The organism is Arthrobacter sp. MYb229 (genome assembly GCF_002975405.1).
In the GTDB taxonomy this organism is placed as follows: Bacteria; Actinomycetota; Actinomycetes; order Actinomycetales; family Micrococcaceae; genus Glutamicibacter.
The window spans coordinates 169,822-283,989 of sequence record NZ_PCPS01000003.1 but is presented as its reverse complement, the minus strand read 5'-3'; the positions used below and the strand labels follow the sequence as shown (position 1 = coordinate 283,989).

General features: G+C 61.3%; 107 protein-coding genes, 1 tRNA gene, 1 other RNA gene and 5 riboswitches (2 of these 114 cut by a window edge). Of the genes, 52 read left to right on the top strand and 57 right to left on the bottom strand.

Translation table 11 applies throughout. The features are described 5' to 3' along the window. A protein-coding gene (locus tag CQ019_RS11945) for a response regulator transcription factor (protein ID WP_096286021.1) crosses the window boundary here: on the top strand, position 1 shows a 1-nt sliver of it. It extends 605 nt beyond the left edge of the window; just 1 of its 606 coding nucleotides falls inside the window; its start codon lies beyond the left edge, outside the window; its stop codon straddles the left edge of the window (only 1 of its three bases is visible, at position 1). 14 nt (positions 2-15) lie between these two features. Next, positions 16-351: a hypothetical protein gene (locus tag CQ019_RS11940; protein WP_105569792.1), complete on the top strand. Its 336-nt coding sequence runs from the start codon at positions 16-18 to the stop codon at positions 349-351. 28 nt (positions 352-379) lie between these two features. Here CQ019_RS11940 and CQ019_RS11935 read toward each other — a convergent pair whose 3' ends face one another. Continuing rightward, a complete protein-coding gene (locus CQ019_RS11935; protein WP_105553550.1) occupies positions 380-1,183 on the bottom strand; it encodes a MerR family transcriptional regulator in 804 nt (267 codons plus the stop codon). A 177-nt stretch (positions 1,184-1,360) separates the two neighbouring features. Between CQ019_RS11935 and CQ019_RS11930 the strand changes: the two genes are divergently transcribed. From CQ019_RS11930 to CQ019_RS18295, 3 genes are all read left to right on the top strand, one after another. After that, positions 1,361-2,014, top strand: coding sequence for a Pr6Pr family membrane protein (locus CQ019_RS11930; protein ID WP_146113366.1), 654 nt, complete (start codon positions 1,361-1,363; stop codon positions 2,012-2,014). A 155-nt stretch (positions 2,015-2,169) separates the two neighbouring features. Beyond that, a complete protein-coding gene (locus CQ019_RS11925; RefSeq protein WP_105569790.1) occupies positions 2,170-3,459 on the top strand; it encodes an adenylosuccinate synthase in 1,290 nt (429 codons plus the stop codon). Positions 3,460-3,497: 38 nt separating this feature from the next. After that, a complete protein-coding gene (locus CQ019_RS18295) occupies positions 3,498-3,857 on the top strand; it encodes an NUDIX domain-containing protein (RefSeq protein WP_146113365.1) in 360 nt (119 codons plus the stop codon). Here CQ019_RS18295 and CQ019_RS11915 read toward each other — a convergent pair. The 3 genes from CQ019_RS11915 to CQ019_RS11905 form a co-directional block, all read right to left on the bottom strand. After that, entirely contained in the window at positions 3,838-5,124 is a 1,287-nt protein-coding gene (locus CQ019_RS11915) for a HipA domain-containing protein (RefSeq protein ID WP_105569789.1), read from the bottom strand. The genes CQ019_RS18295 and CQ019_RS11915 overlap by 20 nt on opposite strands. Position 5,125: 1 nt before the next feature. After that, positions 5,126-5,407 carry a helix-turn-helix domain-containing protein gene (locus CQ019_RS11910; RefSeq protein ID WP_096285740.1) on the bottom strand — a complete coding sequence of 94 codons (282 nt, stop codon included), beginning with the start codon at positions 5,405-5,407 and terminating at the stop codon, positions 5,126-5,128. Between the two features lie 594 nt (positions 5,408-6,001). After that, a complete protein-coding gene (locus CQ019_RS11905) occupies positions 6,002-7,531 on the bottom strand; it encodes a sodium:solute symporter (RefSeq protein WP_105569788.1) in 1,530 nt (509 codons plus the stop codon). 441 nt (positions 7,532-7,972) lie between these two features. Here CQ019_RS11905 and CQ019_RS11900 point away from each other — a divergent pair, with 441 nt between their 5' ends. From CQ019_RS11900 to CQ019_RS18550, 3 genes are all read left to right on the top strand, one after another. Next, positions 7,973-9,628 carry a thiamine pyrophosphate-dependent enzyme gene (locus CQ019_RS11900; protein ID WP_105569787.1) on the top strand — a complete coding sequence of 552 codons (1,656 nt, stop codon included), beginning with the start codon at positions 7,973-7,975 and terminating at the stop codon, positions 9,626-9,628. Positions 9,629-9,892: 264 nt separating this feature from the next. Continuing rightward, positions 9,893-10,261, top strand: a complete 369-nt coding sequence (locus CQ019_RS11895) for a hypothetical protein (RefSeq protein ID WP_105553544.1) — start codon at positions 9,893-9,895, stop codon at positions 10,259-10,261. A gap of 142 nt (positions 10,262-10,403) precedes the next feature. After that, positions 10,404-10,835, top strand: coding sequence for an SRPBCC domain-containing protein (locus CQ019_RS18550; protein ID WP_176484155.1), 432 nt, complete (start codon positions 10,404-10,406; stop codon positions 10,833-10,835). 6 nt (positions 10,836-10,841) lie between these two features. Here the strand turns inward: CQ019_RS18550 and CQ019_RS11885 are convergent, their stop codons facing one another. The 9 genes from CQ019_RS11885 to CQ019_RS11845 form a co-directional block, all read right to left on the bottom strand. Further along, positions 10,842-11,585 carry a polysaccharide deacetylase family protein gene (locus CQ019_RS11885; protein ID WP_105569784.1) on the bottom strand — a complete coding sequence of 248 codons (744 nt, stop codon included), beginning with the start codon at positions 11,583-11,585 and terminating at the stop codon, positions 10,842-10,844. A gap of 67 nt (positions 11,586-11,652) precedes the next feature. Continuing rightward, a complete protein-coding gene (locus tag CQ019_RS11880) occupies positions 11,653-12,951 on the bottom strand; it encodes an MFS transporter (protein ID WP_105553541.1) in 1,299 nt (432 codons plus the stop codon). Positions 12,952-13,092: 141 nt separating this feature from the next. Next, complete coding sequence (locus CQ019_RS11875) at positions 13,093-13,371, bottom strand: HPr family phosphocarrier protein (RefSeq protein WP_096285728.1); 279 nt, start codon at positions 13,369-13,371, stop codon at positions 13,093-13,095. A gap of 54 nt (positions 13,372-13,425) precedes the next feature. Further along, positions 13,426-15,120, bottom strand: a complete 1,695-nt coding sequence (ptsP, locus tag CQ019_RS11870; protein WP_105569783.1) for a phosphoenolpyruvate--protein phosphotransferase — start codon at positions 15,118-15,120, stop codon at positions 13,426-13,428. Continuing rightward, positions 15,117-17,132 (bottom strand): fructose-specific PTS transporter subunit EIIC, encoded by a 2,016-nt coding sequence (locus CQ019_RS11865; protein WP_105569782.1) that lies wholly within the window; start codon positions 17,130-17,132, stop codon positions 15,117-15,119. The genes ptsP and CQ019_RS11865 overlap by 4 nt, the downstream gene beginning before the upstream one ends. A 2-nt stretch (positions 17,133-17,134) precedes the next feature. After that, positions 17,135-18,112: a 1-phosphofructokinase family hexose kinase gene (locus tag CQ019_RS11860; protein ID WP_105569781.1), complete on the bottom strand. Its 978-nt coding sequence runs from the start codon at positions 18,110-18,112 to the stop codon at positions 17,135-17,137. Then, on the bottom strand, positions 18,109-18,885 hold the full coding sequence (locus tag CQ019_RS11855) for a DeoR/GlpR family DNA-binding transcription regulator (RefSeq protein ID WP_105569847.1): 777 nt from the start codon (positions 18,883-18,885) through the stop codon (positions 18,109-18,111). The genes CQ019_RS11860 and CQ019_RS11855 overlap by 4 nt, the downstream gene beginning before the upstream one ends. Positions 18,886-19,101: 216 nt before the next feature. Next, the gene (locus CQ019_RS11850) at positions 19,102-19,596 is read right to left on the bottom strand and encodes a CoA-binding protein (protein WP_105569780.1); all 495 of its coding nucleotides are present in this window, start codon (positions 19,594-19,596) and stop codon (positions 19,102-19,104) included. Continuing rightward, a complete protein-coding gene (locus CQ019_RS11845) occupies positions 19,596-20,963 on the bottom strand; it encodes an O-acetylhomoserine aminocarboxypropyltransferase/cysteine synthase family protein (RefSeq protein WP_105569779.1) in 1,368 nt (455 codons plus the stop codon). The genes CQ019_RS11850 and CQ019_RS11845 overlap by 1 nt, the downstream gene beginning before the upstream one ends. 85 nt (positions 20,964-21,048) lie before the next feature. Then, positions 21,049-21,143: riboswitch (SAM riboswitch) on the bottom strand. 37 nt (positions 21,144-21,180) lie between these two features. On the opposite strand from CQ019_RS11845, the gene CQ019_RS11840 reads away from it, so the two are divergent. The 5 genes from CQ019_RS11840 to glpX all read left to right on the top strand — a co-directional run bounded on the left by CQ019_RS11840 (position 21,181) and on the right by glpX (position 26,163). Further along, the gene (locus CQ019_RS11840; RefSeq protein WP_181148450.1) at positions 21,181-21,819 is read left to right on the top strand and encodes a histidine phosphatase family protein; all 639 of its coding nucleotides are present in this window, start codon (positions 21,181-21,183) and stop codon (positions 21,817-21,819) included. Between the two features lie 285 nt (positions 21,820-22,104). Next, positions 22,105-22,605: an RNA polymerase sigma factor gene (locus tag CQ019_RS11835; protein WP_105569777.1), complete on the top strand. Its 501-nt coding sequence runs from the start codon at positions 22,105-22,107 to the stop codon at positions 22,603-22,605. After that, positions 22,602-23,231 carry a methylated-DNA--[protein]-cysteine S-methyltransferase gene (locus CQ019_RS11830; RefSeq protein WP_105569776.1) on the top strand — a complete coding sequence of 210 codons (630 nt, stop codon included), beginning with the start codon at positions 22,602-22,604 and terminating at the stop codon, positions 23,229-23,231. Before CQ019_RS11835 ends, CQ019_RS11830 begins: the two co-directional genes overlap by 4 nt. A gap of 594 nt (positions 23,232-23,825) precedes the next feature. After that, positions 23,826-25,103 (top strand): Na+/H+ antiporter NhaA, encoded by a 1,278-nt coding sequence (nhaA, locus tag CQ019_RS11825; RefSeq protein WP_258133997.1) that lies wholly within the window; start codon positions 23,826-23,828, stop codon positions 25,101-25,103. 85 nt (positions 25,104-25,188) lie between these two features. Next, a complete protein-coding gene (gene glpX / locus CQ019_RS11820; RefSeq protein ID WP_105569775.1) occupies positions 25,189-26,163 on the top strand; it encodes a class II fructose-bisphosphatase in 975 nt (324 codons plus the stop codon). Positions 26,164-26,166: 3 nt separating this feature from the next. Here glpX and CQ019_RS18760 read toward each other — a convergent pair whose 3' ends face one another. From CQ019_RS18760 to CQ019_RS11790, 7 genes are all read right to left on the bottom strand, one after another. Further along, positions 26,167-26,301, bottom strand: a complete 135-nt coding sequence (locus CQ019_RS18760; RefSeq protein WP_258133994.1) for a hypothetical protein — start codon at positions 26,299-26,301, stop codon at positions 26,167-26,169. Positions 26,302-26,318: 17 nt separating this feature from the next. Beyond that, positions 26,319-28,499 carry a catalase/peroxidase HPI gene (gene katG, locus CQ019_RS11815; protein ID WP_105569774.1) on the bottom strand — a complete coding sequence of 727 codons (2,181 nt, stop codon included), beginning with the start codon at positions 28,497-28,499 and terminating at the stop codon, positions 26,319-26,321. Positions 28,500-28,594: 95 nt separating this feature from the next. Continuing rightward, positions 28,595-29,047: a Fur family transcriptional regulator gene (locus CQ019_RS11810; RefSeq protein ID WP_105569773.1), complete on the bottom strand. Its 453-nt coding sequence runs from the start codon at positions 29,045-29,047 to the stop codon at positions 28,595-28,597. 147 nt (positions 29,048-29,194) lie between these two features. Beyond that, a complete protein-coding gene (acs, locus tag CQ019_RS11805) occupies positions 29,195-31,159 on the bottom strand; it encodes an acetate--CoA ligase (protein ID WP_105569772.1) in 1,965 nt (654 codons plus the stop codon). 32 nt (positions 31,160-31,191) lie between these two features. Further along, positions 31,192-32,013, bottom strand: a complete 822-nt coding sequence (locus tag CQ019_RS11800) for an ABC transporter permease (RefSeq protein WP_096285701.1) — start codon at positions 32,011-32,013, stop codon at positions 31,192-31,194. A gap of 5 nt (positions 32,014-32,018) precedes the next feature. Continuing rightward, a complete protein-coding gene (locus CQ019_RS11795) occupies positions 32,019-33,035 on the bottom strand; it encodes an aliphatic sulfonate ABC transporter substrate-binding protein (protein ID WP_096285699.1) in 1,017 nt (338 codons plus the stop codon). Between the two features lie 62 nt (positions 33,036-33,097). Continuing rightward, positions 33,098-33,910, bottom strand: coding sequence for an ABC transporter ATP-binding protein (locus CQ019_RS11790; protein WP_105553676.1), 813 nt, complete (start codon positions 33,908-33,910; stop codon positions 33,098-33,100). 5 nt (positions 33,911-33,915) lie between these two features. Then, a riboswitch (SAM riboswitch) is annotated at positions 33,916-34,023 on the bottom strand. Between the two features lie 265 nt (positions 34,024-34,288). Continuing rightward, a riboswitch (SAM riboswitch) is annotated at positions 34,289-34,389 on the top strand. Between the two features lie 16 nt (positions 34,390-34,405). Here CQ019_RS11790 and CQ019_RS11785 point away from each other — a divergent pair. Then, positions 34,406-35,740: an acyl-CoA dehydrogenase gene (locus CQ019_RS11785; protein WP_105569771.1), complete on the top strand. Its 1,335-nt coding sequence runs from the start codon at positions 34,406-34,408 to the stop codon at positions 35,738-35,740. 64 nt (positions 35,741-35,804) lie between these two features. Next, a complete protein-coding gene (locus tag CQ019_RS11780; RefSeq protein WP_096285694.1) occupies positions 35,805-37,208 on the top strand; it encodes an LLM class flavin-dependent oxidoreductase in 1,404 nt (467 codons plus the stop codon). An 81-nt stretch (positions 37,209-37,289) separates the two neighbouring features. Here the strand turns inward: CQ019_RS11780 and ggt are convergent, their stop codons facing one another. Continuing rightward, the gene (gene ggt, locus CQ019_RS11775) at positions 37,290-39,113 is read right to left on the bottom strand and encodes a gamma-glutamyltransferase (RefSeq protein WP_105569770.1); all 1,824 of its coding nucleotides are present in this window, start codon (positions 39,111-39,113) and stop codon (positions 37,290-37,292) included. Between the two features lie 249 nt (positions 39,114-39,362). On the opposite strand from ggt, the gene CQ019_RS11770 reads away from it, so the two are divergent. From CQ019_RS11770 to CQ019_RS11705, 14 genes are all read left to right on the top strand, one after another. Next, complete coding sequence (locus CQ019_RS11770; protein ID WP_096285690.1) at positions 39,363-39,878, top strand: ASCH domain-containing protein; 516 nt, start codon at positions 39,363-39,365, stop codon at positions 39,876-39,878. A 276-nt stretch (positions 39,879-40,154) separates the two neighbouring features. Next, positions 40,155-40,244, top strand: a riboswitch (SAM riboswitch). Between the two features lie 146 nt (positions 40,245-40,390). Further along, positions 40,391-41,425, top strand: a complete 1,035-nt coding sequence (locus tag CQ019_RS11765) for a methionine ABC transporter ATP-binding protein (protein WP_096285688.1) — start codon at positions 40,391-40,393, stop codon at positions 41,423-41,425. Continuing rightward, positions 41,422-42,117 (top strand): methionine ABC transporter permease, encoded by a 696-nt coding sequence (locus CQ019_RS11760; RefSeq protein WP_096285686.1) that lies wholly within the window; start codon positions 41,422-41,424, stop codon positions 42,115-42,117. Before CQ019_RS11765 ends, CQ019_RS11760 begins: the two co-directional genes overlap by 4 nt. A gap of 25 nt (positions 42,118-42,142) precedes the next feature. Continuing rightward, a complete protein-coding gene (locus CQ019_RS11755; RefSeq protein ID WP_096285684.1) occupies positions 42,143-43,054 on the top strand; it encodes a MetQ/NlpA family ABC transporter substrate-binding protein in 912 nt (303 codons plus the stop codon). 316 nt (positions 43,055-43,370) lie between these two features. Continuing rightward, positions 43,371-43,461, top strand: a riboswitch (SAM riboswitch). Positions 43,462-43,583: 122 nt separating this feature from the next. Next, positions 43,584-45,224 (top strand): ABC transporter substrate-binding protein, encoded by a 1,641-nt coding sequence (locus tag CQ019_RS11750; protein WP_105569769.1) that lies wholly within the window; start codon positions 43,584-43,586, stop codon positions 45,222-45,224. 11 nt (positions 45,225-45,235) lie between these two features. Then, complete coding sequence (locus tag CQ019_RS11745; RefSeq protein ID WP_105569768.1) at positions 45,236-46,192, top strand: ABC transporter permease; 957 nt, start codon at positions 45,236-45,238, stop codon at positions 46,190-46,192. Between the two features lie 15 nt (positions 46,193-46,207). After that, complete coding sequence (locus CQ019_RS11740) at positions 46,208-47,098, top strand: ABC transporter permease (RefSeq protein WP_105569767.1); 891 nt, start codon at positions 46,208-46,210, stop codon at positions 47,096-47,098. A gap of 38 nt (positions 47,099-47,136) precedes the next feature. Further along, positions 47,137-48,759 (top strand): ABC transporter ATP-binding protein, encoded by a 1,623-nt coding sequence (locus CQ019_RS11735; protein WP_105569766.1) that lies wholly within the window; start codon positions 47,137-47,139, stop codon positions 48,757-48,759. Positions 48,760-48,809: 50 nt separating this feature from the next. Further along, entirely contained in the window at positions 48,810-50,033 is a 1,224-nt protein-coding gene (locus CQ019_RS11730; RefSeq protein ID WP_105553527.1) for an acyl-CoA dehydrogenase family protein, read from the top strand. Between the two features lies 1 nt (position 50,034). Continuing rightward, complete coding sequence (locus CQ019_RS11725; protein ID WP_105553526.1) at positions 50,035-51,447, top strand: NtaA/DmoA family FMN-dependent monooxygenase; 1,413 nt, start codon at positions 50,035-50,037, stop codon at positions 51,445-51,447. Between the two features lie 78 nt (positions 51,448-51,525). Further along, on the top strand, positions 51,526-51,942 hold the full coding sequence (locus CQ019_RS11720; protein WP_105569765.1) for a CoA-binding protein: 417 nt from the start codon (positions 51,526-51,528) through the stop codon (positions 51,940-51,942). A gap of 85 nt (positions 51,943-52,027) precedes the next feature. Further along, positions 52,028-52,444, top strand: coding sequence for an MmcQ/YjbR family DNA-binding protein (locus CQ019_RS11715; RefSeq protein ID WP_105569764.1), 417 nt, complete (start codon positions 52,028-52,030; stop codon positions 52,442-52,444). Positions 52,445-52,449: 5 nt separating this feature from the next. Continuing rightward, on the top strand, positions 52,450-52,773 hold the full coding sequence (locus tag CQ019_RS11710) for a putative quinol monooxygenase (RefSeq protein ID WP_181148446.1): 324 nt from the start codon (positions 52,450-52,452) through the stop codon (positions 52,771-52,773). Between the two features lie 162 nt (positions 52,774-52,935). Next, the gene (locus tag CQ019_RS11705) at positions 52,936-54,297 is read left to right on the top strand and encodes an FAD-dependent oxidoreductase (RefSeq protein WP_105569762.1); all 1,362 of its coding nucleotides are present in this window, start codon (positions 52,936-52,938) and stop codon (positions 54,295-54,297) included. 70 nt (positions 54,298-54,367) lie between these two features. Here the strand turns inward: CQ019_RS11705 and CQ019_RS11700 are convergent, their stop codons facing one another. Next, entirely contained in the window at positions 54,368-56,608 is a 2,241-nt protein-coding gene (locus tag CQ019_RS11700; protein WP_105569761.1) for a 5'-nucleotidase C-terminal domain-containing protein, read from the bottom strand. Between the two features lie 192 nt (positions 56,609-56,800). Between CQ019_RS11700 and CQ019_RS11695 the strand changes: the two genes are divergently transcribed. After that, positions 56,801-57,157: a zinc ribbon domain-containing protein YjdM gene (locus CQ019_RS11695; protein WP_096285659.1), complete on the top strand. Its 357-nt coding sequence runs from the start codon at positions 56,801-56,803 to the stop codon at positions 57,155-57,157. Between the two features lie 4 nt (positions 57,158-57,161). On the opposite strand, the gene CQ019_RS11690 is transcribed toward CQ019_RS11695, so the two are convergent. The 4 genes from CQ019_RS11690 to CQ019_RS11670 form a co-directional block, all read right to left on the bottom strand. After that, on the bottom strand, positions 57,162-57,368 hold the full coding sequence (locus CQ019_RS11690; RefSeq protein ID WP_096285657.1) for a hypothetical protein: 207 nt from the start codon (positions 57,366-57,368) through the stop codon (positions 57,162-57,164). A gap of 169 nt (positions 57,369-57,537) precedes the next feature. Beyond that, positions 57,538-58,245, bottom strand: a complete 708-nt coding sequence (locus CQ019_RS11685; protein WP_105569760.1) for an HNH endonuclease family protein — start codon at positions 58,243-58,245, stop codon at positions 57,538-57,540. 1,124 nt (positions 58,246-59,369) lie between these two features. After that, positions 59,370-59,570 carry a hypothetical protein gene (locus CQ019_RS11675; RefSeq protein ID WP_096285651.1) on the bottom strand — a complete coding sequence of 67 codons (201 nt, stop codon included), beginning with the start codon at positions 59,568-59,570 and terminating at the stop codon, positions 59,370-59,372. A gap of 72 nt (positions 59,571-59,642) precedes the next feature. Then, positions 59,643-60,743 carry a siderophore-interacting protein gene (locus CQ019_RS11670; protein ID WP_146113363.1) on the bottom strand — a complete coding sequence of 367 codons (1,101 nt, stop codon included), beginning with the start codon at positions 60,741-60,743 and terminating at the stop codon, positions 59,643-59,645. A gap of 292 nt (positions 60,744-61,035) precedes the next feature. Between CQ019_RS11670 and CQ019_RS11665 the strand changes: the two genes are divergently transcribed. Next, complete coding sequence (locus CQ019_RS11665; protein ID WP_096285647.1) at positions 61,036-61,818, top strand: type 1 glutamine amidotransferase domain-containing protein; 783 nt, start codon at positions 61,036-61,038, stop codon at positions 61,816-61,818. A gap of 117 nt (positions 61,819-61,935) precedes the next feature. On the opposite strand, the gene purL is transcribed toward CQ019_RS11665, so the two are convergent. The 3 genes from purL to purS are packed head-to-tail and all read right to left on the bottom strand — an operon-like array spanning position 61,936 to position 65,251. Beyond that, complete coding sequence (purL, locus tag CQ019_RS11660) at positions 61,936-64,251, bottom strand: phosphoribosylformylglycinamidine synthase subunit PurL (protein WP_105569758.1); 2,316 nt, start codon at positions 64,249-64,251, stop codon at positions 61,936-61,938. Continuing rightward, positions 64,248-65,000, bottom strand: coding sequence for a phosphoribosylformylglycinamidine synthase subunit PurQ (gene purQ / locus CQ019_RS11655; RefSeq protein WP_105569757.1), 753 nt, complete (start codon positions 64,998-65,000; stop codon positions 64,248-64,250). Before purQ ends, purL begins: the two co-directional genes overlap by 4 nt. Continuing rightward, positions 65,000-65,251 carry a phosphoribosylformylglycinamidine synthase subunit PurS gene (purS, locus tag CQ019_RS11650; protein ID WP_096285640.1) on the bottom strand — a complete coding sequence of 84 codons (252 nt, stop codon included), beginning with the start codon at positions 65,249-65,251 and terminating at the stop codon, positions 65,000-65,002. The genes purQ and purS overlap by 1 nt, the downstream gene beginning before the upstream one ends. A 219-nt stretch (positions 65,252-65,470) precedes the next feature. Here purS and CQ019_RS11645 point away from each other — a divergent pair, with 219 nt between their 5' ends. Then, entirely contained in the window at positions 65,471-65,881 is a 411-nt protein-coding gene (locus CQ019_RS11645) for a YchJ family protein (protein WP_105569756.1), read from the top strand. A gap of 14 nt (positions 65,882-65,895) precedes the next feature. Here CQ019_RS11645 and CQ019_RS18545 read toward each other — a convergent pair whose 3' ends face one another. After that, entirely contained in the window at positions 65,896-66,513 is a 618-nt protein-coding gene (locus CQ019_RS18545; protein WP_258133993.1) for an ankyrin repeat domain-containing protein, read from the bottom strand. On the opposite strand from CQ019_RS18545, the gene CQ019_RS18540 reads away from it, so the two are divergent. Together CQ019_RS18540 and rlmC are read left to right on the top strand one after the other, a co-directional pair. Next, positions 66,476-66,829 (top strand): hypothetical protein, encoded by a 354-nt coding sequence (locus CQ019_RS18540; RefSeq protein WP_181148442.1) that lies wholly within the window; start codon positions 66,476-66,478, stop codon positions 66,827-66,829. The two genes, CQ019_RS18545 and CQ019_RS18540, sit on opposite strands and share 38 nt — an antisense overlap. 200 nt (positions 66,830-67,029) lie before the next feature. Beyond that, complete coding sequence (gene rlmC / locus CQ019_RS11635) at positions 67,030-68,160, top strand: 23S rRNA (uracil(747)-C(5))-methyltransferase RlmC (protein ID WP_105569754.1); 1,131 nt, start codon at positions 67,030-67,032, stop codon at positions 68,158-68,160. A 64-nt stretch (positions 68,161-68,224) separates the two neighbouring features. Here rlmC and CQ019_RS11630 read toward each other — a convergent pair whose 3' ends face one another. From CQ019_RS11630 to CQ019_RS11620, 3 genes are all read right to left on the bottom strand, one after another. Further along, positions 68,225-69,808 (bottom strand): sodium:proton antiporter, encoded by a 1,584-nt coding sequence (locus tag CQ019_RS11630; protein WP_105569753.1) that lies wholly within the window; start codon positions 69,806-69,808, stop codon positions 68,225-68,227. Between the two features lie 61 nt (positions 69,809-69,869). Then, a complete protein-coding gene (locus tag CQ019_RS11625) occupies positions 69,870-70,325 on the bottom strand; it encodes a hypothetical protein (RefSeq protein WP_096285630.1) in 456 nt (151 codons plus the stop codon). A gap of 33 nt (positions 70,326-70,358) precedes the next feature. Then, on the bottom strand, positions 70,359-71,258 hold the full coding sequence (locus CQ019_RS11620; RefSeq protein WP_096285628.1) for a 3-methyladenine DNA glycosylase: 900 nt from the start codon (positions 71,256-71,258) through the stop codon (positions 70,359-70,361). Positions 71,259-71,335: 77 nt separating this feature from the next. On the opposite strand from CQ019_RS11620, the gene CQ019_RS11615 reads away from it, so the two are divergent. The 7 genes from CQ019_RS11615 to CQ019_RS11590 all read left to right on the top strand — a co-directional run bounded on the left by CQ019_RS11615 (position 71,336) and on the right by CQ019_RS11590 (position 79,033). Next, positions 71,336-71,884: a DUF664 domain-containing protein gene (locus CQ019_RS11615; RefSeq protein ID WP_105553510.1), complete on the top strand. Its 549-nt coding sequence runs from the start codon at positions 71,336-71,338 to the stop codon at positions 71,882-71,884. 319 nt (positions 71,885-72,203) lie between these two features. After that, positions 72,204-72,428 carry a hypothetical protein gene (locus CQ019_RS18755; RefSeq protein ID WP_258137307.1) on the top strand — a complete coding sequence of 75 codons (225 nt, stop codon included), beginning with the start codon at positions 72,204-72,206 and terminating at the stop codon, positions 72,426-72,428. A gap of 48 nt (positions 72,429-72,476) precedes the next feature. Beyond that, on the top strand, positions 72,477-73,886 hold the full coding sequence (locus tag CQ019_RS11610; RefSeq protein ID WP_258133570.1) for a type IV secretory system conjugative DNA transfer family protein: 1,410 nt from the start codon (positions 72,477-72,479) through the stop codon (positions 73,884-73,886). A gap of 215 nt (positions 73,887-74,101) precedes the next feature. After that, a complete protein-coding gene (locus CQ019_RS11605) occupies positions 74,102-74,422 on the top strand; it encodes a hypothetical protein (RefSeq protein WP_105553509.1) in 321 nt (106 codons plus the stop codon). Between the two features lie 64 nt (positions 74,423-74,486). Continuing rightward, a complete protein-coding gene (locus CQ019_RS11600; protein WP_146112466.1) occupies positions 74,487-76,526 on the top strand; it encodes a hypothetical protein in 2,040 nt (679 codons plus the stop codon). Beyond that, positions 76,523-77,158, top strand: coding sequence for an ABC transporter ATP-binding protein (locus CQ019_RS11595; RefSeq protein WP_105553507.1), 636 nt, complete (start codon positions 76,523-76,525; stop codon positions 77,156-77,158). Before CQ019_RS11600 ends, CQ019_RS11595 begins: the two co-directional genes overlap by 4 nt. 586 nt (positions 77,159-77,744) lie before the next feature. After that, positions 77,745-79,033, top strand: a protein-coding gene (locus CQ019_RS11590; RefSeq protein ID WP_105569751.1) for an IS3 family transposase whose coding sequence is annotated in 2 segments (ribosomal slippage) — positions 77,745-78,018 and positions 78,018-79,033 — 1,290 coding nt in all. Because the reading frame shifts where the segments join, the coding sequence is not laid out codon by codon here. 191 nt (positions 79,034-79,224) lie between these two features. Here the strand turns inward: CQ019_RS11590 and CQ019_RS11585 are convergent. The 5 genes from CQ019_RS11585 to CQ019_RS11560 all read right to left on the bottom strand — a co-directional run bounded on the left by CQ019_RS11585 (position 79,225) and on the right by CQ019_RS11560 (position 83,397). Further along, complete coding sequence (locus tag CQ019_RS11585) at positions 79,225-79,491, bottom strand: Txe/YoeB family addiction module toxin (RefSeq protein ID WP_096285622.1); 267 nt, start codon at positions 79,489-79,491, stop codon at positions 79,225-79,227. Beyond that, positions 79,488-79,736, bottom strand: coding sequence for a type II toxin-antitoxin system Phd/YefM family antitoxin (locus CQ019_RS11580; RefSeq protein ID WP_096285619.1), 249 nt, complete (start codon positions 79,734-79,736; stop codon positions 79,488-79,490). Before CQ019_RS11580 ends, CQ019_RS11585 begins: the two co-directional genes overlap by 4 nt. Positions 79,737-80,219: 483 nt before the next feature. Next, positions 80,220-80,432, bottom strand: coding sequence for a hypothetical protein (locus tag CQ019_RS11575; RefSeq protein ID WP_096285617.1), 213 nt, complete (start codon positions 80,430-80,432; stop codon positions 80,220-80,222). A gap of 547 nt (positions 80,433-80,979) precedes the next feature. Further along, on the bottom strand, positions 80,980-81,663 hold the full coding sequence (locus CQ019_RS11565; RefSeq protein ID WP_146113362.1) for a multidrug efflux MFS transporter: 684 nt from the start codon (positions 81,661-81,663) through the stop codon (positions 80,980-80,982). A 318-nt stretch (positions 81,664-81,981) separates the two neighbouring features. Then, positions 81,982-83,397, bottom strand: coding sequence for a CitMHS family transporter (locus CQ019_RS11560; RefSeq protein WP_374954791.1), 1,416 nt, complete (start codon positions 83,395-83,397; stop codon positions 81,982-81,984). Positions 83,398-83,566: 169 nt separating this feature from the next. On the opposite strand from CQ019_RS11560, the gene CQ019_RS11555 reads away from it, so the two are divergent. Both CQ019_RS11555 and CQ019_RS11550 read left to right on the top strand, forming a co-directional pair. Then, positions 83,567-85,231 carry a sensor histidine kinase gene (locus tag CQ019_RS11555; RefSeq protein ID WP_105553504.1) on the top strand — a complete coding sequence of 555 codons (1,665 nt, stop codon included), beginning with the start codon at positions 83,567-83,569 and terminating at the stop codon, positions 85,229-85,231. A 14-nt stretch (positions 85,232-85,245) separates the two neighbouring features. Beyond that, on the top strand, positions 85,246-85,917 hold the full coding sequence (locus CQ019_RS11550) for a response regulator (protein ID WP_105553674.1): 672 nt from the start codon (positions 85,246-85,248) through the stop codon (positions 85,915-85,917). Positions 85,918-85,932: 15 nt separating this feature from the next. Here the strand turns inward: CQ019_RS11550 and CQ019_RS11545 are convergent, their stop codons facing one another. Beyond that, positions 85,933-86,286 (bottom strand): hypothetical protein, encoded by a 354-nt coding sequence (locus tag CQ019_RS11545; RefSeq protein ID WP_146112464.1) that lies wholly within the window; start codon positions 86,284-86,286, stop codon positions 85,933-85,935. A 212-nt stretch (positions 86,287-86,498) separates the two neighbouring features. On the opposite strand from CQ019_RS11545, the gene CQ019_RS18290 reads away from it, so the two are divergent. Continuing rightward, a complete protein-coding gene (locus CQ019_RS18290) occupies positions 86,499-86,711 on the top strand; it encodes a hypothetical protein (RefSeq protein ID WP_146112463.1) in 213 nt (70 codons plus the stop codon). Positions 86,712-86,814: 103 nt separating this feature from the next. Here CQ019_RS18290 and CQ019_RS11540 read toward each other — a convergent pair whose 3' ends face one another. Continuing rightward, the gene (locus CQ019_RS11540; RefSeq protein WP_146113361.1) at positions 86,815-87,570 is read right to left on the bottom strand and encodes a ferritin-like domain-containing protein; all 756 of its coding nucleotides are present in this window, start codon (positions 87,568-87,570) and stop codon (positions 86,815-86,817) included. A 126-nt stretch (positions 87,571-87,696) separates the two neighbouring features. Here CQ019_RS11540 and CQ019_RS11535 point away from each other — a divergent pair, with 126 nt between their 5' ends. After that, a complete protein-coding gene (locus tag CQ019_RS11535) occupies positions 87,697-89,304 on the top strand; it encodes an alkaline phosphatase (RefSeq protein ID WP_105553673.1) in 1,608 nt (535 codons plus the stop codon). 75 nt (positions 89,305-89,379) lie between these two features. Here the strand turns inward: CQ019_RS11535 and CQ019_RS11530 are convergent, their stop codons facing one another. From CQ019_RS11530 to CQ019_RS11490, 9 genes are all read right to left on the bottom strand, one after another. Then, complete coding sequence (locus CQ019_RS11530; RefSeq protein ID WP_096285600.1) at positions 89,380-90,666, bottom strand: aspartate kinase; 1,287 nt, start codon at positions 90,664-90,666, stop codon at positions 89,380-89,382. A gap of 172 nt (positions 90,667-90,838) precedes the next feature. After that, positions 90,839-91,390: a hypothetical protein gene (locus tag CQ019_RS11525; protein ID WP_105569749.1), complete on the bottom strand. Its 552-nt coding sequence runs from the start codon at positions 91,388-91,390 to the stop codon at positions 90,839-90,841. A gap of 148 nt (positions 91,391-91,538) precedes the next feature. Then, positions 91,539-92,009: a MarR family winged helix-turn-helix transcriptional regulator gene (locus CQ019_RS11520; protein ID WP_105719016.1), complete on the bottom strand. Its 471-nt coding sequence runs from the start codon at positions 92,007-92,009 to the stop codon at positions 91,539-91,541. 5 nt (positions 92,010-92,014) lie between these two features. Further along, positions 92,015-93,622 (bottom strand): DHA2 family efflux MFS transporter permease subunit, encoded by a 1,608-nt coding sequence (locus CQ019_RS11515; protein ID WP_258133992.1) that lies wholly within the window; start codon positions 93,620-93,622, stop codon positions 92,015-92,017. 157 nt (positions 93,623-93,779) lie between these two features. Then, complete coding sequence (recR, locus tag CQ019_RS11510; protein ID WP_096285593.1) at positions 93,780-94,397, bottom strand: recombination mediator RecR; 618 nt, start codon at positions 94,395-94,397, stop codon at positions 93,780-93,782. A 115-nt stretch (positions 94,398-94,512) separates the two neighbouring features. After that, positions 94,513-98,088, bottom strand: a complete 3,576-nt coding sequence (locus CQ019_RS11505; RefSeq protein WP_105569747.1) for a DNA polymerase III subunit gamma and tau — start codon at positions 98,086-98,088, stop codon at positions 94,513-94,515. A 9-nt stretch (positions 98,089-98,097) separates the two neighbouring features. Continuing rightward, positions 98,098-99,018 carry a tRNA glutamyl-Q(34) synthetase GluQRS gene (gluQRS, locus tag CQ019_RS11500; protein WP_105569746.1) on the bottom strand — a complete coding sequence of 307 codons (921 nt, stop codon included), beginning with the start codon at positions 99,016-99,018 and terminating at the stop codon, positions 98,098-98,100. A gap of 27 nt (positions 99,019-99,045) precedes the next feature. Then, positions 99,046-99,142, bottom strand: an RNA gene (ffs, locus tag CQ019_RS11495) — signal recognition particle sRNA small type. 88 nt (positions 99,143-99,230) lie between these two features. Next, entirely contained in the window at positions 99,231-100,754 is a 1,524-nt protein-coding gene (locus tag CQ019_RS11490) for an HNH endonuclease signature motif containing protein (protein ID WP_105569745.1), read from the bottom strand. Between the two features lie 187 nt (positions 100,755-100,941). On the opposite strand from CQ019_RS11490, the gene CQ019_RS11485 reads away from it, so the two are divergent. From CQ019_RS11485 to CQ019_RS11475, 3 genes are all read left to right on the top strand, one after another. Next, positions 100,942-101,029, top strand: a tRNA-Ser gene (locus CQ019_RS11485). A 124-nt stretch (positions 101,030-101,153) separates the two neighbouring features. After that, positions 101,154-101,525, top strand: coding sequence for a VOC family protein (locus tag CQ019_RS11480; RefSeq protein WP_105569744.1), 372 nt, complete (start codon positions 101,154-101,156; stop codon positions 101,523-101,525). Between the two features lie 76 nt (positions 101,526-101,601). Further along, entirely contained in the window at positions 101,602-102,369 is a 768-nt protein-coding gene (locus CQ019_RS11475) for a response regulator transcription factor (protein ID WP_181148440.1), read from the top strand. A gap of 245 nt (positions 102,370-102,614) precedes the next feature. Here CQ019_RS11475 and CQ019_RS11470 read toward each other — a convergent pair whose 3' ends face one another. After that, on the bottom strand, positions 102,615-103,655 hold the full coding sequence (locus CQ019_RS11470; RefSeq protein ID WP_105569742.1) for an isopenicillin N synthase family oxygenase: 1,041 nt from the start codon (positions 103,653-103,655) through the stop codon (positions 102,615-102,617). Between the two features lie 259 nt (positions 103,656-103,914). On the opposite strand from CQ019_RS11470, the gene CQ019_RS11465 reads away from it, so the two are divergent. Next, positions 103,915-104,214 carry a type II toxin-antitoxin system VapB family antitoxin gene (locus tag CQ019_RS11465; protein ID WP_181148438.1) on the top strand — a complete coding sequence of 100 codons (300 nt, stop codon included), beginning with the start codon at positions 103,915-103,917 and terminating at the stop codon, positions 104,212-104,214. Positions 104,215-104,295: 81 nt separating this feature from the next. Next, positions 104,296-104,928 (top strand): LytR C-terminal domain-containing protein, encoded by a 633-nt coding sequence (locus tag CQ019_RS11460; RefSeq protein ID WP_105569740.1) that lies wholly within the window; start codon positions 104,296-104,298, stop codon positions 104,926-104,928. A 51-nt stretch (positions 104,929-104,979) separates the two neighbouring features. Here CQ019_RS11460 and CQ019_RS11455 read toward each other — a convergent pair whose 3' ends face one another. Next, positions 104,980-105,636 carry a DsbA family protein gene (locus tag CQ019_RS11455; protein WP_105569739.1) on the bottom strand — a complete coding sequence of 219 codons (657 nt, stop codon included), beginning with the start codon at positions 105,634-105,636 and terminating at the stop codon, positions 104,980-104,982. A 90-nt stretch (positions 105,637-105,726) separates the two neighbouring features. Between CQ019_RS11455 and CQ019_RS11450 the strand changes: the two genes are divergently transcribed. Beyond that, a complete protein-coding gene (locus tag CQ019_RS11450; RefSeq protein WP_105569738.1) occupies positions 105,727-106,383 on the top strand; it encodes a YoaK family protein in 657 nt (218 codons plus the stop codon). 61 nt (positions 106,384-106,444) lie between these two features. Here CQ019_RS11450 and CQ019_RS11445 read toward each other — a convergent pair whose 3' ends face one another. Further along, a complete protein-coding gene (locus tag CQ019_RS11445) occupies positions 106,445-107,773 on the bottom strand; it encodes an amino acid permease (RefSeq protein ID WP_258134013.1) in 1,329 nt (442 codons plus the stop codon). Between the two features lie 248 nt (positions 107,774-108,021). On the opposite strand from CQ019_RS11445, the gene CQ019_RS11440 reads away from it, so the two are divergent. Beyond that, on the top strand, positions 108,022-108,594 hold the full coding sequence (locus CQ019_RS11440) for a histidine phosphatase family protein (protein ID WP_105569736.1): 573 nt from the start codon (positions 108,022-108,024) through the stop codon (positions 108,592-108,594). Here the strand turns inward: CQ019_RS11440 and CQ019_RS11435 are convergent, their stop codons facing one another. The 5 genes from CQ019_RS11435 to CQ019_RS11415 form a co-directional block, all read right to left on the bottom strand. Then, positions 108,595-109,632 carry an alpha/beta hydrolase gene (locus CQ019_RS11435; RefSeq protein WP_105569735.1) on the bottom strand — a complete coding sequence of 346 codons (1,038 nt, stop codon included), beginning with the start codon at positions 109,630-109,632 and terminating at the stop codon, positions 108,595-108,597. A gap of 146 nt (positions 109,633-109,778) precedes the next feature. Further along, positions 109,779-110,180, bottom strand: coding sequence for a hypothetical protein (locus tag CQ019_RS11430; RefSeq protein ID WP_105569734.1), 402 nt, complete (start codon positions 110,178-110,180; stop codon positions 109,779-109,781). 339 nt (positions 110,181-110,519) lie between these two features. Then, positions 110,520-112,157: a malate synthase A gene (aceB, locus tag CQ019_RS11425; RefSeq protein ID WP_105569733.1), complete on the bottom strand. Its 1,638-nt coding sequence runs from the start codon at positions 112,155-112,157 to the stop codon at positions 110,520-110,522. Positions 112,158-112,235: 78 nt separating this feature from the next. Further along, positions 112,236-113,537 (bottom strand): isocitrate lyase, encoded by a 1,302-nt coding sequence (aceA, locus tag CQ019_RS11420; RefSeq protein WP_105569732.1) that lies wholly within the window; start codon positions 113,535-113,537, stop codon positions 112,236-112,238. A 311-nt stretch (positions 113,538-113,848) separates the two neighbouring features. Continuing rightward, on the bottom strand, positions 113,849-114,168 hold the 3' portion of the coding sequence (locus CQ019_RS11415; protein WP_105569731.1) for a HutD family protein. It continues 283 nt past the right edge of the window; the window shows 320 of its 603 coding nt (coding positions 284-603); its start codon lies beyond the right edge, outside the window; it ends in the stop codon at positions 113,849-113,851.

Below are 114,168 nucleotides of genomic sequence, written 5' to 3'. Positions count from 1 at the left end.
AGACATATACTCGAAGTGACGCTGTTCGCGCTGTCCGGGGCGGTTGCCTTATTTGGACAGTCGCTGTTCGCAGATGTTTCGGCACTGTTCTTGCAGCTAGTCATAACGTTGGCCTATCGGCTGAGTGTGGGAGTCTTTATCCAGACGCAGGCCCGGGACGTAGCGCGAATATACCGCAGAAATACCATGATTCTTGTGGTTGCCAGCGTGCTGAGCGTTTTTGAACCACTGAAATTTGCGGTGGCTTTGCTTCTGATGCTCGGTGCGCTGTTGATCGCGCAGCGTGCCTGGCGTTACGGCCATCCGGAAAAGGAAGATAATGATGTCCCGCTGCCCCTGCAATGGATCTGAGCTCGCAGCAGAAGCCCCCGGTGAAACATTAGCGGTTTGCATCGGTGACCGGCTGTTGAAGCTCGGTCACCCAATCGGTCTGGTCTTCGGACTCTGCGCGCACATAAAGTTCGCGGCACGGGCCGGCTGGAACGAGCCCACGGGCAAGCACTTCGCCATGCACCGCTTGCCAGCTCTCATGGATTCGATCCATGGGGCCGAGGTGAATCCCGCAAATCGCCTCGGGTACTTCCTCAAGCTCAATGATCTCAAATTCATCGCTTGGCGGGGCATCGCTGAGGTACCCGGCTATCACGTCCACGCCGTTTTCGGTCCCGGTGTACTGCGCAATCGGGGTGGTCAGCGAAGCCCCTCGAAGTGCGCCTGCGACCTGGTCAAATAACGGGCCGAGGGATCCGGCAATTTCGGGTTGTTCGCTAACGGAAAACCGGCCGGCCGCTAGACGCACCGCAGGCAGGGGTTTGTGGATTATCTCGATGTGAGACATGAGTTTCTCCTTGGTGATGAGGTCAAGACGCCGGGCGACATCTCGCAGCCGCGAGGTCGCCAACCGGTGTTCCGCTTCGACTTCGGCTTGCCGCACGCGCAGCAGGGCCGCAATGCGGTCGACATCTACTCCCTGATCCAAAATCAGCGAGATATCTTCCAAGCCAAAACCAAGCTGCCGCAGCGCAACGATCCGGTGCAGGCGTTCTAGCTGCGCCGGATCATACGAGCGATAGCCACTGAACTCGTCCACGTCGGCGGGCACAAGCAGCCCGGCGGTGTCCCAATGCCGAAGCATCCGGTGAGTCACCTGACCGATCTGCGCAAACGCTCCAATGGATAACATGCTTTAAGTTCTCCGCCCTGACACCGTGTGAGAGTCAAGCCCTCGGTTGGTTCTGGGGCTATTGTTGCACCGTAACGGGTGCCATTGGCGATTCCTGGGTCCGGTAATTTTCCGGAATGTACAGGTCGCTTAGCTAGAGCCATTGGATACTGCAGCGCTAGGCGATAATCTTCGAAGGTGAAGACGCCTCAAAAAACCGTGCGCTATCTCAACCTCGCTCGAATCCTCTGGGCGCTGGTCACCCTGGGCGCTATTTTGGCCACTTATGCGGACACCGCGTCGCGAGGCCCGGTGCAAGCGATGAATTTCTTTGGCTACTTCACGATCCAGTCGAACCTGATTGTGGTAGGCGTCGGGCTCGTCGCCGGGGCGATGGGCCTAGCCAAGGGCGCCGCGGTACCACGCTGGGTTGTGGGCCTTCGGGCCTTGGCCAGTATGTGCATGGTGGCCGTCGGGCTGATCTATATCACCTTGCTGGCGCCCTTGGGAGCTGCCGGCGGGGTGCCGCTGCCGTGGGCGAATTGGGTGATGCATATTCTCGGCCCAATCCTGGTTCTGGCCGATTGGCTCTTGGCTAAGGAGCGGAAGGCCTTGCCCTACACGGCGGTACCGGTGCTCCTGCTTTACCCGCTGCTCTGGACCGGGGTGGTGCTGGTTCGCGGGGCCGTCGATGGGTGGGTCCCCTATCCCTTCCTCGACCCGGATCAGGGATACGGAGTCATCGGCTTGTACGTTGTTTCCATTGCCGTGGCCTTCGCGGGAATAGCCTTTCTCGTCGTCGCATATGGCCGGCGGGGACGACACCGTGACGCTGAGCTCGAGATTCCCTAATCGTTTCGGTAAACTTTGGTCGTAAGAGCCCCTAACTCTTACATTGAGCCCATTGGGCCAAGTGAGAAGTACAGGGGCATATTTTTTGCCCGGCACCGTGCCGGGACGGCGTGAAGAGCGCCGTAACCGCTGCTTTATGCAAGGGGGAGGATCCCATGCCAGCAATCGTGATCGTCGGAGCCCAGTGGGGCGATGAAGGCAAAGGCAAGGCTACCGATTTGCTCGGTGGACACGTCGACTATGTAGTCAAGCCAAACGGCGGCAACAACGCCGGGCACACCGTGGTCGTCGGCGGTGAGAAGTACGAGCTCAAGCTCCTTCCAGCCGGCATCCTGTCGCCAAATGCCACTCCGATCATCGGCAACGGTTGCGTGGTGAACCTCGAAGCGCTCTTCGAAGAAATCGATGGACTCGAAGCCCGCGGCGCCGATACCTCGAAGCTGCGCGTTTCGGCCAACGCCCATCTGGTGGCTCCATACCACCAGACCATGGACAAGGTCACCGAGCGCTTCCTGGGCAAGCGTGCCATTGGCACCACCGGCCGCGGCATCGGCCCCGCCTACATGGACAAGGTCGGACGCCTCGGCATCCGCGTGCAGGACGTCTTCGACGAGTCGATCCTGCGCCAGAAGGTCGAAGGCGCACTGCGCCAGAAGAACGAACTGCTGGTGAAGATCTACAACCGGCGCACCGTGATCGTCGAGGACATCGTGTCGTACTTCCTGTCCTATGCCGATCGCCTGCGCCCGTTGATGATCGATTCCACCTTCGAGCTGAACAACGCGCTGGACGAGGGCAAGGTGGTGCTCATGGAGGGCGGCCAGGCCACCTTCCTGGACGTTGACCACGGCACCTACCCGTTTGTCACCTCCTCGAACCCCACCGCAGGCGGCGCCTCGGTCGGTTCGGGCATCGGCCCGACCCGCATCAGCCGTTCGATCGGCATCATCAAGGCCTACACCACCCGCGTGGGCGCAGGCCCTTTCCCCACCGAGCTGTTCGACGAGATGGGGATCTACCTGCAGACCACCGGCGGCGAATTCGGCGTGAACACCGGTCGCCCGCGCCGTTGCGGCTGGTACGACGCCGTGCTTGCCCGTCACGCCTCGCGCGTAAACGGTTTCACCGATTACTTCGTGACCAAGTTGGATGTGCTCACTAACATTGAGCAGATTCCGGTCTGCGTGGCCTATGACGTTGACGGAGTGCGCCACGACGAGATGCCGATGACGCAGACCGAGTTCCACCACGCGAAGCCGATCTTCGAATACTTCCCGGGCTGGACCGAGGACATCTCCGAGGCGCGGAGCATGGAAGATTTGCCAGAGAATGCGCGCAACTACATCCTGGCCCTGGAGAAGATCAGCGGCACGCGGATCTCCGCCATCGGCGTGGGTCCGGACCGCGATCAGACCATCGTGCGCCACGATCTGCTTAAGGATTAATTCCTAGACATTTGGGAGCCGTCGCAGTTCATTGATTGATGAACTGCGACGGCTCTTTTTTCGTGCGCTCGAACCTAAGACGTGTTGGTAGTGGGATTCAGGCGCCCCAAGATGAAGTTCTAGGATTGGATGGCGGGCATGGTGGTTTCTCCGAACATGCACACCCGGTCCGTGGGTGGATCAAGAAGAAACTCGAATTCCAGAACAGATTACTGTCAGCGGGCATTACCGGGCACGAGGCCGGGCAGGTTCTGGCAGTCCGCAAACGAGGTACGGCAACTTTCATGGTCCCGGGTGGCAAGCCTGAACCAGGCGAGTCTCCTCTCGATGCGGGCGTGCGCGAAGTGAGTGGGGAACTGGGGGCCAGCTCCCTTCTCGCTAGGCACTTGGCGGAGTGAGCCGGCCGATGCGTTTTCTTGTGTCATCGGCAACGTCGAGGATCATGGGGGTGAACCAGCCTTCTGCGCGCGATTGCTCGATGAGCGCCGGGAGCGCATCAAGCATCTCTCCCAGGGCGGTACGGATCTGCCTGGCGGCAATTTTCGAAGGGACACCCCAGGAGGCCGCTTCATCCATCAGATGCCTTCCATTGACCTCGTCGATGTGCGCACCGGCGCCTACGTGCAGGGACAGCTCGCGGTCGGCGTGCGCCCATGCGGCGGTGGGGACCACATCGTAGGCCGGCGCCAGTCGCACGGTTCCGCGGTCGATGGTCAACCCGATGTTCCGGGCGTGCATGTCGCAGTTCCCCAAGGCCAGATTCACGGTCAGGTATTTGAGCAGCAGTTCTCGCTCTTGCGGAGGATTTGAAGCGTTGTCGGTGAGCACCTGGGCGATTAGCTTCAGCGTCGGGGAGTTCTCTGCGGGTTTCTGGTACTTCTGCTTCATGCCGAGCGCTTGGCAGAAGTCCTCCTGGTGGATGCGCCGCACCGGTTTGGATTGGGCGTCGCGGTCGTAGCGTTCAACCAGGATTGCTTTGCGGCCTTGGACGGTGATGACTTCGGCGGCGGCGGCGATTTGGCGTTTGGAGCGGCTCAGGCGCACGGAGGCTTCGACCAGTCTCAGGCCGAACAGTTCCAGCTCGGCGATGGACGGCCATTGTTCGGTGCCGTCTTCATTCAGCCGCGCGGGTTTGAGGATGTGGGTGGTGGGACTGCCGTCCAGGGGCATGCCGATGCGGGGTCCGTCGCGGACTACGAGCAGCTTGCCTTGGATCCCACCCAGGCTCACCCGGATGGAGCTGTCGATGCCGATGCCCAGGGGTGCTGTGGGCAGGCTGGCGATGGCTTTGGCCACTTCCTCGTCGGTGGTCCAGCGGATTTCGTGCGGTTCGTTGTTGGGTTCTTCGCCCAGGGGGAGCACCTGGACGGCGCCGGCGCAGTCCTTGCCGTAGGCGCCGAGCATCATGAAGGTATCATCATGCGGGATTCTCGCCTTGTCGGCGAGCATTTTGCGGACGTCGTCTTCTGGCAGCAGGCCGTCCAGGAAGTGGACGCATTCGACCCAGGGGTAGGGTTCTTCCCGGATGGGCAGCTTGGTGGACAGCAGTGCGCTGCTGTTTTGGGCTTCGGGGGTGTACTGCAGGGATATGGTGCCGAAGCCGTGATCGGTGATGGTGGCCGTGTGCACTCCGTCGAGCCATAGTGCCAGTTGCGGGTCTGCCACGTCAGCTCCTCTTGACTCGGTGGTGGATGCTGCGGGCGTTGCGGGCCATGCTGTTGCGGATGGCGTTGGTTTCGCCGGAGTGGCGCGGGGCGATGAGCAGATCCAGGCCGAGGAGGGACATGATTTCGAGCAGGATGTTGGCGTTGCCGAGCTTGCCGTTTTCGATCGCGCTGATGGTGTTGCGGGAGATGCCGAGCTGGTCGGCGACGTCCTCTTGGCTCAGTCCGAGGTCGATGCGCTGTTTGCGCAAGGTGCTTCCTATGGCTTTGGGGTCGTTTCGCATGCGCCCGCCTTTCTCTTAAAGCCCATTTTATCGTGAATTAACCCCAATGACATCATAATGTACTGATTTTTGCGTTTTAGTAGGTCGGTGACTTTAATGAGCAGAATCTTGTGCATTAGTGCATGGTGAGCATTAACGCACAGAAGTTTGGTCTTTAATCGCTGTGCGCCGCTAAAGACCAAAAAACTGCGCATTACCGCTAAGGTGCCACGACGCCAGCACCACCAGCAAGCTGATCATCATGCTCACCGTGGCAATCATCATGCTCGGCCTAGGGCAGCTGCCGCACCTACTATTTCAGGTGATGAAAATATGAGCATTAACGACAGATCGGAAATAAAGGGTTTCAATTTGGCGGGATCGATAAAGATGCCGAGATTCCAACGCTGCAAAACTGCCGTTTCCAAGTTCCCGTACGGCAAAGACGCGTCCTGCTGAATTGTGAACTCATAATTTCATGGCCCTCCTGGATTCCTGCGCAGCCTATTCCGTGGCGCTGGATGTCGAATAACAAAACAAGCCCCGTGCTCAGCGACGTTCACGGCTGAGCGCGGGACTCGAATACGAGGGTTCGCCCCGATGCTGCCTACTGGTCTAGAGTGCTGACTCCTGTGCCGTAGTGCTGGCCGGAGCGTCCTGGATCTTGCCTGCTACTCGTTGATTCCAATGCTCGATGACCTGCGCCGAGGTGGGTCGGGTGAGCAGGGAGACGATCACGAAGGTCAGCGCTGAGGCAATTAGTCCGTAGTAGATCGGCTCATTTGCGTATACGCCGGCGAATTTTTCCTCGGCCTGGATCTCCAAGACGATCATAGTGCCCAGGGTGACGACTGTACCGGCCGCCATGGAGACCGCGGCGCCGATGCCGTTTCCGCGCTTCCAAATCAGCCCGCCAATGATGGCGACCAGCAGACCGCCGACCAGAATGTCATAGGCGATGGTGAGTGCAGCGACCACATCATCAACCAGAATCGCCAGCGAGACCGTGACTATGCCGAGGAGCAGGACCCAGATGCGGTTTGCGCGCACGTCATGCTCCGGATTTTCGTCGGAGTTGGCCTGGACGGTCTTGCCGAACCAGCTGGCAACAAAGGGTGTGACGTCGGCGCGTGCCACGGTGGCCGCGGCGATCAATGCGCCGGAAGCGGTTGACATCATCGCAGCCACCGCGGCGGCCATGACCAAGCCGCCGACAGCAACCGGAAGCAACTGGGTTGCAACCTCGGCATAGACCACATCCTGGTTGGAATCTGCCCCAGCGATGTCCGGTAGGGCTACCCGGGCAGCCATGCCGATAATCGCTCCGGCAGCGCCATAAATGATGCAGTAGATCCCGGCGGTGGTGCCGCCCCAACGGGCTACCTTGGGAGTTTTCGCGGTGAATACGCGTTGCCAGATGTCTTGGCCGATGAGCAGCCCAAGGGTGTAGACGACAAAGTAGGTGATGATTGACTGCAACCCGATGCCGGTGAAGCTGAAGAACTCGGCATCTACTCGTTCGCGGATGCCAGCCATTCCGCCGGCTGCGTTCAAGGCGAAGGGCAGCATCAGCAAGAAGATGCCGATCGTTTTGATGATGAACTGCACCTGGTCTGCCAGGGTGATTGACCACATGCCGCCGATAGTCGAGTAGACCACTACGATCGCGCCGCCGATGGCGATGGCGTGCCACTTCTCCCAATCGAAGAGCACCACGAAGATCGTCGCGTACGCGCTGGTGGATGTCGCGCAGAGCATCAGGGTGTAGGCGAGCATGACCATGCCCGAGGTATTGGTGGCCGACTTGCTGCCGTAGCGCAGGGTCAGCATTTGCGACACCGTGAAGACCTTGAGCCTTTGCAATGTCGGCGCGAAGCAGAGCGAGAGCAGGATGACTCCGGCCCCGATGGCGACCACCAGCCACATTCCCGAGATGCCCCATTTGTAGCCCAATCCGACGCCGCCCACGGTGGAGGCACCGCCGAGCACGACGGCCGCCATGGTGCCGGTGTAGAGGAAGGGGCCTAGCCGACGTCCGGCTACGAGGTAGTCGCTGCTGTTCTTGGTGCGCGATTTTCCCCACCATCCGAAGAGCAGCATTGCCGCCAAATAAGCTGCAACGATTATTCCGTTGATGTATTCCATGAAGGTGGCCTGTGTTCTGTGAGGGCGGGCAATCGAGATTACCGTAAGTAAACTTTTGTTGTTCTACAGGCTATTGGTGATAGCGGTGTGTCGTCAAACACATGAAGCTTGCCCGGTGGTTGTTTCGACAGTTGCAGGGTATTCGAGACGCGGCCCAGCCAGCTGCAGGCAAGCCGAGGTGCGACTCGTCTGATTTACCCTTGGTTGTTGTGATGGAACACACTGACTTGCCTGTCGTAATTTTATGGACAATTTGACGAGCGATATGCATGATCGTTGGGCAACGTGTCATATTTGCGTAGCAATCCATGGATCTTGTGCGATGCTGCGTGGACTCGAGTACTGTTTCACGACGACGCAACGTTGCATCCGGTGCCTCTGTGGCACCTTTTTTCGTATGAGCGTCCCCCCCCGATTTTTCGATAGAAAGACGCCTAAAAGATGAGTGAAAATGGTCAGCCGTCGACAATGAAGTCGGCCGGACACGTCATTGTCGACACCCTTGCAGCCCATGGCGTGGAACGCGCCTACGTCGTACCGGGCGAAAGCTACCTCGACGTCCTTGACGGCCTGCACCACTCGGCCATCGACACCATCGTCTGCCGCCATGAAGGCGGAGCCACTTATATGGCCGAAGCCGACGGCAAAATGCACCAGCGCCCGGGAATCGCGATGGTCACCCGTGGCCCGGGTGCCGCGAACGCCCATGTCGGTTTGCACACCGCGTGGCAGGACTCCACTCCGCTGGTGCTCTTCGTGGGACTGATTCCCTTCGAGCACCGGGGCAAGGAGGCCTTCCAGGAATTCGATCCGAAGGCCTGGTTCGGTACCGGCGCCAAGCGCGTGATGATCCTGGACCATCCCGATCGAGCCTCGGAAATCGTCGCCGAAGCCATGTTCGCCGCCATGTCCGGCCGCCCCGGCCCGGTGGTGGTCGGACTGCCAGAAGACATCATCACCCGGCAGGTGCCTGCGGAGGTGCACCCTGCGATCCCTGTCGCTACCGGCGGCATGACCGTCACCGACTGGAAAGCGTTGAACGAGGCGCTGCAGGAAGCCGATAAGCCGCTGTTCATCTTCGGCGGCAACGACTGGTCCCATGAGGGGGCGGCAAACTTCACCAGCTGGCTCGAAGAGCACGACCTGCCGGCCGCCGCCGAATGGCGTTGCGAAGGAACCGTGCCGTTCAACTCCCCGTCTTATGTGGGGCCCATCGGGTACGGCCGTCCCAAGCCCACCTATGACCTGCTCGAAGAAACGGACCTGCTCATCTTCGTAGGCACCGTGCCCGGAGATGTGATTACCGACGGCTTCAACATCCGCCAAAACTGGGATAAGAAGAACTTCCTGGTGACTATCGACCCATCGCTGCGTGGCCGTTCGGGGCCCGTCTCGCACCAGATCGTGGCCAAGCCCGACGTGTTCGTCCGCGACCTGATGCTCATGGACCTGAAGGTCAAGGACTCCTGGCGCGCATGGACTGGCCGCATGCGCGGCGAGCAGGAGAAGTTCGCGCTACTGCCTTCGGCGGTTCCGGGGGAGGGCCAGGCCCGGATGGCAACTCTCATGGCCAACCTGGTCGAATCCCTCCCGGAAGATGCCATGGTGACCTTCGGGGCTGGCGAGCACACCAACTGGGCGCATCGCTACTTCCCCACCAACGGCTACGCCTCGATGCTCTCGGCGCGTAACGGCTCGATGGGTTATTCCATCCCCTCGGCGGTGGCCGCTTCGCTGTCCTACCCGGGACGCCGCGTGGTCACCATAGCCGGGGACGGCGAATTCATGATGAACGGCCAGGAACTGGCCACCGCCACCCAGTATGGCGCCACCCCGCTGGTTATCGTCATGGACAACCAGCAATACGGCACCATCCGCACCCACCAGGAACGCCACTACCCGGGCCGGGTCTCCGGCACGCAGTTGCAGAATCCGGACTTTGCGCTGATGGCCCAGGCCTTCGGCGGGTACGGCGTGCGCGTCGAAAAGGACGCGGACGTTCCCGCGGCAGTCGAAGCGGCGTTCGCCGCCATCGACGGAGAGAAAACTTTCGCGTTGATCCATTTGATCGTGGAGCAGGGCGTCAAGGCCTACTAGGCGGCTCCAAGTCGCAGTGCTCAGCGAGTGCCCGGCGGCGCTCGCTGAGTGCTTTAACCCCTGCCCTGTACCCGGAAATCGGCCTCCCGATCGATTCGAGAGCTGCCGCGGAGGACCAAGTGGCCTGCCGTTGGCGCGGCCTGCAACCCGGGCAATGATAAATCCCACTCCTATCGCCTTGGCATGCCCGGTGGGACGGTTTAAGCTGAATTCCTACGGAATACGAGAGCAATCCAATCCCAACCCACCAAGGCGGAGAATCAGATGGCACAAATGAGCGAAGAGCTCATTGAGCAGTGGGCCGATGCCACTGCCGAAATCTACAACGAATCCCTATCCGGCATCTCGCTGACCCGAATGCCGGGCGCCGTAGGGCAATACATTGAGCTATTTGCACAGAGTGAAAACCTGACCTTCAATCGGGCGGCCACTCCACTTGACTACTTTGAGCGCCACCCATTCCTTGCGGTGACAGCGATCCTGAACAACGACGAAGCGCTGGAAGCGCTCGACGATGATCAGCAGGAAGCCTTGGACGAGATGGTGGGCTTCACCGAAGCCTGGTACAACTTCGACCAGGAGCAGGAACCCGAATTGGGAACCTCCGAAGCCGATGACGAGGACGACTGGTAAACCCAGATCCCCACGCACGAAGCCGATCTGCCCATGGTTCGCCGTGGGCGGGTCGGTTTTTTGCTCGCCGAAACCGGCAGGCCGGAGCGGAAAAATGGATCCTGCTATTTCCATATCGGATGATTGGTGGGACGATGCCGTTATGAGCCAGTTCAGCGTCTTTGAAAGCACCGTGGTGATTCACCTGCCGGTGCACCGCGTCTGGGAACTGCTGACCGACTGGGCGGCCACCCCGTTATGGATGCCGGGCATTGCCACCATGCATTCCGACGACGTGCAGCTACGCGTAGGCACGCAGCTGATATATCGGGTAGGCAAGCACGAGCGCCACTACCGGATCCACGACCTGATCGAGAACCGCCTGCTGGTGGCGCACACTTCCGAAAATCCAGATGGCCTCTCCTACCGTTTTGATTTGAAAGATGATGCCGGGTACACCGAAGTGGTGCTCCAGGTGGCGGTGATCAATCCGGATCTCACCGTTGAGCAATGCGAAGAGCTTGCCGCCTCGGTGCGCGAGGCGGAGGGAGATATGCTCGATCAGCTCAGGCTCTACGCCGAGCAGGCGCCGTAGCAGAACCTATTGGCTGTGCGGCATGCTGCGCTTGGCATAGGCCTTGGAATCCTTGAACTCGGTTCCGGCGAAAAGCTGCTCGACGGTCACCAGGGTGTAGCCCGCCTGCCGAAGTTCTTCCACCAGCTGCGGCACGGCCTGGACCGAACTTTCATGGATGTCGTGCATCAAGATGATGGAGCCGGGGTTGACTTCCTCCATGGCTATTTCCACGGTCTTTTCCGGGTCATGATGCTGCCAGTCCATCGTGTCCACATCCCACAGCACCAGCGGGTAGGGCACCAGCCGGTCATAAACCGCGCCGTGGGAGCCATAGGGCGGCCGGAGGATATCGGGGCGCACCCCGGCGGCCTCCTCGATCACTTCCGCGGTCCACTGCACCTCCTGCTCGATGCCTTCGGCGGTCAGCGTGGTGAGATCCTTGTGGTCAAAGGTGTGGCTGCCGATCTGGTGTCCTTCTTGGACCATGCGCTCCAGGGTTTTCGGGTGCTTCTTGACGTTTTTGCCCAGCACAAAAAAGGTGGCCGGGGTGTGCTGCGTGCCCAATTCGTCCAAAAGCCTGTCGGTGAACTCCCCGGGCCCATCGTCAAAGGTCAGCGCGGCGCACTTGGTGGCCGCGCAGTCCACGGCTGCGGGGCTTGGCTCGGCGGGCGTCGGCTGCGCCGCAGGCTGCGCGGCGCAGCCGGCAAGCAAGGCAATGGCGATAGCCAGCACGGAAAAGCGGTAGCCGCGGCGGGAGAACGAACTCATTCTTCAACCATCTACCTCCAATGGCGCTGGCGCCAAGCTGCCACGCCCCACGGCGCGAATTTCACGGCTAACTCTGCGCCGCCGGCTGCGCGGCAGAGTCCAGTGGATGCTGCAGCTCGTCGCGCGCAAACTTCCCGGCCCGCCAGGCGAGCAGCCCGAAGAGCGGCGAGGCCACCCCGGCAATGATGAAGATTGCTTGCAGGCTCATCAGCTGGCTCAGCGGCCCGGCGACCGCCATGGATAGCGGCATCAGCGCCAAGGAGACGAAGAAGTCCAGGCTGGAGATGCGTCCCAGCAGGTGCTTCGGCACGCGTCGCTGCAGCAGGGTACCCCAGATGACCATGCCCACGGCATCGGTGATTCCGAAGAGCAATAGAATCGCGAAAAGCATCCAAGCGGCATCCACGTATCCCACCAGAGCCAAGGGCAGGGTGCCTAGGCACCAGCAGGCGGTCATCACGCTCAGATAGCGCCGCGGGAATTTCGACGAAGCGATGAGCAGCGAACCGATCGCCGAACCAGCGCCGAAGAAGGCCAGGGTGTACCCGAAGAGTTTCGCGTCCCCGCCAAGGTTGTCGCTGACGATAAATGGCAGCAGCACCTCAAATGGTCCGATGAAGGTGAATACCGAGATGACCGAAAAGATCAGGGTCCAGCGCAACCAGCCGGTGCGCAGGGTGTAGCCCACGCCCTCGCGCAGTTGACGCAGCACGCCGGGTGCAGCGGCCTGCGGATCGGCATGGCCCGGAGCATCGTATTCCTTGCGGTGGGCTATGGTGCGCAGGACAAAGATCGCGATCAGATGGCAGATGGCGATCCCCGCGATGGCGTGCGCCGGGGAGACCGCGGCCACGAGGAAGCCGGCAACCATGGGGCCAATGGCGGTATGGACCACCGGGCGCACGGTGCCTTCCAATCCGTTGGCGGCCAGCAGGTCTTCGGGTGGAAGCATTCGTGGCAGTAGCGCCGAATAGGCCGGGTAGAAGAACGCGGAACCCGCCCCGGCGAGAAAGCCGGTCACGATCAGATGCCACAACTCGATGACGCCGGTGAGTGCCAGCACCGCGGTGGCGCTCATGATAAGCAGCGAAAGCAGCTGAACGAAAATTACGATTCTCCGGCAGGAGTACCTGTCCGCCAGGATGCCGCCGAGCAAAACCAGGGCGAGCAGCCCCACGCTGCTGGCCGTGGCCACCATGGACAGCTCCATTGGTCCGCCGCCCAGGCGGCGCACCTGGTAGACCATCGCCACCGCCCACATGCCCGCGGCAAAGGTGGAAATGATTAGGGAACTGGCTAGCAGCGCATAATCCCGGTGGGCGAATGGCTTGACTAGACGCAGCACCGAGTCTTGCAATCTGCTCATGGGTGCTCCTGCATAAACGTGCGTAAGACCAATCATCCAGCCACTGATTGAATTTTGTCAATCAGTAAATTCGGGTGCACGCAAAAGCCCCGTGCCGCACCCTTGATGGGTGCTGCACGGGGCTAAGCAGAGAAGCTTTGACTACTCGGAGTCGTGGTCAATTTCCAGCAGCGTTACCAGCTGCTCCAGGGAGGCCTCGGCCCCTTCGCCTTCGGCGCGCAACACGACCTTGGTGCCGTATTCGGCTCCCAGCCCCATCAGCGAGAGGATGCTCGAGGCATCCAGCGCGTCCTCGGCAGGTTCTCCTTCCAAGGCGATGGTGACCTCGACCGGAAGCTCACCGGCGGCTTCGGCGAAGATTGCAGCCGGACGGGCATGCAGGCCAACCCGGCTTCCAATGATTGCTGTACGTTCTGCCATGATGGCTCCTTTTGATCGGTGGTATTCGTAAGCTTAAAGTACTTAGGTCTTCGGTTACAGTCCGAAACGGTCGAGTTCGGGCAGCTGCGCGCGCACCAGAGCGCGAGCCTCTTCCGCCGAGGCCGCCCGCAGGGCGAGGCGTGCCAAATCCTGCGCGGCCGCCAGGTCCACGGTGCGAAGCACCGCAGCAACCGGAGCGAGCGCACGTTTATTCATCGACAGCGTGCTGACTCCCAGGCCTACCAGCACCACCGCGAGCGCGGGATCTGCCGCGGCTTCACCGCACACGCCTACCGGTTTGGCCCCGGCGCCTTGCGCCCCGGCGCAGGTGGCCGCGACCATGTGCAGCACCGCAGGCTGCCAGGGGTCGTTGAGTTCCGCCAGCGAACCCAGCTGCCGGTCGGCGGCCATGGTGTACTGCGTCAGGTCGTTGGTTCCGATGGAGACGAAATCGCAGCGTTCCAGGATCCGCTCGGCCAACAGCGCGGCCGAGGGCACCTCGATCATCACCCCGGCGGTGGGCAGCTCCGCCTCGGCGACCAGCGCCGCGAAATCCTGGGCCTCGGCGGGCGTGGAAATCATTGGGGCCATGGTCCAGACCTCGGCCTGGTGGGCGGCGGCCGCCTCGGAGATCGCGGTGAGCTGGCGGGCCAGCACGCCGGGACTGGTGGTATCGGTGCGGTAGCCGCGCACCCCGAGGGCCGGGTTCGGCTCGCTGGCATCGGTGAGGAATGGCAATGGCTTGTCGGCGCCGGCATCCAGCGTGCGCACCACGACCTTCTGCCGCGCAAACGCCGCGAAGACCGCACCGTAGGCCGCGACCTGCTCCTCGTGGGAAGGTTCCTTTTCGCGTCCCAGGAAGCAGAACTCGGTACGCAGCAGGCCCACGCCTTCGGCTCCGGCCGCGGCGGCCGCCTGCGCGTCCTCGCCGCTTCCGACGTTGGCCAGCAGCGGGACGCGGTGCCCGTCGGCCAGCACGCCGCTGCCGTCAAAGTTCGGCAGCTGCTCGCGGTTGGCGTAGGTGCGCGCGATGGCGACCTCGACCTCGGTGGGGTTGCGCACCACCAGCCCGTCGATGCCGTCCACATACACCCGGTCCGCATCATGCAGCGCGGTGGTCTCGCTCGCCGCGACGATGGCAGGCAAGCCCAGGGAGCGGGCGATGATCGCGGTGTGGGACTGCGGTCCGCCGTCGCTGGTGACCAGCGCCAAGACCTTGGCCGGATCCAGGGTGGCGGTATCCGCCGGCGCCAGGTCCACCGCAACGAGCACAAAGGGCTCGTCCGAATCGGGGATTCCCGGGGCGGGGACCCCGCGCAGCTGGGCCACGATGCGCGCCCGCACATCCAGCACGTCGCCGGCGCGTTCGGCCATGTAGCCGCCGAGCGCCGCAAGCTGGGTGGCCACCGCGTCGGCGGCTTCCCAGAGCGCGGATTCGGCGCAGGTGCCCGAGGCGACAAGCTTCGTCGCAGACTTCAGCAGGCTGCGGTCGCTGGCCATCAGCGCGGTGGCCTTGAGCACCGCTTGCGCGTCTCCGGTGGCATGCACAGCGCGTTCCTTCAGCTGGGCCGCGACCGCCGCGGTGGCCTCGGCCAGGCGGGCGGTTTCGCTCTCCACGCTGGCCCCCGGGGCAAACGGGGCGCCGTCGGCCGGGGCGCTGATCGGATCGGGCATGCGCCGCACGGTGCCGATGACCCGGCCCGCGCTGACCCCGACGCCGGAGAACTTTTCTACGCTGTGGGTGCTCATGCGCCGACCTTCGCATTCTCTACGCCCGGCGTCGCGGACTTGCGGACGAATTTCTTCAAGATGATCACCAGCGCCGCGGAAACCAGCGTGCCGATGAGCGTTGCCAGCAAGAACATCGGCCAGGTGTTGTTCATCGCGAAGAAGACGAAGGCTCCGCCGTGCGGTGCCTGGCTGACCACATCAAAGGTCATGATCAGCGAACCGGTGACCCCGGCGCCGACCATCGAGGCCGGGATGACGCGCAGCGGATCCGCCGCGGCGAAGGGGATTGCCCCTTCGGAGATGAACGCGGCACCGAGCAGCCAGGCCGCCTTGCCGTTCTCGCGTTCGGCCCCGGTGAAGAGCCTCGGGGAGACCGCGGTGGCCAGCGCCATGGCCAGTGGTGGAACCATGCCCGCGGCCATAACCGCCGCCATGATCATCAGCGGTGCCGGGTTATCGGTAATCGAGCCGGCTCCCAGCCCTGCCACGGCGAAGGAGTAAGCGACCTTGTTGACCGGTCCGCCCAGATCCACCGCCATCATCAGGCCGAGAATCAGTCCAAGAATTGCCGCGGCGGTGCCCGACATGCCCGAAAGCCATGAGTTCAAGGCTTCGGTGAGTTTTGCGATCGGGCCGCCAAGGAAGAGGATCATCAGCCCCGAGGCGATGATCGAGCCAAGCAGCGGCACGATCACCACCGGCATCAAGCCGCGCAGCCAGCGCGGAACATTCCACGAGCTAATCCAGCGTGCCGCGAGTCCGGCAATCAGGCCGCCGACGATACCGCCGAGGAAGCCGGCCCCCATGAACCCGGCCACCGCACCGGCGGTGAAACCGGGGGCGATGCCCGGACGGTCGGCGTAGGCGTAGGCGATGTAGCCGGCCAGCGCCGGCACCAGGAAGCCCATGGACAACCCGCCGATCTTGAAGGCGACCGCGCCGAGGAAGGCCAGGAGCCCCTCGTCAGGCAGATTGAACAGCGTAGTTTCCGCCAGGTACTGATCGGCCACGTCGGTGATGTCGTAACCGCCGAGCAGGAAGCCCAAGGCGATCAGCAAGCCGCCGCCGGCGACAAACGGGATCATGTAGGAGACGCCGGTGAGCAGTGCACGCTTCAGGTCGGCGCCGAAGCCTTGCTTGCCGCCGCCCTGTTCGGATTCCGCGGCGGCGGTGCCGGCGGGAACCTTGCGCGCGTTGGGGTCGGTGGCCGCGGCGATGGCATCCTGCAGGAGCTTTTCCGGCTCGTCGATGCCGCGTTTGACGGGAACCTGGATCACCGGCTTGCCGGCGAAACGCGAGCGGTCACGCACATCCACGTCTACCGCGAAGATCACCGCGTCGGCGGCTTCGATCACCGCCGGGTCCAAGGCGGTTGAGCCGGAGGAGCCCTGGGTTTCCACGGCGAAGTCGATGCCGAGCTCCGCGGCGCTTTGCGCCAGCGAGTCGGCCGCCATATAGGTGTGCGCAATGCCCGTGGGGCAGGCGGTGACCGCAACGATCTTGGAGGCCTTCGCGGTAGCAGCCGGCGCTTCGGGCTGCTCGGCAGGTGCGGCGGCCGCCGCGGCGGGCGCCGTGGGGCTATCGGAGATCACCGCGGAAACCAGTGCGACGATTTCCTCGTCGCTCTTGGCTTCACGCAGGGCGCCGGTGAAGGTCTTCTTGACCAGCGCGCGAGCCAATTTGGAGAGCAGCTTCAAATGATCCTTGTCGGCGCCTTCCGGGGCGGCGATGAAGAAGATCAGATCCGCGGGGCCGTCCTTGGCACCGAAGTCCACCGGAGTGGCCAGGCGCGCCATGGCCAGGGTCGGGATGGTTACTGCCGCCGAACGGCAGTGCGGGATCGCGATGCCGCCGGGGACGCCGGTTGCCGTTTTGGCTTCTCTGGCCAGCGCATGCTCGGCCAAAGCCGAGGCGTCGGTGGCGCGGGAGGCCTGGGCCACCAGATTTGCCAGATGGTTGATGACCTCGGTGGTCGAGGTGCCCAAGTGCGCGTCGAGGGTGACGAGCTGGGTGGTGATCAGGTCGCTCATAGCTATGATCCTTGCCTTGGGGTGAGTGCGAGAACGGTGACGGCGTCCACGGTGAGATCGGATGGTGCGGGAATGGTTGAGCCGGGAAGCGATGCCGCCGCTGCGCCGTAGGCGATGGCGGAGCCAAGGCACTGATCCGGTGCTGCCCCGGAGGTAGCCGCTAGCAGATAGCCTGCCAGCGAAGAGTCTCCGGCGCCCACGGTGCTGCGGGCGGTGATCGGTTGGTGCCAGCCATGCCAGGCGCCCTGGCCCGTTGCCAGCACGGCGCCGTGCGCTCCGAGGGTGGCAAGCACCGCGCCGGCCCCGCGTTCGAGCAGGTCGTGGCAGGTGCTCGCGGCCAGCTCCGCGTCGGCCTCGAGCTGCTCCTCGGTGAGTTGCGAACCGACCAGTTCGGCCAATTCCTCGGCATTTGGCTTGATCAGATCCGGAACGTGGCTTGGGCCGTGGGCAAAGAGCTGGCGCAGCGGTTCACCGGAGGTGTCCACGGCGATTTTCGGGCAATTCACCCCGAGCGAATCGCGCAGTGCCGCGGTGAGCTGGGCGTAGAATTCTGCGGGTGCACCCGGGGGCAGCGAGCCGGCCATCACCACCCATTGGGCTCCGGCAGCGGATTCGAGCACCAGCGCGCTCAATGCGCTCAGCGACTCGGCCGTGAGCACCGGACCCGATTCGTTGATCTTGGTGGTGGTGCCATCCGGGTCGGTGATGGTGACGTTGGTGCGCAAGGGCTCATCGATGGGCAGCGCCTTGAACTCAAGTCCGTCGCCGCGCAGCGCCGCGATCAAGGGGTCATCGGTGGCCCCGGGGAGTAGAGCCAGGGTCTGGGCGCCGGCGATCGCGATCCCCCGGGAAACGTTGACTCCCTTGCCGGCGGCTTGGGTGTGGCTGCTGGCCGCGCGTTGCACGGCTCCGTGCGCCAGCGGATCAAGCAGCTCGATGGTCTTGTCCAAGGCCGGGTTGCAGGTCAGGGTGATTATCATGCGATCACTACCTCTACCTCGGCTAGTTCGAGGGCGCGGGACAGCTCGGCTTCCGGGGCGCAATCGGTGACGATCGTGTCCACCTGGTCCAGCCGCGCGAAGCGGACGAGGGTTTCCTGCTCGAATTTTGATGAGTCCACCAGGAGGACCACTCGGCGGGCGCTGGCGACCAGCGCCGTTTTGACGGCGGCTTCCAATGGGTCCGGGGTGCTCAGCCCGAAGCCGGCATGCAGGCCGTTGGTTCCGATGAAGGCGATGTCTGCGCGGTAGTTGGAGTACTCCTGTGCCGTGCGTGCTCCGCTGCTGGCACCGGTGATTCCGCGAACTCGTCCGCCAATCATTTCCAAGGCAATGTCTGGGCTTTGCACCAGCGCCGTGGCGATCGGCAGCGCGTGGGTGATCACCACGAGCCCCGAACCTGCGTTGGTTTTCACCATGCGTTCGGCGAGAATTTCGGTGGTGGTTCCCGCATCGAGAATGACCGAGGCATCGGAGACCGGGAGCAGGCTCAACGCGCGCTGGGCAATCCGGGCTTTGGCTTCGGCGTGGATGGCCGTGCGTGCCACGTAGCTTTCCTCGCGGGTGCTCGCCTCGCTGGCCGCGACCGCACCGCCGTGCACGCGGCGCAAGAGGTTCTCTGATTCCATCTGGGCCAGATCGCGGCGGACAGTTTCGGCGGTGATCTCGAAGCGCTGGGCCAGCTGAGCGACGGTTACTTTCCCGGCGCTCGCCAGCTGATCCGTGATTAGCCGGTGTCTTTCCTCGGCAAACATCTGCGCCTCCATGAAGTCATGACCTACAACACATGAATCTGTGTTTCCATGACTTTATGCCCGTTTGTGTGGGGTAGTCAAGATGAAATCCAAAAATATTGTGGATTAATCTTTGATTGCGTGGGGTTTTCTGTTTAAAAGTGTCTGTTTAAAAGACAAAAATCGGTGGGATCCCTCCGCAGAGGGATCCCACCGATTGAGGTATTAAGCCGAGCTCTACGCCAGTATCTGGCGTTTGGAAGAAATGACTCCGGTGTTGAATCCGGCCAGGCGCAAGCCGCCGTGGAAGCGTGCATGCTCAATCTTGACGCAACGATCCATGACCACGTTCAAGCCCGCCGCCTCGCCGCGTGCGGCGACTTCCTCATGCCAGGAGCCAAGCTGCAGCCACAGCGTTTTCGCGCCCACCGCCATGGCCTCATCCAGTACGCCGGGAAGGTCATCGTGCTTTCGGAAGACCTCAACCAGATCCGGGGTCTCCGGCAGGTCTGCCAGCGACTTGTAGACCGGCTGGCCCAGAATCTCGTCGAGCACCGGGTTGATGAAGTACACCGTGTACTTCGAGGAGGACAGCAGGTAGGTGGCGACGAAGTAGCTCGCACGCGAGGGCTTGTTCGAGGCGCCAACGATGGCGATGACCTTTGTATCGCGCAGGATCTGCAGGCGTTCGGCCGCGCCGGGCGCCTGCCAGGTGCGTTCTTCGATGCTCATTAGTTCGCTCCCTTCGAAGCGGCTGGCACGGCGCAGGCGGCGCCGTCATAGGTGGGAATGTCGAGCTGTTCGGCCGCGGCCTGTGCCTGCGAGGCGCTCAGCGCCTGGTCAAGGTCCCAGATGATGTCTTCGACGTCCTCCAGGCCTACCGACAAGCGGATCAGGTCCTCCGGAACGCCGGCGGCAATCATCTGCTCGGCGCTCAGCTGCTGGTGCGTGGTGGAGCCCGGGTGCAGCACCAGGGTGCGCGCATCTCCGATATTCGCCAGGTGGCTGGCAAGTTGCAATGCCTCGATGAACTTGGTGCCCGCCGCGCGTCCACCCTTCACGCCGAAGCTGAAGACCGAACCGACGCCCAGGGGCAGCAATTCGGTGGCCCGCTCATGCTGGGGGTGGGATTCCAGGCCCGCGTAGTTCACATAGCTGACGCGGTCATCGGCTTCGAGCCACGCGGCGATCTGCTTCGCGTTGGCCAGGTGGTTGTCCATGCGCTGCGGCAGCGTCTCCAGGCCCTGCAGCAGCTGGAAGGCCGACTGGGCCGGCAGCGAGGGACCGAAATCGCGGAGCTGTTCGCTGCGCAGCTTGGTCAGGAAGCCGTACTCGCCGAAGTTATCCCACCAGGATACGTTGCCGTAGCTCGGCACCGGTTCGGTCATGGTGGGGAACTTGCCGTTGCCCCAGTTGAAGGTGCCGGCCTCGATGACCACGCCGCCCAAGGTGGTGCCGTGCCCGCCGATGAACTTGGTAGCCGAGTGGATCACGATGTCCGCGCCGTGCTCGATAGGGCGCAGCAGGTACGGCGGGGTCAGCGTGGAGTCGACCACCAGCGGCAGGTTGTGCCGGTGCGCCACCTCGGCCAGGCCCTTCAGGTCTGCAATGTCGCCGGAGGGGTTCGCCACGATCTCGGTGTAGACGGCCTTGGTGTTTTCCTGGATGGCAGCCTCGAAGTCGGCCGCCTCGTTGGAATCGACGAAGGTGGTGTTGATGCCGAAGCGGCGCAGGGAGACGTCCAGCTGGGTGATGGTGCCGCCGTAGAGCTTGGAGGAGGCCACAATGTGGTCTCCGGCCTGTGCCAGCGCCGCGAAGGTGACGAACTCGGCTGCCATGCCGGAGCCGGTGGCTACCGCGCCGATGCCGCCTTCGAGGGAGGCCATGCGTTCCTCGAAAGCCGCCACGGTGGGATTGCCGATGCGCGAATAGATGTTGCCGTATTTCTGCAGGGCGAAAAGGTTCGCCGCATCATCGGTGTCTTTGAAGACGAATGAGGTGCTCTGGTAGATCGGCACGGCGCGTGCGCCATGCTCGGCGTCGGGGGTGCCGCCCGCGTGTAGCGCGCGGGTGCGGAATCCAAACTTGTGGTCGGCCATGGTGGCTTACGACTCCTTGTCGACTGGGTCTTCGGCAGGAATCCCGGATCAATGTCGCTTAACCCCTGGGATTCAGTGGAAAGCAGCTCCATCGGTTCTGGCGGTAGCACCTGATCCACCGGCTGTGGCAGGTTGCTGCGGCGTCATCAAACCAGATCTCTCGGCCGCTCGGGATGGTAAGTAATAGTCTGTCAACATGTCCCGGGATGACCCAACAATGAGTCCTAAGGTTGCGAAGGTTAAGGCGCAGGCCGATTCGGGTGCGGTTGCGCGATTACCCTATGCTCGAATTATGGACACCGCGCTAGCACTGGTACGACACGGGCAGACCGACTGGAATCTTGCGGGTCGGCTTCAGGGCCGCACCGACATCGAGCTGAACGAGACCGGTCGTGAACAGGCGCGCGCGGCCGGGCGAGCGCTCATGGGGGACGGCTGGGATCTGGTGCTCGCCTCCCCGCTGTCCCGCGCCCAGGAGACCGCCGCGCTCATCGCCGCCGAACTCGGCGTCGACACCGGTGCCCCGGTTGCTCAGGCGGTTGAACGAGGCTTCGGTCCGCTCGAAGGGCGGGTCATGATCGAAGTGACCGAGCGGGAAGCGGCTGCGCTGGCGGGACAAGCCGAGAGCCGTGAACTGGTGCTGCAGCGGATGCTGCTCGCGTTGACCGAGCTGGTTCAGGCAAACCCCGGCCGACGCATGCTGGTGGTCAGCCACGGCGCCGCCATGCGCATCACCCGCGACGCGCTCGCCGGGACCCGAGCCGAGCGGGGCGTTGAAAATGGCGAAGTCATTCCGGTCAACCTTGACCGGCTCGCCGAGCTCGTCCAGGAACACGATCTTGCCGGCGCCCGCTAAGCTCGTTTTCCACCCAACTCCGCGCAACCTGGCGCTGTCTGGAGCCGCAACCGAGCCAGCCTGGAGCCGCAACCGAGCCAGCCTGGATTAAAACGGACGCATGCACGGAAAAACGCCGGATGCACCAAGCGGTTCCTCCCGGTTCTCTGCCCGGTACCGGGCCGGCGCTGCTCCACCACCGCCAGGCTACTGCGGAGAATCTCGCTTAAAGAAAAAACCTCACAAAACCTCACAAAACATCGCGGCGGTACGTTTACATGGTGACAGCACCGAATCAGGAGCAGCATGAAACAACCATTTGAACGCATCGTCCAGGCCCACGGGCTGAGCGTCCTTCGGGTTTGCCGCGCCCTGCTCGATGAACACCGCGCACAGGATGCCTGGTCCGAAACGTTTCTCTCCGCGCTGAAGGCGTACCCGGAGCTGGATGAGGAGGCGAATGTCCAAGCGTGGCTGGTGCGCATCGCCCACCGCAGGGCCATCGATGAACTCCGCCGGCACAAGCCAGAACTCAGCCAGGCAGAGGTCGAGCCGCCCAAACGCGTATCGACCGAAACCAGCGCGGAGGACCACGTGGCAAACCTGGAGCTGTGGCAGGCGGTGAAGCTGCTGCCCGAAAAGCAACGGCTGGTCGTGGCCTACCGTTATCTGGGTGGGCTCAGCTATGCCCAAATCGCTGAGATTCTCTCCGGCAGCGCGGATGCTGCCCGGCGTGCTTCAGCCGACGGAATCAAGAACCTGCGAACCCACCTGTCGCAGGATCAACTGCCAGGAGGCGACCGATGAACACGCAAACTCCAGACTCCAACCCGACCTCATCCGAGGCACAGCTGCTGGGTGAGCTCCATACGCGCCTGGAGCGCAGCGCGGGGGAGCGGCAGTTGATCGATATCGCCTATCGGGTAGTCGATTCGCCTATCGGACGGCTGCTCATGGCCTGCACGGAGGTGGGGCTGGTTCGGGTCGCCTTCGAAAGCGAGGGGCATGAATCGATCCTCGACATCCTGTCCGACAAAGTGGGTGCGCGGATCTTGCGCGCGCCAGCAAAATTGGACAATGCCGCCTGGCAGCTCGAAGAGTACTTTGCCGGGGAACGGCAGGAATTCGAAGTGCCCTTGGACCTGCGCCTCTCGACCGAATTCCGCAGGCAAGTCCAGCTGGAACTGAGCCAGATAGGCTACGGCGAAACCTGGAGCTATGCCCGGATGGCCGAAAGGCTCGGCAAGCCCAAGGCGGTGCGCGCGGTTGGATCGGCATGCGCCACCAATCCGCTGCCCATCGTCCTGCCCTGCCACCGAGTCCTGCGCACCGATGGTTCGCTCGGCGGCTATCTGGGTGGGCTGCAGACCAAGACCTACCTGCTCCGGATGGAAAATCCGGATCGTTCAGAGGACGCCCCGGTCCTTTTCTAGCCCGAGCCCCGGAGACGGGCCGCACGGGCCTAGGGGTGGTGCTGGTCGTCGGCCGCAGTCGCCGTGGCTGACGGGGCAGGCGCTGCAGCCGGCAAGCGGCATGGCGCCCCGCGCAGTGAAGAGCATCGGCGTGGTGGCGTACGCGACCCCACCCTTCAGTTCCGACGGTGCGGTGCTCGGGTGAGTGATTGACAAGTCAGCAACACGAGGAACTATTCAGCAGCGAACCCCGCTGCAAAACGCCTCCACCTCGGGGCCGGGCAACAGGTTTTCTATGGCTGTTCTGGCCCCGCACTAGTGGCGTATTCCAAACGCTGCCTGCCCGGTTCATGTTAGTGTTGAAGCATGTCCTTTTTGGTTTCGTCCCACGTGCAGCGGTTGATCGCTGCCGTGTTCCCGAACTCAAAATTGCTGACCAAACGGGCTAGCGGCACTAACGGGTGGATGAGTTCCTGGGGAACCAACGCCCATGGCGAAATCGCCGGCTGTCCACCACCGCGCTCCTAATCTGCGCGGCTCTCTACTCTCTTTCTTGATCAGTGGATTCCGCGCGCCTTCGCGCCCGCATTCCACTTCTGAGAAAGACACCTTACTTTGTCGCACCCTTCTTCCGACGTTATCCGTCAAGCACCCCATTCCATCTGGCGTGGAATCCACCAAACATTAAAGCAAGACTCGGTCGGCGGCTTGTTGCTGCTGTGCGCAACGGTTGCTGCCCTGATCCTTGCCAATTCCCCTGCCGCGTCCTGGTATGAGGATCTACGGAACTTCACCTTCGGCCCCGAGGCACTGCACCTGAATCTTTCGGTAGGCACGTGGGCAGCCGACGGGCTGCTGGCAATCTTCTTCTTCGTGGTCGGCCTGGAATTGAAGGAAGAGTTCGTTGTCGGCAAGCTTCGCAACCCGCGCACCGCATTGGTCCCCATCGCTGCCGCAGTCGGCGGCGTAGCCCTGCCGGCGCTGTTCTACGCGTGGGTGATCACCAGCTCCGGGAGCGACGCGATCAACGGCTGGGCGATTCCTGCCGCCACCGATATTGCCTTCGCGGTCGCGGTTATCGCAGTAGTCGGAAAGTTCCTCCCACCGGCGCTCCGCACGTTCTTGCTGACCCTGGCGGTAGTTGACGACCTCTTGGCGATTTCGATCATCGCGATCTTCTACACCGACGATCTAGCGTGGCTGCCGCTGGCGCTGGCCGTGATTCCGCTGTTGGTGTTTGCGCTCGCCGTGCAGCGCGGCGTGCGTGCGTGGTGGATCCTGATGCCGCTAGGTATCGCGGTGTGGGCGCTGGTGCACGCTTCGGGTATCCACGCGACCGTGGCCGGGGTGCTGCTAGGTTTCATGGTCCCGGTGGTCGCGACGTCGCGGGCGCGAGTGAAGATCGGCACGACCAAAGAGGGCCAACCCGTATATGACGGGTTGGCGGCGCATTTTGCGGACCGCTGGAGCGTACCCTCATCGGTGATCGCCATCCCCGTGTTCGCGTTCTTCGCCGCGGGCGTGGCCGTGGGAGGGCTGTCGGGGCTCACCGAGTCACTGCTCAGCCCGGTGGCCATAGGCATCATTGCCGGCCTGGTGCTGGGTAAATCCATTGGCATCACCGCCTCCACCTTCCTGGTCACGAGGATTCCGGGGATCACGCTGGACCGGTCGATCAAGTGGGTGGACGTGCTCGGGATGGCCTTCGTCGCCGGAATCGGCTTCACGGTCTCGCTGCTGGTTGGTGAACTTGCCTTTGGCTCAGACGGTGCCGAAGCGCAGTATGTCAAGGTCGGGGTGCTGTGCGGCTCGCTGCTTGCCGCCGTGATTGGTGCCCTGATCCTCGCAGTGCGTAACCGGAAGTACCGCGCAGACTCATCTTCTTCGGCATAACGTCGAAGGCTATTGCCCCGGAGCCTGCCTGTGGTTCAAAAATTAGGTCCTGCAAGGGCCCACGTAGTAGAAAGCAGTTGATCTGATGCCTGATATTTCTTCTCTGCATGCCGACCGAAACCTGGCCTTGGAGCTGGTGCGGGCGACCGAAGCGGCGGCAATTGCCGCTGGCCCGTGGGTGGGGGCGGGGGACAAGCTGCGCGCAGATGGGGCCGCCGTGGACGCGATGCGTTCGCTGCTTTCCTCGGTGCGTTTCGACGGGACCGTGGTGATCGGCGAGGGCGAAAAAGACCAGGCACCCATGTTGTTCAACGGTGAACGCGTGGGCACCGGTGAGGGCGCGAAATGCGATGTGGCAGTCGACCCGATCGATGGCACCCGGCTGACCGCCATGGGCCTCGAAAATGCCCTGTCCGTGCTGGCCGTCGCCGATGCCGGGTCGATGCTCGATGCCTCTTCGGTGTTCTATATGGAGAAGTTGGTGACCGGCCCCGAAGCCGCGGAATACGTGGATTTGCGGTTGCCGGTGAAGGAAAACCTGCGGTTGATCGCGAAGGCAAAGTCAGTCGATATTCGCCAGTTGACGGTGAGCGTGCTCGATCGTGAACGGCACCAGAATCTGGTTCAAGAAATTCATGCGTCTGGCGCTCGGACCAAGGCACTGGTCGACGGTGATGTGGCAGCGGCGATCGCGGCGGTGCGTGAAGGATCCGGCATCGACGCGTTGATGGGCGTTGGCGGCTCTCCGGAAGGCGTGATCACCGCGTGCGCCATCAAGGCCCTCGGCGGGGTTATCCAGGGACGGATGCATCCAACCAGCGACGAAGAGCGCGAACGCGGCCTGGCTGCGGGCCTGGATATGGATAAGGTGTATTCCACCGGTGACTTGGTCCGCAGCGACAACTGTTATTTCGCGGCCACGGGCATCACCGACGGTGACTTGCTGCAGGGGCTGCGGACCGGGCCGCGGACTATTCACACACAATCGATCGTGATGCGCTCGAAATCCCGAACGGTTCGCGTGATCGATGCGGAGCATTCAACCAGCAAATGGGCGTAGCGGCTAAGCCCCAATAACCAAGGCGGCACGGTCATGCGCAATGGCGTGGCGGCGTCGCAGCAAGCCAACGATTTGGAAGCGTTCCCTCGAGGCCCATTCAACAACGATGGCCGCCACCCCGCAAGGGGTGGCGGCCATTGTCATGAGGCTAGAAACTACTTATTGCGCAGTTCGAAGCGGTCGGCATCCATGAGCTTGGCCCATGCTGCGGCGAAGTCCTTGGCGAACTTCTCCTTGGCATCGTCCGCGGCGTAAACCTCGGCCAGTGCACGCAGCTCGGAGTTCGAGCCGAAGACCAGATCAACGCGGCTGCCAACCCAGCGGCCGTCGGTGGTCGAGTAGGTCTTCTCCTCGGCGTCCGGGGTCCACTCGAGACCCAGCTCCAACAAGTTCGCGAAGAAGTCGTTGGTCAACGCGCCCGGGGTATCGGTGAAGACACCGGTGTTCGAACCGTCCCAGTTGTTGCCCAGTACGCGCAGGCCGCCAAGGAGCACGGTCGTCTCCGGGGCGGTCAAGCCCAGCAGGTTGGCGCGGTCCAGCAGCAGGTACTCGGAAGGCAGCTGCAGGAAGCCCGAATCGTAGTTGCGGAAGCCGTCGGCTACCGGCTCCAGCCAGGCGAACTGCTCCACGTCGGTCTGCTCCTGGGTTGCGTCAACGCGCCCCGGAGTGAACGGAACGCTTAGCTGCTGGCCGGCGGCCAGCGCTGCCTGCTCGACACCTACGTTGCCGGCCAAAACCACAACGTCGGCGAAGGAAGCCTTCACGGCCGAGGTCGCGTTGAATTCGTCAACGATGCTTTCCAGCGCCGCGATGACCGGCTTGAGCTGCTCAGGCTGGTTCACCGTCCAAGAAACCTGTGGTTCCAGACGGATGCGACCGCCGTTGGCGCCGCCACGCTTGTCCGAGGAGCGGAAGCTTGCTGCGGCCTTCCACGCGGTGGAAACCAGCTGCTGAACCGACAGCCCGGATTCGGCGATCAGGGACTTCAATGCGGCGATCTCGGTGTCACCCAGGGTGACCTCCGGTGCTGCCGGCAAGGGATCCTGCCAGGTGAGGTCCTCTGCCGGAACTTCTGGGCCGAAGTAGCGGGACTTCGGGCCCATGTCGCGGTGGGTCAGCTTGAACCAGGCGCGGCCGAAGGCATCGGCGAACTTCTCCTGGTTGTTCTTGAACTCCTCGGAGATCGGACCGTAGATCGGGTCGAAGCGCAGCGCCAGGTCACTGGTCAGCATGCGTGGTTCGCGGCGTGCGGCTGCGTTGTGGGCCATTGGCACCATGTCGTCGCCTGCCCCGTCCTTCGGGCGCCACTGCTGCGCGCCGGCCTCGGAGTAGAACAGCTCCCACTCGTAGGCGAAGAGGATGTGGAAGAACTCGTTGTCCCAACGGGTTGGGTGGTAGGTCCAAGTGACTTCCAAGCCCGAGCCGATGGTGTCATCGCCGTGCCCGGTGCCGTGGGTGGACTTCCAGCCCAGCCCCTGCATCTCCAGCGGAGCCGACTCCGGGTCTTCGCCCTTGTGGGATTCGGCGCTGGCGCCGTGGGTCTTGCCGAAGGTGTGGCCGCCGGCGATCAGCGCGACGGTTTCCTCGTCGTCCATGCCCATGCGGCGGAAGGTTTCGCGGATATCGATGGCCGAGGCCAATGGATCTGCCACGCCATCTGGACCCTCTGGGTTTACGTAGATCAGACCCATCTGGACTGCTGCCAGCGGCGCCTCCAGGTTGCGTGCGCCGGTGTAGCGTTCGCTTTCCAGCCAGACCTTTTCCGGGCCCCAGTAAATGTCGTCGTCAGCTTCCCAAACGTCCTTGCGGCCGCCGGCGAAACCGAAGGTTTCGAAGCCCATGTCTTCAAGGGCCACGTTGCCGGTCAGCACGATCAGGTCTGCCCAGGACAGCGACTGGCCATACTTCTTCTTCACTGGCCATAGTAGGCGACGTGCCTTGTCCAGGTTCACGTTATCCGGCCAGGAGTTCAATGGCGCGAAACGCTGCTGACCGGCGCCTGCACCACCGCGGCCGTCATGCGAGCGGTAGGTGCCCGCCGCGTGCCACGCCATGCGGATGAAGAACGGACCGTAGTGACCGAAGTCAGCTGGCCACCAGTCGTAGGACTTGGTCATCAGCTCGGCAATATCGGCCTTGACGGCAGCAAGATCCAGCGCCTCGAAGGCAGCGATGTAATCGAAGTCGGGATCCAGCGGGTTGGTGGCTTCCTGGTTCTTCGAAAGAATCTTCAGGTTGAGCTTATTTGGCCACCATTCGGTATTCGCATGACCCTGGGTAGGGTGAACGCGTCCGGCTCCTACTACTGGGCACTGACCTGCAGTCGTTTCTGACATGTAGTCTTCCTTCCGATAAGGGATTGGTTTGGTACTCCGTCTCCGTGCGCCGTTGGCCCGCGGAGACGAAAATTAGTTCCTTGCGGTACTTCTTTTCAGACAGTTCCCGTAGCCGGCTGCGCTGTCTTGGCTTGTTGGCAGTCCGGGCAGAGTCCCCAATAGATGACCTCTGCCTCGTCGATGCTGAAACCGTGGTGATCCGAGGCATGCAAGCAAGGTGCGGCTCCGACGGCGCAGTCCACGTCTGCCAGCGTTCCGCAATTGCGGCACACCACATGATGGTGGTTGTCCCCTACGCGGGTTTCGTACCGGGCGATATGCCCGTGGGGCTGAATTTGGCGGAGCAGTCCAAGGTTCGTGAGAAGCTTCAGCGAATCGTAGACCGCCTGGTGGGATACCAGCGGGTGTTCTTGGCGCACTGCCTCGATAATGGTTTCGGTATCCGCGTGGGGATGAGCTGTCACCGCGGCGAGCACCGCGACGCGCGGTCGGGTGACCCGCATCGATGCTTCGCGCAGCACCTTCTCGATTCCCTCGGATGTTGTCATGGTACTAGCTTGCCCTATTTATTTTGAATGAGTCAAGATAATTACTCGTGTCTTTTCGCTCCGCTGAAAATTCGTGGTCAGAAGCGGTTAAACGAATCTGGCCGACCTTCGCAATTGCGGATGAAGGTCGGCCAGATTCATTGGCGGCTAGGGACGAGCGCGGCAGATCTCGTTGAGCCGGGCAATGCATGGTTCATTTTGCAAGCTGGTGGTGTCCCCGAGCTTGGTGCCCTCGAAGAGCTGGGTCAGCAGGCGGCGCATGATTTTGCCCGAGCGGGTCTTGGGCACATCGGGGACCAGGACGATATCGCGTGGTTTGGCGATCGGTCCGATCTGCGTGGTGACGGTTGCGCGCAGCTCGGCGATGAACTGCTGCTGGCGGACGAGCGTCTGCGCATCGGGTTGCGCCGCGACCAGCGAGGCATCCAGCGGCACCACGAACGCGGTGGCCGCGTGCCCGGTTTTCTGATCGGGGGTCGGGCAGACTCCCGCCTCGACCACACCTGGGTGGGTGACCAGTGCGGATTCGATCTCGATGGTGGACAGCCGGTGTCCGGAAATGTTGATCACGTCATCGGTGCGTCCCAGAATGTAGATGTCCCCATCCTCATCGAAGCGCGCGCCATCCCCGGCCAGGAACCAGCCCTGCGCGGCGTACTGCTCCCAGTAGCTGGTGTAGTAGCGTTCCGGGTTTCCCCAGACCGTGCGGGCCATGGACGGGCCGGTCTGGGTGATCACGATATTTCCCTGCTCGTTGGGCCCCACGCGGCCGCCGGAGGCGTCCACGATGTCCACCGAAACGCCGGGCAGCGCCCGCGAAGCGCAGCCGGGCTTGAAATGCTCGTCGGTAGGCAGCGGGGAGAGGACGGTTGCGCCGGACTCGGACTGCCACCAGGTATCGACCATCGGGATGCCGCCGGGGGTGTCGCGCCCCAGCTGAGCGCGCAGCCAGCGCCACGCCTCGGGGTTGACCGACTCGCCCACGGTGCCGCCCACCCGAACCGAGGACAGGTCATAGCCGGCCGGAACCCCCTCGGGGAACCAGCCCATCAGCGAACGGACCAGGGTCGGCGCGGTGTAGTAGCTGGTGACCTTGTAGCGTTCGATGATTTCGAAGTGGCGGCCCGGGTGCGGTGCGTTGGGCACGCCCTCGTAGATCACCTGGGTGACGCCGTTGGCCAGCGGGCCGTAGATCTCGTAGGTGTGCGCGGTGACCCAAGCCAGGTCCGCGGTGCACCAGTGCACGTCGCTCGCGCGTTGGGATTCGTCGGGGTTGCCGAACAGGAGATTGTGGCTGTACGCGGCCTGGGTCAGGTACCCGCCGGTGGTGTGCACCAGCCCCTTGGGCTGCCCGGTGGTTCCGGAGGTGTACATGATGAACAGCGGGGTCTCTGAATCGAAAGCCTGCGCTGCGTGCTCGGTGGACTGAGTTTCCACCGCCTCGTGCCACCACACATCGCGTCCGGCGGTCCACGGGATCTCATCCCCGGTCCGGCGGATCACCAGAACCTTTTCGATGCTGTTTTCCCCGGATACCGCAAGATCTGCGTTGGCCTTGACCGGAACCGAGGTGCCGCGGCGGAACTGGCCGTCGGTGGTGACCAGCAGCTTGGCCTTGGTGTCCTCCACCCGGAACTTCAACGCCTCCGCGGAAAAGCCGCCGAAGACCAGCGAATGGATCGCCCCGATGCGTGCGCAGGCCAGGGTGATGACGATGGTTTCGACAAGCACCGGCAGATAGATGACCACGCGGTCCCCCTTGGCCACGCCGAGCTCCTGCAGGGCGTTCGCCGCCTGGCTGACGCGCTCCTGGAGGTTCCGGTAGGTCACCGCGATGCGGTCACCGGGCTCGCCCTCGAAGTAGAGGGCGACCTTCTCGCCGTTGCCGGCGGCCACATGGCGGTCGGCGCAGTTCACCGCGGCGTTGAGCTTGCCCCCGAGGTACCAGGAGATCTGCGGGCCGCGCTTGGCTTGTGCGTCTGCCGGGATGATCTGGCTGGTGGTGTGCCATGGGGTGTCCCAGTCAAGCAGGTTCGCCGCCTCGTCCCAGAACTCCTGGCGTGCCTCGGCGTTGGAGGGCTGATTTGTACTGGCCAATTCGATGGTGGTCATTGCGGTCCTTGAACGTGATTCGAGTTGTTGGCTTAGGTCCAGCGGTTGATCGCCCAGCGTTCTGCTACCGAGAGCAGGGCATCGGTGATCTTTCCGAAGACGGCGAGCAGGATAATTGTCAGGATCAACCGGTCGATGCGACCGTTGTTCTGCGAGTCGGTGAGCAGATAGCCCAGCCCCATGGAGGCGCCGAGCAGTTCGGCGGCGACCAGGAACAGCCAGGCCTGGGCCAAGGCGAGGCGAAGCCCGGAGAAGACCGAGGGAACCACCGCGGGAAGCTGCACGGTGCGCAGCAGCTTCAGGCCGTTCAGTCCGAACGCGCGCGCGGCTTCGATGAGCTGGCGGTCCACGTGGCGCAGGGCCAAGGCAACGGTGGTGAACACCGGGAAGAATGCGCCGATGATGACCAGCGTGACCTTGGAGTCCTCGCCCATCTTCATCCACAGGATGAGCAGCGGAACCCAGGCCAGCGAAGGCACGGCGCGCAGCGCCCCGATGCTCAGGCCGAGCAGTGCGTCGGCGAGCCGGGACAGTCCGACCAGCGCGCCGAACAGCAGGCCGAGCAGCGAGCCGAAGAAGAATCCGAGCAGTACACGCTGGGTCGAAATGCCCACATGTTTGCCCAGCTCGCCGCCTTCGAGCAGTTCGCCGGCCGCGGCCACCACGGCCGCCGGAGTCGGCAAGGACCACGGCGCGACGATGCCGGTGGTCGTCACCACCTGCCAGGTGAGCAAGACGATGAGCGGCAGGATCAGCGCGAGCAGCCAGTGCGGTAGCTTCAGAAGCCTGGCGCCAAGGCTTTCGCGTGCCTGCACCGGCGTGCTGGCTTGCTGGGTTTGGTTCGCTGAAGACATGTTGCTTATTCCCCGGCGATCTTCGTCGCGTCGGCCTGGGCAGCGAACTGCTCATCCACCAGGGATTCCAGCGCTTGATCGACTGCGTCCTGGGTGGAGACGTCCTTGTTGGCCACGAAGGTAGGTCCGATATTGCGCAGCACCGAAATGAAATCCTCACCCGGCACGGTGTCCACGTCGAGGTTCGAGCGTTCCTCGATCACCTGGGTGGCGACCGGGGCCTCCAGACCTGCAACCTCGGCCAGAATGCTCGCCGTTTCACCAGGATTGGCGGCGGCCCATCCGCGAGCCTTCTCGTAGGAGTCCACCACCAGCTGGGCGAGTTCGGGGCTCTCCTCGATGAAATCTTCGCGGGCATTCAACGCGCCATAGGTGTTGAAGTCCAAGTTACGGTAGAGCAGCTTCGCGCCGTCCTGTTCGGCATCGGCCATGATCGGATCCAGGCCGCTCCAGGCATCGACCGAACCGTTGACCAGCGCGGTGCGCCCATCGGCGTGCTGCACGTTCTGCAAGGTGATGTCCGAATCGCTCAGACCGGCTTCGGCCAAGGATTGCAGCAAGAAGAAGTAGGGGTCGGTGCCCTTGGTGGCCGCGACCTGTTTGCCCTCAAGGTCCTTGACCGACTTGATATCCGAGTCCTCGTTCACCACTAGGGCGGACCATTCGGGCTGCGAATACAGCGAGATGGTCTTGATAGGTGAGCCGTTGGAGCGGGCCAGCAGTGCTGCCGAACCGGCGGTGGATCCCACATCCACGGCATCGGCGCGCAGCGCCTCGTTGGCCTTGTTCGAGCCGGCCGACTGGATCCATTCGACGCTGACCCCTTGTTCCTTAGCGGCGGCGTCCAGCCACCCCTTTTCTTTCAGGACCAGGCTCAGCGGATTGTAGGTGGCGAAGTCGATGGACAGCGTCTGGCCGTCGGCTGCGGCGTTCTCGCCCGCGCATCCGGTCAGCACCAGGGCCGAAATGCCAAGCGTTGCTACGGATAGTGCGGCGCGACGGGAAAAACGATTCGAGAGCATGGAAAATCCTTGATTTGTGCGAATGGAAGGCCCGCGGGACCAAATGAGTGCGGTAGAAAGTGCTAGTGGTTCGTCGGATCAACGCCGAGCAGGCTCAGCAGCGCTGTGCGGTGGGCGACGAATTCGCTGCTCGTATGGCTGCGCGGGTGCGCCGCGGACAGGACTCGATCCTCGATCACGGTCGCCGAGGCCTGGCCCTCGGGTCGGCCCAGCACGACGATGCGGTCGGCGAGAGTCAGCGCCTCATCGACGTCGTGGGTCACCAGCAGCACGGTAGTCGGGAAAGACTTATGGATGGCCAGCAGCAGATCCTGCATTTTCATTCGGGTCAGCGCATCGAGCGCACCAAAGGGTTCGTCGAGAAGCAGGACGCCCGGGCGCCGGGCCAACGCGCGAGCAAGCGAAACCCGCTGAGCCATGCCCCCGGAAATTTCACGTGGGCGCAGATCTGCTGCGTGGCTCAAGCCGGTCAGCTCCAGCAGCTCGGCGATCAGCTGGCGCCCGGATTGCTTGTCGGTTCCCGGCGCAAGGCCGATGGACACGTTGTCTCGGACCGAGCGCCAAGGCAATAGCCGTGGTTCCTGGAATGCAACGGCGCACCGCTCATCTATCCCCGTCACGGCGCGGCTTCCGATGACCACCGACCCGGTGGAGGGGCGGTCCAGGCCGGAGGCCGCCCGCAAGAGAGTGGATTTGCCGCAACCGCTTGCGCCGAGAATTGCAACAATCTGGCCCGCTCCGAGGCGCAGATTCACGTCGCGAAGCACCGTGTTGCTTTCCTTCTTGGCGGTGAAAGTACGCGATAGCTCGAGGAACTCCACGTCGAGCGCCGTTGCGCTTTGGACGGTCTCGGGCAAGGCAAAGGCTGTAGTCATTTTCATCTCCATCGTTCCTGGCGGTAGCACCGGACACCGTTTGGTTTATTAACCGTGTGTGGTGGTTGCTGCGGCGTCACAGAGCCAGATCTCTTAGCCGCTCGGGATGGTTACACGACTATTACAGGCCTTCGAACGATTTCAATGCAAATCTTTCGTAACATGATAAATATTCGATAGATGCGTCACATCATCGTGATGTTTCGATTTTTATTTCACTAATCGCGCATTTGGCCGAAAAATCGCTAAACGCTAGGCGTTGTGTTCGGCCGCGTTAGGCAAGTGCTGTCCTTGATGCATTTCAATCTCCATCCGTGCACGACGAAATGTGACTAACCGGGTTGAGGACGAAGTAGACCTCAGGCTACAAATGATTACGAACCATCCAGAGCGACCGAGAGATCTGGCTCGTCGACGTCGCAGCAACCACCCACCTAAATATTGGCGCGGGACGGTGCTACAGCCAGGACCGATGGAAAGAATTGAGGACTTTCGATGTCATTTGGCGATCCCGCTGGCGACTTTAATGCGCTCAGCGACCCGTCTATTGCGGGTAGCGCGGTGGAGCTTGACGACCTTCCACAGGAACTTCCTACCCGGCAGCTGCTGAAAATTACCCCGGGCCCCGGCGCTGACGAGCAGTATGAACGGCTTGCCGGCATTTTCCGTCCGGTGTTCGCGCAGATCGCCGCGGGTGCAAGGGAACGCGACCGGCAGCGGATCCTGCCTTTCGAACAGGTTGGCTTGCTGAACCGTGAGCGCTTCGGTGCGCTGCGCCTGCCGGTTGCCGACGGCGGCCATGGGGCGCGCTTGAGCGATGTCTTCCGGTTGCTCATCGAATTAGCCGAGGCCGACTCGCATGTGGCTCAGCTATGGCGCGCGCATATTGCCTTCGTGGAAAATGCGGTGCGGCTGGAAGATGCGCAGCTCCGTAGCAAATGGGTTGCCCGAATCAGCTCCGGGCAGATCGTGGGCAACGCCTACACCGAGGAAGGCGGCAACGCCCTCGGGTTGCTCAACACCAAGGTCACCGAGGAGGGGTCGCGCTGGCTGGTCAATGGGCGGAAGTTCTATTGCACCGGCACCATCTTCGCCGACTGGACCACCGTAGCGGTGGCGCACCCGCAACTCCCAGGGCGCCAGATCGCGGTAGTTTCCACCCAGCACAGCGGCGTGAAAATCCTCGATGACTGGGATGGTTTCGGCCAACAGCTCACCGGTACCGGCAGCACCGAATTCCACGAAGTTCCGGTGGACACCTTCATGCCGGAGGATCCCACGGATCCGGAAGCCGCGATCTTCCAACTCGTGCTCATGGCGGTACAGGCCGGAATCGGACGGGCGGCACTGAACGACCTGCGCTCCTCCGTGCAGGCGCGTACCCGCAGTTTCAGCACCGGCACCGGAGTTCCGGTGCACCGCGAACCGCAGGTCTTGCAGCTCGTCGGGGAGGTTTCCGCCGAAATCTTCGCCGCGGAGTCCGTGGTCATGGGCGCGGTGCTGGAGGTCGAGTCGGCCATGGCCGACGCGAACCTGAACGCCGAGGAGCGCTTTGCCGTGTGCGAATTGGCGGCAAACCGTGCCCAGACGATCGTGCAGCCGCTGGTCATCGGAGCGACCAGCAAGCTCTTCGACGCGCTGGGTGCATCTTCCACTCGCAATAGCTGCAATATGGACCGCCACTGGCGCAACGCCCGAACCATCGCGACGCACAATCCGGCGATCTACAAGGCGCGCATCGTGGGGGACTACGAGATCAACGGCGTGCAGCCCCAACGGCTGTCCGTCACCGGCACGGTAACCGGAGCAAACCGGTTCGCCGGCAGCTAGGCAACACTCTTCGAACACAGATTTTTAGACTAACCAGATTTCTTCTATGGATAGGGGCACACCAATGAGCGAGAACAAGCGCGAAATCCTTTTTAACGCCTTCGATATGAACTGCGTGGTGCACCAGTCGCCGGGCCTCTGGCGCCACCCGGATGACAAGGCGTCGACCTACAACACCCTGGGCTACTGGACCCACCTGGCCAAGGTGCTGGAAAAGGGCAAGTTCGACGGCCTGTTCCTCGCCGATGTGCTGGGCACCTACGACGTCTACAAGGGCACCAACGAAACTCCGCTGCGCAGCGGTGCGCAGGCGCCGGTCAATGACCCGATGATGCTCGTCTCCGCGATGGCCGCGGTCACCGAGAACCTCGGCTTCGGCGTCACCGCGGGTACCGCCTATGAGCACCCTTATGCCTTCGCGCGCCGCCTGGCCACCCTGGACCACCTGACCAACGGCCGCGTGGGCTGGAATGTGGTCACCGGCTACCTGCCATCGGCCGCCCGAAACATGGGCCAAGAAGACCAGATGGAGCACGACGAACGCTACAACCACGCCGATGAGTACCTCGAAGTGGTCTACAAGCTGCTCGAAGGCTCGTGGGAAGAGGACGCGGTGCAGAACAACAAGGAATCCGGCGTCTACACCGACCATTCCAAGGTGCACCCGATCAATCACGAGGGCAAGTACTTCAAGGTTCCGGGCATCGCCATCACCGAGCCAAGCACGCAGCGCACCCCGGTGATCTACCAAGCCGGCGCCTCCAAGCGCGGCACCGAATTCGCCGCGTCGAACGCCGAAGCGATCTTCGTGAATTGCCCAACCCGTGACCTGCTCAAAGAAGCGGTCGCCAAAATCCGCGACGCTGCCGAAGCCGCAGGCCGTGGCCGCCACGACATCAAGATCTTCGCCATGCAGACCATCATCACCGCCGAAACTTCGGAACTTGCCCAGGCAAAGTTCGAGGACTACAGCTCCTACGTGGATATCGACGGCGCGCTGGCATTGCTTTCCGGTTGGACCGGCATCGACATGTCCGCTTACGGACCAGATGACGTGATTGGCGACGACGTGAAGTCCAACGCCATCCAGTCCTCGGTGGAAACCTTCAAGAAGGCCAGCGGTGATACCGGCAAGCCATGGACCATCCGCCAGCTGGCCGAATGGATCGGCGTGGGCGGATTCGGTCCGGTCTCCGTCGGTTCCGGCGCCGAGGTTGCCGAGAAGCTCATCGACTGGGTTGAATACACCGACGTAGATGGCTTCAACCTGGCCTATGCTGTCACTCCAGGTACATTCGAGGACGTCGTCGAGTACGTGGTTCCCGAGCTTCAGGCACGCGGGGTCTACAAGACCGAATACACCGAGGGCTCGCTGCGCCACAAGCTCTTCGGTGAAGGTGACCGGGTGAAGGACACCCACCGTGCCGCCCAGTACAAGATCTCCAACCGATTGGCCACCAAGGCCTAAATCCTTGAAGATCAAGCGCTAGCAAAGCCAGCGAGTCCCCGCGAAATGTTGAATTCCGCGGGGACTCGCTGGCTTTAACGGCTATTTGGCCGGGTTCACCACCATGGCCGAACCGCCTCCGCGGCGGTTTGGTTCAGCCGCCGCGATCAAGGTCCCGTCTGCGGCGATTTCCACCGCCTCAACCGCACCGATCTCAGCCTGCGGGGTGAAGGAATCACCGGCGGCGGTGAGCTTGTGCCCGAAAGCCTCAAGCGCCGGCCCATAGGCCTCGATGAATTCGGGCTCCGCCGTCACCGCCGCGGTATTGCGCTGCGAGGCGCGCGGGGCCGCGATGGCTTCGCTCAGATCCATGCCCAGGTCAATGCGGTTCACCAGGGTCTGCAGCACCGTGGTGATGATGGTGGAGCCGCCGGGGGAGCCGATGGCGAGCATCGGTTCGCCATCGCGCAGCACGATCGTGGGCGCCATCGAGGAGCGCGGACGCTTGCCCGGCTCGATCCGGTTCGGGTCGGCGGGATCGTACACCGTGGAGAAATCGGTCAGCTCGTTGTTCAGCAGGAAGCCGCGCTCGGGCACCACGATGCCCGAACCTCCGGTCTGCTCGATGGTCAGGGTGTAGGAGACGACATTGCCCCAGCGGTCCACCACCGAAAGGTGGGTGGTGGAGATATTCTCGGTATCCTGCTCAACCACCGGCTCGCTGGTTGCCGCAGGGCACACTCCGTCATAGCCCTCGATATCGCCCGGAGCCACCGGCTTCTCCGCGGCCTGTTCGGGGTTTACCGCGCACGCCCGGTCGACGCCGAAGAGCTTGTCGGTCAGGATTTCGGTGGGAACATCCACAAAGGCCGGGTCGCCGACAAACTTGCCACGGTCGGCGTAGGCCAGGGCTGTCGCCTCGAAGTAGTGATGAAGCGCGGTGGGCCGCTCCATGCCGGCGAGGTCGAACTCGCCGAGAACATTCAGCGATTCACCGATGGTGGTTCCTCCGCTGGAGGATGGAGCCATGCCGTAAACATCGAGGCCGCGGTAGCTGACCTGGGTTGGCTGCTGCTCCACGACCTCGTAGTCCGCGAGATCGGCGGTGCTCACATAGCCAGCCGGAACCGGGAGTTCGGTGTCCGCGGACGTGGGCGGAGCCTGCACCGTCTGGGATATTTCTTCGGCCATTTCGCCCTGGTAGAACGCCGAGGGGCCCTGCTTCGCCAGCAACCGGTAGGTCTGGGCAAGATCCGGGTTCTTGAAGATGCTGCCAACGTGCGGCGCATCGCCATCGGGCAGGAATAGCTCGCTGGTGGAGCCGAAGGTCGCGAAGCGTTCCTTGTTATCCAGGGTCTGTTCGCGGAATGTTTCATCGACAACGAAGCCGCGTGAAGCTACCTGGGTGGCTGGGTGCAGAACTTTCTTCAGGCTTTGGGAACCCCAATTGTCCAGCGCGCGCTGCCAGGTGGCCAGGGTGCCGGGCACGCCGACCGCCACGCCGCTGGTCACCAGTTCGGGAGTGAAGTTGTAGGGCTCGCCGGTTTCCGGATCGATGAAGGCATCTTGGGGCATTGCTGCCGGTGCGGTCTCCCGGCCGTCGATGGTGCTGATTTTTCCGGTTTTCGCGTCGTAGTACATGAAGTAGCCGCCGCCGCCGATGCCCGCGCTATAAGGCTCGGTCACGCCCAGCGCGGCCGCCGTTGCGACCGCCGCATCAACCGCGTTGCCGCCTTTGCGCAGGATCTCGATTCCGGCGGCGGTCGCTTCCGGGTCTACGGAGGAGACTGCGCCGCCGCTGCCTTTGGCCGTAGGCGTTTTGTCGGTCGCCCTGGGATCGGCGCTGGCCGGAAGGGCGGTGAAAGTTCCCAGTCCCAGCGCCAGTGCCGCGGCGCTGGCGATAGCTCTCGTACTTGCTCGTGACATACTTTGATCTCCTGAAAAGGTGGGGATGAAGCAAGCGCCAATTTACGGGAGAAGCACCTGAGACTTAGGCTGTGACACGCGTCACCGCGCATGCTTGTCGCTCATTACGCTCAGGTGAAGACTTCACTAGCGTCGGATTCACCGCCGTCGCCTCAAGGGCTTCGGAGGGCATGCCGCCACCGCGGCAGCCAGCGATCCGGCCACCGAATACAGCAGCTTCGGTGGCCGGACTGCGTTTAGGCTAGGAGAATGAGCAATGAACCTACCTCCGAGCTGCCCCCGGTAGATCTCGCCGCCGCCGCGCAAATGTGGGCTGACTACCGAAACAGCTGTGCCACCGATCCGGGCGACTACGTGGTGGAATACTTCGGAGACAGCGCTGAGCTCGCCGAGGCACTGCTGCATCAGGTAACCCACGGGCAGAAACGTGCCACCTCAAGCCTTGAAAACGAGTACCTTGCCGAGAACGAACCGCTTCCGCGGGTCGGTTCGCACTGGATCGCCTGCGACGGCTCCGGGACACCGAAAATTATCCTGCGTACCAGCGAGGTGACGCTGAAATCATTCGACCAGGTGGATGCAGATTTTGCCTTTGCCGAGGGCGAGGATGACCGTAGTCTGGCCAGCTGGCGCCGGGAACACGAAAAGTTCTGGAAACGGACGCAGCAGGCAGATTTCGCCAAGCAGTGGGAACCGGCAATGACCGGCGTGCCCGGTGAGCGGATCGTGTGCGAACGCTTCGAAGTGGTCTGGCCGCGCAGCTAGCTTCCAGGCACCTAATTCATCTCCACCTTTCGGTTCTGGAAGCTTGCTTTGCGTTCAGGCCCAGGGGCGTCCTCGCACCCGCCGAGTTCTCCTGAGTCAAGATGCGAATTCAGCGTCGTCACGTGGCGACATATGACGGGTGAGTCGCGCATTTATGGCCGGTTTTCCGCCGATCTGCGCACCGAGGTCGACTTCATGACGCGTATATAACGTCATGGTTGTTCACGAAGCGGGCACGGGCACAGACTGAAACTGTTCGATTCACCTATCGAATGGTAACCATCCAGAGCGACCGAGAGACCTGGCTCAACGACGTCGCAGCAACCACCCTCACGGGGCCGGTGCTACAGCCAGGACCGATGGAGCAGTCTGAAACACCGGCTTTGTTCCCGAGATTCAGAGCCTGGCGAAAGCCAGCGGCATCCTGAATCCGTGGATCGTCGCTGTTTGAGACTCTGCGCGGTGCCAGCACCAAGGAGAACAAATGCAAACGACGTTATCTGGACGATCACATGATTGAGATTCGCCAGCTGCATAAGCACTACGAAACGGCCCAGGGCCGTGTGGAGGTCCTCAAGGGGATCGACCTGGACGTTCAATCGGGGACAATCACCGCGGTGGTTGGGCCCTCAGGCGCCGGGAAGTCCACCTTGTCCCATTGCATCTCGCTGTTGGAAAAGCCCAGCAGCGGTCAGATCCTGGTAGAAGGCAAGGACTTGTCGGTGCTCTCTGGCAAAGAACTATGCGCCGAACGTCGTGCCATCGGCACGATCTTCCAGAACTCGGCCCTTTTGCGCCGCATGACGGTAGCCGAAAACGTTGCGTTGCCGCTGCGAAACCTGGGAGTAGTCCACCACGAGATGGAAAACCGGGTCGCTGAACTCCTGAATCGCGTAGGTCTGGCGGATTGGGCAAATTCGTACCCCGGAGAACTTTCCGGTGGCCAACGCCAACGCGTGGGCATTGCCCGAGCGCTGGCGCTGCGTCCGCGTCTGCTGCTCTCCGATGAAGCAACCTCGGGGCTCGACCCGGAATCCACCACGCAGGTGCTGGAACTGCTTGATTCCCTGCGCACCGACTTGGGCTTGGCGATTATCTTGATCACCCACGAGATGGATGTGGTGCGCCATATCGCCGACCGCGTCGCGCAACTCGATGGCGGTCGAATCGCCGAGTACGGCGAACTTCGAGGCCTGGTAGCGGATCCGGGATCGGTGACCGGTTCAAAGCTTCTGCCATTGCGCCCCGATCTGGTGCCCGCCGGCTACGACTTCACGCTGACCGTGGCCTACCAGGCGGCAAATGTGGACCCAGCCTGGATATCCCGGCTGGGAACCGAACATGGCGCGCGGGTCGCGCTGCTCGGTGGCTCCGTGGAAGCACACCACGAGGGAACGCTGGGCCGCGTTGAAATCGGTCTCGCGGGCATTGCCGCAGAACGAGCTATTGCCGTCTTGGCTGGATGGGGATTGCGCGCCACGCCACGATCCCAGCAGCTCCTCGCGAGTGTGGCCGACCGCGCGGAACGCATCGAGGTGGCGGTATGAGAATCCCAACCGAAAGCGCAGCGGTCGGTACCGACACCCCATGGAACGAACTGCCCGCCCTGATGCTTCCTGCCTATGGACAGACCTGGGCAATGGTCGGCATCGTGATGGTCTTGGTGATCATTTTTGGCGGCATCATGGGTTTGGCGCTGTTCAACACCGACCGGCAGGGTCTCTTTCCGCACGACAAGAGCCATGCGGCACTGAGCTGGTTCGTCAACATGGGACGCTCATTGCCGTTCCTGGTCTTGATGGCGGCGATTATTCCATTCACCAAATGGGTGACCGGAACCACCATCGGCATTTGGGCAGCAGTGGTGCCGATGACCATTGCGGGCATTCCCTTCTTCGCGCGGCTCGTGCAGAACGCGCTCAATGATCTGCCTAAGGAGAACCTGGCCGTCGGGCTGGTGACCGGTGGATCGCCGCTGCAAATCATCGGGGCAACCCAGATCCGTGAGGCGCTGCCCGCCCTGGCCTCCGCCGTCACGCTGAACACCATCTCGATGGTCGAGTATTCGGCCATCGCGGGAACCATCGGGGCCGGCGGCATCGGCTATCTGGCGGTCACCTACGGCTATCAGCGGTTCGACATGAATGTCATGCTTGCCACGATCCTTGCGCTCATTCTGACCGTGCAAGCAGTCCAATTCCTCGGCGATCGCATCGCCCGCGCGCTGGCCCGCCCCTAAGCGCCCTAGAACAAACGAGAAGAACATGACGACTTCACCCAAAGGCCATGACCATGGCTTCACTCTGCGTAAAAACACCGCGAAACTGCCTTGGACCATCGCGGCATGCGCGACCATTGTGGCGCTCGTCCTTGGCGCGTTGCTGGTTCAGCAAAAGTCCGCTCCAGCGCTCGCGTCCACCGAGCCCGGCAAAACGAATTTCAAGGTCCATTTTGAACCGGCAATGGCCGGGGAAGAGAAGATCCTGAAATTCGTGGCCGAGACCATCGCGCCGGATTATGGAATCGAGATAGAACCCATTGGGCTTCAGGATCCAATCCAGGCGAACCGCGCCGTGGCCGAAGGGCAGTTCGACGCGACCATCTTTGAACATGAGTGGTACATGCGGCAATCGGCAGAAGCCGCCGGCGTGGAATTGACGCCAACCGTTGAACTGTACCAATGGGGCTTCGGTCTGTATTCCACCCGCTACGAATCGGTCGAGGTTCTCCCCGAGGGGTCGACGCTGCTCCTGCCTAACGACGTCGCCAACCAGGGGCAAGCGCTTTGGCTCCTGGAGCGCGAGGGACTGCTCGGCCTGAACCCCGACATCGAACCGCGTACCGCGAAGATGGCCGACGTGGTTGACAACCCGCGCGGCTTCGAGCTGAAGGAAGCAGACCTCCTCGCCATGCCGCGCATGCTAGACGATGTGGATGCAGCCATCGGATACGTGTCGCAGTTCGATGCCGGAAAGGTCGGCCGCGACAAGGGAATCCTGTTCCCGGAACCGCCTAGAACCTTCGCCTCCAAGCTGATCTTCGGCACCGAGTTCTCCAAAACTGCCGATGCAGCCAAGCTAATCGAGGTGTTCTCCGATCCAAGACTGCAGGAATACCTGAAGAACACCGAGGATCCGTTGGTCCAAGGAGTGCTGACTCCGGTATCCGCCGAGTAGGGCCGCTCACTGGAACTATGCGAACGGCCAGCCTGAACCAGAGAGGTTCGGGCTGGCCGTTCGCTTTTATCCCGAATGTTTCGTTGGCGAGCGAGCAAATCCACCCTTGATCACGCGGGGCCGGGGATACTGCTGTCAAGGAAATCTTTTCAGCAGCGTCACGAACTGACTTATGACGTTTCGTGACCGGCTTCAGGGCCTGTTTTTGCCCCAAAGTGTGTATTGGGATGACTTCGTGACGCGTATATAACGTCATGGTTGGTCACACCGCACCTGCGCGCGCAGACTTAAATTGTTCGGCAAAGACACCGAATGATAACCATCCAGAGCGACCGAGAGACCTGGCTCGTTGACGTTGCAGCAACCATCCCGGCAGGGAGCGGTGCTAAGGCCAGGACCGATGGAGATTGCTAGATTTCGCAACGGTCCGCACAGGGGAGAAGTCTGCCTTCTTCCCGCCCCGCAATACCGCGGCAGGATCGGGATTTCGGCGTAATCCTCGGGAAATTACCGAGAGGAACACCAGAAAATGCGCAACACACCACTGAGCCTGAAGGCCGCAGCACTACTCGCAGTTCTAGGTCTTTCGCTGACCGCCTGTGGCGGCAACAGCGCATCCACCGCGGAGAGCTCCGAGCCGGCAGCTTCCGCGGAAGCAGGCGCCCCGGTAGAGGGAGGAACGTTCACCTTTGCCGAGGTAACCCCGATCAACAACTGGCAGACCCAGGCCGCTCGCTTCTACGAGAAGGCGAATGTGCTGAACTCGGTGCTGGATCGGTTGACCTATTTTGATACCGAATCCGGCAAGCTCGTAGGCTGGATCGCCTCCGAATTCACCGCCAATAAGGCACAGACCGAATTCACCTTCACCATTCGTGATGGCGTCACATTCTCAGACGGCACGGCCCTGGATGCCGAAGCGGTCAAGAAAAATCTGGACGCGCTTGGCTTAGGCGTAGAGTCCGCGCAGATTCAACCGAACGTCGACTTTTCAGCCTACAAGAGCTCCGAGGTCGTCGGCGCGAACCAGGTCAAGGTGACCCTGAAGCGCCCGGATGCGAACTTCCTGCGCTCCACCTCCTCGGTGACCGCCGGGCTGGTATCCCCGGGCACACTGGAACTGGACAATGCAGGGCAAACCGCAATATCGCAGATCGTCGGTTCCGGACCGTTCGTCTTCGAATCCGAAAAGCCAGATGAAGAAGTCGTCTTCACCAGCCGCGATGACTACGCCTGGGCCCCGGAAACCGCAGCAAACCAGGGTGACGCATACCTTGAAAAACTGGTCGTCAAGTACCTGCCAGAAGTTGCCCACCGGGCCGGCGCGGCGCAGTCCGGCCAGGTCGATTTGGTCCGCGGACTGCAGCCCGTTGACGAAGAGGTGCTCAGTGCCGGAGGCGGGCAGATCTTCGCCGCCCAAGGCGTGGACCTGACTACCAACCATGCCGCGATTCGAATCGGTTCGGGCAAGCTGGCCGAGACCAAGGTGCGCCAGGCGTTGCAGGTGGGAATCGACCGCCAGGCGCTGAAGGACACGGTCCTCTCGGACAGCTATGTGCTCGCAGGGTCGATCCTCAACCACCAGGCACCGGGCTTCGTGGATCTGTCTGCCGAGCTCGGCTATGACCCGGAGAAGTCCAAGGCCTTGCTTGAAGAAGCGGGCTGGAGCGTTGGCGCGGACGGGATCCGTGAGAAGGACGGCAAGAAGCTTGAAATCACGGTGGCCAGCTCGAATAACTCCGTGGTCATCAAGCCGGCCTTCGAGCTGATCGAACAGCAATGGCGGGAGATCGGAGTGCAGCTGGTCAACCGTGCTGCGGACAATTCATTTTTGACCAACGCCATGGTCGATGACCAGATCGAATTCTTCGGAACCCGCCAGTTCGCCTACGGCGGTCTGGGGCCGGTCTACGCGCCGGCGACAAATAACCAGACGCTGAACGCCGACAAGGAACTGAACGAATTGTTCACCCGTGAGCAGGCGGCGACCACCGAAGAAGAGCATCTGGAGCTCATCGGCGAGGAGCAGCGCGCGCTGGTACTGGACAAGGCATTGACCCTCGTGTTGTGGGACGAAGTGCAGGTGTACGGCGCCAACAAGGACGCGCACATCGACTTCACCTCCGGCACCGCACCAATCTTCCAGGGCGCCTGGAAGAGCAACGGCTAAAGGAACTCAACATGGGTGGATACATCGCACAACGCATCGGTCAGGCACTGCTGGTGATCCTGCTGGCCTACACCGCGGTCTTCCTCGCGGTGCAGGCCCTGCCGAACGACCCGGTCACGATCTTCCTCTCCGCAGACTCGTCTGCGGATCCGGCAACGATCGCGCAGATGAAGGCCTACTACGGCTATGACCAGCCGCTGATCGTGCAGTACTTCACCCAGCTCGGTGCGCTGCTGACCGGAGACCTGGGCTATTCCCTGTCCTCCGGCTCGGCGGTGTCCACCCGAATAGGCGAGGTCATCGGCTCCACGCTGCTGCTCGCCGGGAGCGCCTTCGCCCTGGCGCTGGTGCTGGCGGTCGCGTTGACCGCCGCCGCCAGCCTGTCGCGCCGCCCCCGGGTCCGCAACGCCCTGCTGAATCTGCCACCGCTGATGATTTCCATCCCGGTGTTCTGGCTCGGACTGGTGCTGCTTCAGGTGCTCGCGGTGCAGCTCGGGGTGATGTCGCTGTTCCCGGACGGCTCGTTCCTCTCGCTGGCGGTGCCGATCCTCGTTCTGGCCATCCACCTCAGCGCACCCATCGCCCAGGTGCTGATCAAGAGCGTGCACGAGGTGAACACTCAGCCCTTCGTCGATGTCTTGCGGGCCAAGGGCGCCAGCGAGGAATGGATCTTCTACCGGCACACGCTGAAAAACGCCGCCCCGGCGGCGCTATCCATCGCGGGCATCACCATCGGCACCCTGCTCGCCGGTTCCGTTATCACCGAGACGGTTTTTGCCCGTGCCGGACTGGGCCAGCTGGTGCTGCAGGCGGTCACGGTGCAGGACATCCCGCTGGTGCAGGGACTGGTGCTGCTCACCGCCGCCGCCTTTACCGCGGTGAATCTGCTCGTCGACCTGATCCATCCGAAGCTTGATCCACGCATCATCACCTCCCACGCCGGTTCGCCTCGCGCGCTGGCAGCCTAGGGAAAGGAAACGATCATGAGTCTTTTGACCGAACGGGGCACCCCGGCCGTGGAGCTGGCCACTGGCAGCGCGCTCGAGCCGGAGCATGGCGCCACGCCCAAGACCACGCTGCTTGGCTGGTTGCGGAACTGGTGGGTGCTCCTCCCGCTGGCGCTTCTGCTCGCCTGGGCGGTATTGCCGGGGCTGTTCACCGGACAGGACCCGCTCACCGGGGTGCCGCAGCAGAAGCTCGCGGAACCATCGCTGGCCCATCCCTTCGGAACCGACCACCTGGGGCGCGACGTCTATGCCCGGGTGGTCCACGGAACCAGCCAGACGCTGATGACCGCCGGACTGGCCTGCCTGATCGGCAGCGTGGTGGGCAGCCTGCTGGGCCTGCTCGCCGCCACCGCCGGCCGTTTCGCCGATTCGGTCGCGATGCGCTTCGTCGACGTGGTGCTGGCGGTTCCCGCCTTCCTGATCGCGCTGATCCTGGTCACCGCGACCGAACCCGGTCCATTCTCGCTGGGACTCGGTGTGGGCATCGCCTCGATCGCGGCCTTCGCGCGGCTTGTCCGCACCGAGGTGCTGCGCGTACGTTCACGCGATTTCGTGCAAGCGGCGCTGATGAGCGGTGGCGGCTACCTCACCGTGCTGCGCCGCCATATCATCCCGCACGTGATCGGCCCGGTGCTCGCCCTGCTGGCGGTCGACCTGGGTGCGGCGATCCTGGCGATCTCCGGGCTCGGCTTCCTAGGATTCGGCTCGCCGCCGCCAACACCCGAATGGGGGCTGCTGATCTCCGAAGGCCGCCAATACCTCACCGTCGCCTGGTGGTTGACCACGCTTCCGGGGCTGGTGATCGTCGCGGCAGTGATGCTCACCGCCGTGCTCGGCCGCGCAATCAACAAGGCATTCCGCTTCTAACCGGCATCGGGGACCAAAATTTGTGAAGGGATCAGATTATGACTACCAAGAACACCGGCACCAACCCGGTCGTGCGCATCGAGGATCTTTCGGTGCGGTACGCCCAAGGCACCCTCGCCGCGCAGGGGATCAACCTCGAAATCCCGGCCGGGCAGATCGTGGCAATCGTTGGCGAATCGGGTTCGGGGAAATCGACGCTGACCAAGGCACTGATCGGGCTGCTTCCCCAGGACGCCAGCACCACCGGCAGCATCCGCTTTGGCGGCACCGAGGTCACCGCGCTGAGCTTGCGTCAATGGCGCGATATCCGGGGCGCCGGTATCGGGCTGGTCCCGCAGGACCCGGGCGCCTCGCTCGACCCGGTGAAGACCATCGGCTCGCAGCTCATCGAGGTGTTCCGCCTACACCCGTCCCGTTCGGTGCCCAAGAACCGGTGGCGTGAAAAAGCCATCGAACTGCTCGGCAGCGTCGGGATCGACCGGGCGGAGCAACGCCTGAGCCAGTACCCGCACGAGCTATCCGGCGGGCTGAAGCAACGCGTGCTGATCGCCATCGCCTTCGCGCTGAATCCGCAGCTGCTGATCGCCGACGAGCCAACCAGCGCACTGGATGTCACCGTGCAGCGCACGGTGCTTGAAGTCTTCGTGTCCCTGGCCCGGCAGAAGGGGACCACCGTCCTGTTCGTCACCCACGACCTCGCCGTAGCTACCGACATCGCCGACCGGGTGCTGGTGATGAATGGTGGCGAGGTTCTCGAAGACCGTTCGGTCCGCGAGCTGATTGCCAGCAGCACCAATGACTACACCAAGGCCCTGCTCGACCAGGCGTACGCCACCAACCAGCGCCGAGACACGGCCGAAATCAGCGACGTGGCGATTCGCGTGACGGACCTCGGCAAGGAGTTTGGACAGGGTTCCAAGGCGCATCAGGCGGTCCAGCAGGTCAGCTTCGAGGTGGCTCGCGGCACGACCTTCTCGCTGGTCGGAGAGTCGGGATCGGGAAAGTCGACGACGGCTAAAATCATCATGGGGCTGCTTGGCGCAAGCCAGGGCAGCGTCGAGGTGAACGGCCAGGACGTCAGCTCAATCGGCGGCAAGCAGCGCTACGCGCTGTGGCGCGAGGCGCAGCTGGTTTACCAGAACCCCGACTCGGCTCTGGACCCCCGGCAAACGGTCCGTTCGATCATCCAGGAGCCGATGCGCAACTACAGGCTTGGCGATTCAGCCTGGCGCGAAGCACGTACGAACGAGCTGATGGCGCAGGTGAACCTCGCCCCGGAACTGGCCGCCAAGCGCTCGCCGGAACTTTCCGGGGGCCAGCGCCAACGCGTGGCCATCGCCCGCGCCCTGGCCAGCGGCGCGAAGATCCTGGTCCTCGACGAAGCATTGAGCGCGCTCGATGTGCTCACCCAGGAACAGATCCTCAACTTGCTCGATCGGCTGCAGACCGAACAGCAATTGACCTACCTGTTCATCTCCCATGACCTGCACGTGGTCGAACGGATCAGCCACCGGGTGGGCGTGATGCGCCGCGGCGAACTGGTGGAAACCGGAACCGTTGAGCAGGTGTTCTCCAACCCCCGCCATGAATACACGCGCACCCTGCTTGCGGCGAACCCCGGCGCGGTGCTGCGCGAATTCGAGCACCTGCGCAGCGCCTGAGCGGCAGATTCATCCCAGACAGATTTCCAGTGACAAGGAATGAGAAGCACATGAGCATTGACCTCAGCCAAACCCTGAGTCCCGAAGCCACCTACCAGGCCCTGGCTGAGCGTTTCGCTCCGGTCTTCGCCCGCGTGGGCGAGGGCGCTACGCAGCGCGAGCAGCAGCGGATCCTGCCCTTCGAGCAGGTGCAATGGCTCAAGGACGCCGGCTTCACCACGTTGCGTGTGCCGCGCAGCCACGGCGGGGAACCGGTCAGCCACGAGCATCTTTTCCGGCTGCTGATCGAATTGGCCTCCGCGGATTCGAACGTCGCCCACCTGCTGCGCAGCCACTTCTCCTTTGTCGAAACGATCGCGCTGCAGCCCCAAGAATTCCAGGACCGCTGGTTCCCCCGCGTGCTCGCCGGCCAGATCTTCGGCAATGCGGCCACCGAACGTGGTGGCAACGCGCTGGGAACCACCAACACCCGGCTCAGCCGGGGCGCTGTCGGCTGGGTGCTCAACGGCGAAAAGTACTACACCACCGGCTCGATCTTCGCCGATTGGGTAGTCGTGATGGCCTCCACCGAAGGCGTCGAAGGCCGCCAGTACGCAATCGTTGACCGCCACGGCGAAGGGGTGGAGATCCTTGACGACTGGGACGGCTTCGGCCAGCCGCTGACCGGTACCGGAACCGGTATTTTTACCGAGGTTCCCGTTGAAGAGGCAAATATCCTGCAACGCAAGGTCGCCTCCACGCTGGAGCCCGCGTTCTTCCAGCTTTGCCTGCTTGCGGTACTCGTCGGCATCGGCAAGGCCGCGCGTGACGAGGCCGCCCGCATCGTGGAAACCCGCACCCGGACCTTCAATACCGGCTCCGGAGAATTGTTCCGCAACGATCCGCAGATTCAGGAACTGGTGGGCCGGCTTGCGGCGAACGTATACGCCGCGGAAGCTATTGTGGTCACCGCGGCCCGCGAACTGGATGCCGCCCACGACCCGGCGCTGAACCTGGATGACGAAGCCGCTTTCCTACGCGCGGAGATCGCGGTGCAGCAGGCACACGTCATCACGCCCAAGCTGGTGCTCGATGCGACGAGCGAACTGTTCGACGTCACCGGCGCCTCGGCGGTGTCCACCAGCAAGTCGCTGGACCGCTACTGGCGCAACGCACGCACCGTCGCCACGCACAACCCGGTGGCCTTCAAGGCCCGCTCGGTAGGCGACTACTTCATCAATGGCACGATTCCGACCGGCCTGAACTCAATCGGCGAAGCCAAGGGAGCAAAGTAAAATGGGTACCTTCGAAACACGACCACGCTTCATCCTCTCGGCCTTCCTGATGAATACTTCTAGCCATATCCTCGGCGGAATGTGGCGTCATCCGGAAGCGCAACAGGACCGGTTCCATGAGCTGGGGCTCTGGGTGGATCTGGCCAAGAAACTCGAAGATGCGAAATTCGACAACCTGTTCTTCGCCGACGTGGCCGGACTGTACGCAGATCACGAGGGCGGTTGGGCCTCCCTGGCACGCAAGGGAATGCAAATCCCGAGCCACGACCCGCTGGTGCTGCTTTCGGCGCTGGCCGCCAGCACCAAGGAGATCGGGCTGGCGATGACCAGTTCGGTCGTCCAGTCCCATCCGTTCCAATTCGCACGACAGATCTCCACGCTGGACCATCTCTCGCAAGGACGCGTGGCATGGAATATCGTGACCAGCGTGCTGGAGAACTCGCACCGCAATTTCGGCGCGAAGAACCTCATGGCCCACGACGACCGTTATGGGTGGGCCGAGGAATACGTCGATGCCGCTTACAAGCTCTGGGAAGGCTCGTGGGAAGACGATGCGCTGAAGGCCGACAAGGAATCTGGGATTTACGCCGACCCGGCGCGCATTAACAAGATCAATCACCGCGGCGAGATCTATTCGATCGACGGCCCGCATCAGGCGATTCCCAGCGCCCAGCGCACACCATTCCTCTTCCAGGCGGGATCCTCTCCTCGCGGAAGCCAATTCGCGGCCACCCATGCAGAGGCGACGTTCCTCTTCGCGCCGCACCCGGCGTATGTGGCCAAGAAGGTCGCCGCGTTGACGCAGAACCTCAACGCCGCGGGCCGCAGCCGCGAGGATCTGAAGGTCTTCGCAGGCCTTTCCTTCGTGGTCGGCTCCACCGAGGCGGAGGCCAAAGCGCTGGAAGCCGAATACGACCAGTACCTTGATCCGCACGCGATCATCGCTCACATCGGTGGAGGCATCGGCGTGGATTTGGGCGGATTGGATTTGGACACCCCGCTGGGCGAGGTGAAAACCGAGGGCGCCCAAGGCGTCCTGGAAGCCGCGCTGGCTTCCACCCCGGGCCGCAACCCGACGCTGCGCGACCTCGCGCACTACCGGGCCAAGGCCCAGCAGATCGTGGGAACCCCGGAACAGATCACCGACAAGCTGCTCGAATGGCAGGATGCGGGGATCGACGGGCTGAATGTCATCAACCACATTTTGCCTGGCTCCTATGACAACTTCATCGAGGGGCTGCTTCCCGAGCTGCGGCGGCGCGGTTTGGCGCAGAGCGAATATGCTCCGGGCAGCCTGCGTGCGAAGGTCTTTGGACGCGGAGACAAGCTTCCGGAGAACCACCCCGCGGCGCGGTACCGTGGCGCCTTCGGAGAGTTCTCCGCGACGAACACCGAAGCGGCGCTTCAGCATTAGCACGCAGACCGTTTAGGCCGCCGGGGCAAGCTGTGCACCGGCGGCCTTTTCGTATCCACACCCTGTAGGGTGACGAGCATGAACGAAAACCAGGTTAATGATCCCGAGCTCATCAGACGGTTATTGACGACTCCGGCACGCTGGGCGGTGGTGGGTTTGAGCGCTAACCCGCATCGCGTGGCGCCGTCGATCGCCCGGTACCTGCGCGACGAGTTGGGCATGGAGATCGTGCCGGTGTCCTTGCGCGCAGAAAATGCGCTCGGCGAACGAGGCTATGCCAAGCTCGCCGATATCCCTGGAAAGATCGATGTGGTGAACTGCTTCGTGAACTCGCACAAGGTGGGCGATGTTGTCGACCAGGCGATCAGCGTTGGAGCGTCGGCCATCTGGATGCAATTGGGCGTCAGAGACGACGCGGCTGCTCAACGGGCCAAGGACGCCGGCCTGGAAGTTGTCATGGATACCTGCCCGAAAATTGAGTATCCGCTGCTCTGAAAAGCAGCTCTCTCCCACGGCACGCCGGGAAAACTTGGTACCGTGGCAGGCAGCAACCCAGAGCCATAAATGAAGGGGCAGATCGATGGCCGAAGCTTCGATGGAAGAACTCCACGAACGGTGGCGTGCTCTCTGCCTGGAGTTGCCCGGGGCATTCGAGGACCACCCTTTTGGTGAAGACAGCACCGTGTTCAAAGTTTCCGGCCGCGACCGCGCTAAAGCCAAGATGTTCGGGCTGCTCATGGTGCACCGGGGCGAGCTGCTGCTGAACCTCAAATGCGAACCCGCGATCGCAGACCAGCTGCGCAGCGAATATGACGAGATTATCCCCGGATATCATATGAGCAAAAAACACTGGAATTCGGTGCGTCCGGGGCTGGAACCGCAGCACCTGCGGGAACTCGTTGAGGACTCCTATGATCTAGTGGTCGAGGGCATGCCGAGGCGTGACCGAGAATTCATCCGCATGCAAACAAAAATTGCGAACGAATCGCTAGACTGATTTACATGTACTTCATCGTCGTTAAATATCAGGTAAAGCCGGAATTTTCCGAAAGCTTCATGTCCCACGTTGCGCAATTCACTCAGGCTACCCGCGCCGAGGAAGGCAACCTGTGGTTCGACTGGTCGCGAAGTGTCGAGGACGCGAACGGGTATGTTCTCGTCGAAGCCTTCCGCGATGACGAAGCCGCAGCGGCTCACGTCAACTCGGAGCACTTCGCAGCAGGGCTTGAGTCGATGCGTCCATTGCTCGTGCAGACCCCGAAGATCATCTCGCGCAAGATCGAAGGCGAAGACTGGGACGAAATGGGCGAGCTCCAGATCGGCTAGCCTTGCAGACAGCGAAGCGGCGCGGCCCGTAGTTGGAAGAAGAAGTTCCAACTACGGGCCGCGCCTTTCTTATTCCCCGAGTCCATAGGTTGCTTTGAAGCTACACGCGGAGAAGACTCGGCGTGGAAGCAGAAAACCAATTGTGAGGACGTGGTTGCGGCTATGGAACTTGATGTCATTGTCATTGGCTGGGGAAAGGGCGGCAAAACTCTCGCAGGAACGCTAGCCCGCGCAGGACAACGGGTGGCTATCGTTGAGCAGTCGACATCGATGTATGGCGGCACCTGCATCAACATTGGATGCGTTCCAACGAAGACCTTGATCCATGACGCGGAACAGCATCGGGGCAATAGGGCAGATGCCCACTACTTCTACAAGTCGGTCGAACGCCGCGACGAACTCACCGCGAAGATGCGCCAAAAGAACTTCTCGATGCTGAACGACCTGGACTCCGTTCTGGTGCTCACGGGCAGGGCCAGCTTCACCGGCCCGCACAGCATCAAGGTGGAAGGCGGCGAGGAGGTACTAGAGCTCAGCGCCCCGAGGATCGTCATCAACACCGGGGCGCTACCTTCCGTTCCGCCAATTAGCGGCGCGGAAATTGGCGGGCGAATCCACGATTCAACGACCCTGCAACATGCTGAACTCCCGGCCAAGCTGCTTGTGGTGGGCGGCGGTTACGTGGGGCTGGAATTCGCTTCCATGTTCGCGCAATTCGGTGCGGAGGTGACCGTGCTGGATCGCGGAGCGCGGCCTTTGAAGCGCGAAGACGAAGACGTTGCCGCCGAGGTGGCCTCGGCTCTATCTGATGCCGGAGTGAACATCCTCGATTCCGCCAGTGTCACCTCGATGCGTCAGGATGCCGAAAGCGTCACGGTGACCTATCAACGAGACGGAATGGAGCGGAGCATCGAAGCCGACGCGGTGCTCCTGGCACTTGGACGAACCCCTGCCACCCAGGGACTCAACCTGGAAACGACCGATGTTCGCTTGGGAGACAAAGGCGAGATCAAGGTTGATAAGCATTTGGCCACCGGCTCGGAGGGGATCTACGCATTGGGCGATGTCATCGGCGGACCGCAGTTCACCTACACATCTTTAGATGACCAGCGGATCCTCAAAGACCAGTTCTTGGGGGAGGGCGCACGGAACCTCGAAGACAGGGTGGCGGTGCCAACCACCATGTTCACCACCCCGCCCCTGGCCCGGGTAGGTCTCAGCGAAGACCAGGGGCGTGCCCAAGGGCTGGACATTAAGGTGGCGGTGAAAAAAGTTGCCGATATCGCGGCGATGCCACGGCCGAAAATTGTGCGGGATCCGCGAGGCATCATCAAATTTTTGGTGGATCGAAACAACGACCAGATACTTGGTGCGGCGCTGATGCACGTAGACGCACAGGAAGTCATCAACCTGGTGGCGCTAGCCATGCGCTCCGGGATCACCGCCAGCACGCTACGCGACTCGATCTTCACCCACCCGTCTTCGACCGAGGCCTTGAACGAGGTTTTAGCAGGGTTTGACTAGTGCATAGTTCCTGAAAGGCCAACGGCACCCCGGATGGATTCCGGGGTGCCGTTGGCTTGCGCGTTCTTGCTTAGTGGGTGTTCTTCTTGCGGCTGCGAATCACCAGCAAGATGATTCCGGCGACCAGCACCACCCCTGCGGCGATGCCGATCCAGCTAGCGGCGAACCCGGTGTCCGCCAGGGAATCCTTGTCGCGAGGCTGCTCGCTTGGCGACTGCTTGCTGTCCTCGGAAGGCGTTGCGTTTGGCGACTGCGAAGGGCTTTGCGATGGCTCCTCGCTTGGGCTCTGCGAAGGTTCCTGGCTAGGTTCCTCGGTCGGTTCGGCGCTCGGAGTCGGCTCCGCGGCCGACTCGATTACGGTGAAGTCCACCGAGATGTCCTCGCGCTGCACCTGGGAGAGAACCAGCGAGTTTGCCCCTAGCTTGGCATCGGCTGGAACGGCAAGCTCGAAGGAGGTCTTGCCTTCCGCATCCGCGGCAGGGATATCATCTACTACCAATTCGCCGTCGAAGGCGGTGGCTGTTACTTCTGCCCCTTCTTCGAGGCCCATCACGGAGACCTGAGCGCCTTCACCGGGAACGATCTCGGAAGGCGAAATCTCCACGCTGGCCCAGTCGGTACCCGACAAGGTGGCGCGGCCCAATGGTGCTGGGGAAACTACGTCGTGGGATTTGAAGTAGTTCACGGTTGCGTCCAGATCAATTTGGCCGCTGTCCGTGTGGCCGGTGCCTTCAGCAAAGGCGGCGAAGTTATCGCCACCGGTTGCGAGGAACGCGTTGGCCGCGACCGTGAAGGATGCGCTCTCATCAAGTGGCTCACCGTTGAAGGTGATGTCCTTGATATGCTCGCCGGCAGCTGCATCTTCAACGTAGGTGTATTCCAATCCCTCGGAGATGCCCAGATGCAGTTTGGTACGTTCCGAGCCTTCCGGCTGCCATTGCTGCTCCAAGGCCTCACGGATCTGCTCTCCGGTCATCTCGAAGGTGATCAACGTGTTGGCAAAGGGCTGGACGTCGGCGGCGGCCTTGTAGGTCACCGTGCCATCTTGGCCGTAGAGCAGATCGGCGCGCAGGCCGCCTGGGTTCATGAAGGCGATCTCCGCCGGCTCTCCGGCGAAGTTCTCGTTCGAGGTGGCCCACAGGTGGATGTCTGCCACGGTGTTTCCCAGTGTCGACTCGATACCGCGGTCGGATCCCGGTTCTTCGCCGCCGCGCAGGATGTCCTCGGAAATCTGGCCGACCTTCACGCTGCCGACTTCTTCCGACTTGTCTACTGCTTCATCGACAATGGCCTGGACCTCGGCATTTGCCTCGAAGTTTGGCGACCAATCGCCATTGGCATCTTCAGTTGCCAGCGGGACGAGTTCGGTTGCACTCTCAACGACGTCACCGGTGGTGGCGTCGAGCTCTAGGGAAACCTTGCCCAAGGTGGTGCCGTACTGATGCGACTGGATGACCGATCGGCCCGCAATATCGCAGTTATAGGCCTGATGCGTGTGGCCGGAGAAGATCGCATCGATCTCCGGGCTGGCATCGCGGATGAGCGTGCCGTAGTCGCTGTCCTCGTCGGCGATAACCTCGCAGGTATCGTTCTCCGAGCCGTTGTGAGTCAGTAGGACCAGGACGTCGGCTTCGCCGTTGGCCTCGTCGCCATCGGAAAGCTGGGCCGCGACTCGATTAGCCGCTTCCAATTCACTTCCGAAGTCAAGGGAGGAGATACCGTTCGGGCTGACCAGCGAAGGGACATCGGCGGTGACGGTGCCGATGATTCCAACGCGCAGCCCGTCCACCTCGCGGATCGCGTATTCACGCAAGGCGGGATTCTTGGTCCCCTTGTCATAGACGTTGGCGCCAAGCGCGAAGTCGGCGCCATCCGCACCGGATTGCTGCCCGTAGCGTTCGATGACGCGGTCGCTGAGGTCCTCGTATCCGCCGTCGAACTCATGATTGCCCACCGCTGCGGCGTCCAACCCGCCGGCGACAAGCGAATCGATGGTCGGTTCATCTTCTTGAGAAGCGGAGGCGAAGGTTGAAGCTCCGATGTTATCCCCGGCCGAGACGAACAAGGTGTTCGGGTTCGCTGCGCGTTGGGCATCGACGGCGCCGGCCAAGACCGCGGCGCCTGCCGAATCCCGGTCGGCTGCGATACGGCCATGGAAATCGTTGATCCCGATAAGGTCGAGACTGACATTTTCGCCAGCAGCGGGTGCTTCCGTCGCGGTTGCCTGAGCGGCAATTGCGCCCGAGGTGAGCAGGGACAATGCGGCTAGCGAAGCTAGTCCAGTGTTCCTTATCTGCTTGAATGCAGACATAGATCCTCCTAGTAGTGTGCGAGTGACATGCATCATGTCTATCGCATGCAGGTGAACCTGTCGATGACTTCTCGTGAAATTTGTCCATCTATATGGAAATTACGCCGTTTCCGGTGCGGGCGGTGCCTGCCGGTTCGCCGCTTGACCCTCCAGGGTGCGGGCGCCGATCACCAGCATTGATAAGCTATTTTCATGAGTGAAACCTTGCCGCCGTGCCCCGAATGCTCTAGCGAATACACCTATGCCATGGACTCGCTACTTGTCTGCCCCGAATGCGCGCACGAATGGAATGCGCACATTGCTGGGGAGGGGGGCAACAATGCCGCAGGCGCCGAAATAAAGGATGCCGTGGGCAATGTCTTGCAGGATGGCGACTCGGTGACCATTGTGAAGACCATGAAAGTTAAGGGAGCGCAGGCTGCGCTGAAGTCTGGAACCAAGGTGCGTAATATCAGGCTGACTCCGGGCAGCGGTGACCATGATATCTTCGCCAAGGTCGATGGCTTCGGTCCCATGGAACTGAAGTCTTCCATCGTAAAGAAAGCCTAGTTCGCTAGACCTTTCGGCGGCGCGGATCGCCGGCGGTTACTTCGGATCTATCCAGCGTGCTGGTCACCAGAATCATTGCCGAGACAATGAACATCAGCGATGAGGTCACCCAGCAGGCGGTCGCGATCTCGCGTTGCTGGACGTCCAGGGCGAGCATGAAGACGCAGACGCTGGCGGCTAGAAGTATCGAGCCGAGCAGTCGTGCCTTCATGGTGCACCAGTTTCTGTTGATTCGTGTTCGTCGCGCCATGAGCTATTCCCAAAACGCTGGACTAATACAATTCTGCCACAGGTTCACCGATTTGAATATAAAACTTTTGGTGCAATTACGGCCTATTGCCCTCATCCTTTTGTATGATGGCGAGGCGATTGCCTGAGTTTTACAGGCATGACCTGAGGACTTTGGCAATGGAAGTGTGCTCAGCCGGGGTCATCCACGCGCCATATTTTGCCTTCACCTGAGTTTGGCGTGAAACGTAAGCACAGCGGAAGCTCTTGTTTGGTGGAAGCCAGGTAGCTGCATCCTTGTCACCTTTGGAGGCATTTGCCGACCCATCCGAGGCAAGAAGGTTCAACGGGTCATTGGCGAATTCGAGCCGAGTCTGTGCGTCCCATTTCTGTGCGCCCTTTTGCCACGCATCAGACAACGCGACTACGTGATCAATCTGGACTTCGGAGCTGGTTCCTTGCCCGCGCCGGAACTCAATGGTTTCTCCCGTATACGGATCATGGAAGATGCCGCTGAGCACCACGCAGTCGACCCGTGCCGGCTTGAGGGCAACATCTTCCAGATCGCGGGCCAAGATATCGTTTCGTGCATCGCAGCCGTTGCGGTCCGGGTCCTTCCAGCCTTTGCCGAATAGATCCCGTGCATATCCGGTTTTCGGCGCTCGCCCCTTGCGATCGATCTGTTCAAGCAGCGTGAGGGATTTGGCGAACTCTTCTTTGTCGCCCAGTGTGGTTGCCGTCTGGGCAGCAGGCTCGGAGACCAAGTCTGAAAGCTCAAATGATCCCAGCGACGCGCAAGCACCCACGGCAAGGGTGGCGGCTACCAGCGTGATGGAAATAATTCGTCGCGATAAGCGCATGCCCGGGGAGTTCTCCTGCTTCGGTATTGATTAGGTGGATTTGTCCTCCACCGGTAGAACTCTATTCGTTGCTACCGACAAGTCGAGGGGTTCACCTGCGTGTTCATTTGTGAGATGTTTCGAGCCGCGATCTAGAGGGAGTAATTAGTAGAGAACTCCTGATCTGACACACCTTGTCTTGAATCGTTCAGACCCACGGTCATTCGAATGCTTCACTGCATTGGAATTTGGACAGGTGGGCGTTGGCGAACGAAACGTCTCTGCCTCGATCGGCAATTCGGTTCTGCCGTTGAGCTCCACATCAGACTTCCGAGTTGGAGAAACGGATCGCCCTTGATTAGCGCAGCGAGAGGCCCGAATTGCAGGTCACGGTCCGGAACTTCGCCCGATAGCTAGTTGGCGGGTGCAGTTTCCACGTTCTTGTTCCCCCGCCAGCAATTCCTTGGTCCATTGCACGAGATCATGGTTCAACGGTGAATTTTCTCCGACGAGCCCCAGATGATCCAGCCCGTCATATTCGCGTTAGAGCAGATCGCTTCCGGCTGCGCACGCGTCGAATAGTCGAGAGCTGGTGGACAGCGCGGCGGGTACGTCTTTGCCGAAGAAGCGCAACTGTGAGATGTGCTCGACAGCGGAGCGGGCCGATGAGTTCTGTTGCGCGGCGATCTCCAACTCGGGGTAGATCTTCTCCCAGGCGGAGGCAATATGGCTGGTGACGATCTTTCCCTAAGCCTCGTCCTTGAATCCTGTCGCAAGTCGAGTCAGGTCCGTTGCCGGAGCCATTCCGGCAGTATCGAGTACCTCCAGTTCAGGAGCATATCTCTCGGCACGAGCCGCACCGAAAAGGGCCGCATGACCGCCTGTGCATCGCTGGAATAGAGCCATGCGGTGGCGGCGCCGGTGGCAAGCAGAAGCACGAGGCAGCCGGCGGGAGCAAAGGTGAGCCCCGTCTGTCCCAGCAGGGAAGCCACCGAGGAGTCTTGGGAAGCCGGTGTTCAAAAGTTTCGCAAAGACGGTGCAGTCCCAGGAGAACTAGCCACCCGCAAAAGCTGCGCCGAGTACCCAAAGCGATGGCCGGGGCCAGATGATGACCAGAACCGAACCAAATAATCCAACCAGCACGGTCAGTGCGCCACGCACCGGCTGCTTACCTGCCACGCGGCCGGTAGGCGCATTAGGTCGGTGAGAATCGACCCCGAGCACAGCAAGAGGACGATGAGCGATACGGAAGTTGCCGAGTCGGTTATCAGCGCAAGCCCGATAACGACCAATAGCAACCCGCCGATGGCGCTGAGCAGTCGCCGGGCGCGGGGGAGCCGAGCCATCGATTGATCCTCGCTTCGCTTCGAAAAGATACCGCTCCCTACGGTGACGTCCAGTGACCTGCGGCGCTAACGCTAGCGCCGCAGCGTCCAGTACGAAGAAACGTGGACGTACTTCTTATTCAGGCCCCATTGGGCGGTGATATTCGAGATGGCTTTCGCGGTGGATCGTTCGGCGTGCGCCATCACGCTTGTCCCGGGGTTGGGTTGACCCAGCGCAAGAAGCGCCGGAGGGAGCAGATCGCTGGTTCCGGGGCGTAGGCCGTCTCGGTGCAGCCAGCGCAGTTCGATCCCGGCGGGATGCTCGATTTCAAACTCGCTCGCGGCCCCGGCCACTTCCAGCAGCGCAATTCCTTGCGCATCCGCACGCAGCATACTCAAAGCCACGGAAACGGCCGGAATTCCCGCCTCGTCGGCTGCGAACAGATAATTCCCGGCCTTCGAGCTCGGCGTGAATTTGCCACGTGGGTCCGAGATTACCAGTGGGTCTCCCGGCAGTACCTTGGCGGCCCACGAACCGCCATAACCACGGTCTCCATGCACCACGAAGTCAATGGCCAGCTCTTCTGCCGACCGGTCGACCCAGCGGATGGTGTAGGAACGTGAGCGTGGAACCTGCTCGCGGGGCAGCCGGTGGCGCAATGCCTTCAAATCGTAGGGGGCGGTGAGCCCCAGTTCGCGATCGGCAAAGTACACCTTGACGTACTGATCCGCCTTGCCGTTCGGGCGGAATCCGGCAAGTCGATCGGCTCCGGCGATCACCCGGATCATTTCCGAACTCAAATGCTTCACGCGTTTAACCGTCAACACGTGTTGGCCCATGCCGTGGCTGAGAGGAGTTGGCTCGGTGAGTTCGGGGCGGGGCGTCTTATGCTCGGAGTTCTCGCCGGGATATATGTCCTGCCTCCCGTGAACGCTCTTGCCTAACACGCGTCGTGCCGCGGCCAATGCTGCCGCAGCTCCGGCGCGTTCGGCGGCCTGGAGCAGTTCGTCGGTCTGTTGCTCGGAAAGCTCGAGCCCTTCATGCTGCGCGTTCTTCAGTTCCTTCTTGGCTATCTTGTAGCCGAGTTTGCCGCCTGCCCTTTCGGCACGATTGACCGCCTGCAGGATGAAATGCTCAGGTGCGGACACGACCAGTTGTGGAGTGTGCTTGCTGTATCTGTGATGCTTTGACACGACCTGTGCTCCCGACTCTTGCGTCCACTGGAAATGTTCTTGATCCGAGTGTGCGCTGTCTGGAGGGAGCAAACAAGCCCCACAGGGAAGGCAAGGCAAGGTTCCGCAACGACTCCCAGCGGTCCTGTCTTTCGAATGCGCCAATTTCGCTCAAGGATGACGGACTTCAAAGGGGCAAAAATTCTTAGCCCCGCTCAAGGCATTTCCTGAGACTTAGCCGAAAGCTATCTGGAATAGGTAGCCAGATGAAGAGCGCCTGCCTAGGCTGGGGATCGGGTGAAAGGAGCACGTCATGAAGAAAATCCTCATGGTACTAACCAGTGTTTCCGAGATCGGCGACACGGGAGAAAAAACCGGATACAACGTGGCCGAGGCCGCGCATCCATGGAAAGTATTCAAGGACTCCGGGCATTTCGTAGACTTTGCCTCGATCAAGGGCGGACAACCACCGCAGGATACGGTAGATACCGACGACCCGATCCAAGTGGCATTCACGCAGAATGAGGCTACGCGGGCGGGCCTTTACAACACCGCGCGAGTCGAGGTTGTGGACCCCGAACAATATGACGGCGTTTACCTGGTCGGTGGACATGGGACCATGTGGGACTTCCCTGAGCATGAAGGGCTGCAGAAACTTGTAGCCAGCGTCTACGACGCAGGGGGACTAGTCGGTGCGGTTTGCCACGGTTCTGCTGGATTGCTCGACGTCGAATTGAAAAATGGATTGCGCCTCATCGAAGGGCGAACCGTCGCGGCATTCACCAACGAAGAAGAGGTCGCAGTCGGCAAGGACAAGGTCGTCCCGTTCCTCCTTGTCGACAGGCTGGTTGAACAAGGTGCCATTCACGAAGCGGCTGAAAACTTCGAAGAAAAGGTTGTCGTCGACGAGCGTCTGGTCACCGGCCAGAATCCGGCGTCCGCAGCTGGTGTCGCCAAGGAGATGGAGAAGCTTTTCGCTCAAGTGATTCAGCAGGAGAAAGCCGCCGAGCAGCATGACGCCGAAGACCTTCGTGCCCAGCATGATGCCAAGAAGTCGGCATCGCGCAAGGAGCACGATGAGCACAAGCATCACTAGAAGAGCTAGGTCCCGAGCTGGCGGGGAGCACCTCGAACCGGCATGAATACGGCGAACAGCCCGTTTCCTCACCGAGGAAACGGGCTGTTCGCCGTATTGCGCTATTAGCGCGGAGGCTTAGCCGAAGTACTTCTCCATGGTGCCTTCGTGCGCGGCACGCAGGTCCTCGACGGACACGGTGAATTCACCCTGCACCTCCAGGGCATTCGATTCCGCATCGACGATGCCCAGGCGAGCCACGGTTACACCGCGGGCGCCGGTCATGTCGTTGAAGCGGACCTCTTCGCTGCGCGGAACCGCAACCAGTGCGCGAGACTGCGATTCGGAGAACAGTGCGGTGAATGAATCGACACCGTCACGCTTCTTGATGTCGTCCAGGGCCACCCGGGCACCGACACCGTAGCGCAGGACCATTTCCGACAGCGCGGCCGCAAGGCCGCCCTCGGAGAGGTCATGCGCCGCGTCGACCATGCCGTCGCGGCTGGCGTTGATCAGGATCGCGCCCAGTTCCTTCTCAACCTCCAGATCCACCTTCGGTGGCAAGCCGCCGAGGTGTCCGCGCAGGTTGGCGAACTCTGAGCCGTCCAGCTCGTCGAAGGTCTCACCGATCAGGTAGATTGCCTGGCCGTCTGCCTCTTCGCGCCACCCCGATGGGGTGCGGCGTGCCACGTCGTCCAGCTTGCCCAGGGTTGCCACGACCGGGGTTGGGTGGATCGCGGTGGTGCCGGTCTGGTTGTACAGCGAGACGTTGCCGCCGGTCACCGGTACTCCGAGCACCTTGCAGGCGTCGGATAGGCCGCGGATGCCTTCGGCCAGCTGCCACATGACATCCGGATCCTCGGGGGAACCGTAGTTCAGGCAGTCCGAGACCGCCGCAGGGATCGCGCCGGAGGTGGCGACGTTGCGGTAGGACTCGGCCAGCGCCAGCTGGGCACCCAGGTAAGGGTCCAGGTAGGTGTAGCGGCCGTTGGCATCGGTAGCGATGGCTACGCCAAGCCCGGTTTCCTCATCGATGCGGACCACGCCTGCATCATCCGGGGAAGCCAGGGCGGTGTTGCCACCGACATAGCGGTCGTACTGGCGGGTGATCCAGGACTTGTCGCACATATTCGGGCTGGCGATCAGCTCGAGCACCGCAGCCTTCAGCTCTTCACCGGTGGCCGGAAGGTTCGCCCCGGCTTCCGAGGACTTGAAGGTATCTGCCTGCAGGGCGTCCTGCCAGCTTGGGCGAGCATACGGACGGTCATAGACCGGGCCGTCGTGGGCGACGGTCTTCGGATCCACGTCCACGATGACTTCGCCATCCCAGGTGATGATCAGGCGGTTGGTGTCGGTGACCTCGCCGAGCCAGGAGTACTCCACGGAGTACTTGGCCATGACGGCTTCGAAAGCCGCGACGTTCTCCGGGGTGACCACGGCCATCATGCGTTCCTGGGACTCCGACATCAGGATTTCGCCCGGGGTCAGGGTCGGGTCGCGCAGCAGCACATCGGTCAGCTCGACACGCATGCCGCCCTCGCCGTTGGAGGCGAGCTCGGAAGTGGCGCAGGAGATTCCGGCGGCACCCAGGTCCTGGATGCCCTCGACCAGGGAGGCCTTGAACAGGTCCAGGCAGCACTCGATGAGCACCTTCTCGGCGAAGGGGTCACCGACCTGCACGGCCGGGCGCTTGGAAGGCTTGGTGTCGTCGAAGGACTCGGAAGCCAGCACCGAGGCGCCGCCGATTCCGTCGCCGCCGGTGCGCGCGCCGAAGAGCACCACCTTGTTGCCCACGCCCGAGGCGTTGGCCAAGCGCAGGTCTTCGTGGCGCAGCGCGCCGACTGCCAGCGCGTTGACCAGCGGGTTGCCCTGGTAGATCGGGTCGAAGACGGTTTCGCCGCCGATATTCGGCAGGCCCAGCGAGTTGCCGTAGCTGCCGATGCCGGAAACCACGCCGTGCACCACGCGCTGGCTGTCGGGGTGGTCGATCGCGCCGAAGCGCAATGGATCCATCACGGCGATCGGGCGGGCGCCCATGGAGATGATGTCGCGCACGATGCCGCCGATGCCGGTGGCCGCACCCTGGTGCGGTTCGACGAAGGAGGGGGAGTTGTGCGATTCGATCTTGAAGGTCACGGCCCAGCCGTCGCCCAGGTCGGTGACGCCGGCGTTTTCGCCGATGCCGACCATCAGGTCCTTCTTCATCTCCTCGGTGACCTTGTCGCCGAATTGGCGCAGGTGGTTCTTGGTGGACTTGTACGAGCAGTGCTCGGACCACATCACCGAGTACATGGCCAATTCGGCCGCGGTCGGGCGGCGGCCCAGGATCTTGATGATCTCCGCGAACTCGTTGTCCTTCAGGCCCAGCTCGGCCCACGGCAGTTCCACATTCGGGGTACCGGCCGCGTTATCGACGGTGTCGATATTGAATTCCTTGGTCACTTCCTGGCTCACTTCTTGCCTCCAACGAGGTGGGTCAAAACACTGGTGAAGAACGTCAGACCGTCGGTGCCGCGGTGATCCGGACCGAAACCGGCCTCGATGGCGTGCTCCGGGTGAGGCATGAGGCCCACCACGTTGCCCGCCGCATTGGAGATGCCGGCGATCGAACGGCGCGAGCCGTTCGGGTTCCAGCCCACGTAGCTGAACGCCACGCGGTTCTCGGCCTCGAGCATGTCCAGGGTCTTCTCGTCGGCCACGTACTGGCCGTCCTGGTTCTTCAGCACGATGGTGATCTCCTGGCCGGCTTCGTAGCCGTTGGTCCAGGCGGTCTGGTTGTTCTCCACGCGCAGCAGCTGATCGCGGCAGAGGAACTTCAGGTGGTCGTTCTTGATCATCGAACCGGGCAGCAGGTGCGACTCGGTGAGGATCTGGAAACCGTTGCAAATGCCCAGCACGGGCAGCTTGGCTTCGGAGTTCGCGGCATCGACGATCTTGGACATCATCGGTGCGAAACGGGAGATCGCGCCGGCGCGCAGGTAGTCGCCGTAGGAGAAGCCGCCGGGGATCACCACGGCGTCAACGTCCTGCAGCTCGGTGTCGGCGTGCCACAGGGGCACCGCTTCGGCACCGGCTGCGCGCACCGCACGAGCGGCGTCGCGGTCATCGAGGGTGCCCGGGAAGGTCACCACGCCGATGCGCGCTCCAGAAAGTTCGGAAGTTGGCGTCGAGTAGTCGCCAATCAAGGGAAGTTCTGTGCTCATTAGTCTTCGACTACCTCGACGTTGACAACGTCCTCGATGACCGGGTTCGACAGCAGGGTCTCCGCCGCTTCGCGCGCCTGGGCGAGGATTTCTTCGGTCACCTCGCCGTTGACGGTGAGTTCAAAGCGCTTGCCCTGGCGGACAGCTTCGAAGGAGGTGAAGCCTAGGCGGGGAAGTGCTCCCGCGATGGCCTTGCCCTGAGGGTCAAGGATTTCTGGCTTGAGCATGACATCTACAACGATGCGGGGCATCCGGCATATCTCCTGTTGGCGAGGTTAAGTTAAATGCCACACGGAGTTGCCGTCTCACACCAGGGGGATTTGGCGCTCCGCGAGCTTGCTTTACAAGTCTACCGGGTATGTGACGCGCAAAACGCAGGGGTGTGTGCAACTACCGCTTTAGCGGCGATTAAGACGTGTGATATTCGGCTCGTGGGCTGGGTCACCGGAGCGTGCAAGTAAGCTGGATACGTGCAAAACTCCAAGGAAACCCGCTGTCCCTGCCGTGAATTGGACGCAGAGCAGCGCAGCTACGCGCAATGCTGCCAGCCCTTTCATGACGGACGGACCGACCGGTCAGCGCTGCCAGACACCGCAGAAGAGCTGATGCGCTCGCGCTATAGCGCCTTTGCCTTGGGGCTGCGCCGGTATTTGCTTGAGACCTGGCATGAGACCACCCGGCCCAAGGAACTGGAGCTGGACGCCCAAATGCGCTGGCTGGGCCTGGTCATCCTTGCAACCCGTGCAGGAGGCGCCACCGCGACGCGTGGAGTCGTGGAATTCGAGGCGCACTACAGCCTCGGGCAGGATCGGGACAGCCAGCGCGAAGTCAGCTCGTTCGTGCGGGAAGACGGAGCCTGGTTCTACGTCGATGCCCTGTAGCGGAACCCGCCGCGCTATTTGCTGGAGTTGCGCAGGGCCGAAAGCATCTGCGGCTGGTTGCGCTTCTCGGCAAGTTCGAAGGCGTTGGATCCGGAAGGGTCGGTCAGGTGCGGATTAGCCCCGGCGGCCAAGAGCAGGCGGGCTATGGACAGCGAATTATTCGAGCCCTGGCCCAAGGAGATGGTCACATGCAGTGCGCTCCAGCCAAGATCATTGACCTTGTCCAGCGGGATATCGTGCTGCAGCAGAACACGAACCGATTCCACCTGTCCGGCTTCGCTGGCCACGAACAAGGCGGTGCTGCCCAGCCGATCGACGCTGTTTACGTCGGCGCCGTGGGCCAGTGCGGAACGCAGCACGTCTTCGAGGCCAAAGGCGCTGGCTCGCAGAAATGGTGATTCCTGGGACTTGTTTTTTGCGTTAGGACTCGCCCCATCGGCCAGCAGCAGCTTGGCGACCTGATGATTGCGGTCCAGTACCGCGCGCATCAGCGGAGTGTTCCCCCGTGCGTCTTTGGCTTCCAGCTCGGCGCCGTCTTTCAAGGCTTTACGCACCGAGTCGACATCGCCTTCGGCAACCGCCGCAAATAGAGCGGTGGTTGAGGTCGAATGGATCGGTCCGCTTTGGGTCAACGGCTTGATGCTGGCAGATCCAGAGGAAGCTGCACTCGACAAGGGGGCAACGCTTCCTTGGGAAGCGGCGGGGTTCGACGTCGACTTGGCGCTCGCGCTCGTGGCGGGTTTGGTTGCCAGGCCGGTGCTGGAACTGGTGGCGGCAGATGGCTTGCTCTGCGCGCTGGAGGGAGCAGCAGCAGGACTTTGCACCGGCAAATTTGTCGGGCTATTGGAAGAGGTGGCCGACGGGACGGGGGCCGCTTGGGGGACTGAAGAAGCGCAACTGCTGCAAGCTCCAAGTACGGCGGCCAAGGGGAGCGCTAGCAATGCGTAGCCACGTCGTTGCGTGGAATGCCCGTGTCGAAGTGCCATCTTTCCTTTCAATGATCCGCGGTTTTACGGTAGCGGTGATATTCCTGCCGAATGTCGATCTGCTAGTGAGCATATCGGGGAAAGCTGAAAATTTGCGGTCAATAACCGTCGAAATCTCTTTGCGCCCCAGGCTCAGACTTCTTCGCTAAAATTGGAGGCACCATGGAATGCCTTTACTTCTCCGCCGGACGTTGCCGTTCATGCACCCAAATGACGGTGCCGTACGTTGACCAGCTCCAGGCCAAAGCCGACCACTGCGCCACCGCGCTCGCGCAGTTCCCCGACCTGCAATTCTTGCCGCCGCAGGCCAGCTCCGAATCGGGCTTCCGCAACAAGGCGAAAATGGTGATCTCCGGAACTACCGAGAATCCGACCATCGGAATCCTCGACGCCGACGGCCACGGCGTAGACCTGCGCAACTGCGGGGTTTGCGCTCCCGAACTGCGCGCGCTGTTCCCGGTGATCGAGCGCTTCATCAAGGAACTGAAACTCATCCCCTATGACGTGCCCAAGGGCAAGGGACAGCTCAAGCACGTCATCCTCACTCTTTCGGACACCGGAGCGGTCATGGTGCGCTGGGTGCTGCGCACCAAGAAGCACTTCGTGGCCCTTCGCGATTCCCTGCCTCAATTCCTCGAGCTGCTCCCGCGCCACAGCGTGGTTTCGGTGAACTTCCTGCCCGAGCACAAGGCCGTCTTGGAGGGTGAAGAAGAAATCATCCTCACCCGCCGCACCACCTTGGAATTCGGCCTGAATGGCGTGCCGATGCACCTGCGCCCGCAGGGGTTCTTCCAGACGAACACCGAGATTGCCGCCGCGCTGTACCGCCAGGCGCGCCAGTGGATTACCGATGCGAATCCTGCCAGCCTCTGGGACCTGTACAGCGGGGTGGGCGGCTTCGCGCTGCACTGCGCCGAAGGCGGGCGTCGGGTGCAGGGAATCGAAACCAGCACCGAGGCGGTGGCCGCGGCGCAGGTCGCGGTGGAGGAGATGGGCTTGGAGAACACAACGTTCACCGCCATGGACGCCACCGAATTCGCGTTATCCGCCGAGCAGGCGCCGGAAGCGGTCATCGTCAATCCGCCGCGTCGGGGCATTTCGGCCGAGTTGGCGCAGTGGCTCAACGATTCGACGGTGCAGCATGTGGTGTACTCCAGCTGCAATTCGGTTTCGCTGGCCCGGGACCTCGCGAGGCTGGACAAATTCACCGCGAAGCAGGCCCGGGTGATGGACATGTTCCCGCAGACCAATCACTACGAGGTGATCGTTCGTCTCGAACGCGCCGCAGGCTAAACGCGTATAGATGCGCAATAGGGTGGCCGGAACCATTAGCAGGTTCCGGCCACCCTATTGCTTGCTAGCGGTCCAAGGTGGCCGTGCGCATATCGAGGCGCTGCATGATCTGGTCAACCATATGCGGGTCAACCCCGGGTTCGCGCCGGGCACGGAGCAACTCGTCGCGGGCCGCCGCCAGCGCCGTGGACTGAATCGCATCGGCCTTGGTGATCACCGCGCGCAACTGGGTGTATTTTTCATCGGTGATCGCGTCATGCGTATCCGGATCGGTCAGCAAGATGTTGTGCAGATCGTGCATGCGTCGGGTGACCACGTGGCGGTAGTTCTCCGGCAGCTGCTGCAGCTCAAGATTCTGTTTCAGGGTCTGCACCGCAACTTCTTCGGCCCGGCGAGCGAGCGCGCGGCGGGCCTTTTTGGTGGCCTGGTCATTGCCTCGCAGCTTGAGCGCCCGCATCAGCATCGGCAGCGTCAGCCCCGGGACCACGAGGGTGGCGAGCAGTACGGAGCAGGCGGCAACCACCACGAAGTTCCTTCCCTCGATGGGGGCACCTTCCGCGGTGAACTTCGGCAGAGCCAAGGCGAGCGCAAGGGTAGCCAGTCCGCGCATGCCGCACCAGGTGAGCACCAGCGAATCCTTGGCCGCGGAGACCTTCTCCATCCCGCGCCGGGCATTTGGCAGATAGTAGGTGCCGAACATCCAGAGCGTCCGAACCAGGATCACTACGACACAGATGGCAAGGATGCCGGGAATGAACCCGAGCAGGTTGCTGCCCTCTTCCTGGATGACCGAGTTCATCTCCAGGCCCATGAGGCCAAAGGCCAGACCGGTGGCCAGCATTTCGAGCACCTCCCAGAAGGCGTGCCGGGTCAAGCGTTCTTGCGAGTCCTGCGGACGGTCGCGGCGGCCCAGCTCCAGGGCCAGCACCACGACCGCGACCACGCCGGAGGCATGGACTTCCTCGGCCAGCATGTAGACGGCGTAGGGTGCCACCAAGGTTGCCGCGCAGCGCGCCGCCAGGTTAGGCACGAAGCGGTTCAGCCAACCAACAATCCAGGCCATGGCGATGCCCACGATGATGGCCACCGCCGCACCGATCAAGAATTTCGGAATGAGATCCAAGCCGACCTCGGTGCCATTCAGCGTGGCGGTGACCGCAAGCTGGAAGAGCACGATGGCCATCGCGTCATTGAACAGTCCCTCGGTCTCCAGCAGGGAGGTGAGCCTCCTCGGCATTTTCACCTTCGTCGCAATCGCGTCCACCGCTACCGGGTCCGGCGGGGCGACGATGGCGCCGAGGGCGATCGCCAAGGGAACCGACAGGAAGGGCGCGAAGGCCAGCGAGGTTGCCGCCACCGCGCCGGCGGTTACCACGATCAGCACCACCGCGAGGCGGATCAGCGCCTTCCAGCGCAGCCGGAACACCGACCAGGAGCTGCGCTGCGCGGTGGCAAAGAGCAACGGCGGCAAGAAGATGGGCAGGATCAGTGCCGGATCGATATGCAGTTCAGGCATGAACGGGAGAAAGCCGGCCAAGGTGGCGAGGATGAGCATCAGGATTGGATAGGGGAGCTTGATGCGCTCACCCAGCCCGACAATCAAAATAGTGGCGAACAGCAGCGCGATGATCAGCAGGAAGAACTCCATAGTCTTCCTATTCTAGTCGCTGGAGCTATCCGTGGCGGCATCTAGAGGAGGATATAACGGGTTATTTCATGCCCTCGCCCAGCAGCGGGGCCAATGCATCCCATTCGCTAATCGCGCAGCCATTGTGGCGGTCGAAGCTCGTATCGACTTGTTTCCCACCTAATTTTCCGCTGATCCTTGCCGTCGCGGGCCCGCCATAGATCTCGGTGCAGCTTTGCTGCGGCGAGCGTTGCGGGGTGAGCACTTCGGGATTCTTGGCCAATAACGCACAGGCGGCATTCGACTCGGGCAGCGTACTGGAATCAGCGGCCTGGGCGCCGCGGCAGGATAGATGGTATTCGCTGTCGACGGATTTCCCCTCGAAGCTGATGCTGATCTTGAGGTCTGCGTCAGCGCCAACGGGTGAGGTGCCCGCGGTGGGAGCCGAACTGGCGCAACCAGCGAGCAGCAGCCCGGCCAGTAGCGGAGCTACGAAAACCAGGCCCGTGTGCGCCTTCCGATTCTTCAGTCGTCCCATGAACCAATTGTGCTTCCCTTTTAGTTCAACACGCTAGCGTTCCGAGGCAATTGGCAGGCTGAGCACCACCTGCAATAGTTCCATCCGCAGCTTCTCCGCCCGCAGGGCGAACTCCTTTTGCAGACGCACATAGTGCGCCTTGCCCTCCGGAGTCTCGATTTGGATCGGCTCTTGGCCCCAATCCCCAAGGTCATAGGGCGAAGCTTGCATGTCCATGGTGCGGATATCCCACGCCAGTTCAAAGCAGTCCATGACCAGATCGCTGGGAACTGCCGGGCTCAACTTGTAGGCCCATTTATACAGGTCCATATTTCCATGCAGGCAGCCCGGCTGTTCGAGGTCGCGTTGCGTCTCACGGGTTGGCTGCAGCTCGTTGAGCGGCACCGCCTCCGGAGTGTAGAAACGGAAGGCATCAAAATGCGTGCAACGGATCTTATGGTTTTCCACGACCTCGTCCGTGCCCGTCGCGCCGAGGCGAAGCGGCAGGTATTCGTGGCGTATCCCGTTGACCTCGGACTTGTAGGCCATCGCCCATTCATGCAATCCGAAGCAGGAGAAATTCGCCGGCTTCTGTACCGTATTGCGCAGCAGGATGCGGGCAAATTCGATCACCCTGGCCCGTGACTGGGAGAATTTCTCAAGATCGAGTTCTACCCCCGGTCCTGCCGGGGCTTCCACGCTGCGGTAGAACTTCCAATCTTCTCGTTCGTGGGCCTGCTCGCCGAGCAGCGCCACGCCAACGCCCGGGTGCCAACGGTAGAGCTGGCCTGGCTTCTGCGTGTAGTAGGTGAAAAGGAAATCCTCGATGGGATGTTTGGCCCCGGTCATTCTGCGCTGCACAAATGGTTCGCCAAAGGCCCGAGCACGGACCTCATGCGCGGCGGCACGCTGCATCCAGTGCGGGGCTTCCAAAGCTGTGGCGGTTAGGGGCATACTTCTAATTATTCAATTCATGGGCCGGCGAAACCAGTTTGGTACGCCAACTCACACATCCTGCATAGGAGTACACCATGGAAAACTTCCCTCCCTGGGAGCCGCCAATGGACGGCACCGAGGAAGCGCACCTGCTCGGCATGCTCGACCGGTTGCGCACCACCTTCAGGTATAAGGCCGACGGACTGGACATCGAGCAACTAGCGGCGAGGCTGCCGAGCAGCGATCTGAGCATCGGTGGACTGCTGCAGCATCTGGCGGTAGTCGAAGATGAAAACTTTGCCTACTTGATCGCCCGCGGACAACCGGAGATCGTGCTTGAATTCTCTGCCGAGGGGCGCGACCAGTTCGCGGTGAACGCCGAAGAGAACCCGGAAGCGCTTTATGCGCGCTACGACAAAGCCGTGCTTAGGAGCAGGGAGGTTCAGGCACAGGTAGTTGCCGCGGGTGAACTAGATGCGCCCTCTGCCTTGGAATACGAGGGAAAACACGCGAGCGTACGACGATTAATCTGCGATGTGATCGAGGAATACGGCCGGCATACCGGTCACGCGGATCTGCTGCGCGAGGCGATCGACGGACGGGTGGGCGAAGACCCTCCCTTTGAATACCGTCCACCTTGGTAGGCGTGATTTAAGGTTTCGGCTAAGCAAGCTTGAATCGCGAGATAGCTTGAATGAAAAAGTGGACAGTGCCGAATCGGGATTGCTTTTTTGGATCGTCCAGCTGCTTTCTAAGCGCATCTAGCAAGTCGTTGGGCATCAGCTTAAATATGTCTCGCAACGGAGGTCATGTACGTGATTCCTCGGGACCGTTTACAAGACATAGTTGCAAGAATTGAAAGTGCTGAATAGTCGCGGTTCAGCGAACAGGCCTGCGTGCTCTGGCGGGACGTCTCACAACCCTTAGGTTGCAAGACGTCTCACCGAGCACCACGCCGCCAGCTTGTGGATGATTGGCGGCGGCGCTCTTGCGCTGCTCATCCTAGGAGTGGTGCTGTGGACGCTAGGATCGATCCTTGACCCGAAAGTTGAAAACGCCTCAAATAACCCGGTACAGATCCTCATGGATCAAGGCCGGGGTTACCTTCCGGCCGCCGGCCTGCAAATCACCGTCTTTGCCATCTGCATGCTGCTAATCGCCGTGATCCTCATGCTAGTCGTGGTGTGACGGCGCAGCCGGGGCACCACTTCACGCATTGAGCACTTGGCCAAGGAGATGAGCCACTCCAAAGATTTCCGCTCCTTGGGCGAAGATACTGCGTGTCAGGATGCGACACGTCTCGGCGCGCAGAACGCCGGTGTCGGTGTTCCCTTGGCCGTTTTGGTCAACAGCCGTAAGCCTTTGTATGGGTCATGGGAATTGGTTCAGATCTGGTTGATGGGACCGCGCGCCGGTAAAACCTCCTGCGTGTGCGTTCCGCAGATCATGGAAACCCAAGGCCCGGTGTTGGCCACCTCGAATAAGCGGGACATCGTGGATATGACCCGTGGCCCGCGTGCCCGGGTGGGCACCGTGTGGGTGCACGATGTGCAGGGCATCATCGGTGAAGAACGCTCTTGGTGGTGGAATCCCCTATCTTTCGTGACCGATATGGAAACCGCCGAAAAGCTCGCTGATGTATTCGTGTCCTCAGCCACCGATGCCGGGGCAAAGCAGGATGCCTATTTTGAGTCAGATGGTAAGCGTCTGCTCTCGCACCTGTTCTTTGCCGCCGTCGTAGGGCAGCGTCCCATCACTGATGTGTTCATGTGGGCGCAAGACCCAGAAGATTTCACGGGCCGTGATCTGCTTAAAGCCCAAGGGCACCTCAATCTAGCCCAGTCTCTAGAGCAGATTCAGAAGCTCACCCCGAAGCAGCGTGACGGTGTGTATGGCACGATGCGTCCGTGGGTGAATGTGCTCTCCTATGAGAAAGTCATTCCGTGGATTCGCCATAACGGCTCGCAGCGGGCCGAATTTGATCACCGTAAGCTGGCTACCGGCACCGATACCTTGTATCTGGTATCGAAGGAAGGCGGCGGATCTGCCCGTGCGATCACCGCTGCCCTGGTCATGGCGGTGATGACCGAAGCGGAGAAAACCGCTGCACTACAGCCTGGTGGACGGCTCAAGCGTCCCATGATGGCGGTATTGGACGAAGCAGCAAACGTGGTGCGCTGGCGCGAACTGCCGGATGTGTATTCGCACTACGGTTCACGTGGCATCGTCGTTTCCACATTCTTCCAGTCCTACAGCCAAGGCGTGGAAGCCTACGGAGAGAAAGGTATGAATAAGCTCTGGGGCGCAGCCAATATCCGTGTGGCGGGATCTGGACTGTCTGACGATAAGTTCTTGCCCTTCCTTTCCCAGCTCGTAGGTGAACGGGACGTGCTCAAACGATCTTCAAGCACCAGCGGCCGCAGCGGGCGTTCGGTGTCTAGCTCGATGCAACGCGAAAAAATCTTGGACGTATCCGACCTCGCGGCGCTGCCTCGGGGCCGGGCTATTCTCACCAGTTCGGGCATGCCAGCCGGATTGATCGAGCTACAGCATTACTCCACCAAGCCGTATAGGGAAGATGTAGAAGGGTCGAAAACCTACTATGAGGCCGTCGCTACGCAGAAAGGCATTCAGAAGCCCCTTTGAAAGTCTTCCTTTGATTGCCCCTCTATTTGTTTAGCAACGGACTAGAGCACTTGGCCATACCAAAAACCTCATGAATATATGAAGATCGTTACATCACCATCTTGGTGAATTTAAAACAACAAGCCATCATGACTCTGTTTAGTAAAATTTTAGGATAGATTTATCTCGTGGATCTATCCACGACTCATCACACGTCAGATACATGGAGGAGAGTTTTGTCTAAAATACTCAACAAGTTCTCAAAGAAGATGGCAGTCGCTGCTATCGCGGCCGCTTTATTCATTCCCGTGACTGGAACTGCTGCTCAAGCAGTCACCGGATGGACTTACGGGACGTCCGGCATATCATGGAATTTCAGTGAACGTTGGGCCTGGTCACAGTTTACGACTTCGGCAGACTTCCATGGCTCAAGTGTCTTCGGCGACCGCGGCGGCCTTGTGCGTTCTGATTGCATGAATAAGGGCGCAAAAGCCTACGCGCAGTCGAAATACAGCGCCTTTGGCGGCTCACAGAAGCCGTACTACCGCTACTGCTAATTCCATTCATTGAAGCGTGTGGGGTCCAAATACGGGTCCCACACGCTTATTTAAGAAAGACAAGATGAAAAATACCGGACTACGTCTGGCCGTCGCTGTAGCTGTTTTATACGCATTGTTCGTCTCATTCATGGTTACCAAAATTGCTGATGAATCGACTCTGCCTGGCTCAAGTCAAATCACCGTTTCTGGAGCTGATATAACCACGGCTGGCGAAGGCTTGAATGCGATGATTCAAGGCGCAGCCGACTCGTCAGGTGCCACCGTCGTGCGAGAAGTTCGCGATCTGCATGATGCATCGGCACGTCACTTTTATGTAGCGACCAGCCCTGGGCGACAAAGTGAAAGCAAATGGTTAGAAGATGGCTACCCTGGGTTTAGTCATAATGTGTCCACATTTGTTCATCCTGCCAAGGATCTTAAAGGCGTTGATCCTAGGGGAAAATATTACATCGTCGGCCCCAACGATGCTTTAGGCTCTGTGTCGCAAGTTTTTCAAAACCTCGATTACGCAGTAGAGACGTCCAAAAGCGTCGTCTCTACCCGCGCTATCATCAGTACAATCCTGGTTGGATCTCTTGGTTCAGCTACTTTCGTTGCACTACTTCTAGTGACATTGCTGACTGGGTTCTCGGTCTTCTCCCGAGTAAAAAATTACGCAATCCTGCGACTACACGGCGGTACTATCCCTGTTGCATTGAAACGTGACCTGCGTCAAGAATTGCCCGCTACGATCCGAACATCGCTTTTGTTGACGTTCTTGAGTCTCGTTATATTGTTTTTTTACAACGGCTGGAACCAATTGGGAAGATACTTCTCCCTAGCCATCATCGTTATAGCGGTAGCTTTAGTTGTCATTGGATGCTTGTACGTAGCAACTCTGTATGTTGCTTTTGATTCGAAACTACTTGAAGCGATTAAGGGCCGACTAGGATTTAGAGTTGCAGTTCCTGCCACCTATCTGATTCGTATACCTAGTTTGATACTTGCAGTCTCATTAATTGCCTCGACTTTTGCTGCTGCTATGTCTGCGCACCAGGCAAAGCAAAGCCTTGATGCAATGGCTCAGACCGGATCAGCAGCACGCATAGTTTTCGAAGGCCACGTGTCCCCTGAAGAAATGGATAAGTTAGCCTACGAATCAGGGAAATGGCTCAAAGAGCAAGACAACGCCGGTAACACCATCATGGCAAAACCTCTATTGGAAAAATCTGATGGAACTGACTTTAACGAGGATGTTCTGATGGTCAACCGCGGTTATCTGCAGCGCAATCCGGTGATAGATATTGATGGAAAAGCAATTGATGATGTTCCTGAAAAAGGAATTACCGTCATGCTTCCCGAACAAGCATCAACCACAGTGGACGACGTAACGAATGCGCTCCTGGCAAATGTTCGCGGTAACTACACACCACGCATCAGCAATGTACAACTGCGAGATCATCAGAGGCATCCTCTTTATGGGATCTCGGAAGACGGCCGGAACGGAAATAGCTCACAGGAAAATACTGTCATTGTTGCCGTCGGTTCAGACTCAGGTTTGATCTCGGATGATAATTACATGTCATCTGCCAGCCAGGGATGGGTCCTTATGGCCGATGCTGAACAAGCTCGGACGGAAACCCCTAAAGAATTCCTAGGGACTTGGATAGCAGCCTATATCCCGATCGGCCAAATAGCTGCTAACGAGTCTGCGGACCGCTTAGAAGCACTACGTTTGCAGATGACTAGCGCGTTGGTGGCCCTCCTAGTGTTACTGGCAACAGCAGTTGGACTGGCTCAGATCCATGTCCGCGGCAATTCCCAGTCCATTTTGGTACGTTACTTGCATGGTTGGGGATTCTTCTCGACACACCGTTGGCTTTTCAAAGGCGAAGCAATTGTCCTTGCCATCGCTATTGGCTGGGCAGTTGTCACAGGAATTTGGGCCGCAGTGCAGGCCAGCATTTCCAATGGCCCGTCCAGCTCTGTTGACCTTTCTATCTACCAGTGGCAACCAATAGTGGTTCTAGTAGTCGCAGTCATTAATCTTTTACTACTTCTTTTCATGGTGCGCCGTCGCACAAATGCCATGATTCGTACTCACAGTGAGGAAACCGCATGAGCAACATCGTTGTTCAGGAAGCTACCAAATCATTCGGTGACAAGACACTTTATGCCAATTTATCGATAACTGTGCCAGCTGGCCAGATGATGGCTGTTATGGGTGCTTCAGGATCAGGAAAGTCGACGCTGCTGAACTGTATTGGCTTACTCGACACATTAGATAGTGGGAGTGTTTGGGTTGACAATGAGAATATCACCAGCTTGTCTGCTGAAGGGCAGCGTAAATTCCGTCGGGATTCACTGGGATATATGTTCCAGAACTACGCACTAATCGAAAACGCATCGATTCAAGAGAACTTGGAAGTAGCGTTAGCTGCTCAGGGTAAAGAAGCCCTCAGAAAGGCAGATTTCAACGGCGCGTTGGAACGAGTCGGCCTGGCCGGACGTAATAAAGAGAAGGTGTATTCACTGTCAGGCGGTGAACAACAGCGTGTGGCATTGGCACGATTGATAGTCAAGCGCCCAACAATCATCCTTGCAGATGAACCTACCGGAGCTCTAGATTCGGCTAATGAGGCCATGGTGATGGAAGAATTGCGCGCAATTGCTGCTGAGGGAACCGCAGTATTTGTTGCCACGCACTCACATGAAGTAATGCGCTTCTGCGACACAGTGTTAGAACTCTACTAACACTCTTTTGCACTGAGTATCGCCCATTAGTCGTCAGCCGCTGTTTGAAGTTCCCATTTGTATATCGGATTCATCGCTAGCACTGTGGGCTCTCGCATAGGATGCCAAGAGCGCGGCATCTACGAAGGGAACGCTTTCTGAATCAGCCTGGGTCCAGGAAGTCCCCATCGATGGCGGCCAGCCTCGCCATGTGGTTACTGTGGTGATTCATGGAAACCGCATTACCCCTCGAATGATGAAGAGCAACTAGCCGCCTTCTTCCGAGACATGCGACTTTTGTCGTTTTCAGAAGGCAACTGCACTGCGATGCGTCGTCCTTTAGCGGAAGGGCCCTCTGGATAGCCGCGTGGCGCATGTGCAATTTCAGAAATTTGCTGCCTCATTGACCCGGCATAGAAGGAAATATATAGTCTTCTGGAGCGAGCGTATTGTCAGAAAGTTGGGAGCGCTGGCTAACCCAATGGGTTAGCCAGCGCTCCCAACTTTCTCTACCAGTATCGGATGCTCACAGAACGTGAACAATCTCGATTGCGGGTGAACCGTCCCTGATTTGATGCCGCTGTCTTTCGAGAGAAAGATAGAAACCATGCCCAAGAAGTATCCTGCCGAAGTTCGTGACCGCGCCGTAGCGATGGTTGTGGACCGGCTCTCTGAATATCCTTCCGTGTATGCAGCGTGCAAGGCTCTGGCTCCGAAGCTGGATGTCGGTCCCGAATCATTGCGTCGCTGGGTGCTCCAAGCCCAGGTCGACACCGGTGAGAAGGACGGCCCAACCACTACCGAACTCGATGAGCTCAAGGCGTTGCGGGCGGAGAATCGGGATTTGAAGGAAGCCAACGAAATCTTGAAAGCTGCATCGATTTTCTTCGCGAGGGAACTCGACCCTCGCCGCCGCTAATCTGCCGATTCGTTGATGAGCAGCGGGCCGAAGGTCATGCGGTCGAGTCGATCTGCGCCGTCCTGCGCGAGCAGGGCGTGCAGGTCGCCGCACGAACCTACCGGGCCTGGAAAATAAGGATTCCGGCCCTGCGAGCAGTTGAAGATGCCAAGGTCATTGACACGTTACGCAGCCTCAAAGTGTTAGACGCTAAAGGAAGACCGAAGCCAGAAATCCTTTATGGCCGGCGAAAGATGACCGCTTGGCTGCGGCGCAACGGCTTCCCCGAGGTCTCCAAACACACCGTTGACCGACTCATGCGTGACGAGGGCATGAACGGCCTGATTCGTGGACGTAAGACCCGCACCACGATCCCTGGCAAGGACGGCAAACGAGCTGGCGACCTACTGAATCGGAACTTCAGCGCCAGTGCCCCTAACCGTATTTGGGTCACAGATTTCACTTACGTGCCGGTGTATTCCGGGTTCGTATACGTGGCCTTGGTGATCGATCTGTATTCACGGGCGATCGTCGGGTGGGAAACCTCCACGGTGAAAGACACCGCCTTCGTGGAACAGTGCTTGAAGATGGCTTTATGGCGCCGAAAACACACCAAAAGACCAGTTGACAAGGGGCTTCTCCATCATTCGGACGCTGGCTCGCAATATACCTCGATCCGTTACACCGACACCTTAGAAATTGAGGGGCTGGTTCCGTCGATTGGCAGTGTCGGGGATGCGTACGACAATGCGGCTGCCGAAACGGTCATGGGATTATTCAAGAATGAAGCCGTGCCCAAGGGTTCTCCCTTCCGCAGTGGTGCGTTGAAGACCGAATCAGATGTCGTTGAGGTCGTCTTCGACTGGGTCTTTTGGTACAACAATGATCGCTTGCATTCCTCGCTGGATCACCAAACTCCCGAGGAATTTGAGCGTGCCTACTATGATGAAATGACAGGCTCGTTACCCGACGCTGCCGCACATAAGACGGCGGCATGATTTCCGGGACGGTTCAGGGTGCCTCTAGCTTTTCACAAGACCCCTGCGGGGTTTTGCCAACAATGCTGAGACAGTAAATCCTATTCAGCGGTTTCTGCAATAGGATAACTTTACATAATCAGAATTATCGGCCTAGCGATAGCCAGGGTAAAAGTAGTTGCGCAAACTCCCGTCAACCGCTGATTCGAAGGTCAGTAATGGTACCTAGCTTGCAGAATTGTCAAGGCGCGGTCATCGGCGATATAGATCAGCCGATTCGCTTCGTCGATGCGGCGCGACCAAGCGCCCGCTAGGGCATGCTTCAGCGGTTCGGGTTTGCCGATGCCTTCAAACGGATCATCGCGCAGCACATCTTCGATGAGCGTATTGATGCGCTTAAGGGTCTTGCGGTCTTGAGTTTGCCAATAGAGGTAATCTTCCCAGCCCTCGGCAGTCCAGATAAGTTGTCTGTCGCTCACGGATCAACAAGTCCGCGTTCTAGCGCCTGGCCATCACGTGCCGCTTCAAGAGCAGAGAGCAGGCGCACCGCATTCTTAGGTGAGCGCAGAAGATAGCTCGTTTCAACGAGAGAATCGTATTCATCTTTCGACATGAGCACCGCAGATCCACGCTTGGACATGATCTCCACTTCGGTGTGATCAAGATTCACTCGTTCAATGAGACCAAACAGGTCACGACGCGCTTCGCTGGTTGTGATTGCCATACCGCCTCCTAGTGGTACTAGATATGGTACCACTGAATGGATGGTTCCACTCGGTTGCCGATTGCCGGACTCGTTCAAACCTTCTAGCTTCTATCCGCCGTGCTTATTGTGCCTGGATATCCATAGCCAGAGGACTTTTCGGACCTGCTTCAAGCTTGTATTCAAAAGCTTGGCCGCAGTTCCCGGCGAGTTCTAACGGTCGTTGCAACTCCTGATTTATCAGGGTGTTGCAACTGTGAGAGTTACTTGTAGCTGATCTACGTCTCACAGGCAGGAAAGGAATCGGCCCAATGAATTGTGGGCTTATTGCTTACGCGAGAGACGTGGTTACGGGAAGTTGATTTCTAGTTATTCCCCGAATTTGGTAGCGAGCGTTTGGTATTTGTCTCTGAACTGTTGTTCAGTTCCTTCATGTTGGGCGGTGAGCATCATGCGATTGTTTCCTGTCACGAAGTGGCAGGTCATGATGTTGTCGTAGGTGTCCTATGGTTCGCATACTTTTCCGAGGCGTTCTGCGAAATATTCTTTATCCGCTGACAAATCTACGTCGGTATTTTTGAGCAACGCGATACGGATGACACCGCCGGTAATCGTCATTGAGAGATCGCGGTTATTGCATTCGCCTTCGGCGGAGGGAAGCTGATGCTTTGCTTCTAAGTAGTGAAAGAATCCGAAATATTCTGTCTCTGTAGACATTTCTTCCTGCGCAGGGGTTCCCGTACAGAAGCAACTGGCTTCTGCCTCTTATTGGGTGACGAACTCGTAGCCGTCGATGGTCTTTGGAGCTTTCGAGTTGAGTTGTGTTCCTGTTTCAACGAGGGGGCTTATGCAACCGGCGAGCAGTAGAGCTGAGGCGAGGGATGCGGCTGCGACTGGTTTTCGCATGGAGATGTTCCTAGGTGTTTTGTTCAGAGGTGGGCGTTCCAATCCTGTTCAGCTCCGCTTGTGTCCAGCCCTTCTTCAGCGCAACCGTGAGAGTTCGCTCGACGTCCACCGCCTGATCTCCCACATCGCAACTATAGACTGATCGGCTTGTTAGACGGCTCAAGGCAAAGTCATAGGCAGATCCTAAAACAGCGAATTCTGTCATTTTCCTCGTCCAACCGACAATGGCCTGCCAGCTGGTCTTCGTCGCGCAATGGGCACGCGACAACAGCTGGCCTTGTAGTTGTGCGCGGCGCGGCCAGCTGGTGCTACTGCTAGGTCGAGGGATTGATCCCGACGTACTCGTGGATAGTCGACGTTACGGTTGTTTGTTGGGTGTGGAACCGGTTAGTGGGGCCGGTTGGCGGCGCTTTCCGAGGAAGAAGGTGCCTTTGACGGCCAACATCGCAATGACACCGGCCGTGGTGAACGCCGTTTGTCCTACGGCGACGGTTTGCGAAACGGTCAGGGCTCCGGTCTGTGCTGCGTTTGCTCCGATCGTGTACATGGCAACGAGGACCGCGCCGCCGGCGGCACCGGCGAGTAGCTGCGCGGTAGTGAATGCAGCGCTCCCGTACGGGTAGAGCTCGGGGCGCAGGGACGATAGGGCCAAGGTGGTTATCGGTGCCCACATCATCGCCTGGGATGCAGAGAGGACAAGATAGGCGGCGAGGTACAACCAGCCGCTGTTGCTCTCATCGAGTGTGCTGAGGAACCAGATGCTCGCCGCCCAGATAATTCCGACGGGGACGACCAATGGCCGTGGGCCGAAATGGTCGTAGATCCGGCAGCCCGCTGCGGAGACCAGCGCGATCAGGACGCCTCCCGGGACAAGGAAGAGTCCGGTAGTCAATGTGCCCATTCTCAACGCCTTGGTAGGTGCGAGGGGGAGGGCCAAGCCGATGCCAAGCACGGATAGAACGAGCGAGAATACGTCGTGAGTCGTGTGTTCCGGTGTCGTGATGTTCTTGCGCTTGACGGCTCCCAGTATGAGAGCGATCACGGCGATGGGCAGGACGAGGATGACCGGATGAACACACGGGATTTGTAGCGGTCTTCCCAAGCGTTGATTGGTTCAAGGTTGGGTGAACCGATAAACCACAACTACAGTTCGTCCAATGTCCGGTTGGCTCAAGAACATCTCCACGTATTTTCCCGAGAGGAAGGACAGGGAGGCCCAAGAACATGGACTCGGCTCTAGAACCGAAAGTGTGCGGCTCGGATTCCCTCCCGCTCCTTAAACACCAAGTTCCGCGGTACTCGGTAAAAATACCGAGTCTCGCGGAGCTTGGCTGACGACGGACCAATAGGTCCTGGGGGTTTAGCCCATGTGGATTGCGCCGAAGAGCACGCCCGAAGCGAGCATGACCAGGCTGACCACTGCCGCACGCCACAGCACCTTCTTGTGGTGATCGCCCAGATCCACACGAGAGAGCGAGACCAGCAAGAGGATTGCCGGGACGAGCGGAGATTGCATGTGCACCGGCTGTCCGGTGATGGAGGCGCGAGCCATATCCACCGCGGGAACGCCGAAGTGCGCGCCGGCCTCGGTGAGGACCGGAAGAATGCCGAAGTAGAAGGCGTCGTTGCTCATCAGGAAGGTGGCCGGAATCGAAATCAAGCCGGTGATGACCGCCATGTACTGGCCCAGGGAGTCCGGGATGATGTTGACCAGCCAGAGGCTCATCGCGTCGACCATGCCGGTTCCAGAGAGCACGCCGGTAAGCACCGCCGCGCCGAGCACCATGGAGACCACCGCGATGATTTCGCTGGAGTGCGCGGCGATCATCTTCACCTGGTCGCTGACCTTCGGGAAGTTGGCCACCAGCGCGATGGCGGTGCCGACCATGAACAGGTAGGCCAGCGGCAGCACGTCGACGATGAGCAGCACCATGATGGCCACGGTGAGCGCCAGGTTGAAGTAGAACATCTTCGGGCGCAGGGTCTCGCGGTCCGGATCGAGCACGGTGCCGTCCATGGTCGCGGCCTCCGAACCATCCCCCTTGCGGGCTACGGATTCAAGGACTGCCACCGAGGAGCCCGAAGGCGAGGTTCCGTCCTTGGGCTTGCCGCCGCCCAGGTTTCCGCCGCCGAATCCGGTGCCCCACAGCTCGGGGCGATCCTTCTGCAGCCGGCGGCGCTCGGAGAGCCCAAGCTGCCAGGCGAAGATGGCAATCACGATCAGTGCGACGCCCAGCGATGGGAGCATCGGCACGAAGATGTCTGCCGCGTCCACGCCCAAGGCTGCCGCGGCGCGAGCGGTTGGACCGCCCCAGGGCACGATGTTCAGCGTGCCGTTGGTCAGGCCGGCCACACAGGTCAAGACGACCGGGCTCATGCCCAGTCGCTGGTAGATGGGCAGCAGGGCGGCGGTGACCACGATGAAGGTGGTGGAGCCGTCGCCATCCAGCGAGATGATGGCGGTCAGCAGCGCGGTGCCGATGACGACCTTCGCCGGGTCGTTGCCCACGAGTTTCTGGATTCCCGAAACCAGCCGGTCGAACAGGCCCACGTCGATCATGATGCCGAAGTACATGATGGCGAACATGAGCAGGGCGGCGGTGCCCGACATCGACTTGATCGCGTCCATGATCATGTCGCCGAGGCCAAAGCCGGCGCCGGTGAACAGGCCGAAGATGGTGGGAACGAGGATGAGCGCCAAGAGCGGCGTCATTTTTTTGGTCATGATCAGCGCCATGAAGGTGATGATCATGAGGAATCCGAGAGCAACTAGCATTGCGCGGACCTCCTGAAGTGTGTGGCAAGTGATGATGCCAGCAGGGGTGCGGGCACTTATCCAAGTTACGTGGCGGCGCTCACGTATCCGGGGTTGTTCGTTTTCTGATCCCTTTAGGTTTTTGCAATCTTTTTGCTCATTAAAATCACGGACGGTTTATGCTGGACAGATGCCGCATTCCACAGCCACCTTGCACTTTGCCTCGCGCATCATGCGTCCGCAGTTCGTGGTGCTCGGCGTACTTTTCGCGCTGGTGACTACCGCGACCCTGCTGGTGAGCTACAACAGGGTCTTCGACCAGGGCGAAGACACCTCTCTGGGGATTGCGCGTTCGGTCGCCGCCTTGCCGGAGGTGGTGCGCGAGGTGACGGACTACGCGCAGCGCGATGAGCTGGACCTCGAAGAGCTGCGCAGCGGAAAGCTGCAAGAACTGGCTGAGGCCGTGCGCGAAGGAAGCCAGGCGACCTTTGTGGTGATCACCGAGGACCGCGGCCTGCGACTGAGCCACCCGAACCCGGACGAGCTGGGAAAGCTGGTCTCCACCGACCCGGTGGCGTTAAGCGGAGTGGAAGACATTGCCCGCGAGCATGGCACTCTCGGGGAATCGGTGCGCGCCAAGGTGCCCATCCGGTCCGTCGACGGACGGGTTATCGGCGAGGTGTCGGTGGGTGTGGCCACCGAGTCGCTGACCGGTGCACTGGTTGCCTCCTTCGGCTGGATCGTGCTGTTCGCGGTGCTTGCCGCGCTGCTGGCGACGCTGGCCGGACGCTTCACCGTGCGCACGCTCAAGCGCCAGACCCTGGGGTTGGAGCCGGCGGAAATCGCTCAACTGGTGCGTGATCAGCAGGCGGTGCTGTACGGGGTGAGCGAGGGCGTGATCGGACTTGGGCCGGACGGCACGGTGACCGTGCGCAATAAGGCCGCACGCCAATTGCTCGGACTGCCGCACCGCACCGAGCTGGCGGACATCATCGGCCGGCACTATGAGTCGGCCGATCTCGACCCGCGTTTGGTGAAGGCAATCAAAGACCATGAGCCGGCTCCCATCAGGCTGGAAGCCAACTCGAATGCGATCGTCGCCCGCGTCTCGGATGTGGTGCGTGACGGGGTGGATCTTGGCCAGGTTGTCTTGCTCCACGACGTCAGCACCGTCGAAGCACTCGGCACCAAACTGGATGCCGTGCAGGATATGGCCGACGCGCTGCGCGCCCAGCGCCACGAGTTCGCCAACCGGATGCACGCGGTCCTCGGACTGATTACCTTGGGCAAAACCGATCAGGCCGAGGAGTACCTGCGCGAAGTGATGGACGCCGGCCCGGTGATTGCACCGGTCGGCGGCCTGGAACTGGTCAAAGACGCTTACCTTTCCGCATTCCTTTCGGCCAAGGGGGTGCGCGCCCACGAGCTGGGCATCGAACTGCGGGTCTCGCCGCAATCCATGCTCTTCGAACAGATCGCCTCGGCCAGCGACGCCCAGGACGTCACCGCGGTGCTGGGGAACCTGTTGGACAACGCCTTCACCGCGAGCCTGTGCGGAAGCAAGGATCCGTGGGTTGAGGTGGATCTGCTCTCCGAGGGGAGCACCTTGCACCTTGCGGTCGCCGATTCGGGGCCGGGGATCAGCACCGAGGAAGATATCTTCGCCCCGGGGGTGAGCACCGGGTCCTCGCTCGGTGAGGGGCACGGCTCCGGCGTGGGGCTGCCGCTGATTCGCCGGTTGGCCCGTTCGCGCAGCGGTGATGTGTGGATTGCCGACGCCGGCGGGGAACAGGGCGGGGCCGTGATCGCGGCCCGGCTTCCAGCGGTACTGAGTGAACCGAAGAACTTCTCATGAATAAGGGAGCGAAAATGACACAGAATGCCGTGGGGGACTACCGGGTATTGATCGTTGACGATGACTTTCGCGTCGGGCAATTGCACGCCGACATGGTCAATGAGATCCCCGGGTTCCAAGCCCTGGAACCGGTGCAAGACCCCCGCACCGTGCCCAAGCTTGTCGCGTCACTGCAACCAGATCTGCTGCTGTTGGACCTCTACCTGCCGCATGTCAGCGGCATCGAACTGCTGCGTGAAATCGAAATCGACTCGATCATGATTTCTGCCGCCACCGAACCGGCCAATGTTGCGGCGGCTCTTCAAGCAGGCGCCCTGGCTTTCATCATCAAGCCCTTCGGAGCCAAGACGCTCGCGGCAAAACTCAAGGGGTGGGCTCGGTACCGCCGGCAGCTGGCGGCCGCTACCGACCTTGACCAGCAAGGCGTGGATCGGTTGTACCGGACCCTGCAAGGGATCGAAGATGCGCCAGCTGCCGCTAATGCTGCACCTACCGAGCAGGCGGTCATGGCGTGCGTCAAAGCATCCAGCGAACCGCTGAGCGTGGCCGAGGTCGCCGAAGCCGTGGGCGTCGCACGGGCGACTGCCCAACGCTACCTCGCGTCGTTGGTCGCCAGCGAGATGCTCGACCTGCAGTTGGGTTATGGGACCAGGGGACGTCCCGAGCACCGCTACCTGGCGAGGTAATCGCGGACGAAACTATTACGAGCGCTGGATGAATTCTCGGTTCCTCACCCAAAAAGCAAACCAGATGACAGCCGGGATAGCGGCTAAGAGCGCCACGATTCCAAACGGAATTGTTATCGGCGCCGTCAATGCGAAGGCCGTTGCGAGCATGGACAACGTACCAGCCGCAATTCCTAGCATTGCCGAGTTCGGGGCAGCTTTACCAGCATTCGCAACGGCCGTAATTCCGGTGATGGTGGCCCCGAATGCGGCGAGCAAAGAAACCACGAACAGTCCGTGAGCGCCGGTGAATATAGATCCCACGCTAAAGCACGCTGCCACGAAGACCTTGAGACCCATTGGCATCCCCAACGGTTCGTTTGAATGCATCGTAGCTACCTCCAGCCAGGTTTTGTCCAGCAATCTTAAGAGAACTGCGCGTTCAAATCTCAGCATATCTATTTCTGTTAGGTCAAGACAGCGCATATCGGATGAATTATCGAGTTCAATCCTCAACCTTAAGTAGGACAGTCCAGCGTTGGACTCGTCCCTGGCTCAAGTTTCTTGTTGCAAGCGGCCACATTGGGGTAGCGTCTCTTTCTATGGAACATCCAGACGGGCGCGGGAACACTCTACTGAGCAAATATTCGACCGGATTCTTCATCGCCATATTCGTATCGATGTCCCTCGCTTGGAACCAGCGAATTCCTGACCCGTGGGGCTTGTACCTGATTCTCCTCTCCGTAGGAGGCCACACCGTCACCCTCGTATGCCTGGCGGTCGAGAAATCTCGCGTGGAATCACGAGAGACCTGAACTGCGCGCAAGCTGTTGGCAAGGTTGAGGCGAAACTAGTGGAGCGGGGCCAGAAACCTTCGCCTTTGTGATACGTCCGCTTGGACGAGATATGCAGCAAAAGTCATGCAATGTTCGTTGGCGGCAGGGGACCCAGGGCGGTGGGAGCTGTTCCGGAAAATACCTGCCGAGCCACCTCATTGAATCTGCGCATGGCTCGGAACCAATAATGCGCGGGATTCAGGCTGCATGCCCGTAGGGCCTGAGCGTGGTCGAAGCAGACAACAACTGCCGCGCCTGCCGCCACCACCGACCAGATTCCACGTACGACATGTTTCAGCGGCTTGGGCGTAAACTCAAACCCCTGACGCAGACGGTCGATCTGGAAACGAAGGTGGTTTCGTTCGTCTGAGGCGATTCTTCTTCCCAGCCCGCGCAGTGTCGCATCCGGTGCATGGCTTGCTAGGGCCTCGAAATATCCCATGGCGACGCTTTCAGCAATGAGGAACAGCCCGAGCTCGGTACGCAACCCCAACATTCGCCGCAGCAGGGTGAAGGCCTTATCCGACCAGTGCGATTCCAAGCGTGGGGCATCCAGGTAATCCAGCGCTTGTCCGAACAACCGAGAATGCTGCTGTTCTTCGCGCACCAGGAGCTCAAGTGCTCGTACGTAGGTCGAGTCGCCGGCCCGCTCCGCCAAACCTAGCAAGTGCCTGCCTTCGCCGCTTTCGCCAAGCTCAAGACGCTGGAAAGAGCGGATGAATCCGCGTCGTGCATTCTCCGTTAGCGCCGGAACACCGCTCCAGTTCAGGTGCGCGTTCATCGTGTCATGCAGCCTCGAGTTTGCTTCAAAATATGCCAACCATGATGTGAATTGCATAGCTCCACGGTAGCCGTGGGATGGGTCAGCACGAGCCGTTGAAACATTAAACATCAGTACCGTGTTTCGTGAGCTGTTCACGCAGCTGACACCATGCGGCTAACTCGCCGCGAAATACTGGTGATCATGACACAAATTTCACGGCGCAATCTGCTCACTGGCGCCTTGGGCGCCGGTGCTCTGACGCTTATTTCCCCGGCCGGTTCGGCACTGGCCGCAAATAGTCCGCGCCTGGTCCGTTCGCGGCTAGGCCTCACCAATGGCTTCTCGATGGGAGATGTCTCCACCAACAACGCGGTGCTTTGGGCACGCGCCACCGGTGAAGGCCGGCTACGGGCGCAACTGCGTGCCATCGACGAGGCGGGAGCGATTATTCGCGGCCGCGGATCATTCGAACGAACCCTGCGCGGTGCGCAGGCGAACTCCAACACCGACTTCACCGCCAAGATTTCCGCATCCAACCTGCCGGCGGGCACCCGATTCGCGGTGACCATCGGTTTCGAGGACGAGAACGGGACCCTGGGAGAAACCAACACCGGTTCCTTCCTCACCGCGCCTTCGCTCACCGGCCGCCGGAACCACAGCGCATCGATGGCGCAAAGCTTCGTCTGGTCTGGCGATACGGCAGGCCAAGGCTGGGGCATCAACGAGGAAATCGGCGGCATGCGGGCCTACGCGGCCATGCACGCGACCAAGCCTGACTTTTTCGTGCACAGCGGCGACACCATCTACGCCGATGGCCCGATCGCCGCCGAAGTTATGGAGCCAGATGGCCAAATCTGGCGCAACCTGGTCACCGAGGAGGTCTCGAAGGTCGCCGAAACCCTGGCGGAATTCCGTGGCCGGCACCGCTATAACCACATGGATGCAAATGTGCGCGCGATGTACTCCGAGGTTCCGGTCATCGCGCAGTGGGATGACCATGAGACCCACAACAACTGGTGGGCCGGGGAGACAATCGAAGACGAGCGATACACCGTGCGGGATGTCAATACCCTCGCTGCCCGCGGTCGCCGCGCCTGGCAGGAATACCAGCCCATCGCCGATCCGCGTGCCATGCGCGGGGGCACCGGGTTTGAGCCTGCCCGGATCTACCGCAAGATCTCCCGCGGACCGGCCTTGGACCTCTTCGCCCTGGACATGCGCAGCCACAAGTCGGAGAATACCGCCGGACTGGAAGCCGAAGAGACCACGACCCTCGGCGAGGAACAGCTGAACTGGCTCGTTGAGGGCCTGCAGAAGTCGAAGGCCACCTGGAAGGTGATCCTCAACGACCTGCCGCTGGGCGTCATCGTTCCGGACGGCAAGGCCCAGGAATCGATCGCCAACGCCGAGCACGGCGAACCGCTGGGCCGCGAGCTGGAGCTCGCCAGGCTGCTCAAAGCGATCAAGGACCGCGGCGTGAAAAACGTGGTCTTCTTGACCGCGGACGTGCACTATTGCGCGGCCCACCACTATTCCCCGGAGCGCGCCGCCTTCGGCGACTTCAACGAGTTCTGGGAATTTGTGGCCGGTCCGGTCAATGCAGGATCCTTCGGTCCGAACAAGATGGACGGGACCTTCGGACCCAAGGTGGAATTCGCGCTCGCCGGAACCACCAACCAGTCGCCGCGCGACGGCAAGGGCCAGTTCTTCGGCCATGTCGACCTCGACGAGTCCGAGCGATTCACCGTTTCGCTGCGCAATGGCCTCGGCGAGACCGTCTACGCCAAGACCTTGGAACCGGCGCGCTAATCCGCCACCGTAACTGCTGCATTAAAAAGCGGCGGCGCAGATCCTCAAGATCTGCGCCGCCGCTTTCGCTGGTATTTAGCGTCCGGTGCCGCCGTACACGGTGGCCTCCACGTCGGTGTCCAGATCGAAAGCGGTATGGATGGCGCGGACCGCGTCATTGAGCTTGTCCGCGTCGGTTACCACCGAAATGCGGATCTCCGAGGTGGAGATCATGTCCACGTTGACCCCGGCCTGGTGCAGCGCCTCGAAGAAGGTGAAGGAAACTCCTGGGTTCGAGCGCATGCCCGCACCGATGAGCGAGAGCTTGCCGACCTCGTCGTTGTGCTCGATATCCTCGAAGCCGATTTCGCCGCGGGAGGTTTCCAGCGCCGCGAGAACCCGTTTGGTCTCGGTCATCGGCAGGGTGAATGAGATATCGGTGGAGCCGGTACCGCGAGTCGAGATGTTCTGCACGATCATGTCGATATTGGCCTGCGCGGCCGCGATAACCCCGAAAATCTGTGCTGCCTTGCCCGGGATGTCAGGCACGCCAATGATAGTGACCTTGGCTTCCGAATGGTCGTGGGCAACACCGGAGATGATTGGCTGTTCCAAGGGTTCTCCCTCTTGAATCTTGATCTTGTCGTTGGGGTCCGGGAGCACCCAGGTGCCCTCGTTGGTGCTGAATGAGGAGCGCACGTGCAGCGGCACGCCGAAACGGCGGGCGTACTCCACGCAGCGCAGGTGCAGGATTTTGGAGCCGCTGGCCGCCATCTCCAGCATTTCCTCGCTGGAAATCTCGTCGATCTTCTTCGCGGCACCGACCACGCGAGGATCGGCGGTGTAGATGCCGTCAACGTCGGTGTAGATCTCGCAGACATCGGCGCCGAGGGCGGCCGCAAGGGCCACCGCGGTGGTGTCCGAGCCGCCGCGGCCCATGGTGGTGATGTTCTTCGATTCCTTGCTCATGCCTTGGAAGCCGGCGACGATCGCGATGAAGCCGCGGTCGATGGCGCGGCGGATACGCTGCGGAGAAACCTCCATAATGCGTGCCATGCCGTGGGTCGAGTCGGTGATCAGCCCCGCCTGCGATCCGGTGAAGGACACCGCGCTCTCGCCGAACTGGTCGATGGCCATGGCCAGCAGCGACATGGAGATGCGTTCACCGGCCGAAAGGAGCATGTCCATTTCGCGAGCGGGGGCGTCCTCGGTGAGCTGGGCCGCGAGGTCGAGCAGTTCGTCGGTGGAGTCGCCCATTGCGGAAACGACCACAACGACTTCATGGCCCTGCGCCTTGGTATCAATAATTCGGCGCGCGACGCGTTTGATGCCTTCGGCATCGGATACGGACGAACCGCCAAATTTTTGAACTATCAGGCCCATGGGCGCACACTCCAACTGATGAAAGTTGTTGATGCGCATCGTGCTGCCAGCACAGATGCGACATATCTACCGTAGATAATTGTGTCAGTACCGCGGGTGCATCACCTAGTTGTGAAGGTAACCATTGGTCATATTGCCTAGCCTTTGGTGTTTCGATGCCTGGAAATGCGGGTCATTTGCGCGCTGTGGCTAAGATTTGTCGCCAAAATGACTTCCAGCCATCCAATACCTGAGGGTTGGAGAGCCGTGAATGCTCAGCGCTTACGCTTGCCTTGTCGCCTTTGAGCGAGATGTTCACGCTCACCCGGCTTCCGTCGCTGAATTCGGCCTTCCAATACCGCCATCGATCCGAACCGCTGACGGAGGCTTCCCCCACCAGCTGCGCGCCGTTGAAGTCGGTTCGCACGCCGACGGCTTCCACCCAGCGAGCCAGGGCGCCGTCCAGATCGGCGGCCATGGTGGCCGAGACGGAGCCCTTGAAGGTGCCGTCGCTGGACTGGCCCGGGACCCGGCGGCCGATGTGCTGCTCGTAGGCGATGGCCACGGACTGGGCCCACCAGCCGGGATTGGAAAGTTTGGCGGGCATCATCTCGTAGGCCAGCGAGGCGAGCGGTTTATGCGCCAGCTCGCTGGCTCCGCCCGCTTCGAGCCGGCTGACCCATTGGTCCCACCCGGTGCCGGTGGCCTTGGCGATTGCCTCGATATTGCTGCCCTTGATTGCCATGAAACGAGTGTAGCCACTGCAGCCAAGGACTAACCAGCCCGCATGTAGCCTGGCGGCCAAGGTCGCTGCCGGGTCATCAGCCGATCCGGGCGCGCAAATGGCGTGGATCCGCAGCCTTCACCGAAGGCCGCGGCTCCACGCCAATGGTTCACAGTTCGCGCAAATCCGTGTTGAGCCTGCCGAGCAAGCCAACCAGATGATCCAAGTCGTCGTCGGACCACTGCGTAATGCGTTCGCGCAAGCCCTCGCGCCAGGACTGCAGCCATCCGCGCCAGCGTTCCTTGGCCAGCTCGGTGGGCAGCAGGTTGGAGACCCGGCGGTCGGCTTCATCGACCTGCCTGCTGACCAGTCCGAGCTCTTCGAGGCGCGTGACCAGGCGGGAAAGTGTGGCCTTGTCCGTCATGAGGTGCTCGCAAATTTCGGACTGCGTGATGCTCTGGCATTTGAGGATCATTCCCAGCACCGGCACCGCCGCGGGCGGCAGTCTTTCATCGAGCCGGGCGGCAAGGGTGCGACGCGACTTGGCGGTCACCGAGATCAAGGTGAACAGTTCTTGCTCGGCGGCGTCGAATAGCACCCCGCGCCGGGTCTCCGGCTGCGCTTCATCCAAGGTATCCACGATGGCTAGGCGACGGTATCCGCGGTGGGAGAAGCGTCGGATTCCTCGGCCAGCCGCTCGGTATTGGTCTTGGTGTTCAAGTGCTGGTTAGGCAGCAGGATCACGGCGACGACGGTGATCAGCGCGAGCGGCGCGGCCAAGGCGAACAAGCCTGCCACTCCATCGCCGTAGATCGATTCGAGAATTATCCGCACCGGTTCGGGCAGCGTGGAGATCGTCGGCAGGGAACCGGAGTTCAGCGCCGCACCGACCTCGGCGGCCTTGTCGCCCAGCGAGGCGATGGCGTTGGTCAGCTCGCCCTGGCGCTCGGCGATCATATTCGGAATGGTGACCGCGAGCATTGCGCCCAGCCCGGCGGTGCCTGCGGTGCCGCCCAAGGTGCGGAAGAAGGTGACCGCTGAGGAAGCGACGCCGAGGATCTTTGGATCCACCGAGTTCTGCACCACCAGCACCATATTCTGCATGACCAGGCCTACGCCCGCGCCGAGGATGAACATGTAGAGGCCCACCAGCCAGAAGGCGGTGTCGTAGTGGATGGTGCCCAGCAGGTACAGGCCGATAACCTGCAGTACGGCACCGGTGACCACAAAGGCCTTCCATTTGCCGTAACGCGAGATCAGCGCGCCGGCGATGGTGGAGACGACCAGGAGGCCGGCCATCATCGGGAAGGTCATCAGACCGGCCTGGGTGGCGGTGGCACCACGGGCCATGATCATGTACTGGCTGAGGAACACCGAGGTGCCGAACATCGAGATGCCCACCACGAGCGAGGCGATCACCGCGAAGGTGAAGGTGCGGTTCTTGAACAGCTGCAGGGAGATCAGCGGGTCTGCAACCTTGAACTCGACGAGCACGAAGACTGCCAGCAGGATGATCGAGCCGATCACCATGAGGTAGCTGGTGGCCGAGTTCCATTCGAACTGGCTGCCGCCCATGGAAAGCCAGATCAGCAGCATTGCCACGCCCGAGGCGAGCAGCATGATGCCTAGGTAGTCGATCTGGACCTTGCGCTTGGCGATGGCTGGTAGGTTCAGCGTGCGCTGGATCAAGATGATTGCCACGACGGCGAAAGGCAGCGCGACGAAGAAGTTCCAGCGCCAGTTGATGGTGTCGGTGACGAAGCCGCCGATCAGCGGCCCGCCGACGGTACCCAGCGCCATAACGGCCCCGAACAGGCCCATGTACTTGCCGCGTTCGCGCGGCGAGAGGATATCTGCCATCACGATCTGGCTCAGCGCGCCCATGCCGCCGCCTGCCAGGCCCTGGATCACGCGCATGGAGATCAAGAATTCGGTGTTCTGCGCGAAGCCGGCGGCCGCGGAGGCAAGCACGAACATGGCCAGGGCAATCTGCAATAGCAGTTTGCGGTTGCCCAGGTCGGCGAGCTTTCCCCAGATCGGGGTGGAAATTGTGGTGGCAAGCAGGGTGGCGGTAACCACCCAGGTGAACGCCGTCTGGCTGCCGTTCAGGTCAGAGACGATTACCGGGAGGGAGCTGGACACTACCGTGCCTGCAAGGATTGAAACGAACATGCCCATAAGCAGACCGGTCAGCGACTGCATGATCTGCCGGTGGCTCATCTTGGGTTTTTCGACCGGTGCTACTGCGGTCATGCGGACTCCAAAGGACTCAAAGATAAAGTTGACTGATATCAACTATATGCCGATAGTTGACCATTATCAACCAATGTGGTTGAGTCCACAGACAAGAAGGCCCGGACCATCTGGTGATGGACCGGGCAGCATGAAATATGCTCGTGTGGCAGGGAACCTAGGCCCGTGAAGTGCTCGGTGCGATGGTGTTGCGTCGCCCTTCGAAGGCGCGGGCCAAGGTGACCTCGTCGGCGTACTCCAGGTCGCCGCCCACGGGCAGGCCAGAAGCCAGACGGGTGATCTTGATGCCCAGCGGGCTGAGCTGACGCACCAGATAGATTGCGGTGGCCTCGCCCTCCAGGTTCGGGTCGGTGGCGAGGATCAGCTCGGTGATCGAGCTGTCACCCAGGCGGGTGACCAGCTCACGAATGTGCAGCTGTTCCGGGCCGATCCCGGCGATCGGATTAATCGAGCCACCCAGCACGTGGTATTTGCCATTGAAGGCGCGGGTGCGCTCGATGGCGAGCACGTCCTTGGACTCCTCGACGATGCAGATCTGGCTGGTGTCGCGGCGCTCGTCGCGGCAGATCCCGCAGGTGTCCTGCTCGGAAATGTTGAAGCAGATCTCACAGAAGCGGACCTTCTCCTTGGCCTGCTGGATGGACGCGGCGAGGCGCGTCATATCCTCGGCGTCGGCATCGAGAATGTGAAAAGCGATGCGTTGCGCCGATTTAGGACCGATGCCGGGTAGCCGACCGAGCTCGTCGATCAGTTCCTGAACAGCACCTTCGTACACCTAATGCCCACTTTCCTGACAGCTCAAACGTCCATTGATCTTGCGGTGCCATAATTGGCCTGCGGTGGTATCCCACCGTCCTATACCCTAGTGTCTCACCTAGACAGTTTGGCAGTTAGAGCCCGCGCTTAATTTCCACGACATTTCCGTTAACGTCACGCTGCTCGATGACCATGCCGCCGAGCAGCCGCTCTACCGCGGGGACGCCGATGAGTGCCGAATCCTCGACCTCGATGTCGTCTTCGCTGGGCGTGAACTCCTCCGGCTCTGGTGCCGGGGACGGAGGCTGGGCGCGATCCGGCGTGCCCCAGTTGCTGGCGGAACTTTCCACCGGCACTGCCGGAGCGCTGTCCTTGGCCTGGCTCATCAGCTGCTGGTAGCGGCTGAGCCGCTGTCCGGCGGTCGGCGCCGGGGCCTCGGCAATTGGCTGCTCGGCCGGTTCGCCGGGTGCGCCCCATGCGGGAGCGGACTCGGTGGCAGGCTGCACGGAAGGCTTCGGCGGTGCCACCCGAACAGGCTCGGGGGCAACCGGCGCCGGCGTTGGTGCCTCCGGCTCCGGCTCGCGGATCGCCTTGGACTCGAAGGTATCGGTGGTGCTGCCCGGATGCAACGGTGTGGAAGAAACCGGACGCGAGATTACCGGGGCTCCCACCTCTGCCTGGCGTGCGCTGAGCCCGGCGGTCAGCCGGGGACGCGGGGCCACCGGGGGGCCGTCAAAGGAGCGCGGAGCGGTACCTCGCGGCGCTGGAGCCACGGGTTCCAGCACGGCCGCAGCGAGTTCGGATGATGCGCTAGCTTCCTGCGGCTTTGCTGGTTGCGGGCTTGCCGCTGAGCCCGTCGCCGGAACGGTGGGAGCCTGCGGCGCTGGGCTGCCAGACGTGCCGTACCCGTCGTCGGGGTACGGGGGCTCGTCCATATACGGCTCGTCCAGCGGAGGCGGCACATCGTCGTAACTGCTGACGTACCCCGAATCACCTGATGGCGATGGCTTGCTGGCCGGAGCCGGAGCCGGAGCGCCGGCTGGTTGCGGGCGCGACGGAGCGTTGGGCGCTACCCCAGCGATCGGAGCCTGTACGTTGGTGGCTGCTGCTGGGGAGGACGCCGGTGTTGGCCGGCGTTCACCTTTTGGGGAACCACCACCGGCGGGTGCCGATCCGCCCTCGGCAAGTACGACTTCGATCTGTTGGCCTGCCACCTGGCACAGGATGCCTACCAATATCTGCATCATGTCCGGACGATTGCGCAGATTAACAATCGGACCGGTATTGCTGAACGCGATCGTCAGCGTGCGGCCATCGAAACCGGCGACCGAACCATAGTTGGCGACCATGGAATGGAGCACCCTGGAGCTTGACTGCAGCTGCTCCAAGACCGCCGGCCAGGCCTGCTGGAACTGCTGAACCGATGCCCCGGCAGCATTCGACTGCTGTGCTGGCGGCGTGGATTGCTGGACCGGTTGCTGTGGCGCCTGCTGCTGGGCAGTTCGAGCGGCTTGTGCGCGTTGCTGCGCTTCGGCTTGCTCGCGTGCCGCCTTCTCCTGGGCAGCACGCTGTGCTGCAGCTTCCCGTTCTGCAGCGGCGCGTTGCTCGGCCTGCTCGCGTGCGAGCTTTTCTTGCTCGGCCCGTTCCGCTGCGGCACGTTGTTCGGCCTGCTCGCGAGCTGCCTGTTCCTCGGCGCGGCGGCGTGCCTCGTGGGCTGCCTGTTCCTGTGCCTGGTTCTGCGCCTGCTGCTGAGGCTGCGCTTGGCCTTGAGCTTGTTGATCTTGCTGCGGCTGTTGCTGCTGCATCTGGCGAGGGTCAACCTGCTGCGGGGCTTGCTGAGGACGATTTTCAGCCGCACGGCGAGTGAACTCGGCCATCGCCGCATTTTGCTTCACGTCATCGATGGAAACACCAGTACCGAAGGACAAGTCTTCCCCTGCGGCCGGATCTGGAACCAGGCTGAACGGCGCGACGCCTTCCGGACGAGCTTCGGGAACGCTCGGACCCGGCTGCACCGGAGTGGTGACCGGATTCAAGTCTTCCTTCGGGCCCCAGGTGGCTCCCCAATCGGCCGCTTCGCCGGTGTTGAGTGAACGGGCGGCGTCCGGATCCAGCGGAGCGTTAATATCTGGCTCTTCTTGCGTCACCGGCGGCTGCTGTTCGCGAGGCTGACCTGGCTGTTGCTGCGCCTGCGAAGGCTGTTGAGCTCGTGCTTCCTGGTGCTGCTGTTCGCGTGGCGCGGGTTCTTGCTCCCGCGGCTGGACGTTCTGTTGCTCGCTAGGGGCAACTTTCTGTTCCTGCTGCGCCTGAGCTGGCGCGGTCGGCTGCGTCTGGGGCTGGGAGGCGCTGGGCTGCTGCGCCGGCGTTACGGGAGTGCCGGCGGAGGACTGTTCCTGGGCTGCCGGCTCGACGCCGCCATTGCGCAACTTCGCGGCGGCAAGGGCCTCGCGTACCGCGGCCGCTCCTTGGCGGGCCGCCGCGGGGGAGGGGGCAACGCCCGATGACTGCGTTGGCATTTCGCCTTCCGGGAGCTCTGGAAGCGCGCCGCCGGTCATCGCATGACGTTCCAAGCGATCGAGGCGTGCGGCGAAAGAGCTCGCCGAGTTTTCCGCTCCAGGCAGCATCAAACGCGCCGCCAACAGTTCCAAGTGCAATCGCGGAGAGGTCGCGCCGGTCATCTCGGTCAGCGCCTGGTTGGTCACATCGGCCCAACGGCTCAGTTCACCGGCGCCGACCAGCGAGGCCTGCATGTGCAGCGACTCCAGTTGATCGGCTGGGGTGCCTCGCAGAATTTTCTCCAGGCCTTCAGGCATCGCCTTGGCGATGATCAGATCGCGCATGCGTTCCAACAGATCTTCAACGAAACGTCGCGGATCCAAGCCGGTTTGAATGATGCGGTCGATGGCGCCAAAGAGCGAAGCGCCGTTGGCCTCGTGCAGGGAGAGGATGACCTCATCGAGCAGCGTGGAATGGGTATAGCCGAGCAAGGCAATGGCGGTCTCATAGTCCACGCCTCCTTCACGGGCACCAGCCATCAACTGGTCTAGCACCGAGAGGGTGTCGCGCACCGAACCGCCGCCGGCGCGAATCACCAGCGGAAGCACGCTGTCGGCGACCACTACGTTTTCGCGTTCGCAGAGCGTCTTGAGGTATGCCAGCAGTGCCTCGGGCGGCACCAAGCGGAACGGATAGTGGTGGGTGCGCGAACGGATGGTGCCGATGACCTTGTCCGGTTCGGTCGTCGCAAAAATGAACTTGATATGTGGTGGTGGCTCTTCGACGATCTTCAACAGGGCGTTGAAGCCCGCCGAGGTGACCATGTGGGCCTCGTCGATGATGAAAATCTTGTAGCGGTCGCGGGTAGGCGCGAAGGTCGCACGTTCACGCAGATCACGGGCGTCTTCGACACCACCGTGGCTGGCGGCGTCGATCTCGATGACATCCAAGGAACCGGGGCCGCCGTTTGCCAGCTCGACACAACTGGGGCAGGTGCCGCACGGGGTAGGAGTCGGCCCCTGCGCGCAGTTCAGGCAACGCGCCAGAATGCGTGCGCTGGTCGTTTTGCCGCAACCGCGCGGACCGGAAAACAGGTACGCGTGATTGACCCGGTTCTTTTCCAACGCAGTCATCAACGGGGTCGTGACATGTTCCTGCCCGATGACCTCGGCGAAAGTGTCTGGACGGTATCTGCGATAAAGCGCTGTACTCACACCGGTACCCTATCGGTTGTGCGATGCCGGAGGCATCAACTGGTCAACAATAAATTCTGGTTCTACGACCCAAGGCTCGCGAGGCAAAGCTGAAGGGTTGAAGGAGTCCAAAGCTGCCTGCAAAGACGTGCCGGGCAAGCCCAATGACTCTAACAAGTAGGCGCGGATCTGTGCGCCATTTAGTCCTTTTTCGGAAAGGTCTTCGAGCGTAACCGCACCATCGCGTTTAGCCAGACGTTGGCCTTGAACGTTTAATGCCAACGGGACGTGGGCGTACGTAGGAATAGGCAATCCGAGCAGCTGCGCTAGGTATGCCTGGCGTGGGGCGGAGGACAGCAAATCGTCACCGCGAACAACCTGGTCAATGCCGGAGGCGCCATCATCAACGACCACTGCAAGGTTATAAGCGGGGGAGCCGTCATTGCGCAGCAACACAAAATCATCCACCACGCCGGTGTAAGGCCCGAAAAGCTCATCGTGAATGGTGAACTGGTCAACCGTGGAACGAAGGCGCAGAGCAGCCGGCCGTTGTCGGGCTCTTTCTCCACGTTCTTCGGCAGTGAGATTTCGGCACGTGCCGGGGTATGCGCCGGGTGCCGCGTGCGGCGCGCTGGCAGCCTCTGAAATGTCTTTGCGCGTGCAAAAACACTCGAAGACCAAGCCGTTTTCGCGAAGAGCTTGGATTGCTTCGAGATAAATGGGGAGGCGATCGCTTTGGCGGACCACGGGAGCATCGAACTCCAAGCCGATGGAAGCCAACTCCGAAAGCTGTTGCTCCTCGGCGCCGGAGCGCACTCGGTCAAGGTCTTCGATGCGCAGAAGGCATTGCCGATCGGTGGACCGGGCAAAAAGCCAAGCAAGAATTGCGGTGCGCAGATTGCCCAGGTGGAGTTGCCCGGTCGGGCTTGGGGCGAAACGACCAACGCCCACGCGAACTCCATTCGGCTTGCTAGAAAAATCAAAGACCCCTCATGCACCTGCCAGAGCCCATCTACCCTTGCTACCTTCCGGTCCTGGGGGAGTTCAACAGGATGACACCACACGAGGGGTCACAGAAGATACTACCCGAAAGTTGGGGGTGGATGAAAATCGGTAGCCGTGCGCTTGCTCTCAATCCAACCCCTGAAAGGAAGGAGGCTATGTCACCCGGCTTTCGAATCCGGCGGGTCAAACCAACCTAGAATCCGGCGAACTCGAGCAGGCAATTCCGAGGCGGGGAGCATCGGGGTTTGGCTCCGTTCAAAGTCGAAGTTCTGCACGCTGGTGACGCTACCCGGTAGCTCAACCTGCAAGATTCCGTTCGGCGAACGCCAATTGACCGAACCGTCGGCCATGTATGTGGCCTGCCAACCTAAGGCGTGCTTATACATTTGGTGCCGCTTGCACAGTAGCTGCGAGTTGTCGCGGTTCGTATGCCCGCCTTTGGCCCAGTCATCGACATGGTCGATTTCACTGGAATCCGGAAGTCTGTTGCAACCAGGGAACCTGCAGTGGTTATCCCGTAATCGCAGGAGGTCCTTGAGGGCTTTCGTTGGGCGGTACTTCTTTCGCCCGACGTCGATGACGGCACCGGACCAAGGGTCGGTGAGCACCGTCATCAGCGAAGGAGCATCCTTTGCCAGTCGCAAGGCTGCACCTAGGGCGATTGGCCCGTAGCCTTCCAGATCGGCCAACGTTCGAGTCGGATCTGCGAGCATTTGCAAGGCGGGGATGGTCAAGGCCACCCGCGCTTTGAGCGGAGTGCCGTTTCCGGCCGGCCAGCCATCGAGCAAAGCCTCCCGGAAAATATCGGCGCGGCGTTGTTGCTCGTTGCGCAGATCATCAGGGTCATCATGTTTCGTGGCGTGCCAGTTGATGGTGTTGATGATTGCCAAGGCATCCTCGGCTGGAAGTCGAATTTGAAGCACGGCCATGCCGTCGGCCTCCGGCCACCAGATCACCGAACGAGATTCACGCCCTTTTTCATGTCTCGTCTCCGCAGGTTCTGGCAAGAAACGTTCACGCATTTTGCGAGCACGATCCTTCACCGTGCGATCCGAGCCGGTGCGAGCGATCGGCAAGAGTACTTCTTGCATCTGTTGCACGTTCTCGGGCTCAAGGTCCTGCGCCTGGTGAACGATCTCCGTGGCGCTCTTGGTGGTGATGGCGCCCTTTCCTAGCTCGTTCAAGGTATCGGGGCAGAGGTGACGAAGCCCCTCGGCGTTGAATAATTTGCCTTGGACTATGCGTTCGCTTTGCCGCAGTGCACCAGATGCCTCGGAAATGAATGACGAACGAACCAAAGGTTCCGCTTCGGGATCAATTCCGAAATGCACTGCAGACTGCGTTTGCAAAGTGTCTTCGACTAAAGGGTCCTGAGTGCCGGACAAGGCGGCTTGCTTGCTAGTCAGCTCGTAGGTATCGGCCAGTAACGCAGCTTCTGCCGCATCCAACATACTGCGTATCCGACCAAGGGTTTCCAGTTGCTTGAGCCCAGTGGCTGGTTCGATTGCTCTGCCCTGCTCATGAAGGCTCTTGATAGTTGCTGCTAGCTTCGCGAAGATCGTTTCTTGCTCAACGTGGGCAGCCCACACGCCGTCGGTACCTGGATCGGTTCTGGTGCCCGGCGGACTGATATGCAGCCGATGAGGATCATCGCCGCTATGAAATACCTCTCGTTTGTTCATGTTTTAAGTATCCAGTGCCGCGGATAGGGTCTTCGGCGGACGAGCGCCAGATGTGGATAAACTAGATAATCCCCGAAATTTCGCCAATTTTTTGCTGAAAATACGTGTAGTTGAACCCACAAGGCTCTCGATTCGTGATTGTGGAGATATTTAGATATGCTGGTACCTGCTCCACGGAGCAAACTGAGGAGGATTCGCCTAGCGGCCTATGGCGCACGCCTGGAACGCGTGTTGGGTTAACGCCCTCAGGGGTTCAAATCCCCTATCCTCCGCCAAAGGAAACCCCCGAGAAATCGGGGGTTTTCGCATTTAAGTCCGGGCTTGGGAGTAGCATCCCGACGCGCAAGGTAATCGAGGGGACAGCGAATCGCTTTTCCTCCATCATGTGGGAGATTGAAAATGGGTTGCAGGTTCGCAGAACTGGCCATTGACTGCAAGAATCCGGTACTGATTGCCCGTTTTTGGGGCGAGGTCTTCGATTATTCGGTGCTCAGCGAAGAAGCCGGCTTGGTGACGATAGGTCCTGCCGAGGCAACTAAGGACTCGCAAGGCCCGGTCTTGACCTTCGCTCAGGTGCCGGAGGAGAAAACGATCAAGAACCGCGTGCATCTCGATGTGCGCCCGGTCGACTGCACGCAAGACGAAGAGGTCGAGCGGCTCTTGAGTCTCGGTGCGAAATATGCGGAAGTCGAATCCAGTGATTTCCCATGGATCGTCTTGCTTGACCCGGAAGGCAATGAATTCTGCGTTTTGTCGGAGCAGGAGGCCTAGGCAGGCGCGAAGAACGCCCCCATCCGGTAGCATGGATCTTCACGCAGTGCGTGATTTATGTCACCAAATGGGGGTTGTGACTAGCTTGGCAGGGGACGTCCGTAAAGCCGTAGTTATCGAGCACGAGTTTGAGGTTCGAGCGGTGCTGTCGCGCCTGCTAAGACAGGTTGGATTTGTCGTGCACGAGACCTCCTCTGGAGAAATTGGAGTAGAGCTAGCCGAACGAATCAACCCTCAGGTGATAGTGGTTGGGTCCGGACTTCGGGACATCGACGGCCATGAGACCCTGCGCCGGCTCTCAAATCGCGTTAGTGCCCACTTGCTTGCGGTGCTTGAATCCGATGAAGAATTCGATGTCGTGCACTCCTTTGACGCGGGGGCCGATGGCGTGATGTCCAAGCCGCTGCGAGAGCGGGAATTCAGGGCACGAATCGATTCCTTCGTGCGCCGCCAGGCCAGCACCAGTAGGTTGCTGGCCTTAGGCGAGAGCCAGAGGGGTCGAATACTTAGCCATCGAAATCTAACGCTGAACGTCGTGACGTGGCAGGTAATGATCGATGCAGAATCGGTGGAGCTGACCGCCACCGAATTTTCCTTGCTGCGCGCGTTGCTGCTGCATCCAGGGCATGTGCGGAGCAAGAAGGAACTGGCCCGAATGCTGAATGACGAGGATGGGGCAGGTGCGGTGGACCTATACGTGTCACCCGCCGCCGTGCGAAGCATTGAAGTGCATATCGCAAATCTGCGACGAAAACTGGGCGATTCGGCGCGAACGGAGCTGTGGATCGAGACGGTGCGCGGGGTCGGATACCGGATGGTCGGCGAGCAAAACTCGCGTTCCTAGCCGCAGCGAAACATTGAGCGAATCTTGAGCATCCGATAATCAACCCTTGAGGATTATCGAGCAGAATAATCACCATGGCCCTGAGCCATAGGGGTGCTGTGCTGAATGAGGTTAGATCTTGGGGGATTAACTGGCTGCCGCGCAAGGCGGCAATCATTACTGGTACCCATTTGAGTGCGTGAAGGCTTCGAAATGGTAGCGCAATACCAAGTCGAAGCCTTCACGCATTGTGGTTAGGCCGGCGGCTAGGCGCTGGTTTTTTTGTTGCTCAGTTCCGGGTAGTGAATGGCAGCGGTTTGCGGGTGAGCGCGCAGCCAGCCCTTGAGCACGTTCGCACCGTAAGAGGCGAGCATCGCATTATGCGGATCATCCGATACGCCGCGCGCTACGGCAGCGAGTTCCGCCGGAAGCTGCACCTTGTCGACCACCGCGTCCAGGCGCGGGGAGTAGAAAAACGGCACCGAGTAGCGGTCGACGCCAGCTGGCGGGGCGACCACTCGGTGGATGGTGGCCATCAGATAGCCGTCGGTGGCCACTTCGAGCATCTCGCCGAGGTTTACCACCAGCGCGCCCGGGGTCGGCGGCACCGAGATCCATTCCTCCTGGCCGTAGGGCTGCACCTGCAGTCCGCCCACCTGGTCCTGAAGCAGCAAGGTCACGAAGCCGTAGTCCGCATGCAGACCCACGCCCTGGTTGCCGGCGTCGGGTACGACGTCGCCGGAAACATAGTGCACCAGCTTGCCCATCCATGACGGGGTGTCGGCGAATGGCTCGTCGAAGTGGTCTTCGGGCAGGCCCAGACCCACGGCGATGGCCGCGAGCAGCTCGTGGCCGGTCTGGTTCATCAGCTCGGCCCACGCTAAGGCGCGTTCCTCAAGCTGCGGGAAATCTGCCGGGAACTGGTTGGGGCCCTGCAGGTTCAAATAAGGCTTGTCGGCAGGCACCTCGGACAGGGTCTCGCGCTCCGGTCCGTAGTCGATCTGCTCGCGGGCATCGGCTCGGCCGCGGGTGATTTCGGTGCCCATGCGGGTGTAGCCGCGGAACTGGGCGCTGTTGCGGTTATCGAGCTTGATCTTCTCAGCGACGGGCTTCTTGAAGAACTCGGCAATCGTATCCAGCAGTTCCTGGTCTTGGTTCGCCTGCGAGGCGTAGCCAACGATCTGGAAGAACCCTACGCGGTGCGCGGCATCGCGCAGCGCTGCCACGAAGGCTTCGTTGAAGCTTCCGTCGGCGTTGCGTGAGGTAGAGATGTCGAGGACTGGGATCTCGGTGACTACGTTGTTCATACACCTAGACTGCACCCAAAAACTCAATTGTTACTAGCGTCCGTTACGCCGGGTTCCTCCAAGTTTCTCCCGTCGTAACAATCCTTGCTTTTTGCTTCATAGAGGCGCAAGCTACGCGATGGCGAATCTTCCGAGGGGTTTACGCCGGGTGTTCACGGTACTGCCCGTCACCTGTTCACGCGCTGGGCGTCCGCGATGAATAATGCGCCCCAACGCCTGGGAATGTGTTTTTGCCGGCGGGTTTCCATATGCTTGGAAGGTGATCTTCCGAGCCGTTGGCGCTTCGCGCCCTTACCCAGAGCATCAATTAACTACCTCTCGGCAGTGGAGCGAAATTCCGCCGCAGCAGGTGAAGCTCGACGAATTGGTGACCACGAAAACGGTGCTCGATTTGGAGGCGCTGCTTTCGGAAGACTCGACCTTCTACGGAGATCTTTTCCCCCACGTGGTGCGTTGGCAATCGGTGCTGTATTTGGAGGACGGGCTGCATCGGGCGCTGCGCTCGGCCTTGCACCATCGATCGGTGCTGCACGCAAGGGTGTTGGATTTAGACGCCTAACGGGTAGGCTCGGATCAAGATAGCCTCAGGGCGCAGGCCGAAAGGTGCGCAGGCCGAAAGGTGCGCAGGGAAGGTAGGCCAATGACCGAGCCGAAGGATCGTCGCGATCCAAGCAGTTGGCATGGGCAGCATATCGTCAGCGAGTCCGAGCTGGCCTTCCAATCGGATCTGCAGGCCAAGAAGCGCCGCCGCACCCGGCAGAACGTGGTGTTCTCCGTGATGGCATCGCTCGTTGTGCTCGGTTTTGTGGCCGCGGTGCTGATTTTTACCGGCAATTGGCCGCTGGCCGAGGAACCGGCGGAGGAGGCGGTGGCCGATACGCCGGTCACCATCGAAAATCCGGTATGCCCCGACGTTGAGTTCAAGGTGCAGGATCCAGCCTCGGTGCAGGTCCGGGTGCTGAATACCACCGGAGAATCGGGGCTGGCGGGGGCGACCGCAGAAACGCTCAAGGAGCGCGGCTTCACCATCACCTCGATCACCGAATCAGCGAGCGACTACGCAAACGAGGTGGGTGCGGTGATCGCCGGACCCAAGGGGTACGCCCAGGCGCTGAGCGTTCAGCGCCAGCTGCCCGGGGCGGTGTTCGTCTTCGACAAGGAGCGCCGTGATGCGCGCATCGACCTGGAGGTCGGGGCGAAGTTCGAGGGGCTGGAGAAGGAACGCAAGCTCAATGACGCCCCCGGAAAGCTGCACTGCGCCGAGTCTAAATAGCGGCGGCGAAGATCTCCGGGGGCTGTCGTTGCGCTCAGCCGGTGCGCGAAGCTAGTTCACCGCTCCGGCATGCACCTGGGTCAGCGCATTGGTGAAGGCCTCGGCCGGTTGCGCCCCGGAGATCCCGTATTTGCCGTCGATGACGAAGAACGGCACTCCGCTGATGCCCAGCTGGCGGGCCTGGGCGATATCCGCGTTTACTTCCTCGGTGTAGGCCGTCGAGCCGAGGGTCTCCTGCACTTCTGCCTCGTCGAGTCCCACCTCGGCCGCAAGCGTGGCCAGCACCTGGCGGTCGCCGGTGTCCAGGCCGCGTTCGAAGTGCGCCGAAAGCAGCGTCTCCTTCAGCTCGCTGCCCTTGCCCGCGGACTTTGCGTGCTCCAGCAGGCGCAGCGCGGTGAAGGAGTTCGCCGGGCGCAGCGCGTCGAAGTTGTAGTTCAGTCCTTCGCCGGCCGCCTGTTCGGTGACATGCGCCAGCATCCCCTTGACCTGCTCGGGATCCATGCCCTTGACCTCGGAGAGGTACTGCACCTCGTCGCCGTCGTAGCGCTCCGGAAGGGTGGGGTCCAGCTGGTAGGCGTGCCAGAAGACGTCGACGTTCTCGGAGAATTCGAACTGTTCTACGCCCTTTTCGAAGCGGCGCTTGCCAATGAAGCACCAGGGGCAGGCGATATCGGACCAGATGTCCACACGGACTCGTTTTTCACTCATGCAAGCTTCAACAATTAGCCGCTGCGCAACATTCCCGCCGCGGCGATGGCAAGATGGAATATGCAGAACCTATGCACCGTCAGGAGGACGATGGCCAAGTCGTTGAGCTATAAGGGCATTATTTTTGCCGGCGGAATCACCATGATGGCGGGCTTCGTCGACGGGGTGGGCTTCTTGCACTTCTCCGGTTATTTCCTCTCCTTCATGTCCGGGAACTCCACCAGATCCTCCGCGGCCCTGGCCACCGGAGACGCGAGCGGATGGTGGTTGGCCATGGGATTTGTGGCGAGCTTTGTCTTGGGAGTCATGCTCGCAACCCTGTTTTCCGCCCGGGCCACGCGCTACCGGCGGCCCCGGGTGATGTATCTATCCGCCACCCTGCTGCTGGGCGCGGCCGTGCTGGGTGCGGCGGGAAATGTGCTGACCGCCTGCCTGCTGGCCGCAGCCATGGGCGCGGTCAACGTCAGCTACACGCGCTCCGGGGAGGTTTCGCTGGGGCTGACCTATATGACCGGCACCCTGGTGAAACTCGGCCAGCATCTGGCCGGGGCGCTGTCCGGGGCGAACCGTGCGCTGTGGGTGCCCTACGCGATCCTGTGGGCGATGATCACCCTCGGCTCGGTCTGCGGGGCTTTCGCCTATCTGCTACTGGGATTGGGCGCCCTGTGGTTGGCGGCCGGGGGCATGCTGGCCTGGGCCAGCCTGGGGCTGTGGCGCGAGCGCCGGTTGGATAGCACCGCCCTTTAAACCATGCTGCCCCCGCGGACCGGGGCGGTCCGCGGGGGCAGCATGTGGCGTGCTCCGGAAGTTATTTGCTGGAAACCAGCTCGGCTTGCGGGGAACGGACCAGGAACTTGTAGGCCACCGCGAGCAGCACCAGCCAGCCGGCGCCCGCGTAGAGCGCAATGCGGGTCTCGGCGCTCAAGGCCAGCAGCACAACCACGAAGGCCATGAACACCAGCGCGATCCAGGCGCTGGCGGTGCCCCCGGGAACCGCGAATTCGCGGTCCACCACGACGCCGGACTTCTCCTGGCGGCGCATGGCCAGGTAGGAGGCGAGGATCATGATCCACACCCAGACGGTGGCGAAGGTCGCGATCGAGGCGATGATCATGAACAGCGATTCGGGCAGCAGGGCGTTGAGCAGCACGCCGACCAGCAGCACGATGGACATGATCAGCACCGTCATCCACGGCACCCCGTGGCGTGAGATCTTCGCGAAGGAAGCCGGCGCGTGGCCCTCGCGGGACATCGCGAACATCATCCGCCCGGCGCCGAAGGTGTCCGCGTTGATCGCCGACACCGCGGCGGTGATGACAACCGCGTTGAGCACGTGGGCGGCCGCCGGGATGCCCAGCGCGTCGAAGATCTGCACAAACGGCGAGGCCGAACCGTCGATCTGGCGCCAGTCGAAGAGCATCATCACGATCGCCAGCGAGGCCACGTAGAACAGCAGGATGCGCCAGGGCACGGTGTTGATCGCCGCGGGCACCGACTTGCCCGGATCCTCCGCTTCGCCGGCGGTGATGCCGATGGTTTCGATGCCGCCGAAGGCGAACATCACCACGGCGAAGGACAGCAGCAGTCCCATGAAGCCGTTGGGGAACAGCGTGCCGGCGCTCATCAGCGTGGCAAAGCCGGTGGCCGTTTCGGCGTCCGGGGCGTTGAAGCCGAAGAGGATCAGCGCCGCGCCGCCGATGATCATCGCGATGATCGCGGTGACCTTGATGACCGCCAACCAGAATTCGGTTTCGCCGAAGACCTTGACCTTCATCAGGTTGATCGCGGCGATCAGCAGCACCACGGCCAGCACCCAGATCCACTGCGGCACCTGCGGGAACCAGAAGCGCATGTAGATGCCGAAGGCGGTGACGTCGGCGATCGCCACGATCGCCATCTCGAAGGTGAACGTCCACCCGGTGACGAACCCGGCGAAGCGGCCCAGGTAGCGCGAGGCATAGTGGGCGAAGGATCCGGAGACCGGATGCTTGACGGCCATCTCGCCCATGGCGCGCATGACGATGAAAACCGCCGCGCCGCCGATCATGTAGGCGAAGAGCACGGCCGGGCCGGCTGCCTGGATGGCGGCGGAGGAACCGTAGAACAATCCGGTGCCGATGGCCGAGCCGAGGGCCATGAAGCGGATGTGGCGGGCCGTGAGCCCGCGGGCGAGGGACGCCTTGATATCGGTCACGATGAAATACTCGGATCTACTTTGAGGTGCATGCGATCTGCGGCCGGAGACTTGAAGGTTCAAGCCAGCCGCTGCCTCAAGCATCTTACGTGCTGCCGGAGGCGCGGCGGGGCGCTTTGTGGCGAAGCTCTAGCGTGAGATAGCTCATCCGCAGGGGGCAGGCACCGGGTGCCCGGTGGCAGAATGGCCCTATGGAACTCGGATTTATCAGGCATGGACAGACCCGCTGGAACCTCGAAGGCCGATTGCAGGGAAGCAGCGATATCGCCTTGAACGACACCGGGCGCGGGCAGGCCCGCGAGGCGGTGGCGGTGCTCGGCGCCGGACGCTGGGACGCGATCGTCTCCTCCCCGCTGAGCCGCGCGCGGGAAACGGCGCAGATTATTGCCGACGGGTTGGGGCTGGAGCTCGGCCCGGCCTACGACCTGCTGATCGAGCGGGACTACGGCGAGGGCGAAGGGGTGCTGGAGACCGAGGCGGCGGAGCGCTGGCCGGGCAAGCTGGGCGGGGGCATCGAAGCGCTGGAATCGGTGGTGGACCGCGGACTGCGCGCGATCGAGCAGATCGCCGCGGACTACCCGGGGCAGAACGTCGCGGTGGTCTGCCACGGCACGATCATCCGCTACACGCTCTCGCATTTCGCCGGCTACAAATTAGATACCATCCGCAACGGCTCGGTGGCGATCCTCGCCCGCCGCGCCGCGGGCTGGGAGCTGGAACTGGTCAACGACCGGGTGCCGCAGCCTCCGGTCACCGCACCGTAGCTAGCCGCCCACGGTGCGCCGCACGCTGCGCGCAAGCGACGAGTCGGCCTGCCGGTTCTTGACCGTGGCCAACCAGGAACCCAGGCGCAGGTAGGCCGCGGAGCGCACCGGCGCGGCGGAGAGGAACACGTCGTGCAGCGCATCGGGCAGCCGCACCAGGTGCAGCTCGCGGCCCAGGTTGATGCTGCGCTGCGCGACCACCTGCACGTTCAGCGCCACATCTGAGCGGGTGGCCGCGTCACTCCAGCGCGGCAGCAGGTAGTCCCGGGCGCTGAGCATCACCAGCACCGGCTGGCGCAGCTCCAACCCCTTTTTCACCTTCGCCTGGGCGGCGAATACCGCGGAGATGAATCCGGTGCTGAGCGTGAATCCGTTGGCCGGACGCCATTGCAGGTCATAGTCCCATTCGCCCTCGAAGCGGTTTGAGACGGTGCGGGTGTAGAAGCCCGGGTCGATGGTTGGCAGGTTCCGGTGCGGATTGCGCCCGCTGGCCACCGCCAGGAGCTTCGCCAGGGCGGTGCGCCCCAACTCGGAGGCCTGGAATTCCAGCCAGGGGCTGTTCAGCGCCAGCGCGTCCACCTTTGCCGGGTGCGCCGCGGCATACAGGGCGGCGCTCAGCCCGCCGGTGGAATGGGCGAGCATCACAAAGCGGGTTCCCGGGTGGGCGCTGGAGATGATCCGGTGCGCCGCATCGAATTCCTCGAAGTAGTCCTCCAGATCGGTGATGAACCCCGGGGTGCTGTCCGCGGTGAGGTTGCGCCCGTAGTTGCGCAGATCCAGCGCGTAGAAGTCGGCTCCCGCGGTGCTCAGGAACTGCGCCAATTCGCGCTGGAAGAAGTAGTCGGACCAGCCGTGCACGTAGAGGATCGCCAGCCCGCGCAAGGGCGGGGCGAATTGCGGCCACGCGGATTTCGAGCGGTGGCGGATCAGCGTCGCGGTTGACCCGTCGGACAGCGGGAGCGTGCGCCGGGCGAAGCCCTCGCCCAGGAGGTCCGCCTCCCAGCGGCCGGCGGCGGGGGAACGAAATTGGAAGGCCATGGAAACATCCTACGGGGCACGAAAAACGACATCCCCCGGATGGGCTGGTTACCATCCGATGAATGCCGTTATTCGTGGCCGTACATTGGTAGCGCTCAGTCCGCTTGCGACGTGGGTCGCCTAGGTGCAGGAAACTTCTTGACGATTCACAGCAACAAGATGAACAACAATGCTGAGACTGCTGAAGCAACCACACAAGCCACCCAAGAGTAGAAAAATCCCGAGTAGCAAACAGTCATGACAACAAATCCGGTGGACCATGATGCGGCTTCTCGAAGAGGCTTGTTGCCTGGAAGTTTCGACTTGAGTACAGCTTCAATGATTCCGGCGACAATCGCAGTCGCAAGCAACGTGCCCATCGCCCAGTAAACGAACCAACCAGCAATATCTTGACGAACTTGTTCCATTCCAAAAATCAAAATTGAACTTCCGATGCCCGCCGAAAGCGGAAGCGAGATGAACACCAAGACTGCAAAGAGAACCAGTATCACCCAGAAAATCGCGATGGCCTTGTTCAAAGGTTTATCGTCGTCGGTAGTTTCAGCCACAAATTCTCCATACCATTTAAAACGTCTAACTTACCATCTGGCTGGTATCAACTCGATGATGATGTTCATGATGACCCACGCCGCGTCCTTCGCAAGGTCATAAGGAATTCCAGCTGCTTGGAACGCGATGATCAACTCATTTTCGGATTTCAATTCCGCTTTGCGAACGAGAAGCGCCAGAGGTCGAGCGGTCAATGCCTAGCATGGCGTGGCAACTACGGGGCACGAAAAACGGCATCCCCCGGATGGGCTGGTTACCATCCGATGAATGCCGCAATTCGTGGCCGTACCGCTTCGCTTGTTGAGTTCAGGCGCGTGCAGCCGAGTTGGTGTCCTGGACTAGCCCGCCATCTCGTAGGCCGGAGCCGGGGTGTCCAGGTAGCGCAGGTAGGCGTTCTTGGTCAGGAAGGTCGGGAAATCGTCGCGCAGCGCGCTGGCCTCGAAGATCTCCACCGCCTGCTCGAAGCGGTCCCCCTCGAAGCGCTCGATCCGCTCCATGGTTTCTTCGGCCAGATCCTGCACCCAGCGGCGGGTGATGATCTCGCCCTCGTCGGTGATGGCCGACTGGTGGATCCACTGCCACAGCTGGGAGCGGGAGATCTCCGCGGTGGCCGCATCCTCCATCAGGTTGCGCAGCGCCACCGCGCCGTTGCCGCGCAGCCAGGACTCGATGTAGCGGATGGCGATCTCGATGTTCTCGCGGATCCCGCGCTCGGTGATCCGGCCCTCCAGGCCTGCCACGTTCAGCAGCTCGCTTTCGGAAACTTCCACGTCCTCGCGGGTCCGAGAGATCTGGTTCGCGTTGGCGCCCAAAACCTCGTCGTACACCTCGCGGGCCACCGGCACCAGGTCCGGGTGGGCCACCCAGGAGCCGTCGAAGCCGTCGTTGGCCTCGCGGGACTTGTCCTCGGAGACCTTCGCGAAGGCGAGCTGGTTGATGGAGGCGTCCTTGCGGCTAGGCACGAAGGCGCTCATTCCGCCGATGGCGCTGGCGCCGCGGCGGTGGCAGGCACGGACCAGCTGCTCGGTGTAGGCGCGCATGAACGGGCTGGTCATGGTCACCAGGTCCCGGTCCGGGAAGACGAAGCGCGGGCCGCGGGAACGGAAGTTCTTGATGATCGAGAAGATGTAGTCCCAGCGTCCGGCGTTCAGCCCGGCCGAGTGCTCGCGCAGCTCGTAGAGGATCTCCTCCATCTCGAAGGCCGCGGTGATGGTCTCGATGAGCACCGTGGCGCGGATGGTGCCGCGATCGATGCCCAGCAGCTGTTGGGCCAGCAGGAACACGTCGTTCCACAGCCGCGCTTCCAGGTGGTTCTCCAGCTTCGGCAGGTAGTAGTAGGCGCCGCGGCCCGAATCGATCAGCCGCTGGGCGTTGTGGAAGAAGTGCAGGCCGAAGTCGACAAAGGCGCCGGCGATCGGCGTCCCGTCGATCAGCAGGTGCTTCTCCGGCAGGTGCAGCCCACGCGGGCGGACCACGATGGTTGGCAGCTGCGACAGCTCGTAGCTGTGCAGCTTGTAGTCCCGGCCGTCCGGGGCGGTGAAGTCGAGCTCGCCGTCCAGCACGCGCAGCAGGTTCACCTGGTTCTTGATCACGTTCTGCCAGGTCGGTGAGCAGGCGTCCTCCATGTCGGCCAGCCACACGTTCGCGCCGGAGTTCAACGCGTTGATCGCCATCTTGCGCTCGATCGGTCCGGTGATCTCCACCCGGCGGTCCTCCAGGCCCGGAGCGATCGGGGCCACCTGCCAGCTTGAATCCTCGCGGATGTGGCGGGTTTCCTCCAGGAACTTCGGGTCCTTGCCATTGGCGATGCGCGCCCGATTCAGCTGGCGGCGCTGCATCAGCTCGGCGCGGCGGCCTTCGAACGCCTGGTGCAGGGCGGCGATGAATTCAAGGGCTTGTGCGGTGAGGATCTGCTCCTGGTAGCGCACTGGGGTAGCGGTGATCTGGATCGGGTTCAGGGAGGTGGGGGTTGGCATGATCTTTTCCTTAAAAGTTTGAGGGCGGTGGGGCCGGCGTCGTTGCCGGCCCCACCGTCCGGACCGCTGGGGTCCGAGTTAGTGGAACTGGCCTTCTTCGGTGGAGCCGACCAGAGCGAGGGTGGAGGCATTGGGGTTCAATGCCGTGGCGATCGCGTCGAAGTAGCCGGTGCCTACTTCGCGCTGGTGCTTGGTTGCGGTGTAGCCGCGGGACTCGGAGGCGAATTCGCGCTCCTGCAGTTCGACATAGGCGCTCATGCCTTCGCGGGCATAGCCCTCGGCCAGGTCGAACATCGAGTGGTTCAGCGCGTGGAAGCCGGCCAGCGTGATGAACTGGAAGCTGAAGCCCATCGCGCCGAGTTCGCGCTGGAACTTGGCGATCGTCGCATCGTCCAGGTGCTTCTTCCAGTTGAAGGAAGGCGAGCAGTTGTAGGAGAGCATCTGATCCGGGAAGTCGGCCTTGACCGATTCGGCGAACTTGCGGGCCATTTCCAGGTCCGGGGTTCCGGTTTCCATCCAGATGAGGTCAGAGTACGGAGCGTAGGCCTTGGCGCGGGCGATGCATGGTTCGATGCCGTTGCGGACCTTATAGAAGCCCTCCGCGGTGCGCTCGCCGGTGATGAACTGCGCATCGCGTTCGTCGACATCCGAGGTGATCAGGGTTGCCGCCTCGGCGTCGGTGCGGGCGATGACCACCGAGGGAGTGCCCGCCACGTCGGCCGCCAGGCGGGCCGCATTCAGCGTGCGGACGTGCTGCTGGGTAGGGATCAGCACCTTGCCGCCGAGGTGGCCGCACTTCTTTTCCGAAGCCAGCTGGTCTTCCCAGTGGACTCCCGAGGCACCGGCGGTGATCATCGACTTCATCAGCTCGTAGGCGTTCAGCGGGCCGCCGAATCCTGCCTCGGCATCTGCGACGATCGGGACCATCCAGTCCTCGACGCTTTGGATGCCCTCGGAGAATTCGATCTCATCTGCACGGAGCAACGCGTTGTTGATGCGGCGTACGACCTGCGGAACCGAGTTGGCCGGGTAGAGCGACTGGTCCGGGTAGGTCTGGCCGGAAATGTTTGCATCCGCGGCGACCTGCCAACCGGAGAGGTAGATGGCCCGCAGGCCGGCCTTGACCTGCTGGACCGCCTGGTTGCCGGTCAACGCACCCAGTGCGTTGGTGTAGCCGCCGGTCGGGGTTTCTTCGGTCAGCTGCTTCCACAGCTTCTCGGAGCCACGCTTGGCCAGGGTGTGCTCTTCCTGAACCCGGCCCTGCAGTTTCACGACGTCGGCTGCGCTGTAGTCGCGGGTGGTCCCGTTCCAGCGTGGGTTGTTCGCCCAATCGTTTTCGATAGTTGCGATGCGGTTGTCGATCGAATTCTGCTCGGTCATTGTTCTGGCCCCTTCGCCCACATGTTGGTGTTCGCCCGAATCGGAGAGATGCGGTGAACTTCTTCGTGACACTTACTTTTCCGTAGATGCAAGGGGGCGAATAGGGGTATTCGAGGGAAAGATTCGCGGTTCTTCGAGAAAGCTGAAAAAAGTAGGTTTCTTCGCATGAATAAGTGAAAAATGGCAGAAATGGTTGATTTGGAGACTTCGTAATCTGAAGAAGTGTTTTTCTTGAGGAATGAGGTGGTGGCGGTTTGGGGTTTTTGGGCGCGTCAAAGGCAGCTAAGCCAGATGTGTGCGATCTATGGCGGTTACGGCAGGTCTAGCGAAACGACGGCCATGAATCCGCGCCCGGAGATCGTCGGTTCGGCCGCATCACCGCCGATGACGGTATCGCGCAGTTCGAGCTTGCGCTCTTCGCCGTGCAGCGTCAGGACGCCGTTGCCCTGCAGCATGATGCCCAGCTGGCCATCGAAGAGGTACTGCTCGCGCTTCTTGGAAAGCTCAACGATGCGCACCGTGCCGCGTACCCGCTCGGGCCGGGTGAGCAGATGCAGAACCAGCAGCTCCTGTGCGGGCTGGCTGGTGGAGACCGGAAGCGTTGCCTCGATTTTCAGCGGGCGCAGCGGTT

Bases quoted from the DNA above. Each gene is read 5' to 3' on its own strand.
- CQ019_RS11545 (WP_146112464.1), bottom strand. From the start codon at position 86,286: ATGCATTCAAACGAACCGTTGGGGATGCCAATGGGTCTCAAGGTCTTC.
- CQ019_RS11910 (WP_096285740.1), bottom strand. From the start codon at position 5,407: ATGCGAAACGACCCCAAAGCCATAGGAAGCACCTTGCGCAAACAGCGC.
- CQ019_RS11480 (WP_105569744.1), top strand. From the start codon at position 101,154: ATGGGTTGCAGGTTCGCAGAACTGGCCATTGACTGCAAGAATCCGGTA.
- CQ019_RS11695 (WP_096285659.1), top strand. From the start codon at position 56,801: ATGAGTGAAACCTTGCCGCCGTGCCCCGAATGCTCTAGCGAATACACC.
- CQ019_RS11845 (WP_105569779.1), bottom strand. From the start codon at position 20,963: ATGGCCGACCACAAGTTTGGATTCCGCACCCGCGCGCTACACGCGGGC.
- CQ019_RS11685 (WP_105569760.1), bottom strand. From the start codon at position 58,245: ATGCGCTTATCGCGACGAATTATTTCCATCACGCTGGTAGCCGCCACC.
- CQ019_RS11470 (WP_105569742.1), bottom strand. From the start codon at position 103,655: ATGAACAACGTAGTCACCGAGATCCCAGTCCTCGACATCTCTACCTCA.
- CQ019_RS11790 (WP_105553676.1), bottom strand. From the start codon at position 33,910: ATGACTACAGCCTTTGCCTTGCCCGAGACCGTCCAAAGCGCAACGGCG.
- CQ019_RS18295 (WP_146113365.1), top strand. From the start codon at position 3,498: ATGAACTGCGACGGCTCTTTTTTCGTGCGCTCGAACCTAAGACGTGTT.
- purS (WP_096285640.1), bottom strand. From the start codon at position 65,251: ATGCCCCGCATCGTTGTAGATGTCATGCTCAAGCCAGAAATCCTTGAC.
- CQ019_RS11755 (WP_096285684.1), top strand. From the start codon at position 42,143: ATGACGACTTCACCCAAAGGCCATGACCATGGCTTCACTCTGCGTAAA.
- CQ019_RS11455 (WP_105569739.1), bottom strand. From the start codon at position 105,636: ATGAGTGAAAAACGAGTCCGTGTGGACATCTGGTCCGATATCGCCTGC.
- CQ019_RS11560 (WP_374954791.1), bottom strand. From the start codon at position 83,397: ATGCTAGTTGCTCTCGGATTCCTCATGATCATCACCTTCATGGCGCTG.
- CQ019_RS11715 (WP_105569764.1), top strand. From the start codon at position 52,028: ATGGCCGAAGCTTCGATGGAAGAACTCCACGAACGGTGGCGTGCTCTC.
- CQ019_RS11740 (WP_105569767.1), top strand. From the start codon at position 46,208: ATGAGTCTTTTGACCGAACGGGGCACCCCGGCCGTGGAGCTGGCCACT.
- CQ019_RS11665 (WP_096285647.1), top strand. From the start codon at position 61,036: ATGAAGAAAATCCTCATGGTACTAACCAGTGTTTCCGAGATCGGCGAC.
- CQ019_RS11690 (WP_096285657.1), bottom strand. From the start codon at position 57,368: ATGAAGGCACGACTGCTCGGCTCGATACTTCTAGCCGCCAGCGTCTGC.
- CQ019_RS18550 (WP_176484155.1), top strand. From the start codon at position 10,404: ATGAGCCAGTTCAGCGTCTTTGAAAGCACCGTGGTGATTCACCTGCCG.
- CQ019_RS11705 (WP_105569762.1), top strand. From the start codon at position 52,936: ATGGAACTTGATGTCATTGTCATTGGCTGGGGAAAGGGCGGCAAAACT.
- CQ019_RS11925 (WP_105569790.1), top strand. From the start codon at position 2,170: ATGCCAGCAATCGTGATCGTCGGAGCCCAGTGGGGCGATGAAGGCAAA.
- CQ019_RS11880 (WP_105553541.1), bottom strand. From the start codon at position 12,951: ATGAGCAGATTGCAAGACTCGGTGCTGCGTCTAGTCAAGCCATTCGCC.
- purQ (WP_105569757.1), bottom strand. From the start codon at position 65,000: ATGAGCACAGAACTTCCCTTGATTGGCGACTACTCGACGCCAACTTCC.
- CQ019_RS11555 (WP_105553504.1), top strand. From the start codon at position 83,567: ATGCCGCATTCCACAGCCACCTTGCACTTTGCCTCGCGCATCATGCGT.
- CQ019_RS11830 (WP_105569776.1), top strand. From the start codon at position 22,602: ATGAACACGCAAACTCCAGACTCCAACCCGACCTCATCCGAGGCACAG.
- CQ019_RS11610 (WP_258133570.1), top strand. From the start codon at position 72,477: ATGAGCCACTCCAAAGATTTCCGCTCCTTGGGCGAAGATACTGCGTGT.
- CQ019_RS11535 (WP_105553673.1), top strand. From the start codon at position 87,697: ATGACACAAATTTCACGGCGCAATCTGCTCACTGGCGCCTTGGGCGCC.
- CQ019_RS11810 (WP_105569773.1), bottom strand. From the start codon at position 29,047: ATGACAACATCCGAGGGAATCGAGAAGGTGCTGCGCGAAGCATCGATG.
- CQ019_RS18760 (WP_258133994.1), bottom strand. From the start codon at position 26,301: ATGGCCGCCACCCCTTGCGGGGTGGCGGCCATCGTTGTTGAATGGGCC.
- CQ019_RS11675 (WP_096285651.1), bottom strand. From the start codon at position 59,570: ATGGCTCGGCTCCCCCGCGCCCGGCGACTGCTCAGCGCCATCGGCGGG.
- CQ019_RS11835 (WP_105569777.1), top strand. From the start codon at position 22,105: ATGAAACAACCATTTGAACGCATCGTCCAGGCCCACGGGCTGAGCGTC.
- CQ019_RS11460 (WP_105569740.1), top strand. From the start codon at position 104,296: ATGACCGAGCCGAAGGATCGTCGCGATCCAAGCAGTTGGCATGGGCAG.
- CQ019_RS11595 (WP_105553507.1), top strand. From the start codon at position 76,523: ATGAGCAACATCGTTGTTCAGGAAGCTACCAAATCATTCGGTGACAAG.
- CQ019_RS11780 (WP_096285694.1), top strand. From the start codon at position 35,805: ATGAGCGAGAACAAGCGCGAAATCCTTTTTAACGCCTTCGATATGAAC.
- CQ019_RS11615 (WP_105553510.1), top strand. From the start codon at position 71,336: ATGGAAAACTTCCCTCCCTGGGAGCCGCCAATGGACGGCACCGAGGAA.
- aceA (WP_105569732.1), bottom strand. From the start codon at position 113,537: ATGACCGAGCAGAATTCGATCGACAACCGCATCGCAACTATCGAAAAC.
- CQ019_RS11710 (WP_181148446.1), top strand. From the start codon at position 52,450: ATGTACTTCATCGTCGTTAAATATCAGGTAAAGCCGGAATTTTCCGAA.
- CQ019_RS11795 (WP_096285699.1), bottom strand. From the start codon at position 33,035: ATGCTCTCGAATCGTTTTTCCCGTCGCGCCGCACTATCCGTAGCAACG.
- CQ019_RS18290 (WP_146112463.1), top strand. From the start codon at position 86,499: ATGGAACATCCAGACGGGCGCGGGAACACTCTACTGAGCAAATATTCG.
- CQ019_RS11450 (WP_105569738.1), top strand. From the start codon at position 105,727: ATGGCCAAGTCGTTGAGCTATAAGGGCATTATTTTTGCCGGCGGAATC.
- CQ019_RS11905 (WP_105569788.1), bottom strand. From the start codon at position 7,531: ATGGAATACATCAACGGAATAATCGTTGCAGCTTATTTGGCGGCAATG.
- ptsP (WP_105569783.1), bottom strand. From the start codon at position 15,120: ATGAGCACCCACAGCGTAGAAAAGTTCTCCGGCGTCGGGGTCAGCGCG.
- CQ019_RS11760 (WP_096285686.1), top strand. From the start codon at position 41,422: ATGAGAATCCCAACCGAAAGCGCAGCGGTCGGTACCGACACCCCATGG.
- CQ019_RS11515 (WP_258133992.1), bottom strand. From the start codon at position 93,622: ATGACCGCAGTAGCACCGGTCGAAAAACCCAAGATGAGCCACCGGCAG.
- CQ019_RS11435 (WP_105569735.1), bottom strand. From the start codon at position 109,632: ATGGCCTTCCAATTTCGTTCCCCCGCCGCCGGCCGCTGGGAGGCGGAC.
- CQ019_RS11745 (WP_105569768.1), top strand. From the start codon at position 45,236: ATGGGTGGATACATCGCACAACGCATCGGTCAGGCACTGCTGGTGATC.
- aceB (WP_105569733.1), bottom strand. From the start codon at position 112,157: ATGCCAACCCCCACCTCCCTGAACCCGATCCAGATCACCGCTACCCCA.
- CQ019_RS11530 (WP_096285600.1), bottom strand. From the start codon at position 90,666: ATGGGCCTGATAGTTCAAAAATTTGGCGGTTCGTCCGTATCCGATGCC.
- CQ019_RS11730 (WP_105553527.1), top strand. From the start codon at position 48,810: ATGAGCATTGACCTCAGCCAAACCCTGAGTCCCGAAGCCACCTACCAG.
- CQ019_RS11935 (WP_105553550.1), bottom strand. From the start codon at position 1,183: ATGTTATCCATTGGAGCGTTTGCGCAGATCGGTCAGGTGACTCACCGG.
- CQ019_RS11580 (WP_096285619.1), bottom strand. From the start codon at position 79,736: ATGGCAATCACAACCAGCGAAGCGCGTCGTGACCTGTTTGGTCTCATT.
- CQ019_RS11625 (WP_096285630.1), bottom strand. From the start codon at position 70,325: ATGGGACGACTGAAGAATCGGAAGGCGCACACGGGCCTGGTTTTCGTA.
- CQ019_RS11750 (WP_105569769.1), top strand. From the start codon at position 43,584: ATGCGCAACACACCACTGAGCCTGAAGGCCGCAGCACTACTCGCAGTT.
- katG (WP_105569774.1), bottom strand. From the start codon at position 28,499: ATGTCAGAAACGACTGCAGGTCAGTGCCCAGTAGTAGGAGCCGGACGC.
- CQ019_RS11620 (WP_096285628.1), bottom strand. From the start codon at position 71,258: ATGCCCCTAACCGCCACAGCTTTGGAAGCCCCGCACTGGATGCAGCGT.
- acs (WP_105569772.1), bottom strand. From the start codon at position 31,159: ATGACCACCATCGAATTGGCCAGTACAAATCAGCCCTCCAACGCCGAG.
- glpX (WP_105569775.1), top strand. From the start codon at position 25,189: ATGCCTGATATTTCTTCTCTGCATGCCGACCGAAACCTGGCCTTGGAG.
- CQ019_RS11855 (WP_105569847.1), bottom strand. From the start codon at position 18,885: ATGTTTGCCGAGGAAAGACACCGGCTAATCACGGATCAGCTGGCGAGC.
- CQ019_RS11875 (WP_096285728.1), bottom strand. From the start codon at position 13,371: ATGGCAGAACGTACAGCAATCATTGGAAGCCGGGTTGGCCTGCATGCC.
- CQ019_RS11850 (WP_105569780.1), bottom strand. From the start codon at position 19,596: ATGAGCATCGAAGAACGCACCTGGCAGGCGCCCGGCGCGGCCGAACGC.
- CQ019_RS11630 (WP_105569753.1), bottom strand. From the start codon at position 69,808: ATGGAGTTCTTCCTGCTGATCATCGCGCTGCTGTTCGCCACTATTTTG.
- CQ019_RS11600 (WP_146112466.1), top strand. From the start codon at position 74,487: ATGAAAAATACCGGACTACGTCTGGCCGTCGCTGTAGCTGTTTTATAC.
- ggt (WP_105569770.1), bottom strand. From the start codon at position 39,113: ATGTCACGAGCAAGTACGAGAGCTATCGCCAGCGCCGCGGCACTGGCG.
- CQ019_RS11735 (WP_105569766.1), top strand. From the start codon at position 47,137: ATGACTACCAAGAACACCGGCACCAACCCGGTCGTGCGCATCGAGGAT.
- CQ019_RS11895 (WP_105553544.1), top strand. From the start codon at position 9,893: ATGGCACAAATGAGCGAAGAGCTCATTGAGCAGTGGGCCGATGCCACT.
- CQ019_RS11900 (WP_105569787.1), top strand. From the start codon at position 7,973: ATGAGTGAAAATGGTCAGCCGTCGACAATGAAGTCGGCCGGACACGTC.
- CQ019_RS11490 (WP_105569745.1), bottom strand. From the start codon at position 100,754: ATGAACAAACGAGAGGTATTTCATAGCGGCGATGATCCTCATCGGCTG.
- CQ019_RS11575 (WP_096285617.1), bottom strand. From the start codon at position 80,432: ATGTCTACAGAGACAGAATATTTCGGATTCTTTCACTACTTAGAAGCA.
- CQ019_RS11440 (WP_105569736.1), top strand. From the start codon at position 108,022: ATGGAACTCGGATTTATCAGGCATGGACAGACCCGCTGGAACCTCGAA.
- CQ019_RS11840 (WP_181148450.1), top strand. From the start codon at position 21,181: ATGAGTCCTAAGGTTGCGAAGGTTAAGGCGCAGGCCGATTCGGGTGCG.
- CQ019_RS11700 (WP_105569761.1), bottom strand. From the start codon at position 56,608: ATGTCTGCATTCAAGCAGATAAGGAACACTGGACTAGCTTCGCTAGCC.
- CQ019_RS11865 (WP_105569782.1), bottom strand. From the start codon at position 17,132: ATGAGCGACCTGATCACCACCCAGCTCGTCACCCTCGACGCGCACTTG.
- rlmC (WP_105569754.1), top strand. From the start codon at position 67,030: ATGGAATGCCTTTACTTCTCCGCCGGACGTTGCCGTTCATGCACCCAA.
- CQ019_RS11765 (WP_096285688.1), top strand. From the start codon at position 40,391: ATGATTGAGATTCGCCAGCTGCATAAGCACTACGAAACGGCCCAGGGC.
- CQ019_RS11885 (WP_105569784.1), bottom strand. From the start codon at position 11,585: ATGAGTTCGTTCTCCCGCCGCGGCTACCGCTTTTCCGTGCTGGCTATC.
- CQ019_RS11860 (WP_105569781.1), bottom strand. From the start codon at position 18,112: ATGATAATCACCCTGACCTGCAACCCGGCCTTGGACAAGACCATCGAG.
- CQ019_RS11725 (WP_105553526.1), top strand. From the start codon at position 50,035: ATGGGTACCTTCGAAACACGACCACGCTTCATCCTCTCGGCCTTCCTG.
- CQ019_RS11445 (WP_258134013.1), bottom strand. From the start codon at position 107,773: ATGGCCCTCGGCTCGGCCATCGGCACCGGATTGTTCTACGGTTCCTCC.
- CQ019_RS11540 (WP_146113361.1), bottom strand. From the start codon at position 87,570: ATGCAATTCACATCATGGTTGGCATATTTTGAAGCAAACTCGAGGCTG.
- CQ019_RS11800 (WP_096285701.1), bottom strand. From the start codon at position 32,013: ATGTCTTCAGCGAACCAAACCCAGCAAGCCAGCACGCCGGTGCAGGCA.
- CQ019_RS11720 (WP_105569765.1), top strand. From the start codon at position 51,526: ATGAACGAAAACCAGGTTAATGATCCCGAGCTCATCAGACGGTTATTG.
- CQ019_RS11785 (WP_105569771.1), top strand. From the start codon at position 34,406: ATGTCATTTGGCGATCCCGCTGGCGACTTTAATGCGCTCAGCGACCCG.
- CQ019_RS11525 (WP_105569749.1), bottom strand. From the start codon at position 91,390: ATGGCAATCAAGGGCAGCAATATCGAGGCAATCGCCAAGGCCACCGGC.
- CQ019_RS11550 (WP_105553674.1), top strand. From the start codon at position 85,246: ATGACACAGAATGCCGTGGGGGACTACCGGGTATTGATCGTTGACGAT.
- CQ019_RS11770 (WP_096285690.1), top strand. From the start codon at position 39,363: ATGAGCAATGAACCTACCTCCGAGCTGCCCCCGGTAGATCTCGCCGCC.